The organism is Pseudomonas sp. PDM03, assembly GCF_014852385.1.
Taxonomy (GTDB): domain Bacteria; phylum Pseudomonadota; class Gammaproteobacteria; order Pseudomonadales; family Pseudomonadaceae; genus Aquipseudomonas; species Aquipseudomonas migulae.
This window is the reverse complement of record NZ_JACVBM010000009.1, coordinates 115343-210691: the sequence shown is the minus strand read 5'-3', so window position 1 is coordinate 210691 and position 95349 is coordinate 115343. Positions and strand designations below refer to the sequence as shown.

Annotated in this window: 91 protein-coding genes and 2 tRNA genes (1 of these 93 running past the window's edge); 48 read left to right on the top strand and 45 right to left on the bottom strand. The window is 60.0% G+C overall.

Going from position 1 to position 95349, the window contains the following annotated elements; all coding sequences use genetic code 11:
- Positions 1–933 precede the first annotated feature (933 nt).
- Positions 934–1050: a cytochrome c oxidase subunit CcoM gene (ccoM, locus tag IB254_RS29755; RefSeq protein WP_007906619.1), complete on the bottom strand. Its 117-nt coding sequence runs from the start codon at positions 1048–1050 to the stop codon at positions 934–936.
- Between the two features lie 142 nt (positions 1051–1192).
- Positions 1193–1354 carry a hypothetical protein gene (locus tag IB254_RS15615; RefSeq protein ID WP_007935839.1) on the bottom strand — a complete coding sequence of 54 codons (162 nt, stop codon included), beginning with the start codon at positions 1352–1354 and terminating at the stop codon, positions 1193–1195.
- Between the two features lie 186 nt (positions 1355–1540).
- Here IB254_RS15615 and IB254_RS15610 point away from each other — a divergent pair, with 186 nt between their 5' ends.
- The 3 genes from IB254_RS15610 (at position 1541) to IB254_RS15600 (ending at position 4335) form a co-directional block, all read left to right on the top strand.
- A complete protein-coding gene (locus IB254_RS15610; protein WP_192417973.1) occupies positions 1541–2434 on the top strand; it encodes a LysR substrate-binding domain-containing protein in 894 nt (297 codons plus the stop codon).
- A 246-nt stretch (positions 2435–2680) separates the two neighbouring features.
- On the top strand, positions 2681–3151 hold the full coding sequence (locus IB254_RS15605) for a RidA family protein (RefSeq protein ID WP_192417972.1): 471 nt from the start codon (positions 2681–2683) through the stop codon (positions 3149–3151).
- Positions 3148–4335, top strand: a complete 1188-nt coding sequence (locus IB254_RS15600; protein WP_192417971.1) for an aminotransferase class V-fold PLP-dependent enzyme — start codon at positions 3148–3150, stop codon at positions 4333–4335. The genes IB254_RS15605 and IB254_RS15600 overlap by 4 nt, the downstream gene beginning before the upstream one ends.
- On the opposite strand, the gene IB254_RS15595 is transcribed toward IB254_RS15600, so the two are convergent.
- Entirely contained in the window at positions 4332–4673 is a 342-nt protein-coding gene (locus IB254_RS15595; protein WP_008034222.1) for a hypothetical protein, read from the bottom strand. The genes IB254_RS15600 and IB254_RS15595 overlap by 4 nt on opposite strands.
- 219 nt (positions 4674–4892) lie before the next feature.
- Between IB254_RS15595 and rapA the strand changes: the two genes are divergently transcribed.
- Positions 4893–7739 carry an RNA polymerase-associated protein RapA gene (gene rapA / locus IB254_RS15590; RefSeq protein ID WP_192417970.1) on the top strand — a complete coding sequence of 949 codons (2847 nt, stop codon included), beginning with the start codon at positions 4893–4895 and terminating at the stop codon, positions 7737–7739.
- 202 nt (positions 7740–7941) lie between these two features.
- Here the strand turns inward: rapA and IB254_RS15585 are convergent, their stop codons facing one another.
- Positions 7942–9291, bottom strand: coding sequence for a spinster family MFS transporter (locus IB254_RS15585; RefSeq protein WP_192417969.1), 1350 nt, complete (start codon positions 9289–9291; stop codon positions 7942–7944).
- 277 nt (positions 9292–9568) lie between these two features.
- Here IB254_RS15585 and IB254_RS15580 point away from each other — a divergent pair, with 277 nt between their 5' ends.
- Positions 9569–11851: a putative bifunctional diguanylate cyclase/phosphodiesterase gene (locus tag IB254_RS15580; RefSeq protein WP_192417968.1), complete on the top strand. Its 2283-nt coding sequence runs from the start codon at positions 9569–9571 to the stop codon at positions 11849–11851.
- Here the strand turns inward: IB254_RS15580 and IB254_RS15575 are convergent.
- Positions 11742–12638 carry an NAD(P)-dependent oxidoreductase gene (locus IB254_RS15575; RefSeq protein ID WP_192417967.1) on the bottom strand — a complete coding sequence of 299 codons (897 nt, stop codon included), beginning with the start codon at positions 12636–12638 and terminating at the stop codon, positions 11742–11744. The two genes, IB254_RS15580 and IB254_RS15575, sit on opposite strands and share 110 nt — an antisense overlap.
- A gap of 198 nt (positions 12639–12836) precedes the next feature.
- Between IB254_RS15575 and IB254_RS15570 the strand changes: the two genes are divergently transcribed.
- Entirely contained in the window at positions 12837–15038 is a 2202-nt protein-coding gene (locus IB254_RS15570) for a hypothetical protein (protein WP_008034213.1), read from the top strand.
- Between the two features lie 1199 nt (positions 15039–16237).
- Here IB254_RS15570 and IB254_RS15565 read toward each other — a convergent pair.
- Complete coding sequence (locus IB254_RS15565) at positions 16238–16543, bottom strand: DUF2288 domain-containing protein (protein WP_192417966.1); 306 nt, start codon at positions 16541–16543, stop codon at positions 16238–16240.
- Positions 16544–16882: 339 nt separating this feature from the next.
- On the opposite strand from IB254_RS15565, the gene IB254_RS15560 reads away from it, so the two are divergent.
- The 5 genes from IB254_RS15560 to IB254_RS15540 all read left to right on the top strand — a co-directional run bounded on the left by IB254_RS15560 (position 16883) and on the right by IB254_RS15540 (position 21885).
- Positions 16883–18010: a branched-chain amino acid ABC transporter substrate-binding protein gene (locus IB254_RS15560; protein ID WP_008034377.1), complete on the top strand. Its 1128-nt coding sequence runs from the start codon at positions 16883–16885 to the stop codon at positions 18008–18010.
- 232 nt (positions 18011–18242) lie between these two features.
- On the top strand, positions 18243–19166 hold the full coding sequence (gene livH / locus IB254_RS15555) for a high-affinity branched-chain amino acid ABC transporter permease LivH (RefSeq protein ID WP_008034378.1): 924 nt from the start codon (positions 18243–18245) through the stop codon (positions 19164–19166).
- Positions 19163–20419, top strand: a complete 1257-nt coding sequence (locus tag IB254_RS15550; RefSeq protein WP_192417965.1) for a high-affinity branched-chain amino acid ABC transporter permease LivM — start codon at positions 19163–19165, stop codon at positions 20417–20419. Before livH ends, IB254_RS15550 begins: the two co-directional genes overlap by 4 nt.
- The gene (gene livG / locus IB254_RS15545; RefSeq protein WP_008034380.1) at positions 20416–21183 is read left to right on the top strand and encodes a high-affinity branched-chain amino acid ABC transporter ATP-binding protein LivG; all 768 of its coding nucleotides are present in this window, start codon (positions 20416–20418) and stop codon (positions 21181–21183) included. The genes IB254_RS15550 and livG overlap by 4 nt, the downstream gene beginning before the upstream one ends.
- Positions 21184–21885, top strand: coding sequence for an ABC transporter ATP-binding protein (locus IB254_RS15540; RefSeq protein ID WP_008034381.1), 702 nt, complete (start codon positions 21184–21186; stop codon positions 21883–21885).
- 186 nt (positions 21886–22071) lie between these two features.
- Here the strand turns inward: IB254_RS15540 and IB254_RS15535 are convergent, their stop codons facing one another.
- A complete protein-coding gene (locus IB254_RS15535; protein WP_192417964.1) occupies positions 22072–22980 on the bottom strand; it encodes a LysR family transcriptional regulator in 909 nt (302 codons plus the stop codon).
- A gap of 105 nt (positions 22981–23085) precedes the next feature.
- Between IB254_RS15535 and IB254_RS15530 the strand changes: the two genes are divergently transcribed.
- The 3 genes from IB254_RS15530 (at position 23086) to IB254_RS15520 (ending at position 26207) form a co-directional block, all read left to right on the top strand.
- A complete protein-coding gene (locus IB254_RS15530) occupies positions 23086–23685 on the top strand; it encodes a short chain dehydrogenase (RefSeq protein ID WP_192417963.1) in 600 nt (199 codons plus the stop codon).
- A 159-nt stretch (positions 23686–23844) separates the two neighbouring features.
- Positions 23845–24498, top strand: a complete 654-nt coding sequence (locus IB254_RS15525) for a COG3650 family protein (RefSeq protein ID WP_192417962.1) — start codon at positions 23845–23847, stop codon at positions 24496–24498.
- A gap of 95 nt (positions 24499–24593) precedes the next feature.
- On the top strand, positions 24594–26207 hold the full coding sequence (locus IB254_RS15520; protein ID WP_192228637.1) for an NAD(P)/FAD-dependent oxidoreductase: 1614 nt from the start codon (positions 24594–24596) through the stop codon (positions 26205–26207).
- Positions 26208–26321: 114 nt separating this feature from the next.
- Here IB254_RS15520 and IB254_RS15515 read toward each other — a convergent pair whose 3' ends face one another.
- Entirely contained in the window at positions 26322–27419 is a 1098-nt protein-coding gene (locus IB254_RS15515; RefSeq protein WP_192417975.1) for a PLP-dependent cysteine synthase family protein, read from the bottom strand.
- Positions 27420–27654: 235 nt separating this feature from the next.
- On the opposite strand from IB254_RS15515, the gene nhaA reads away from it, so the two are divergent.
- Positions 27655–28836 (top strand): Na+/H+ antiporter NhaA, encoded by a 1182-nt coding sequence (gene nhaA / locus IB254_RS15510; RefSeq protein ID WP_192417961.1) that lies wholly within the window; start codon positions 27655–27657, stop codon positions 28834–28836.
- A gap of 533 nt (positions 28837–29369) precedes the next feature.
- On the opposite strand, the gene IB254_RS15505 is transcribed toward nhaA, so the two are convergent.
- Positions 29370–29834, bottom strand: coding sequence for a glycine zipper 2TM domain-containing protein (locus IB254_RS15505; protein ID WP_008040841.1), 465 nt, complete (start codon positions 29832–29834; stop codon positions 29370–29372).
- Between the two features lie 168 nt (positions 29835–30002).
- Here IB254_RS15505 and IB254_RS15500 point away from each other — a divergent pair, with 168 nt between their 5' ends.
- Positions 30003–30239, top strand: a complete 237-nt coding sequence (locus tag IB254_RS15500) for a hypothetical protein (RefSeq protein ID WP_008040840.1) — start codon at positions 30003–30005, stop codon at positions 30237–30239.
- A gap of 5 nt (positions 30240–30244) precedes the next feature.
- On the opposite strand, the gene pdxH is transcribed toward IB254_RS15500, so the two are convergent.
- The 5 genes from pdxH to dinG all read right to left on the bottom strand — a co-directional run bounded on the left by pdxH (position 30245) and on the right by dinG (position 38179).
- The gene (gene pdxH, locus IB254_RS15495; RefSeq protein WP_192417960.1) at positions 30245–30892 is read right to left on the bottom strand and encodes a pyridoxamine 5'-phosphate oxidase; all 648 of its coding nucleotides are present in this window, start codon (positions 30890–30892) and stop codon (positions 30245–30247) included.
- Positions 30893–30916: 24 nt separating this feature from the next.
- Entirely contained in the window at positions 30917–31939 is a 1023-nt protein-coding gene (locus IB254_RS15490; RefSeq protein ID WP_192417959.1) for an OmpA family protein, read from the bottom strand.
- A gap of 114 nt (positions 31940–32053) precedes the next feature.
- Positions 32054–33199, bottom strand: a complete 1146-nt coding sequence (locus tag IB254_RS15485) for a serine hydrolase domain-containing protein (RefSeq protein WP_192417958.1) — start codon at positions 33197–33199, stop codon at positions 32054–32056.
- A 229-nt stretch (positions 33200–33428) separates the two neighbouring features.
- Positions 33429–35939: a beta-agarase gene (locus tag IB254_RS15480; RefSeq protein WP_192417957.1), complete on the bottom strand. Its 2511-nt coding sequence runs from the start codon at positions 35937–35939 to the stop codon at positions 33429–33431.
- Between the two features lie 95 nt (positions 35940–36034).
- Entirely contained in the window at positions 36035–38179 is a 2145-nt protein-coding gene (gene dinG, locus IB254_RS15475) for an ATP-dependent DNA helicase DinG (protein WP_008031664.1), read from the bottom strand.
- A 99-nt stretch (positions 38180–38278) separates the two neighbouring features.
- Between dinG and IB254_RS15470 the strand changes: the two genes are divergently transcribed.
- A complete protein-coding gene (locus IB254_RS15470; protein WP_008031665.1) occupies positions 38279–38743 on the top strand; it encodes a CopD family protein in 465 nt (154 codons plus the stop codon).
- Here IB254_RS15470 and IB254_RS15465 read toward each other — a convergent pair.
- The 4 genes from IB254_RS15465 to IB254_RS15450 all read right to left on the bottom strand — a co-directional run bounded on the left by IB254_RS15465 (position 38740) and on the right by IB254_RS15450 (position 41428).
- Positions 38740–39504, bottom strand: a complete 765-nt coding sequence (locus IB254_RS15465; RefSeq protein WP_192417956.1) for a collagen-like protein — start codon at positions 39502–39504, stop codon at positions 38740–38742. The genes IB254_RS15470 and IB254_RS15465 overlap by 4 nt on opposite strands.
- On the bottom strand, positions 39497–39775 hold the full coding sequence (locus IB254_RS15460) for a DUF1145 domain-containing protein (protein ID WP_008031667.1): 279 nt from the start codon (positions 39773–39775) through the stop codon (positions 39497–39499). Before IB254_RS15460 ends, IB254_RS15465 begins: the two co-directional genes overlap by 8 nt.
- Before the next feature lie 148 nt (positions 39776–39923).
- Positions 39924–40643, bottom strand: coding sequence for an OmpA family protein (locus tag IB254_RS15455; RefSeq protein WP_192417955.1), 720 nt, complete (start codon positions 40641–40643; stop codon positions 39924–39926).
- A gap of 89 nt (positions 40644–40732) precedes the next feature.
- Entirely contained in the window at positions 40733–41428 is a 696-nt protein-coding gene (locus IB254_RS15450) for an OmpA family protein (RefSeq protein ID WP_192417954.1), read from the bottom strand.
- Positions 41429–41617: 189 nt separating this feature from the next.
- On the opposite strand from IB254_RS15450, the gene IB254_RS15445 reads away from it, so the two are divergent.
- The 4 genes from IB254_RS15445 to IB254_RS15430 are packed head-to-tail and all read left to right on the top strand — an operon-like array spanning position 41618 to position 43344.
- On the top strand, positions 41618–42115 hold the full coding sequence (locus IB254_RS15445) for a DUF6231 family protein (protein ID WP_192417953.1): 498 nt from the start codon (positions 41618–41620) through the stop codon (positions 42113–42115).
- Positions 42116–42119: 4 nt separating this feature from the next.
- Positions 42120–42596 (top strand): YchJ family protein, encoded by a 477-nt coding sequence (locus IB254_RS15440; RefSeq protein WP_008040831.1) that lies wholly within the window; start codon positions 42120–42122, stop codon positions 42594–42596.
- A 47-nt stretch (positions 42597–42643) separates the two neighbouring features.
- Complete coding sequence (locus IB254_RS15435; RefSeq protein WP_192417952.1) at positions 42644–43138, top strand: LEA type 2 family protein; 495 nt, start codon at positions 42644–42646, stop codon at positions 43136–43138.
- The gene (locus tag IB254_RS15430) at positions 43135–43344 is read left to right on the top strand and encodes an SEC-C metal-binding domain-containing protein (protein WP_007906737.1); all 210 of its coding nucleotides are present in this window, start codon (positions 43135–43137) and stop codon (positions 43342–43344) included. Before IB254_RS15435 ends, IB254_RS15430 begins: the two co-directional genes overlap by 4 nt.
- 105 nt (positions 43345–43449) lie before the next feature.
- On the opposite strand, the gene IB254_RS15425 is transcribed toward IB254_RS15430, so the two are convergent.
- Positions 43450–43998 (bottom strand): cysteine hydrolase family protein, encoded by a 549-nt coding sequence (locus tag IB254_RS15425; protein ID WP_192417951.1) that lies wholly within the window; start codon positions 43996–43998, stop codon positions 43450–43452.
- Positions 43999–45225: 1227 nt separating this feature from the next.
- Here IB254_RS15425 and IB254_RS15420 point away from each other — a divergent pair.
- From IB254_RS15420 to IB254_RS15385, 8 genes are all read left to right on the top strand, one after another.
- Positions 45226–47676 (top strand): penicillin acylase family protein, encoded by a 2451-nt coding sequence (locus IB254_RS15420; RefSeq protein WP_192417950.1) that lies wholly within the window; start codon positions 45226–45228, stop codon positions 47674–47676.
- A gap of 188 nt (positions 47677–47864) precedes the next feature.
- Positions 47865–48899: a ligase-associated DNA damage response exonuclease gene (locus IB254_RS15415; protein WP_192417949.1), complete on the top strand. Its 1035-nt coding sequence runs from the start codon at positions 47865–47867 to the stop codon at positions 48897–48899.
- Positions 48896–50584, top strand: coding sequence for an ATP-dependent DNA ligase (locus tag IB254_RS15410; RefSeq protein ID WP_192417948.1), 1689 nt, complete (start codon positions 48896–48898; stop codon positions 50582–50584). Before IB254_RS15415 ends, IB254_RS15410 begins: the two co-directional genes overlap by 4 nt.
- A gap of 304 nt (positions 50585–50888) precedes the next feature.
- Positions 50889–51671, top strand: a complete 783-nt coding sequence (locus IB254_RS15405) for a transporter substrate-binding domain-containing protein (protein ID WP_008030070.1) — start codon at positions 50889–50891, stop codon at positions 51669–51671.
- A 56-nt stretch (positions 51672–51727) separates the two neighbouring features.
- The gene (locus tag IB254_RS15400; RefSeq protein ID WP_008030068.1) at positions 51728–52456 is read left to right on the top strand and encodes an ABC transporter permease; all 729 of its coding nucleotides are present in this window, start codon (positions 51728–51730) and stop codon (positions 52454–52456) included.
- Positions 52453–53163 carry an ABC transporter permease gene (locus tag IB254_RS15395; RefSeq protein WP_008030066.1) on the top strand — a complete coding sequence of 237 codons (711 nt, stop codon included), beginning with the start codon at positions 52453–52455 and terminating at the stop codon, positions 53161–53163. Before IB254_RS15400 ends, IB254_RS15395 begins: the two co-directional genes overlap by 4 nt.
- Positions 53164–53175: 12 nt before the next feature.
- Complete coding sequence (locus tag IB254_RS15390; protein ID WP_192417947.1) at positions 53176–54294, top strand: succinylglutamate desuccinylase/aspartoacylase family protein; 1119 nt, start codon at positions 53176–53178, stop codon at positions 54292–54294.
- Positions 54295–54307: 13 nt separating this feature from the next.
- Complete coding sequence (locus IB254_RS15385; protein ID WP_008030062.1) at positions 54308–55072, top strand: ABC transporter ATP-binding protein; 765 nt, start codon at positions 54308–54310, stop codon at positions 55070–55072.
- A 135-nt stretch (positions 55073–55207) separates the two neighbouring features.
- Here the strand turns inward: IB254_RS15385 and IB254_RS15380 are convergent, their stop codons facing one another.
- A complete protein-coding gene (locus IB254_RS15380) occupies positions 55208–55417 on the bottom strand; it encodes a hypothetical protein (protein WP_084321795.1) in 210 nt (69 codons plus the stop codon).
- 107 nt (positions 55418–55524) lie between these two features.
- Positions 55525–56091: a dCTP deaminase gene (gene dcd / locus IB254_RS15375; RefSeq protein WP_008030058.1), complete on the bottom strand. Its 567-nt coding sequence runs from the start codon at positions 56089–56091 to the stop codon at positions 55525–55527.
- A 353-nt stretch (positions 56092–56444) separates the two neighbouring features.
- On the opposite strand from dcd, the gene IB254_RS15370 reads away from it, so the two are divergent.
- Positions 56445–56654 carry a cold-shock protein gene (locus tag IB254_RS15370; RefSeq protein ID WP_002554837.1) on the top strand — a complete coding sequence of 70 codons (210 nt, stop codon included), beginning with the start codon at positions 56445–56447 and terminating at the stop codon, positions 56652–56654.
- A gap of 109 nt (positions 56655–56763) precedes the next feature.
- On the opposite strand, the gene IB254_RS15365 is transcribed toward IB254_RS15370, so the two are convergent.
- Positions 56764–57771 (bottom strand): DUF481 domain-containing protein, encoded by a 1008-nt coding sequence (locus tag IB254_RS15365; RefSeq protein WP_192417946.1) that lies wholly within the window; start codon positions 57769–57771, stop codon positions 56764–56766.
- Positions 57772–58029: 258 nt separating this feature from the next.
- Between IB254_RS15365 and IB254_RS15360 the strand changes: the two genes are divergently transcribed.
- From IB254_RS15360 to IB254_RS15345, 4 genes are all read left to right on the top strand, one after another.
- Positions 58030–58383, top strand: coding sequence for an MGMT family protein (locus IB254_RS15360; RefSeq protein ID WP_008030054.1), 354 nt, complete (start codon positions 58030–58032; stop codon positions 58381–58383).
- A 43-nt stretch (positions 58384–58426) separates the two neighbouring features.
- Positions 58427–59986 carry an AmpG family muropeptide MFS transporter gene (locus IB254_RS15355; protein WP_192417945.1) on the top strand — a complete coding sequence of 520 codons (1560 nt, stop codon included), beginning with the start codon at positions 58427–58429 and terminating at the stop codon, positions 59984–59986.
- Between the two features lie 142 nt (positions 59987–60128).
- Entirely contained in the window at positions 60129–61844 is a 1716-nt protein-coding gene (locus tag IB254_RS15350) for a proline--tRNA ligase (RefSeq protein ID WP_192417944.1), read from the top strand.
- Positions 61845–61861: 17 nt separating this feature from the next.
- Positions 61862–62815: a hypothetical protein gene (locus tag IB254_RS15345; protein ID WP_192417943.1), complete on the top strand. Its 954-nt coding sequence runs from the start codon at positions 61862–61864 to the stop codon at positions 62813–62815.
- A 113-nt stretch (positions 62816–62928) separates the two neighbouring features.
- On the opposite strand, the gene dinB is transcribed toward IB254_RS15345, so the two are convergent.
- Complete coding sequence (dinB, locus tag IB254_RS15340) at positions 62929–63990, bottom strand: DNA polymerase IV (protein ID WP_008030047.1); 1062 nt, start codon at positions 63988–63990, stop codon at positions 62929–62931.
- Between the two features lie 301 nt (positions 63991–64291).
- On the opposite strand from dinB, the gene IB254_RS15335 reads away from it, so the two are divergent.
- The 4 genes from IB254_RS15335 (at position 64292) to IB254_RS15320 (ending at position 69033) form a co-directional block, all read left to right on the top strand.
- Positions 64292–64368: transfer RNA gene (locus IB254_RS15335), tRNA-Met, on the top strand.
- Between the two features lie 372 nt (positions 64369–64740).
- Positions 64741–64817: transfer RNA gene (locus IB254_RS15330), tRNA-Met, on the top strand.
- A 278-nt stretch (positions 64818–65095) separates the two neighbouring features.
- On the top strand, positions 65096–67738 hold the full coding sequence (gene mprF, locus IB254_RS15325; RefSeq protein ID WP_192417942.1) for a bifunctional lysylphosphatidylglycerol flippase/synthetase MprF: 2643 nt from the start codon (positions 65096–65098) through the stop codon (positions 67736–67738).
- Positions 67738–69033 (top strand): virulence factor family protein, encoded by a 1296-nt coding sequence (locus IB254_RS15320; protein ID WP_192417941.1) that lies wholly within the window; start codon positions 67738–67740, stop codon positions 69031–69033. Before mprF ends, IB254_RS15320 begins: the two co-directional genes overlap by 1 nt.
- Before the next feature lie 209 nt (positions 69034–69242).
- On the opposite strand, the gene IB254_RS15315 is transcribed toward IB254_RS15320, so the two are convergent.
- The 3 genes from IB254_RS15315 to IB254_RS15305 are packed head-to-tail and all read right to left on the bottom strand — an operon-like array spanning position 69243 to position 71375.
- On the bottom strand, positions 69243–69914 hold the full coding sequence (locus IB254_RS15315) for a PP2C family protein-serine/threonine phosphatase (RefSeq protein ID WP_192417940.1): 672 nt from the start codon (positions 69912–69914) through the stop codon (positions 69243–69245).
- Positions 69911–70609, bottom strand: a complete 699-nt coding sequence (locus IB254_RS15310; protein ID WP_192417939.1) for a hypothetical protein — start codon at positions 70607–70609, stop codon at positions 69911–69913. The genes IB254_RS15315 and IB254_RS15310 overlap by 4 nt, the downstream gene beginning before the upstream one ends.
- Position 70610: 1 nt before the next feature.
- A complete protein-coding gene (locus IB254_RS15305) occupies positions 70611–71375 on the bottom strand; it encodes a MarR family transcriptional regulator (protein ID WP_192417938.1) in 765 nt (254 codons plus the stop codon).
- 498 nt (positions 71376–71873) lie between these two features.
- Here IB254_RS15305 and IB254_RS15300 point away from each other — a divergent pair, with 498 nt between their 5' ends.
- Entirely contained in the window at positions 71874–72182 is a 309-nt protein-coding gene (locus IB254_RS15300; RefSeq protein WP_192417937.1) for a DUF3077 domain-containing protein, read from the top strand.
- Between the two features lie 236 nt (positions 72183–72418).
- Here the strand turns inward: IB254_RS15300 and IB254_RS15295 are convergent, their stop codons facing one another.
- Positions 72419–74320, bottom strand: coding sequence for a potassium transporter Kup (locus IB254_RS15295; RefSeq protein WP_008030040.1), 1902 nt, complete (start codon positions 74318–74320; stop codon positions 72419–72421).
- Between the two features lie 287 nt (positions 74321–74607).
- On the opposite strand from IB254_RS15295, the gene rimO reads away from it, so the two are divergent.
- The 6 genes from rimO (at position 74608) to tsaA (ending at position 79843) form a co-directional block, all read left to right on the top strand.
- Positions 74608–75945 carry a 30S ribosomal protein S12 methylthiotransferase RimO gene (rimO, locus tag IB254_RS15290; protein ID WP_008030039.1) on the top strand — a complete coding sequence of 446 codons (1338 nt, stop codon included), beginning with the start codon at positions 74608–74610 and terminating at the stop codon, positions 75943–75945.
- Positions 75946–76058: 113 nt separating this feature from the next.
- Positions 76059–76532 (top strand): GNAT family N-acetyltransferase, encoded by a 474-nt coding sequence (locus IB254_RS15285; protein WP_192417936.1) that lies wholly within the window; start codon positions 76059–76061, stop codon positions 76530–76532.
- Between the two features lie 189 nt (positions 76533–76721).
- Positions 76722–77432 carry an rRNA pseudouridine synthase gene (locus IB254_RS15280; RefSeq protein ID WP_192417935.1) on the top strand — a complete coding sequence of 237 codons (711 nt, stop codon included), beginning with the start codon at positions 76722–76724 and terminating at the stop codon, positions 77430–77432.
- 75 nt (positions 77433–77507) lie between these two features.
- Complete coding sequence (locus IB254_RS15275; protein ID WP_008030033.1) at positions 77508–77978, top strand: DUF1456 family protein; 471 nt, start codon at positions 77508–77510, stop codon at positions 77976–77978.
- Positions 77979–78188: 210 nt separating this feature from the next.
- The gene (locus tag IB254_RS15270; RefSeq protein ID WP_008039280.1) at positions 78189–78959 is read left to right on the top strand and encodes an SDR family oxidoreductase; all 771 of its coding nucleotides are present in this window, start codon (positions 78189–78191) and stop codon (positions 78957–78959) included.
- A gap of 185 nt (positions 78960–79144) precedes the next feature.
- A complete protein-coding gene (tsaA, locus tag IB254_RS15265) occupies positions 79145–79843 on the top strand; it encodes a tRNA (N6-threonylcarbamoyladenosine(37)-N6)-methyltransferase TrmO (RefSeq protein WP_192417934.1) in 699 nt (232 codons plus the stop codon).
- Between the two features lie 185 nt (positions 79844–80028).
- Here the strand turns inward: tsaA and fpr are convergent, their stop codons facing one another.
- Positions 80029–80808 (bottom strand): ferredoxin-NADP reductase, encoded by a 780-nt coding sequence (gene fpr, locus IB254_RS15260; protein ID WP_003443014.1) that lies wholly within the window; start codon positions 80806–80808, stop codon positions 80029–80031.
- A gap of 122 nt (positions 80809–80930) precedes the next feature.
- Between fpr and IB254_RS15255 the strand changes: the two genes are divergently transcribed.
- A complete protein-coding gene (locus tag IB254_RS15255) occupies positions 80931–81857 on the top strand; it encodes a LysR family transcriptional regulator (protein WP_008030029.1) in 927 nt (308 codons plus the stop codon).
- Here IB254_RS15255 and IB254_RS15250 read toward each other — a convergent pair.
- From IB254_RS15250 to IB254_RS15240, 3 genes are all read right to left on the bottom strand, one after another.
- On the bottom strand, positions 81854–82216 hold the full coding sequence (locus IB254_RS15250; protein ID WP_008030027.1) for a diacylglycerol kinase: 363 nt from the start codon (positions 82214–82216) through the stop codon (positions 81854–81856). The two genes, IB254_RS15255 and IB254_RS15250, sit on opposite strands and share 4 nt — an antisense overlap.
- Before the next feature lie 75 nt (positions 82217–82291).
- Positions 82292–82942, bottom strand: a complete 651-nt coding sequence (erdR, locus tag IB254_RS15245) for a response regulator transcription factor ErdR (RefSeq protein ID WP_008039285.1) — start codon at positions 82940–82942, stop codon at positions 82292–82294.
- A 209-nt stretch (positions 82943–83151) separates the two neighbouring features.
- On the bottom strand, positions 83152–83895 hold the full coding sequence (locus IB254_RS15240; RefSeq protein ID WP_192417933.1) for a tRNA-uridine aminocarboxypropyltransferase: 744 nt from the start codon (positions 83893–83895) through the stop codon (positions 83152–83154).
- Positions 83896–84081: 186 nt separating this feature from the next.
- Here IB254_RS15240 and IB254_RS15235 point away from each other — a divergent pair, with 186 nt between their 5' ends.
- Positions 84082–84510, top strand: coding sequence for a PA3611 family quorum-sensing-regulated virulence factor (locus IB254_RS15235; RefSeq protein WP_008030019.1), 429 nt, complete (start codon positions 84082–84084; stop codon positions 84508–84510).
- On the opposite strand, the gene IB254_RS15230 is transcribed toward IB254_RS15235, so the two are convergent.
- A complete protein-coding gene (locus tag IB254_RS15230) occupies positions 84511–84705 on the bottom strand; it encodes a hypothetical protein (RefSeq protein WP_008030018.1) in 195 nt (64 codons plus the stop codon).
- Positions 84706–84815: 110 nt separating this feature from the next.
- Positions 84816–84941, bottom strand: coding sequence for a hypothetical protein (locus IB254_RS29665; protein WP_259331695.1), 126 nt, complete (start codon positions 84939–84941; stop codon positions 84816–84818).
- Between the two features lie 132 nt (positions 84942–85073).
- Between IB254_RS29665 and IB254_RS15225 the strand changes: the two genes are divergently transcribed.
- Positions 85074–86192, top strand: a complete 1119-nt coding sequence (locus IB254_RS15225; protein WP_192417932.1) for a TIGR00730 family Rossman fold protein — start codon at positions 85074–85076, stop codon at positions 86190–86192.
- A 259-nt stretch (positions 86193–86451) separates the two neighbouring features.
- Here the strand turns inward: IB254_RS15225 and recX are convergent, their stop codons facing one another.
- The 12 genes from recX to IB254_RS15165 form a co-directional block, all read right to left on the bottom strand.
- A complete protein-coding gene (gene recX, locus IB254_RS15220; protein WP_008039293.1) occupies positions 86452–86919 on the bottom strand; it encodes a recombination regulator RecX in 468 nt (155 codons plus the stop codon).
- An 8-nt stretch (positions 86920–86927) separates the two neighbouring features.
- On the bottom strand, positions 86928–87980 hold the full coding sequence (recA, locus tag IB254_RS15215; protein WP_017336758.1) for a recombinase RecA: 1053 nt from the start codon (positions 87978–87980) through the stop codon (positions 86928–86930).
- Positions 87981–88063: 83 nt separating this feature from the next.
- On the bottom strand, positions 88064–88564 hold the full coding sequence (locus IB254_RS15210; protein ID WP_192417931.1) for a CinA family protein: 501 nt from the start codon (positions 88562–88564) through the stop codon (positions 88064–88066).
- Positions 88565–88643: 79 nt separating this feature from the next.
- Entirely contained in the window at positions 88644–89180 is a 537-nt protein-coding gene (locus IB254_RS15205; RefSeq protein WP_192417930.1) for a lysis system i-spanin subunit Rz, read from the bottom strand.
- Positions 89162–89725, bottom strand: coding sequence for a glycoside hydrolase family 19 protein (locus tag IB254_RS15200; RefSeq protein WP_192417929.1), 564 nt, complete (start codon positions 89723–89725; stop codon positions 89162–89164). The genes IB254_RS15205 and IB254_RS15200 overlap by 19 nt, the downstream gene beginning before the upstream one ends.
- Before the next feature lie 57 nt (positions 89726–89782).
- Positions 89783–90799, bottom strand: coding sequence for a phage late control D family protein (locus IB254_RS15195; protein ID WP_192417928.1), 1017 nt, complete (start codon positions 90797–90799; stop codon positions 89783–89785).
- A 9-nt stretch (positions 90800–90808) separates the two neighbouring features.
- Positions 90809–91021 (bottom strand): tail protein X, encoded by a 213-nt coding sequence (locus IB254_RS15190; RefSeq protein ID WP_192417927.1) that lies wholly within the window; start codon positions 91019–91021, stop codon positions 90809–90811.
- A complete protein-coding gene (locus IB254_RS15185) occupies positions 91014–91397 on the bottom strand; it encodes a phage tail protein (protein WP_192417926.1) in 384 nt (127 codons plus the stop codon). Before IB254_RS15185 ends, IB254_RS15190 begins: the two co-directional genes overlap by 8 nt.
- Positions 91397–92911 (bottom strand): hypothetical protein, encoded by a 1515-nt coding sequence (locus IB254_RS15180; RefSeq protein WP_192417925.1) that lies wholly within the window; start codon positions 92909–92911, stop codon positions 91397–91399. The genes IB254_RS15185 and IB254_RS15180 overlap by 1 nt, the downstream gene beginning before the upstream one ends.
- A gap of 128 nt (positions 92912–93039) precedes the next feature.
- A complete protein-coding gene (locus IB254_RS15175; protein ID WP_192417924.1) occupies positions 93040–93624 on the bottom strand; it encodes a phage tail assembly protein in 585 nt (194 codons plus the stop codon).
- A 164-nt stretch (positions 93625–93788) separates the two neighbouring features.
- Positions 93789–94295, bottom strand: coding sequence for a phage major tail tube protein (locus tag IB254_RS15170; protein WP_008039308.1), 507 nt, complete (start codon positions 94293–94295; stop codon positions 93789–93791).
- Positions 94295–95349: the 3' portion of a phage tail protein gene (locus tag IB254_RS15165; protein WP_192228508.1), read on the bottom strand. It continues 112 nt past the right edge of the window; only the last 1055 of its 1167 coding nucleotides appear in the window; the start codon falls outside the window, past its right edge — the gene reads right to left on this strand; its stop codon occupies positions 94295–94297. The genes IB254_RS15170 and IB254_RS15165 overlap by 1 nt, the downstream gene beginning before the upstream one ends.

Here is a 95349-nt window from a genome sequence, read left to right as displayed (position 1 = left end):
GCCATCGGCCATCCATGGCCGGGGGCGGCTAACCCGGCATCCATGCCGGGTTGCCCACTGCGCAGAACCTCCACTCGGCCTCTCGAGGGGGCGCTCAGATCAAAAGCTGAAGGCGAGCTAACGCTCGACCTGATGAGTGGTGGGAATCAAAAGCGTATGGGACTCCCTGTAGGAGCCGGCTTGCCGGCGAAAAGCGTCTGGGCGACGCGTTCATTCAGACACCCCGCGTTATCGTTGACGTCCATCGCCAGCAAGCTGGCTCCTACAAGGGAAATGCATATGCATTTGGATAAATACGATCCCCTGTAGGAGCCGGCTTGCTGGCGATAGCGGTGGGTCAGTCGACACATCTATCGCCTGAACGGACGCCATCGCCAGCAAGCCGGCTCCTACAGGGGATCGGTGTACATGTCCGGAATGGGTGAGCGCAGCCGAGAAGAACAACGCGTTCGCACAGAGAGCCAGGTCGGCTTTCAGGCCGCCTCGGCGGCTGTGGCGGTGGTCGCCCCCTCGAGAGGCCGAGTGGAGGTTCTGCGCAGTGGGCAACCCGGCATGGATGCCGGGTTAGCCGCGCACGGCCATGGATGGCCGATCGCGGCGGGCCCACGGAGCAGGACCGGAGCGAGGGTATGCCGAGCCTGGGCGAGGCACCGAACGAAAGGGGCAGAAGCGCTTTGGTTACTTTCCGCCGGGCCGCGCAGGCTTTTCGAAAGTGACTCGCTGTAAGAGCGAAACCAATAGAAGCCATTACCGAAGAAACGGATATGTACACAACCCAAAACCACCCAACAACCCACCTGAAAACCCCAGGCCGTTGCCCAACATAGCCCCCCCCACCGCGTCCCCGCACAAACAACCAGATTTCCGCAGGCAAAAAAAAGGGCAACCGAAGTTGCCCAAAATGCCTTGCGTGCTCATTGCATCCAGAAAGACCTACGGTTTTTTCCGTTTGTGCGAATCTTTCCAGATAAAAAATCCAAACCCTGCGAAAAACAGAACCATGAGGCCGACTGTCAGCACTCCGGCGATCACCACGTTGTCGAAAAACATGACTGGCCTCCTGCACTTGCCCTGTTGCGATGGGGCTAAGTTAACCAATCGGGCAGGAGAGGAAATTGACCGGGATCAATATCGCCCGAGACTGGGCGCAAAGGAGGGAGAAAACTGATCTGCATCAACGGATGCGAGGGGTTTAACGCTTTTTCGGCTTGTTCTTCGGCTTCTTCTTCGCTTTGCCCAACGGCATTGCCTGCTCGAATGCCTGGCGCACTTCGTTCAGGCGTTTTTCGTTGAGGTCATGAACACGCTTGGCGCGTTCGGAATTGAGGTCGATCAGTTTGTCGTCTTGGCTCATGGTCTTCAGTGCATCGTGTGAAATGAAGTTCAACTGCCACATCGCTCGGCAGGATTGCGCCAATAATGCGGTCTGGCGCCCGCGCTGACCAGTCGCCTGCGTAACAGCGGCTTAACAAAGTATGTGCTCACGGCGTTTTTTCAACGCACAATCGCGACTTTGCGATGGACCCAAAGGACCCGCGCCGTGGAACTGCACCAGGATCTGCCTCCCTTGATGGCCCTGCGCGCCTTCGAGGCCGTGGCGCGTCATTTGAGTTTCATCAAGGCCGCCGATGAATTGTCGGTGACCCAAAGTGCGATCAGCCATCAAGTGCAGAAACTGGAACAGTTCCTCAACCAGCGGCTGTTTATCCGCCGCACCCGGGCCATCGATCTGACGCCAGCCGGTGCAGCCTACTACCGGCAGATTCAACCGGCCCTCGCCTCCATCGCCCTCGCCACCCGTGAACTGCGGGGCAATGAGCACCAGGAAAGCACCCTGCGCATTGGCCTGCTCGCCTCGTTCGCCACCCTGTGGCTGGCGCCGCGCCTGGCCAGTTTCAACGCGCGCCACCCGCACATTCATGTCGAACTCCTGCCCTCGGTGCAACTGGCCGACGTCGGCGGCGGCGAAGTCGACCTGGCCATCCGCTACGGCAAAGGTGGCTGGCCGAAAGTCCAGGCCCGGCGCTTTATGGTGGAAACACTGACCCCGGTCTGCAGCCCGGCGTTCAAGGCCAAGGGCACCGACCAAGGCCCGCTGCTCATGGCCAAGTCGCACCAGCCGTTCGAGTGGATCGACTGGAGCACGCACAACGCCATCGACCTCAGCCATTGCCCCAGCGTCATGCTCCACGACTACAACATCGTCGTCGAAGCCGCCGTGGCCGGCCAAGGTATCGCCATGGGGCGTCATCACCTGATCGAGCGCCGGCTCAAGGACGGCTCGTTGGTAGAAGCCTTCGCCACCCCGCCGTTCATTAGCGATATCGGGTATTGGCTGGTCACGCCCGAGCGCCCGCCGAGCCACGCGGCACAATGCTTTAGCGAATGGCTGAATGAGATGGCCAACATCGCGCAAAAATCTCACGACGACTGAAGTTCAAAATTGTGGGAGCGGGCTTGGTCCGGGTGGCGGGCCTTTGTAGGAGCCGGCTTGCCGGCGATGGCGTTTTCAGAATCGCCATCGCTGGCAAGCCGGCTCCTACAGGAACGCCGCCCGGGCCAAGCCCACTCCCACATTCGATCTACGCATGAGTTATTTAAATACGTCGGATTAAATCTATCCGTTTGTCGCGCTCCCCGTCCGCCAACATGCTGAAGCCTTCATTCAGGAGGATTCACCATGACCGACTCACTCGCCCACCGTGTCCAGCAACTTGGCCTGAGCCTGCCGACACCGAGCCAGCCCATCGCCAATTACGTCAACCACGTGGTCAGCCAGAACCAGTTGTTCATTTCCGGGCAGATTCCGTTACTGGACGGCAAACCGGCATTCATCGGCCGATTGGGAGAGTCGATCTCCGATGAAGAAGGCGCCAACGCCGCCGAACTTGCCGCGCTGGGGCTGCTCGCACAATTGAGCGATGCACTCGGCGATGACCTATCGAAACTGGTGCGCATCATCCGTCTCGGCGTGTTCATCGCCAGCGCCGCGGATTTTGCGCGTCAAGGTGCGGTCGCCAATGGCGCGTCCAACCTGTTGGTCAATGCCCTCGGCGATAAAGGCCGGCATGTGCGCACGGCTGTCGGCGTATCGAGCCTGCCCGGCGGCGTGGCCGTGGAAATCGACGCTATTTTCGAGCTGCGTCCATGAACCTCGACGAAGTGGAGCGTTTGCGAGCGGCGACGCCGGGGTGCGCCAGCGTGATTCACTTCAACCACGCCGGCGCCTCGTTGCCGAGCCAGGCCACCCTCGACGCGATCATCGAGCAACTGCGACTCGAAGCCCTCTGCGGCCCCATGGAGGCCGCCGACCAGAGCGTGCAGGCCCGCGCTCGCAGTGCGGCGGCCCTGCTGCTCAATGCAAACACTGAAAACATCGCGTTCGCCAGCAGCGGTTCGGCTGCCTGGGGCATGGCATTCAATGCATTGGGGCCGTGGCAGGACGGCGAGCGGATTCTGGTCGGGCGCCATGAATGGGGCGGCAATCTGGCCTGCATCGCTCGGGCCGTCAGCGCCGGGGCGCGGCTGGAGGTGATTCCCTGCGATGAGACGGGTGCCGTGTCCGTGTCCGCCCTCCAGCAGATGATCGACCCGAAGGTGAAGCTGATCGCACTGACCTGGCTGCCGGCCAACGGCGGCCTGATCAACCCGGCCGAGGCCATTGGCGCCGTGGCGCGTCAGCATGGCATTCCCTACTTCATCGACGCCGGCCAGGCGCTGGGGCAATTGCCCTGCGACGTGCAGGCGTTGAACTGCGATGTGCTCAAGGGCGCCGGGCGAAAATTCCTCCGTGGCCCGCGCGGAACGGCGCTGATGTACATCAAACCGGGGTTTCTCGAACGGCTCGTGCCCGGCCATCTGGACGTGCTTTCCGCGCCATGGAACGGCGAAGGTTTCTCGGTGCGTGACGATGCGCGGCGGTTTGAAACCAGTGAAGTGTCGGTGGCTTTGCTGGCCGGACTGGCCAATGCGCTGGAGGAGTTCAACCACTTGGGTGCAACCCGGATTCGCCAGCGGATCGAGGGCTTGAGCGGGCAACTGCGCGAACGCCTTGAGTCGGTCAGCGGGCTGACGCTACACAACCTGGGGCCGGCGAATCAGCAATCAGGCTTGGTCGCCTTCACGCTCAAGGGTTGGGACAACGTTGAATTGAAGCAGCGGCTGGCGCAACGAGGAATCAACATCGGCGCCAATGGCGTGGCCTATACGCCGCTGGATATGCAGGCCCGAGGGCTGGACAGCATCGCGCGGATTGCCGTCAGTTACCTCAATACCGAAGAAGAAATGGATGTACTGCTCGACGCCCTCAACGAACTTTCCCTCATCAAGGACTAAATCTGAATGTCGACCCACAACCCCTGACGCGGCTCGTCGTCCATCAATGGCGCGACCGGCACGGTGTTATCCGCGTTGAGCTCAGTGCCGGGAATGGCCAGGTGCTCTTCAGGATCTTCATCGGCTTCACGGCGACGGCGTTCTTTTTCCTGCTTGCGGCGCTGTTCCTCGCGCAGCTGAAACGCCGCCTCTTCCGGATCGCGCTGTTGCAGGTCGATCGTGCTTTCGTTGGAGCTTTCCTGCACCGGCACAACAGGCGGAATATCCGGGCGCTGGCGGATCGGGTCGTGCTGTGAAGTGATCGGCACGGCACTCAAGGGGAGCATCGGTGGCAGCATAATTATTTGTCTCCTGTCAGCAGGCTGTCGGCTGCGGGGATGGCGACTTGAGCCATCGGTCGCAAACTGTGACCGGATTGGCACTAACAAGTGCCCCGGCCCGCACACGTCTCAAGCGGTGAACTAACGTAAGACTGTGAGTTTTTCTGAGAGTCCTTTGGCCCTGAAGCCCTCATTCCGTTAAGATAGCCCGCTTTTTCAAGGTGGGAGTCAGGCAGCATGGCGCAGCAGTATCAACCGGGGCAACGCTGGATCAGTGACAGCGAAGCCGAGCTGGGTTTAGGCACCGTTCTGGCACAGGACGGCCGCTTGTTGACCGTGCTCTATCCGGCCACTGGCGAGACTCGCCAGTACGCGCTACGGAATGCGCCCCTCACCCGCGTGCGTTTTTCGCCGGGCGATTCGATCATTCACTTCGAAGGCTGGAAACTGACCGTACAGGAAGTCGACGACATCGACGGCCTGCTGATCTACCACGGCCTCAACGCGCAGAACGAAGTGGTCACCCTGCCGGAAACCCAGCTGTCGAACTTCATTCAGTTCCGACTGGCCAGCGACCGTTTGTTCGCCGGGCAGATCGACCCGCTGGCCTGGTTCTCCCTGCGCTACAACACCCTGGAACATACCAGCCGCCAGTTGCAATCCTCGCTCTGGGGTCTGGGCGGCGTGCGTGCGCAACCGATCGCGCACCAGTTGCACATCGCCCGTGAAGTCGCCGACCGCATTGCGCCGCGGGTATTGCTGGCAGACGAAGTGGGCCTGGGCAAAACCATCGAAGCCGGTCTGGTGATCCATCGCCAACTGCTCTCGGGCCGCGCCAACCGCGTTCTGATCCTGGTGCCGGAAAACCTGCAGCACCAGTGGCTGGTGGAAATGCGCCGCCGCTTCAACCTGCAAGTCGCGCTGTTCGACGAAGAACGCTTCATCGAAAGCGATGCCGCCAACCCGTTCGAGGACACCCAGCTTGCGCTGGTCGCTCTGGAATGGCTGGTGGAAGACGAAAAGGCCCAGGACGCGCTGTTCGCCGCCGGTTGGGACTTGATGGTCGTCGACGAAGCCCACCACCTGGTGTGGCACGAAGACAAGGCCAGCCCTGAGTACTCGCTGGTCGAACAGTTGGCCGAAGTCATTCCCGGCGTATTGCTGCTGACCGCCACCCCGGAACAACTGGGTCAGGACAGCCACTTCGCACGTCTGCGCCTGCTCGACCCGAACCGTTTCCATGACCTGCACGCCTTCCGCGCCGAGAGCGAGAACTATCGCCCGGTGGCCGAAGCCGTTCAGGAGCTGCTGGACAAGGGGCGCCTGTCGCCTGAAGCGCACAAGACCATTCACGGTTTCCTCGGCAACGAAGGCGAAGCGCTGCTGACCGCCGTCAATGATGGCGACACCGAAGCCAGTGCCCGTCTGGTCCGCGAACTGCTCGACCGCCACGGCACTGGCCGCGTGCTGTTCCGCAACACCCGCGCCGCGGTGCAGGGTTTCCCGGAACGCAAACTGCACCCGTACCCGCTGCCGTGCCCCGACGAATACCTCGAACTGCCGCTGGGCGATCACGCCGAGCTGTACCCGGAAGTCAGCTTCCAGGCCCAGCCGGACGCCAACGAAGAAGAACGCTGGTGGAAATTCGACCCGCGCGTCGAGTGGCTGATCGACCAGCTGAAAATGCTCAAGCGCACCAAAGTGCTGGTGATCTGCGCCCACGCCGAAACCGCCATGGACCTGGAAGACGCCCTGCGCGTGCGTTCCGGTATTCCTGCGACGGTGTTCCACGAAGGCATGAACATCCTTGAGCGTGACCGCGCCGCCGCCTACTTCGCCGATGAAGAATTTGGCGCGCAAGTGCTGATCTGCTCGGAAATCGGCAGTGAAGGTCGCAACTTCCAGTTCTCGCACCACCTGGTGCTGTTCGATCTGCCGTCGCACCCGGACCTGCTGGAGCAGCGGATCGGTCGTCTCGACCGGATCGGCCAGAAGCACATCATCGAACTGCACGTGCCGTACCTCGAAACCAGCCCGCAAGAGCGCTTGTTCCAGTGGTACCACGAAGCGTTGAACGCGTTCCTCAACACCTGCCCGACCGGCAACGCCTTGCAGCATCAGTTCGGCCCGCGCCTGCTGCCGCTGCTGGAAAATGCCGACGACGGCGAGTGGCAAACGCTGATCGACGAGGCCCGCGCCGAGCGTGAGCGCCTGGAAGCCGAGCTGCACACTGGCCGCGACCGCTTGCTGGAACTCAATTCCGGCGGCGCTGGCGAAGGTGATGCACTGGTCGAGGACATCCTCGAGCAAGACGATCAGTTCACGCTGCCGATCTACATGGAAACCCTGTTCGACGCCTTTGGCATCGACAGCGAAGACCACTCGGAAAACGCCCTGATCCTCAAGCCGAGCGAAAAAATGCTCGACGCCAGCTTCCCGCTGGGCGACGACGAAGGCGTGACCATCACTTACGACCGCAACCAGGCGCTGTCTCGCGAAGACATGCAGTTCATCACCTGGGAACACCCGATGGTGCAAGGCGGCATGGACCTGGTGCTGTCCGGTTCGATGGGCAACACCGCTGTGGCGCTGATCAAGAACAAGGCGCTGAAACCGGGCACCGTGTTGCTGGAACTGCTCTACGTCAGCGAAGTGGTTGCACCGCGTTCGCTGCAACTGGGTCGTTACCTGCCGCCGGCCGCACTGCGCTGCCTGCTCGATGCCAATGGCAACGACCTGTCGGCCCGGGTGTCGTTCGAGACCCTGAACGATCAACTGGAAAGCGTGCCACGTGCCAGCGCCAACAAGTTCATCCAGGCCCAGCGTGATCAGCTGACGCCACGAATCAACGCCGGCGAAGAGAAAATCTTCCCGCGTCACGCCGAGCGCGTGGCTGAGGCGCAACGTCGTCTTGCGGCTGATACCGATGAAGAACTGGCGCGCCTGACCGCGTTGCAAGCGGTCAACCCGACCGTACGCGACAGCGAACTGGTTGCCCTGCGTAAACAGCGTGAACAAGGTCTGGCGATGCTCGATAAGGCTGCGCTGCGACTGGAAGCGATTCGGGTGTTGGTGGCGGGCTAATCGCCCCCTGCTCTACCTCGCGCAATGAAAAAGGCCCGCAGCGATGCGGGCCTTTTTTTGCCTCGGAAAAACCAGACAATCCCTGTAGGAGCCGGCTTGCTGGCGATGGTCGTTAACGATAACGCGTACTGACTGGTTCACCACGGCGTATTCGAGTCCATCGCCAGCAAGCCGGCTCCTACAGGTCTTCTATTCCAGTTTTTTAAGCGGTGACCGCCGGGATCTGCGGCTCAACCACCGCCACCAAGCCTTCCTTCATCCGCTTCGCATCCCGCACAAAACACCGCGACGCCATGAACAGGAACACCATCGTAAAGAACAGCGCCACCGGAATCAGGTACATCGCGTCATGCAGGCCAACAGCCTTGAACGCTTCGGTCATCTGTTCGGCACCGGCCGCCAGCATCGCCGTGTGCGCAAAGTGATCGGACAAACCGCCCACCACCACCGGCCCCAATCCGCCACCCAGCAAATACAGCCCGGCAAAGAACAACGCCATCGCCGTGGCCCGCAGGCGTGGCTCGACCACGTCCTGAATGGCCGTGTAAACGCAGGTGTAGAAGTTGTAGGCAAACAACCAGCCCAGACTGAACACCGCCACGAACACCCCGATCTCGATCCGCCCGGCATGCAACGCCCACGCGGTGCACACCGTCGAAACGATCAGGCTGAACGCCGCAAACAGCAGCCGCCCATTGGCCACCCGCTGGTGAATCTTGTCTGCGACCCAGCCGCCCAACGTCAGGCCGAACAGCCCCGTCACACCGACGATCACACCGGTCGCCACCGCTGCTTCGTGCAATGGCATCAGGAAGTAGCGTTGCAGCATCGGTACCAGGAAGGAGTTGCAGGCATAGGTCGCGAAGTTGAAACACAGCCCCGCCATCACCAGCCACAGAAAGGTCGGCACCGCCAGCACCCGGCGGATCGGCCGGTCCACACGCTCCTGCGAGACCTGCACACTTTCCGCTGCGCCGCGTTTCGGTTCCTTGATGAAAAACATGAAGACCGCCAGGATCAGCCCCGGCACCGCCGCGATGAAGAACGGCGCGCGCCAGCTGTCGAACGCCTTGACCATCCAGCCGATGGTGAAGAAAGCCAGCAGCAGGCCCAACGGCAGCCCCAGCATGAAAATGCCCATCGCACGCGCACGGCGGTGGGCCGGGAACAGGTCGCCGATCAGCGAGTTGGCGGCAGGTGCGTAACTGGCCTCACCAATGCCGATGCCCATGCGCACGATCAGGAAACTCCAGAAACTGCCCACCAGCCCGTTGACCGCTGTCAGCCCGCTCCAGGCCGCCAGCCCCCAACCCATCAACTTGGCGCGCGAACCGGTATCGGCCATCCGCCCCAGCGGCAGTCCGGCAATCGCATAGACAATGGTGAAAGCGGTACCGATGATTCCCAGTTGAAAGTCGCTGAGGTGCCATTCCATTCGGATCGGCTCAATGATGATGGCCGGAATGGTGCGATCGAAGAAATTGAACAGATTGGCCAGGAACAGCAGGAACAGAATGCGCCAGGCATTCGCCGCTTGGGTCGAGTTCTGCATGGGTCCGTCTCTTTTTATTGTTTTTGGGGCATCACTGTCCCCGGAACCTGCAATCTAGTCAGGCCCGCCCAAGCTGTCTGTAATTATTCGTAAAGCTGATATCCCCCCATGGAACACAGCACTGCTCGTGCATCAATTTATGTCCAAACGCTCTAATGCTCATTCCAAAATGATTGCTACCAATGTGCCACTACGGCTTGCGCTCTTTGTATGACTTCTATACTCCAAAGCATTCGCCAGCGTGCATGGCGCGGGCCGGGACAAGACGGGGCATGCTATGGAGTGGCTTGGTTTGCATTTTTTTACCGAGCTGACCGCGAACGGGCAAGTTGTCCTCAATTGCACACATGATCCTTTTCTGGTGCTGCTGGCCTATCTGGTCGCCTGTGTGGGCGGCTTCGCCACGCTGGACATGGCCGAACGGGTCAGGCATTCGGAAAATCCGGCTTCACAACGGCTGTGGCGCTGGATCGGCGCCGGATGCCTGGCAGGCGGCATCTGGGCCATGCATTTCATCGGCATGCTGGCGTTTCAGGCGCCGGTCGAAATTCAATACGAACTGCCCGTCACCCTTGCCTCCCTGCTGATTGCCCTGTTCGCCTCGTGGCTGGCGATGCACACCCTCAGTCATCCTCACCTGAGCATCCGGCAGTACATCCAGGCGGCCATTTGCATTGGCCTGGGCATCGCGACCATGCATTACGTGGGCATGGCGGCGATGCGTTCGAATGCGATGACGTATTACCAACCGGTGCTGTTCATCCTTTCCATCGTCATCGCCATTGGCGCCAGCCTCGCGGCACTGTTGCTGTCGAGTCGATTGCGCGAAGGCTCTGGCCTGCTCCATCAATTGGTCAAATTCAGCGCCAGCCTGGTGCTCGGGGCGGGCATTATCAGCATGCATTTCACCGGCATGGCCGCCTTCAGCCTGGTGCTGCCGACCGGCAGCCCGCTGACGTTGCCCGGCGACAACAATCACCTGCAACTGGGGCTGACGGTGGCGGTCATCACGCTGCTGATCATCGGCAGCAGCATCAGCGCAGCACTGGCGGACAAGAAACTGCAACACAAGGAACACGACCTGCAACGGGTCAACACGCTGCTCGGCCAACTGGATCAGGCGCGCATGTCGCTGCAAGAAGTGGCGAACTATGACGCCCTGACCAACCTGATCAACCGCCGTGGCTTCAACCAGATCTTCGCCGAGAAGCTGCTCCAGAAAACCAATGAAGGCGGCATGCTCGCGGTGATGTTTCTGGACATCGACCACTTCAAGCGGATCAACGACAGCCTCGGCCATGACGCCGGCGACGAATTGCTCAAAGTCCTGGCCCAGCACATCAAGGGGTCGGTACGCAGTCACGACGATGTGGTGGCGCGTTTCGGTGGTGACGAGTTCTGCCTCCTCATCAGCCTGCGTGAACGCGAGGAAGCACGGGCCATGGCCCAGCGCATCATGCTGAAGATGAAGGAACCGATCGAGCTGTCCGGGCGGCGCATGGTCATGACCACCAGCATCGGTATCAGCCTGTTTCCGGAGGATGGCACCACCTGCGAGGAATTGCTGAAACACGCCGACCTGGCGCTGTACCAGTCCAAGGGCGGCGGTCGCAACGGCCTGAATTTCTTCAGCCCGAACCTGAAAACCCGAGCCACGCTGGAGCTGCAACTCGAAGAGGAACTGCGCCACGCCCTGCATGAAAACACCGGGCTGATCCTGCATTACCAACCGATTTTCGACTTGCAAACCGCACAGGTCAGCAAGCTGGAAGCGCTGGTCCGCTGGCAACATCCGGTTCACGGGCTGCTGACCCCGGACCGCTTCGTTGCCATCGCCGAGGCCAACGGGTTGATTGCCGAGCTGGACAATTGGGTTCTGCGCAAAGCCTGCGAGGACCTGAGCGAGTTGTCACGTCAGGGCTGCGAAGAACTGCACATCGCCGTCAACTGCTCGCCGCTGAACCTGGCGCGCGAAGACCTCGCCGATGAAATCGAACACGCGTTGCGGATTGCCGGAGTGGCGCCGCAGCGACTGGAACTGGAAGTGACCGAGAACGCGCTGATGGTCAACATCGCCAATTCGCTGGTGTTGTTGCGCCAGATTCGCGCCCTCGGCGTGTCGCTGTCGATCGACGAATTCGGCACCGGTTATTCCTCCCTCGCCTACCTCAAGCGCCTGCCGCTCAACTCGCTGAAGATCGATCGCTCGTTCATCCAGGACATTCCCAAGTCGACTCAGGACATGGAAATCGTTCAGGCGATTATCGTCATGGCTCACACCCTGCATTTGCAGGTGATCACCGAAGGCGTCGAAACCCTTGAGCAATACGAGTTTCTCCAGCGCAACGGCTGCGATTTCGTCCAGGGTTACCTGCTCAGTCGCCCGGTTCCGCTGGCGGAACTGCGTCCGGTGCTGAGTGAAATCAACCAGCGCAAACACGGGCACACGATCAGTCCGCTGAGTCCGGTTCGCGGTACAACTGCACCAGGGTCGACGGATCTTTTTCCAGGAATCCCTGGCTACCATGCAACCGCATCAATTGTGCGGCCAATCCGCTGACGGGCGTGGCCGAACCTTGCTCACGGGAAAATTTCACCGCGGTATCGAGGTCCTTGAGCAGCGTGCGCACGTGCCATTTGACCGGTTCAAAACGGCTTTCGGCCATTTGCGGGGCGAGGATCTGCAACGGTTTTGAATCGGCAAACCCACCGGCCAACGCTTCAGCAATCAGGCTGGCCTGCACACCGGAACGTTCGGCCAGCGCCACGACTTCGGCGATGACCAGAGCGTTACAGGCAACGATCATCTGATTGCAGGCCTTGGTCACCTGCCCCGCCCCGACCGCGCCCATATGAGTGACACGCTGGCCGAGGCTGAGCAGAACAGGCCTGACACGCTCAAGGTCCGCCGCTTCGCCGCCCACCATGATCGCCAGGCTCCCGGCCTCGGCGCCGATAACGCCCCCGGACACCGGAGCGTCCAGCCAGCGCATGCCGGTCTGGCTGGCCAACTGCGCCGACATTTCCCGCGTCGCGGTGGGTTCCAGGCTGGAAAAATCCACCAGCAACTGGCCGCTTTTCCCACCTTCGGCCACTCCGCCCGGGCCAAACACCACCTCGCGCACCACGGCCGTGTCGGCCAGGCACAACATCAGCACATCGGCGTGCCGACACAGCTCGGCAGGCGTGGCAACTTGTCGCGCGCCCGCCTCGACCAAGGGCGCACATTTGGCCGGATTACGGTTCCATACGGTCAGCGAAAACCCCGCAGCCAGCAGGCGCCGGCACATCGGCAGCCCCATCAGGCCGATACCGGCAAAACCCAACGAAGGTAGGGTTGACATCATTTGGCCTCCTTTTTCATTAAAGATCGCCAAATATTGGCCGATTCATCATGACTAAGGAAAGGATTCCCCCGAGTGATGTTCAGGCCCAGTCCCTGACGCTTGGGCCCAATACGCGCTGAAAAAAGACGCGAGAACCCATCCGTGATGGCTTGACGACACGTAGTCGTCCAGCCAACCAGCCCAGGTACATGGCGCACAATGACTTCTAAAAACAATCCGGCCACTGCGATATCCGATCTGACGCTGAGCCCCGCGGCGAACAGCCCCACGCCGTCGAAGCCATTGAGCCCCTCGCGCCCGTTGGCGACTCAGCAATACCTGTACTTCACCGAGACCAATACCGACCGCATCCTCGATAACCTCGACGGCCTGCGCGACATGGTGTTCCCGCGCCCGCCGCACCTGGAAGGCGATAACGAACAGCACAACGACCAGGAATTCCCGTCGGTGTGCCTGATCGGCCTCGGTCGCTGCGGCTCGAACATCGCGCTGGACGTCGCAGAGCTGGTGTACAACGCCCGCAAGTTCTACCTCAACGAATTCAACAACGAAGATCGCCTGTCGCCGGACAAGCGCTACGCGGAAAAGGGTTACAGCCCGGCCCAGTGGATCCGCAACAACCTGCGCCTGGGCCCGAACAAGGCCACCAAGCCGGTGTTCCTGGTCGAACCGCTGGTGATGCTCGGCGACCTCGACAAAGACATCGCCGGTCGCATCCGTTTCTCGCGCAAGGGCGAAAAAAGCGGCTTCCTGCGCGACTACAGCAAAATGAAGATCATGGACTTGTCGGAAGTCCACGCCGGTGGCGCCGGTAACGCGCCGATCCTCGGTCAGTACCTGGCCAAGATCATCCTGAACAAGGACACCCAGCGTTTCTCCAGTCCCGACTGGAAAATGATTCACTCGTACTTGATCGACAGCTGCGGCATCAAGGCCAACCAGTCGCGCCTGTACTTCTCGATCTTCAGCGCCGGCGGCGGTACCGGTTCGGGCATGGCTTCGGAATTCGGCCTCGCCCAGCAGCACTCGTACATGAACAAGACGTTCGACACCAAGCCGATGGACGAGCACGACGGCAAAAGCGGTCATTCCTTCGTCTTCGAACCGATCTTCACCAGCGGCATCTGCGTACTGCCGAACATTTCCGATCACCGCAGTGAAATGTCCGAGGCGCTGCACATCAACGCCGGTCGCCTGTTGTGCAAATACCTCTCGGAAGAATGGGACTTCTCCTACAACTTCGCCAACGAAGACAGCAGCGAAGCCAGCGTCATGGGCCGTATCCGCCCATGGAACGCGATGATGCTGATTTCCAACGACATCATGCGTTATGCCGAAGAAAGCGATGACGGCAACATCCAGAACATCGACGTCAACGCGATGGAAAAGCACGCCAACCAATACATCTCGCAGCAGATCTTCAACATTCTGACGGCGCAGGCGGTCACGACTGACTACGACCAGAACTATTTCCGTCGCGCCGGCATCGACATCGGCGAAACCATTCGCCTCGACGCCAACGACCTGTTCATGAGCCTGGCCGGCCCGGTGGCGATTGCCTACGCCGAATCGGTAGTGCCGGAAACGCCGCCGCCAAGCAGTGACAAGTTCAAGGTGTTCGAGAAAGAGCCGCAGCGCCTGAACATCGATGACCTGTTCTTCCGCTCCATCGACCTGCCGCACTTCAACAAAGTGACCCAGGCCATTGAAGGCATCAGCCTGCTGCCCATCGAGTCCAAGCGCTATCGCGCCTCGCTGGAGCAGTACAAGAATTCCGGTTACGACGCGGCCGCGTTGCACGACCTGCACTTCTTCAAGAACTGCTCGTCGGTGGTGTCGATTGTTTCGCTGCCGAAAGACTACAAGCTGTCGTACATGGACCTGAACCGGTTGAAGACTCACCTCAACAGCCTGTTCCCGAACACCACGCTCAAGCGTTATGCGCTGGTGATCGGCGCGTCGGCCAACTTGTCGCTGACCACCTTGATCGCCAAGAGCCCGTGCCTGTCGGACGACTTCCTGACGCTGATCGTGGCCTTCATCAAGCGCTGCTTCGCGAAAAACCCGTACCGCTTCGACGACACGCTGGATAACTCGATCCTCGACTTCATCATCAACGAAGACTTCAACGAAGAGCTGATCGATGACTTGCTGAACGAGTTCGAGAACCCGGCGAAGATCCTCGATACCAACTGGTATGCGATCAAACCGATGTACGAGAAGAAGTACCGTGAGCTGATCAACGACAAGGAAAAATTTGTCTCGATCAATGACATTCGCCTGTCGCGCGATTGCGTGAAGAAGGCGATCAAGTACCTGCGCGAGATCTACCGTCACCGGATTGGCAAGACCAAGGTTATTTCGCTTAATAACCATACGGGGAAGACGTTTACCGTCTGATCTGATGCCGCTCCTCAGGCTTTTAGATTCAAGCTTGGGGGGCATATCCGTTTTTTGGGTGATGGCTGATATTGGTTTCGCCCTTACGGCGAGTTACTTGGAAAAGCGCCAAGTAACCAAACGCTCTTGCCCCACCACTTGGCACCTCGCCTAGGCTCAGTGTGCCCTCACTCCGGCATTGCTCCGCGGGTCGCCGCGATGGGCCATCCCTGGCCCAGCGCGGCTAAACCGGCATCCTTGCCGGTTTCCCCGCTGCGCAATGCCTGCGTTCGGCCAGCGTGGTTAACGGGGCGCCTGCGATCAAAATCAAAATCAAAATCGAAGCGGCCTCTGGGCCGACCGAGGCGTCAAGCGGGCGCGCTGCGCTTGTTTGACCGTGCTGACGCCGATCCCATGTAGGAGCGAGCCTGCTCGCGAAAAACGCCCCGGCAACGCATTCATTCAGGCAGCCCGCGTCATCGTTAACGTCCATCGCCAGCAAGCTGGCTCCTACCATTTTGACCGTGTGAACCAATCCCTGTAGGAGCCGGCTTGCTGGCGATGGCGGTGGGTCAGTCGACACATTTATCGCCTGAACGAACGCTATCGCCAGCAAGCCGGCTCCTACAGGGGATTGGTGTACAAGTCCGGAATGAGTGTAGGAAACAAAGAAGGCCAACGCGGACCACCAAAGAACCAGGTCGGCTATCAGGCCGCCTCGCGTGCTGTTGATCTGGCTTTTGATCTTGATCTGCTTGCCCCATGGGGAGGCCGAGTGGAGGTTCTGCGCAGTGGGCAACCCGGCATGGATGCCGGGTTAGCCGCCCCCGGCCATGGATGGCCGATGGCGGCGGGCCCACGGAGCAGGACCGGAGCGAGGGTATGCCGAGCCTGGGCGAGGCACCGGACGAAAGGGGCAAGAGCCCTTGGTTACTTGGGGCTTTTCCAAGTGACTCGCCGTAAGGGCGAAACCAATAGCCGCCGTTACCGCAGCAATGGATATGTACACAAACCCACAACCCCCAGCCTGAACAGCCCCCAATTCCAACATCCAGAAACAATTAAGCAGCCCATCGGCTGCTCAATAAACTGTGCCCGTTACGTTTACGTCACCGTTATGCCAACTCCGCCTGTGGCCTTTCTCTACGGCAACATGCCATCACGCTACTCGGCTACACACTTTTCCCCGGCGAAGCGACGCACTCATTCGGTGCGCAACTTCACTTCGTCGCCCTTTCCTGGATCAGAATCCACGGCGAAACCACCACTGCCCACAACTCCGGATCGCGTTCGAAAAGATCCAGCGCCCGCGTTTCAGACAGCTTGGCGACCGTGTCGGCGGCCAGCCAGGCAGCCACTTTCTCGCCTTCATCCGTCGCTACAGCTTCGGCCACCGCGATCAAATCCAGACCGGGATCGACCCACAATAGGGCACCCTTGGCGAAGAACGGCTCCAGCTCTTTCCAGGAAATAGATGCGGTTTCACCAAGCAGCTTGGCATAGAGGGTGCTAGGTTCTTGAGTCATGGGTCCTGTCCGGAAAAGAAATCGACGTGGATGATAACGTTGGTGGTCTGGCAGAAAAACCCGGATGCAATTGAGTCACCGATTGAAAACTGCAGGAAAGCCAAGGATTGCTGATATTTCAGCTGAAACCCCCGCCGCAATTCTGTCTTTTTCTTTCAAAAAAGCGACACCCCCTGATTTTGCCCCCCGGCGCTGCCTTCCCAGGCTGACAATCGGCGCTCTACACTGTACCGGTACAGTTGCCGGGGGCATTTTCCGGAGGATATCGAAGATATCTGACCCGGTTCTGCTGCTACGGCGCCAGGACTATAAAAACTACAACAGTAAGAGTGGAGCACTATGACTAAGGCTACTAAGCAGATTTCCAAACTGTTTGCCGCTATGGTTCTGGCCGGGGTTGCCAGCCATTCGTTCGCAGCTGACACCATCAAGATCGGCATCGCCGGCCCTAAAACCGGCCCTGTAGCCCAATACGGCGACATGCAGTTCAGTGGCGCCAAAATGGCCATCGAACAGATCAACGCCAAGGGCGGCGTAGACGGCAAGAAACTCGAAGCCGTTGAATACGATGACGCCTGTGATCCAAAACAAGCTGTGGCTGTTGCGAACAAGGTCGTCAACGACGGCGTCAAGTTCGTAGTCGGTCACCTGTGCTCCAGCTCCACTCAACCGGCTTCGGACATCTACGAAGACGAAGGCGTGATCATGATCACCCCGGCTGCCACCAGCCCGGACATCACCGCTCGTGGTTACAAAATGGTGTTCCGCACCATCGGTCTGGACAGCGCCCAGGGCCCTGCCGCCGGTAACTACATCGCCGATCACGTAAAACCGAAAATCGTTGCTGTCCTGCACGACAAACAGCAATACGGTGAAGGCATCGCCACCGCCGTGAAGAAAACCCTGGAAGGCAAAGGCGTCAAGGTTGCCGTGTTCGAAGGCATCAACGCCGGCGACAAAGACTTCTCTTCGATGGTCTCCAAGCTCAAGCAAGCCAACGTCGACTTCGTCTACTACGGCGGCTACCACCCGGAGCTGGGCCTGATCCTGCGTCAATCCCAGGAAAAAGGCCTGAAAGCCAAGTTCATGGGTCCGGAAGGCGTGGGTAACGACTCCATTTCGCAGATCGCCAAGGAAGCTTCCGAAGGCCTGCTGGTAACCCTGCCGAAATCCTTCGACCAGGATCCAGCCAACGTTGCTCTGGCTGACGCGTTCAAAGCGAAGAAAGAAGACCCGAGCGGTCCGTTCGTGTTCCCGGCCTACTCGGCTGTGGAAGTGATCGCCGAAGGTATCAAGGCTGCCAAGTCCGAAGACTCCGCCAAAGTGGCTGAAGCCATCCACAAAGGCACCTTCAAGACTCCTACCGGCGACCTGAGCTTCGACGACAAGGGCGACCTGAAAGACTTCAAATTTGTGGTTTACGAGTGGCACTTCGGCAAACCAAAAACTGAAGCCAAGCCTCAGTAAGGCGTTGCCTGACTGACTGCCAATAAAGCCCACGGCGTGCCGTGGGCTTTGTTTTACGAACGTATTGGGCCGCGCTGGCGTGATCCGCCAGTCTCCCCACCTGAAAATCTCAAAACCGTCATCAGCGGTTCGCTGGCAAACCTCGCGTTCGAAGTGGATGCAGATCCACGGGGCTCGAGCGGGAAAATGACTCCACCAGTGAAATGCGTATCAGGTTTTTAGGAGCGCTGTAATGCCTGACATCTATCACTTCTTCCAACAGCTGGTTAATGGTCTGACCATTGGCAGCACGTATGCCCTGATCGCCATCGGCTATACGATGGTTTACGGCATCATTGGAATGATCAACTTCGCTCACGGCGAGGTGTACATGATCGGTTCCTACGTGGCGTTCATCGCCATTGCGGGCCTGTCCATGATGGGACTCGACAGTGTTCCGCTGTTGATGACCGCCGCTTTCCTCGCGACCATCGTCGTGACCAGTGCCTACGGTTACAGCATCGAACGGATCGCCTACCGCCCCTTGCGCGGCAGCAACCGTCTGATCCCGCTGATTTCCGCCATCGGCATGTCGATTTTCCTGCAGAACACGGTTCTGCTGGCGCAAGACTCCAAGGACAAATCCATCCCCAACCTGATCCCCGGCAACTTCGCCATCGGGCCAGGTGGCGCACATGAAGTGCTGATTTCCTACATGCAAATCGTGGTGTTCGTGGTGACCCTGATCGCCATGCTCGGCCTGACGCTGTTCATCTCCCGCTCTCGCCTGGGTCGCGCCTGCCGCGCCTGTGCCGAAGACATCAAGATGGCCAACCTGCTGGGTATCAACACCAACAACATCATCGCCCTGACCTTCGTCATCGGTGCCGCACTGGCGGCCATCGCGGCCGTGCTGCTGAGCATGCAATATGGCGTGATCAACCCGAACGCCGGTTTCCTGGTCGGCCTCAAGGCCTTCACCGCAGCGGTACTGGGCGGTATCGGTAGCATCCCCGGCGCCATGCTCGGCGGGATCGTGCTTGGGGTGGCGGAAGCCTTCGGTGCCGATATCTTCGGCGACCAGTACAAGGACGTCGTGGCGTTCGGCCTATTGGTTCTGGTGTTGTTGTTCCGGCCTACCGGCCTGTTGGGCCGTCCGGAGGTTGAAAAAGTATGACTAGGAATCTTAAACAGGCGTTGTTCAGCGCCTTGCTGGTGTGGGCCGTTGCCTACCCGGTACTCGGTCTGAAGCTGACCATTGTCGGCATCAACCTCGAAGTCCATGGCACCAGCACTGCAACGCTGATCACCATCGCCGTGTGCTCGGTACTGATGTTCCTGCGGGTGCTGTTCGACCAGCAGATCAGCTCGGCCTGGAAATCCTCGCCGAACATGCCGGTGATGCCGGCCAAGGCCAGTAATTTCCTGACCCTGCCGACCACCCAACGCTGGATCATCATCGCGCTGATCGTCGGCGCGCTGGTCTGGCCGTTCTTCGGTTCTCGCGGTGCGGTGGATATCGCCACGCTGGTACTGATCTACGTGATGCTCGGCCTGGGCCTGAACATCGTGGTCGGCCTGGCTGGCCTGCTCGACCTCGGTTACGTCGGTTTCTATGCCGTCGGCGCCTACAGCTACGCGCTGCTGTCGCACTACTACGGCTTGAGCTTCTGGATCTGCCTGCCGATCGCCGGCCTGATGGCGGCCACTTTCGGCTTCCTGCTCGGTTTCCCGGTCCTGCGTCTGCGCGGTGACTACCTGGCGATCGTGACCCTGGGCTTCGGCGAAATCATCCGTCTGTTCCTGCGTAACCTGACCGACATCACCGGTGGCCCGAACGGCATCAGCAACATCGAGAAACCGACGTTCTTCGGCCTGACTTTCGAACGTAAGGCGGCTGAAGGCCTGCAGACGTTCCACGAGTACTTCGGCCTGGAATACAACTCGATCAACAAGGTGATCTTTCTTTACCTGGTCGCGCTGTTCCTCGCGCTGTTTGCGCTGTTCGTCATCAACCGCTTGCTGCGCATGCCCCTGGGCCGCGCATGGGAAGCGTTGCGTGAAGACGAAATCGCCTGCCGTGCACTGGGCCTGAACCCGACGATCATCAAACTCTCGGCTTTCACCCTCGGCGCATGCTTCGCCGGTTTCGCCGGCAGCTTCTTCGCCGCGCGTCAGGGCCTGGTGACACCGGAGTCCTTCACCTTCATCGAGTCGGCGACCATCCTCGCCATCGTGGTGCTGGGTGGCATGGGCTCACAACTGGGCGTCGTACTCGCCGCCACGGTGATGATCCTGTTGCCGGAAATGATGCGTGAGTTCAGTGAATACCGCATGTTGATGTTCGGCGCCTTGATGGTGCTGATGATGATCTGGCGTCCTCAAGGTCTGCTGCCCATGCAACGTCCTCACATGGAGCTGCGCAAATGAGCCGCGAGATCCTTAAAGTCGAAAACCTGAGCATGCGCTTCGGCGGCTTGCTGGCCGTCAATGGCGTAGCCCTGAGCGTTAAAGAGAAACAGGTCGTGGCACTGATCGGCCCCAACGGCGCCGGCAAGACCACCGTGTTCAACTGCCTGACCGGTTTCTACAAGCCGAGCGGCGGCAGCATCATGCTGGACGGCGAGCCGATCGAAGGCCTGCCCGGCCACAAGATTGCCCTCAAAGGCGTGGTGCGCACCTTCCAGAACGTGCGGCTGTTCAAGGACATGACAGCGGTCGAGAACCTCTTGATCGCCCAGCACCGTCACCTGAACACCAACTTCCTGGCGGGCCTGTTCAAGACCCCGGGCTTCCGCAAAAGCGAACGCGAAGCCATGGAGTTCGCCGAGTACTGGCTGGACAAGGTCAACCTCAAGGCATTCGCCAACCGTCCGGCCGGCACCCTGGCCTACGGTCAGCAACGTCGCCTGGAAATCGCTCGTTGCATGATGACCCGCCCGCGGATCCTCATGCTCGACGAACCGGCTGCCGGCCTGAACCCGAAGGAAACCGAGGATCTCAAGGCGCTGATCAGCATGCTGCGTGAAGAGCACAACGTCACCGTGCTGCTGATCGAACACGACATGAAACTGGTCATGAGCATTTCCGACCACATCGTCGTGATCAACCAGGGCACGCCTCTGGCCGACGGCACGCCGGAACAGATCCGCGACAATCCTGAAGTGATCAAAGCCTACCTGGGGGAAGCGTAAATGCTGCAATTCGAAAACGTTTCCACCTTCTACGGCAAGATCCAGGCGCTGCACAGCGTCAACGTCGAAGTCCGTCAGGGCGAGATCGTGACCCTGATCGGTGCCAACGGCGCCGGCAAGTCGACCCTGCTGATGACCCTCTGCGGTTCACCGCAAGCCCACAGCGGCAGCATCCGCTACATGGGCGAAGAGCTCGTCGGCCAGAGTTCGTCGCAGATCATGCGCAAGAGCATCGCCGTCGTGCCGGAAGGTCGTCGGGTGTTTGCTCGCCTGACCGTGGAAGAAAACCTCTCCATGGGTGGCTTCTTCACTGAAAAGGGCGATTACCAGGAACAGATGGACAAGGTCCTCGGACTTTTCCCACGCCTGAAAGAGCGTTTCAATCAGCGCGGCGGCACCATGTCCGGCGGCGAACAGCAAATGCTCGCCATCGGCCGTGCGCTGATGAGCAAGCCCAAGCTGCTGCTGCTCGACGAGCCTTCGCTGGGTCTGGCGCCGATCATCATCCAGCAGATCTTCGACATCATCGAACAGCTGCGCAAGGATGGCGTGACGGTGTTCCTGGTCGAGCAGAACGCAAACCAGGCGCTGAAAATCGCTGACCGCGCATACGTTCTGGAGAACGGCCGCGTGGTGATGCAAGGCACCGGTGAAGCACTGCTGACCGACCCGAAAGTGCGCGAAGCGTACCTCGGTGGTTAAGCGTTTGCGGTAAACAAAAAAACGGCCTTCGGGCCGTTTTTTTTGTGCCGAGCACAATCCCGAGAACAATGAATAACCCTTGTAGGAGCCGGCTTGCTGGCGATAGCGGTATTACATTCAACAGAGATGCTGACTGATACACCGCTATCGCCAGCAAGCCGGCTCCTACAGGGTTTTGCATGATCATTAGAGCCTGTCCAACGCCTCCCCACTGCGCTTGAACCAGCCAATCAAGTAATCCGCCAGCACCTGCGTGCGCTTGGGCAACCCACCCTGATACGGGTGCACCAAATACATCGGCATGCGACGCGTCTGATAATCGCGCAGGAGCCAACGCAAACGGCCGTCAGCCAATTCCGCCTGCAACAGGTAGGACGGCAGTCGCGCAATGCCGGCGCCCGCCAGAGCGGCTTTTTTGAGCAAGCTGTAATGATTGCTGGCGAACGGCCCCGACACACGCACCCGCAATAATTCGTGCTGCTGGTGATACAGCCATTCTTCGCGGCCGCTGTAGTGGCTGTTGAGCAAACATTGGTGCTCAGCCAGGGACTGCGGGGTCAGCGGTTCGCCGTGTTGGTCAAGGTAAGCCGGGCTGGCGCAGGTCAGTTCATGCCAGGCTAACAGCGGTCGCGCCACCAGACGTTCGTCATTGCCGACGTCGGAGCGAACCGCCAGATCAAAACCGTCGCGGGACAAGTCACGGTAATTGTTGCTGAGGTCGAGCTCGATCTGCACCTGCGGGTATTTGTGGGAAAACTCCAGCAGCAAGCCATCGAAGAAGGTTTCTCCCAACGATACCGGAACCGTCATACGCACCGGCCCTGCCATATCGTCCTTCAACCGCGCCAATGCCTGACGCGCCCGTTCCACTTGCACCACCAGCGCCTGGGCTTGCGGCAACAGCGCCGCCCCCGCCGCCGTCAGGCTCAAGCGGCGGGTGGTGCGTTGCAGCAGCACCACGGAAAACCGCGTCTCCAACAGGCTGATGCGCTTGGACAACTGGCCTTTGCTGCAACCCAGTTGCTGCGCCGCCAAGGTGAAACTGCCCGCTTCAATCAGCACTGCAAACGCCGCCAGATCATCCATCTCGCTCATGGATTGTTTCCATTAGAAAACCAAAGGTTGCCTATTAGCGCGCTTATCCACAGAAAAAACCACTCTAGACTGAAGCCACTTTCAACACACATGAGGATCAACAACATGAAAATTCTTTTGATTGGCGCAGGCGGCACCATCGGTTCGGCGATCGACAAGGAGTTGTCCGAGCGTCACGAGGTCATCCGCATCGGTCGTAACAGCGGCGACTTCCAAGTGGATATCAGCGACAGCGCCTCGATTCGCAAACTGTTCGAACAGACCGGCAAGTTCGACGCACTGGTTTGCGCGGCGGGCAACGTGACCTTCGCACCGCTGGACGAAATGACCGCCGACAGCTTCACCCTCGGCCTGAACGACAAGCTGATGGGCCAGGTCAACCTGCTGCTGATCGGTCGCGAATTCGCCAATGACGGCGCATCGTTCACCTTCACCACCGGCGTGCTCAGCCACGACCCGATCCGCAGCGGTGCTTCGGCCGCATTGGTCAACGGTGCCATCGACAGCTTCGTGCGTGCCGCCGCGATCGAACTGCCGCGCGGCCTGCGGGTGAACTCGGTGAGCCCGAATGTCCTGGTTGAAGCCATGGGCAAATACGCGCCGTACTTCCGCGGCTTCAAACCGGTTCCGGCTGTCGATGTGGCACTGGCCTACGCCAAAAGCGTAGAAGGCCTGCAAACCGGCCAGACCTTTCACGTCGGCTAAACAACACAATCCGTAGGAGCACGGCTTGCCGGCGAAAGCGTCCGTAAGATCGCCTTCGCCAGCAAGCTGTGCTCCTACAGGTGGACCAACACACCTCGGCGGGGTTGTGATGAACGGTCAGGCTGCGTAACGTGGCGGCTCTTGTCTGGAGAGCCAAAGATGCGTGTTGCCCGTTCCTTAGTCCTTGTTGCCGTGCTTCCACTGTTTGCGGCCTGTCAGTTGTTCGATGGCCCGCGTGAAAGTGCCTCCCACGTGGGCCAGACCCGAATGCAGGGTCAGTTGACGGCGGCCGACGGCAAGCTGTTGTTCCAGCCGTGCAATGAGCAGCGCAGTTTCGTGGTCAACGACACCGGTGGCACCAGCGTCCTGCAAGAGGCCGCAGGCCTCGCCGATACGAAGGGCAAGCTGTTCGCTGACGTTCGCGGGCGGATCGTCGACAGCCGCCTCGATCTGGAGCAGCTGTACCGCGTCGAGCGCTCGGGCACCGCCTGCAGCGATCCGAATTTCAAACCGTTGATCCTGCGCGCCGCCGGCCACGGGCCCGAGTGGAACGTCAAGGTCAGTGGCAAAGGCATGGTCGTCGACCGTGCGGGCCAACCGCCCCTGGCCGTCCCTTATGTTGAAGAGCAACTGGGCGATGGCCGCTTCAACCTCAGCACCGAAGCCAATAACCAGCACATCGAACTGTGGGTCGCGCCGCAACGTTGCGTCGACAGCAGCACCGGCAGTGTTCAACACATGAGCGCCGAACTGCGCATTGATGGTCAGGTTCAGCGTGGTTGCGGGTATTTCGGCGGATCGCGCGACGACTGATCGTTTAAGCCTCACGGGACTCGGCTTTTGAGGCTTATAATCGCCGCCTTCAAACGCCTTGGCGCAGTTGTGCGCCCCGCGAACCGGATCCCGTCATGTTACGAATCACTGAACTCAAGCTGCCGATCGACCATCCCGAAGAAGACCTGCGCCCTGCCATCGTGCAGCGCCTGGGCATCGCCAGTGATGACCTGCTCGATTTCACCTTGTTCAAGCGCAGCTACGATGCGCGCAAAAAATCCTCCGAACTGTGCTTCATCTACACCATCGACCTCACTGCGAAGGATGAGGCGGCGCTGCTGCACAAGTTCGCCGATGACCGTAACGTCAACGTGGCGCCGGATGTCAGCTACAAAGTGGTCGGCCAGGCGCCGGCCGATCTGCAGCAACGCCCGGTTGTCGTAGGTTTTGGGCCGTGCGGGATTTTCGCCGGGCTGCTGCTCGCGCAAATGGGCTTCAAGCCGATCATCCTCGAACGCGGCACCGAAGTGCGCCAGCGCACCAAGGACACCTGGGGGCTGTGGCGTAAAAGCGTGCTCAACCCCGAGTCCAACGTGCAATTTGGTGAAGGCGGCGCGGGGACTTTCTCCGACGGCAAGCTCTACAGCCAGATCAAGGACCCGAAATTCATCGGGCGCAAAGTCCTGCATGAGTTCGTCAAAGCCGGTGCGCCGGAAGAAATCCTCTACGTCAGCAAACCGCACATCGGTACGTTCCGTCTGACGGGCGTTGTGGAAAACATGCGTGAGCAGATCCGTGCACTGGGCGGCGAAGTACGCTTCCAGCAGCGCGTCACCGACGTGTTGATCGAGGACGGTCAATTGGTTGGCGTCGAGCTCAACGGCGGCGAACAGATCCATTCGAAGCACGTGATTCTGGCCCTCGGCCACAGCGCCCGCGACACCTTCCGTATGCTCCACGGTCGTGGCGTGTTCATGGAAGCCAAGCCGTTTTCGGTGGGTTTCCGTATCGAACACCCGCAGTCGCTGATCGACCGCGCGCGCCTGGGCAAGTACGCCGGCCACCCGAAACTGGGTGCCGCCGATTACAAACTGGTGCACCACGCCAAGAACGGTCGCTCGGTCTACAGCTTCTGCATGTGCCCGGGCGGCACGGTGGTCGCGGCGACCTCCGAGCCGAATCGCGTCGTGACCAACGGCATGAGCCAGTACTCGCGTAACGAGCGCAACGCCAACTCCGGGATCGTCGTCGGGATCACCCCGGAAGTCGATTATCCGGGCGGCCCGCTGGCCGGTATCGAGTTGCAGGAACGCCTGGAATCCCACGCCTTTGTGCTGGGTGGCAGCAACTACGAAGCGCCGGCACAGTTGGTGGGCGATTTCATCGCGGGCAAACCGTCCACCGAGCTGGGCAGCGTTGAACCGTCCTACAAGCCCGGTGTTGCGCTGGGTGATTTGGCGTTGGCCTTGCCGGCATTCGCCATCGAAGCCATTCGCGAAGCCTTGCCGGCGTTCGAGAAGCAGATTCGCGGCTACTCGCTGCATGACGCGGTGTTGACCGGGATCGAGACGCGCACGTCGTCACCGTTGCGGATCACCCGTAACGAGTCGATGCAGAGCCTGAACGTCAAGGGCTTGTTCCCGGCGGGTGAAGGCGCGGGTTATGCGGGCGGGATTCTGTCGGCGGGTGTCGACGGGATTCGCATCGCCGAAGCCGTGGCCCGCGACATCCTCGGCCTCGAAGCCTGACACAAATCCCTGTAGGAGCCGGCTTGCTGGCGATGAATACACCACGGTCTGTCAGGAAGACCGCGTTATCGTTCATCGCCAGCAAGCCGGCTCCTACAAGGGTCGTGTTGGGGGTTAGATGTTGGCGCGCAGCACGGTCGCTGGAAGCGGCTCGCCGCGCTCGACACTCGCGGCCACCGCCGCCATCAACCCGCTCAACTCATACCCCTGCGCCTTGAGCCAGGCCTGATCGTAATAACTGGTTTCATAGCGCTCGCCGCCATCGCACAGAATCGCCACGATCGACCCCGTTTCCCCCGCCGCCACCATCTGTTGCGCCGCCATCAACGCACCAATCAGATTGGTCCCGCTCGACCCGCCCACCCGACGACCCAAACGCTGCGCCAGGTAATGCATGGCCGCCAGTGACAGATCGTCCGGCACCTTGACCATCGCATCGATCACCTTTGGCAGAAACGACGCCTCGACCCGTGGCCGACCGATACCTTCGATCCGCGAACCGTGATCCAGGCGAAGACTGGCATCGCCAGTCAGGTAGTAATCAAAAAACACCGAGCGCTCGGCATCGGCGCACAGCACGCGAGTGCAATGCTGGCGATAACGCACGTATCGCCCGAGGGTCGCCGTGGTGCCGCCGGTGCCGGGGCTGGAAATCAGCCAGCTCGGCTCCGGGTGCTGTTCGAAACGCATCTGATGGAAAATCGATTCGGCGATGTTGTTGTTCGCCCGCCAGTCGGTGGCACGTTCGGCGTAGGTGAACTGATCGATAAAGTGCCCGTCGTGCTCGCGCGCCAGGCGCTCGGATTCGGCATAGATCTGCGTCGGGTCGTCCACCAGATGGCTCTTGCCACCGTAAAACTCGATCTGCGCGATCTTCTCTTTGGAGGTGGTGGCCGGCATCACGGCAATAAACGGCAGGCCGAGCAAACGGGCGAAGTACGCCTCGGAAATCGCCGTCGAACCGCTGGACGCTTCGATGACTGGCGCGCCGGGTTTAAGCCAGCCGTTACACAGCGCGTAGAGGAACAACGAACGCGCCAGGCGATGTTTCAGGCTGCCGGTGGGATGGCTCGACTCATCCTTGAAATACAACTCGATGCCCGGCAACCCCGGCAGCGGCAAGGGGATCAGGTGGGTGTCGGCGCTGCGCTGGAAGTCCGCTTCGATGATCCGGATGGCTTCCCGGGCCCACTGTCGGTTGTCGATCATGATGGTTTTCTCGTTGAGTCGGCCTTGGCACAAGGCTCAGCCCACAAGCTTAGGAAAAATCCGACATCGCGCACAGGTACAGCTGAGGTTCAATACGTCCGGCAACTGCTAGGCTCAGGTCCGTGTCGCCTTTCGCGCTGTAACGGCATATAACAAAAAAGAATATAACTTTTGTTTTAACAACTAACGGTACGGGTTAGGGTGTGCCACCTTTTTGATTATTCGATGGAGAGCGACCTTGCCTCTACGTAGCACTTTCACGCGTTTCTTTCAGTTGGAAGCTGCCAGCGGTCTGTTGTTGATCGCCGCAGCAGCCCTGGCTTTGATCATCAACAACTCCCCGTTGTCGTGGCTCTACAGCAGCTTTCTGGACACCCCGGTGGTGGCTCAGGTCGGCGCGCTGCAAATCGCCAAACCGGCACTGCTGTGGATCAACGACGGCCTGATGGCCCTGTTCTTCCTGCTGATCGGCCTGGAAGTAAAGCGCGAAGTCCTCGACGGTCAGCTGTCGAAGCCTTCACAGGTGGTCCTGCCCGGCGCTGCGGCGATTGGCGGCATGGTCGTGCCGGCGTTGGTCTACTGGTTCTTCAACCGTGACAACCCCGCTGCGCTCGGTGGTTGGGCCATTCCGATGGCCACCGACATCGCCTTCGCCCTCGGCGTCCTCGCCCTGCTGGGCAAGCGTGTGCCGGTGTCGCTGAAACTGTTCCTGATGACCCTGGCGATCATCGACGACCTCGGTGCGATCATCGTCATTGCGATCTTCTATTCCGGCGCGCTGTCGACCCTGTCCCTGGCGTTGGCCGCGGCCTGCATCGTCGCGCTGATCGCGATGAACCGGCTCGGCGTGGTCAAGCTCGGGCCGTACATGATCATCGGTTTGATCCTGTGGGTATGCGTACTCAAAAGCGGTGTCCACGCCACGCTGGCCGGCGTAACCCTGGCCTTCTGCATCCCGTTGCGCACCAAAAACGCCGAGCCGTCGCCGCTGCTGACGCTGGAACACGCCCTGCACCCGTGGGTCGCCTACGGCATCCTGCCGCTGTTCGCCTTCGCCAACGCCGGCCTGTCCCTGAGCGGCGTGACCGTCGAAAGCTTCACCCATCACGTGCCGATGGGCATCGCAATCGGCCTGCTGCTGGGCAAGACGCTTGGCGTGTTCGGCCTGACCTGGCTCGCGGTAAAAACCGGCATCGCCGCCCTGCCCCAAGGCGCCAATTGGGGCCAGGTGCTGGGGGTTGCGATCCTCTGCGGGATTGGTTTCACCATGAGCTTGTTTGTCGGTTCCCTGGCGTTTGTGCCGGGCGCTAGTGAATACGCCGGGATGGACCGGATGGGGATTTTGACCGGGTCGATATTGGCAGCGTTGATTGGATATGCGGTGACGGCGGCGGCGAGTCGCAAGCAAGGCGTGCGCTAATCCTGAATGGTCGTGGTGGCATCGCTCGCACATTAACCCTGTAGGAACCGGCTTGCTGGCGATGGCGGTGGGTCAATCAACCTGTTTATTGACTGGACGGACGCCATCGCCGGCAAGCCGGCTCCTACAGGAAATCGCCGTACGCTTTTGATTTTCACCACTCATCAGGCCGAGCGTTAGCTCGCCTTCCGCTTTTGATCTGAGCGCCCCCTCGAGAGGCCGAGCGCAGGTTCTGCGCAGTGGGCAACCCGGCATGGATGCCGGGTTAGCCGCGCACGGCCAAGGATGGCCGATCGCGGCGGGCCCACGGAGCAGGACCGGAGCGAGGGCATGCCGAGCCTTAGCGAGGCACCGAACGAAAGGGGCAAAAGCGCTTGGTTACTTGGCGCTTCTCCAAGTGACTCGCCGTAAGGGCGAAACCAATAGCAGCCGTTACCGCAGAAACGGATAAGCCCCCCAATCCAAAACCCCGCCCCCAAAAAAACCCCAACCAGCTCACGCTGATCGGGGTTTTCTTTTACCCGCGTTCCCGCTTAGTGCGTAACGCGGCTCGTACCATCTACAGTAGCAATCCGCACCCGCTCACCCACACGGAACACTTCATTCTCCTGAACCTGCTGCACATAGGCACGCATGCTGCCGTCGTCTTCACGAACAGTAATTTCAACACCCTGGGTGCGGGTCAGGCCTTCTTCAGTGGCCGAGCCGATCAGCCCGCCAGCCACGGCGCCGATGACTGCAGCGACAATGCTGCCTTTACCACCGCCGATGCTGCTGCCGCCAACACCACCGACCGCCGCGCCGGCGAGGCCGCCGATCGGGGTCTTGGTGCCTTCGATTTTCACCGGACGCAGGGATTCGATGGTGCCCATGCGAACGGTCTGCACACGACGCGCTTCGTCACGGGAATAGGAGTCACCGGTCAGGCTAGATTGGCAGCCAGTGAGCAACATCGCCATCGTGGAAAAGGAAGCAACAAGCAGAACAGACTTACGCATGGCATCAACTCCAAAGGACAGGTAACCATTAAACTCCGCAGCTTGACGTGTGTCACGACGTCGCCCCGATAACATTGGTTTGATTCAGGTCCGGTACAGGGACCTCCACGAACTCATCAAACAGTAGCGGCAAATGACGAGATCTGCGCCGCTGCCCCAAGGATTTTCATGGATTACTTCATCATTGTCGTCACCACTGTCGCCGGTCTGTACTTCCATGGGTGGTTGTACGTACGGATCAAACGCTGGATGGACCGTGATATGGCGCTAGCCCTGGCGGGGAGCGATGAGCAGAAAAGAGCCTACATGCTCCAGCAACTGGCGAACGCTCAAGCGCAAAAGATCAAGCGTCGGGACCTGCCTCAGTGGCTGGAGGCCGCTGCGGCAGGTTATCCCGGTCGGTAGACTGCTCAGGGCGCCAGACGTTCAAGAATCCATTCGGCGCCTTGCAAACGATAGTTGAGGCGATCGTGCAGGCGGCTCGAACGGCCCTGCCAGAATTCGATGCGCTCGGGCAGCAGACGATAACCGCCCCAGTGCTCAGGGCAATGAGGCTGCGTATCGCTGAAACGTTGCTCGGTGTTCTTGAGCAACGCTTCCAGCTCGGCGCGATCGGCGATCACGCGGCTTTGCGGTGAAGCCCAGGCGCCAAGGCGACTGCCCAGCGGCCGGACCTGAAAGTAGGCATCGGACTCCTCAGGCGTGACCTTCACCACCCTACCTTCCACACGAACCTGACGCTCGAGGGCTGGCCAGAAAAACGTCATGGCCGCGAACGGGTTCGCGGCCAGATGCTGGCCCTTGGCGCTGTCGTAGTTGGTGAAGAATGTGAAGCCCTGCGCGTCCAGGCCCTTGAGCAGCAAAATGCGGCAATGCGGCCGACCGTCCTGGTCGACGGTGGCCAGGGTCATGGCGTTGGCTTCCACCGGCGGCTGCTCGGTTTTCACCGCGTCGGCAAACCACTGATGGAACAGCGCGAACGGCTCAGCCGGGGCTTGTGCCTCGGTCAGGCCGTCTCGGGTGTAGTCGCGACGCATATCAGCCAGGCCCTGGGTCATGGCGCATTCCTTTTGGTTAACGAATCACTTTTTCACAGGATCGGCGACAACGACTTTTTTGTCAGCTGCGGCGGCTTTCTTGGCCGGCGCTTTTTTCGTGGCAGGTACAGCGGCTTTCTTCGCGGCTGGTGCCGGGGTGACCGGCTTGGCCACAGGCTTGACGTCCTGGGCAGCGACCAGTTTCACCGGCGCCGGGGCTGGCATGTTGTACTTGCTCAGCAGCGCGACCATGGTGTTTTGCGGGGTCACCAGCAGTTCGACGCGACGGTTCAAGGCACGGCCGTCAACGCTGTCGTTGGCCGCACGCGGGGCTTCGCCACCCATGCCGCGCAGCATCAGGCGATCACGCTGAAGACCGCTGAGGCGGAAAATCGCCGCCACGGCTTGTGCGCGTTCCTGGCTCAGTTTCACGTTGGCCGGTGCGGCGCCCGAGGTGTCGCTGTGGCCGAGTACCAGCACGGCGGTCTTGGGATCGGCTTCAAGGATTTTCGCCACGCGAGTGAACGGGCCGAGAGTCACCGGCAGCAACATGGCCGGACGGTCTGGGTTGAACGAACCTTCTACTGGCGCGGTGACCACCAGCACGTTTTCGCGGCGCTCGAGTTGCAGGTTGCTGTCCTTGATCGCGGTGCGCAGGCGCGGTTCGTAATCGTCGAGCCAGGCCTGAGTGACTTTAGGGTCAGGCATCGGCACGACTTTGGCCGTGCTCTGCTCTTTGCCGCCGAACGGCCACCACCATTTGCCACCGGCGTCGGCTTCAGCCTTGGCCACTTCGACCGGCTTGGCTTCAGGTTTGACCTCTGGTTTCTTGTCCTGAGCCTCATCGGAACCGAAAGGCCAGTACCAATGGCTGGAGCTTTCAGCCTTGGCAACCGGGGCCGCAGCCACAGGTTTCACAGGGGCCGGTGCAGGCTCTTTCTTCGCGACTTTGTCAGAGGAACCGAACGGCCACCAGCTGCTGCCATCCGAATCATTTTTTGGTGTCTGCGCACAACCGGTAACAGCGACACACAGGGCCAAAGCGAGGGTGGTTTTATTGAGTGACATTGGAAATCCACAAAAAAGAAGTCATAAAAAATCAGGCCGGCATGACCCGGATAAACAGACGGTTGGAAACCATAAAGGCCTTCGGGTTCCGGCCCTGGAACCCTTCAGCGCGTTTTACAGACAAGTGGCCAGTACCCGCGCGAGCTTTTGCGCGCGCGGATCCATCAAGACGTAAGGCCCCAGTGTATTTGTCACAAAACCGAAGGCGACATCGTGTTCAGGGTCAGCAAAACCGATGGAGCCGCCAGCGCCCGGGTGGCCGAACGCACGTGGGCCGAGGCCGTAGGTGGCGTTCGGGACATCCGGTTGATCGAGCATGCAACCCAGACCGAAACGGGTCCGGGTCAGTAAAGTCTTGTCTTCGCCGAGGCTGTGTTCGCGGGTCAGCTCATCGAGCATCTCGCTTTCCAGCAGGCTGCCGTCGAGCAGCCCGGCATAGAACCCGGCCAGGCTGCGGGCATTGCCGTGGCCGTTGGCCGCCGGTTGTTGCATGCGCCGCCATTCCGGTTTGTTGGTGCTGGTCAGGACCGACGGCGGGTTAGTAAAGGCCCGCGTGGTCATGGCCGTCGGTTCGCGCATCGTCACTTGCAGCAGGCGCTGGGCCGCGGCATCGCCGACGTTGCCCTTGCCACGGGCGATGTGCGCCACGCGATGGAATTCTTCATCCGCCAGACCGACGTGAAAATCCAGGCCCAACGGTTTGGCCACGCGGGCCACAATCGACTCGCCCGGCCCACGGCCGTCGGCACGGCGCAGCAACTCGCCGACCAGCCAGCCATAGGTGATCGCGGCATAACCGTGAGCGGTGCCCGGCGTCCACCAAGGCGATTCGGCGGCCAGCGCATCGACCATGGTTTGCCAGTCGTAAAGCGCTTCCGGGGCCAGCAACTCGCGCAACGCCGGCAGACCAGCCTGGTGGCAGAGCAGTTGACGCAAGGTGATGGATTCCTTGCCGGCGGCAGCGAATTCGGGCCAATAGCGGGCAACCGGGGCATCCAGTTGCAGCTTGCCTTCGGCGACCAGTTGCAGGGCGGTAACTGCGGTGAAGGTCTTGGTGCAGGAGAACAGGTTGGCGATGGTGTCGCTGTGCCAGGCCTCATGGCCATCCTTGTCGGCGGTGCCGGACCAGAGGTCGAGAACGGTTTCGCCGCCAACCTGGATGCACAACGCTGCGCCACGCTCCTGAGGATCGTCGAACAACGCCGCGAACGCTTCGCGAACCGCTTCGAACTTAAGCTCGTAATGACCCTGAATCTGCACCCGCTACTCCCTCGGACAAACGTTCTACAAAGTGGCCGGCATTGTTCCAGCCATTGATGGTTTTGGGAACAGGGTTGGGCCGGGCGGTCGGATTGCCGATCTATTGGATCTGGAATTCATGGTGTTTTTGAGGACGCCTTCGCGGGCAAGCCTCGCTCCTACAGGAGCACCACCGAACCTGTAGGAGCGAGGCTTGCCCGCGAAGAACGATAACGCGGTAGATCAGGCCTTAATGACCATTCCCCGAATGCCCACCCGCCTGCCCGGCGCCCTTCCCCGGGCCCTTGCCGGCTTCAGCTTTTCGCCCGCCTTCGGCATCGTGGCTGGCTTTATCCGCTTCAGCCTTGGCCTTCTCGGCTTCTTTGCCCAACTGATCAACGGCGGCCAGGTTGCTCTTGCGCACGCTGTCGACGAAGCCCTGAAACGGCAGATCGGTAATGCCGACCAAACCAAAGTGCCCGTTTTCACCGTCCAGCAGACGACCGGTCACCGGTTGATCGAGATACTGGAACCAGTGCACGCCGACAATCGACGGCTCGCTCAGTGCCTGTTTCAGGAAGTTGGCGTAAGCCGGACCGCGATCCTCTTCCTTCGCCAGTTGCGTCACGCCGCCCCAGAACGGGCCGCGATCGGCCGAGCCGAAGTTGAATTCGGTGATCAGTACCGGTTTGTCCAGGCTGCGCAATTTGGCGAAGTCGTAACCGTCTTGCGGTTGCAGGGTGTACATGTTGAAGCTCAGCACATCGCAATACTGCGCACAGGATTCCACGGCTTCCGGGGTGCTGATGGCGAAACGGCCGCCCAGCAGCAGCTGATTCGGTGCGTGCCACTTGAGCGAGTCGGAAATGGTTTTGAAGTACGTGTCAGCGAAGACCTTCTGGAAGTATTTGAAGTCGGCTTCGATTTCCGGGTACTCGGCGCTCGGCAGCGGCGGCACGAAACCCGGGTCTTCCATCAATTCCCAGGCCGGCAAGTCGATACCCCAGGCTTTGGACAGGCCGGCCTGGTTGCGGTACTTGTCGCGCAATTGCTTGAGGAATGCGCGCTTGGCCGGTACGTCGGTGGTCATTTTCAAGGTGCCGTAGGCCAGCGCGTAGCGGGCTTTCGGATCGTCACCGGGACCGGCCCAAGCCAGTTCGTTGTCGGCGAAGTAACCGATCAGCCAAGGGTCGTCGCGATGATCGCGGGCGGCGATGGCCACGGCGCGTTCGGTGGCCATGGCGAATCGCGGGTCGAACGGGTCGGGCATGCCGCCCCACCAGTCAGTACCGGTGCTGATGCTGGCGTAATCGCCGACGATCGACAGCGGCAAGGTGTAGGGCACGCGGTCCGCGTTGCCCAACTCCGGGGCGCTCCAGTTGCCGATGGTGTTGAAGCCCCAGGCTTGCAGGCGATCCAGGGTGTGACTGGCCCAGCGTTGTTCATCAATCACTGCGGTGCAAGGTTCGGCGGGTTTCTGCTCGACCGCTTTCGCGACAGTCGCTTCCTCTGCACCGGCCTTGGCGGCTTCGGCAACACCGGCATCGGCCGTGGAAGGAACGACGGGTTGTTCAGCGGTCTTCTCGACCGTCGCTTCAACCGCGTCGGCCTTGGCCGCTTCGGCGACACCGGCCTTGGTGTCGCTGCCCGGTGTGCAAGGGGCGCCATACAGACGCTGCAGGTTCGCGCCATAGAAATCGTACCAGCGCCCGGCGTTGTAGCCACGGCCCTGATCGACGCCATTGCCACCCCGGTTGTCGCCTTCGCCAAAGTGACTGGCCAGCGGTTCTTCGGGTTTAGGCAGCGATTCGAACATCCACTCGCGACCGGCGATGTAGGTCTGGTTGACGTCCGGGGTCACGGTGTTGACCCCGAGCGAATAAAACGGATGGCCTTCCGGGGTCACCAGATACCAGCGACCGTCACGTTTCTCGCTGCGGAAAAACCCGCTGGCCTTGAACGTCGGGCCTTTTATCCAGCCACCGAACTTGTCCAGCGACGACTTCTCGCGCTCGGCCAGCCAGGTTTTGGTTTGTTGCTGTTCCTTGGCGGCGGCGCTTTTCAGTTGCTCGTCGCTGCTGACCTTCTCCGGCCATTTGCTACGGGTCGATTGACCAAAAGCGTCCACCAGACCGCCATAAACGGCTTGGGTGACGGCCTCGCCTTCCTGCACGCCAAAGCGTTCCAGCAGGATACTTTGCGCGACTTTCGGCTGATCCATCGACAACGTCACCGACACCACCTGGCTGCGATCCAGCTCACCGGCGCTGCTGGCCAACAGGATGCGTTGACCGTCGACAGTCATCGGCATCGGCGGACCGGCCTTCATGCCCAGGCTCAGCGGCGAGCTCGGCTGCAACGGCACCAGCAGCGTCTGCGCAGGGCCGGCCGGCAGATCGACGCGGCTGATCAGCGTCTTGCCGTCGTTGCTCTGGATTTTCACGTAAAGGGTCACGGCCCAGTCCATTGCGCTTTGAATACGCAGGCTCATCACGCCGGACTGCGACCAGTCCCAGGCCCCGGTTTGCGGGGTCAGGCGCAGGGTTGGCTGGGCCACCGGGTTGAACGTCACCCGGCGCAGCACTTCGCCTTCGGCCGTTTGCTCTGCATTGGATTGCGGCAGGCTGGCGTCCTGAGTCGCCACCTGGACCACGTCGGCGGGGCGCACAAAGTTGAACAGCGTCTGCTGGCCTGCGGGAGCGGCGAGCAAAGGCGTGGTGAACAACAAGGCAAAAACAGCAGGCAACGAACGGCGAATCATGAGAACGAAAATCTCCCTAACGACCAACAATGGCCAGTGGAAAAGCGATGGCAGAGAGATAGACAACGCGGCGGGCAGATTTGCCCACCGTCGTATCAGGAAATTTCTCGACGGAATGGCGGCAACGCATTGAGGATCGCTTTGCCGTAACGCTGGGTGACCAGACGCCGGTCGAGCAAGGTGATGGTGCCGCGGTCTTCTTCGGTTCGCAGCAAGCGACCGCAGGCCTGGACCAGTTTCAGCGAGGCGTCCGGTACGGAGATCTCCATGAATGGATTGCCGCCCCGCGCTTCGATCCACTCGGCCAGTGCCGCTTCGACCGGATCATCGGGCACCGAGAATGGAATCTTCGCGATCACCACGTGCTCGCAGTACGCACCGGGCAAGTCGACCCCTTCGGCGAAACTCGCCAGGCCGAACAGCACGCTGGAATCGCCGCCATCGACGCGCGCCTTGTGCTTGTTCAGGGTTTCCTGTTTCGACAGGTTGCCTTGAATGAACACTTGCTTGCGCCAGTCGCGGTCGAGACCGTCGAACACGTCCTGCATCTGTTTACGCGAGGAGAACAGCACCAGCGTGCCGCGCGAACCTTCGACCAGTTGCGGCAGGTCACGAATGATCGCCGCGGTGTGGGCCGCTGCATCACGTGGATCGGCTTTCAGGTCCGGCACCCGCAGCACGCCGGCATCGGCGTGATGGAACGGGCTCGGGACCACGGCGGTCACGGCTTTTTTCGGCAGCCCAGCGCGCATGCGGAAGCGGTCGAAGGTGCCGAGTGCGGTCAGGGTTGCCGAAGTCACCAGTGCGCCGTAAGCCACGTTCCACAGGTTGCGCCGGAGCATTTCCGCCGCGAGGATCGGGCTGGCGTTGACTTCGATGTCGAACAGCGAGCCGCTTTCGGCCAAGGTCAGCCAGCGCGCCATGGGCGGGTTGTCTTCCGGGTCTTCGGCGGTGAATGCAACCCACAACTCCCAGTTGCCCGAAGAGCGCGACAACAGGCTGCCGAACAGCGGATACCACTCTTCGGCCTGGTTGCTGGCGATGCCGATGTTGACCTCGCCGTCCATGCCTTCCTTGAGCAACTCGGTGAGTCGGGTGAACAAGTCTGTGAGACGGGCAAAACCCTTTTTCAGCTCGATGCCCATTTCGCGCATGTGCTCGGGAATCACCCCGCCGACGAAGCGGTGACGTGGCCGTTCGCGACCTTCGACGTCTTCGCCGGGTTTGAAATCGGCAGCCTGTTCGCAGGCGGTAAACATGAATTGCTGCTGGGTCTTGATCTCACGGGCCAGCTCCGGCACCTGCTCGATCAACTTGCCCAGGTCGCCCGGCAGCGGATGCTGGGCCAGCAATTTGGTGAGGTTCTTGGCGGTGGTTTCCAGCCAGTCGGCGGTGGAGCGCAGGCGCGTGTAATGGGCGAAGTGGCCGATGGCCTTGTCCGGCAGGTGGTGACCTTCGTCGAACACGTAGATGGTGTCACGCGGATCGGGCAAAACGGCGCCGCCGCCAAGGGCCAGGTCCGCCAGGACCATGTCGTGGTTGGTGACGATCACGTCAACCTTGCCCATGCCTTCGCGGGCCTTGTAGAAGGCGCACTGGCCGAAGTTCGGGCAATGGCGGTTGGTGCACTGGCTGTGATCGGTGGTCAGGCGCGCCCAGTCGGCGTCTTCCAGGGCGGTGGACCAACTGTCGCGGTCGCCGTCCCACTTATTGCCGGCGAGCTTCTCGATCATGCTGGTGAACAGCTTCTGACTGGCCTCATCGACCTCGATCTTGAAGCCTTCTTCTTCGAACAGCTGCGCTGTAGCGGTTTGTGCGTGACCTTCCTGCAGCAACATGTCGAGCTTGGACAGGCACATGTAGCGCCCGCGGCCCTTGGCCAGGGCGAAGCTGAAATTCAGCCCGCTGTTGCGCATCAGGTCGGGCAGGTCCTTGTAGACGATCTGTTCTTGCAGGGCCACGGTGGCCGTGGCGATCACCAGGCGTTTGCCGGCGGCTTTCGCGGTCGGGATCGCCGCCAGGCTGTAGGCCACGGTCTTGCCGGTACCGGTGCCGGCTTCCACCGCGACAATCGCGGGGTCGCCACTGCGCCGGCCTTCGTCGTCGGTGTCGATGTCACCGAGGACCTTGGCAATTTCGGCGATCATCAGGCGTTGGCCGTAGCGCGGCTTGAGGCTCTTGGCTTCGAGAAAACGCGAGTAGGCGCCCTGGATCGTGGTTTTGAGTTCAGTGCTGATCATGGATTGTCGGGCGCAAAAAACGCTGGATAAATTTTCAGTGGTTCGGTTCGGCCGCTATCATACCCCGCTAATTAATCCCGCGCAGAACGGAGTACCCCAATGACACCTTTTGGCATCGTTTACACCCTGCATGTCCTGTCCGCCCTGGTGTGGGTCGGCGGCATGTTTTTCGCCTGGATGGTCTTGCGTCCGGCCGCGATGAAGGCGCTGGAAGGCCCGGCCCGGTTGAAGCTGTGGGTAGAAGTGTTTCAAGGTTTTTTCCGCTGGGTCTGGATCGCGGTGGTGCTGTTGCCGGTCAGCGGTGTTGGCATGATTCATTTGCAGTACAGCGGTTTCGAGGCCGCGCCGCGTTATGTGCAGGTGATGATGGGGTTGTTCGTGGTGATGACCGCGCTGTTTATCCGGATTCAGGCGTTGCTGTTGCCGGAATTGCGCACGGCGGTGACGGCGCAGGATTGGCCGACGGGGGCTGCGGTGTTGGGGAGGATTCGCCGGTTGGTGGGGATTAATCTGATTGTGGGGTTGGTGCTGGTGGCCATCGCCTCGGCGCGGCCGATGTTCTAAAAGCTAAAAGCTTCGCGGGCAAGTCGGATCGCCGCACCCGCAGGCCCCGGCTGGCCGTCAACGCCAGGTTTGCCGCTCTTGCCGCCATCGGCCTTGTAGACGAAGCAACCCTTGGCCTTGCCACCCGCCCCCGGCTTGCCGCCAGGACCGGCCAGACCACCCGCGCCGCCAGCGACCTGAACCTTGATCTGCTCCGCCGGATAATCACGCGGCACTTCCAGCCTGACCAGCGCACCCGGCGCACCCGGCTGACCGTCGCTGCCATCGCTGCCATCGGCCCCGCGACCGGCCTGGCCCCAGGTGCAGCCCGGTGCCTGACCGTTGGCGCCGTCGAGGCCGACAAACCCCGGTGCACCTGCGCCGCCGCGAGCGTCAACCACCAACTGCGGTGCATTCAGTGCCTTGATCTGCACATTCAGATTGCGTCCCGAGCGGGCCGCCTTGAGGTAAGTACCCGGTGCACCGCGAGCGGTAATCTGGCTGCCTTCGGACAATTGGGCGCGGCTGACTTTCAACTCCAGCGCCGTTTCGCCGGGCACGATGGCGATCCGCGCTTCACGCCCCAGGCGCAATTCGCCGACGCTGACTTCGGTCACGTTCGAGGGAATCAGCAACGTGCCGTAATCGGCCACTTCCAGGCGTTCCAGCTGCAAGGTGCTGGCGGTATTGGGCAAGCGCATCAGCGAGTTGGTTTCGACGCTGACCACCTGGGCGCAGGCGAATGGGCTGACGAGTGCAGCGAGCAGACAGAGTTTACGCATGGGAAGCCTTCGGTACGGCAGGAGCCGGAATGGTTTGCAGGTGGAAAACACCGAAAAAGACAATCTTCAAGCGATCACGCCAAGGGTGGGCGCGGCCCCGGAGACTGCGGAAACAGAACACCGCCTCAAGAAGATGAAGGAACGCCAGCAGGCCGCCGGCCAGATTGACCAACAGGTGCAGCGGATTGACAAAGGGCATCAGCAGATTGACCAACACCACCAGCCAGAACAGCAGGGTCAACAGCTTACCCAGCCCCCAAAACACCTTCATACGCCCCCCCGTTGAGAATTATTCTTTGCACGCACAGTAACGGCTTCCACGCGGGATAAGCCAGAGGGCAACGGAAAATTCTTCATGAAGGCCGCCGAATGGCCGTCGGCGCCACTGCAATCATTGGCCGACGGCTCTATCACGGGGCTCAGCGATTGATGTGCAATTCCACGCGACGGTTTTTCGCGCGGCCTTCTTCTGTTTCGTTATCGGCCACCGGCGCGCTTTCGCCCCGACCTTCGCTGGTGAGTTTGTCCGGCGCCAGGCCCATGCCCAGCAAGTAAGCGGCCACGCTGCTGGCGCGTCGCTCCGAGAGTGCCTGGTTATAGGCGTCGTTACCCACGCTGTCGGTGTGGCCGATCACTTTGATGCTGACCACATCGGCGCTTTGCAGCTTGGGTATGAACGAGTCCAGTTGACTTTGCGCCGAGGGTGTCAGGTCGGATTTGTTGAACGCAAACAACACATCGCCCGCATCGCTCAGGGTGATGACCTCAGATTGTGCAGGTTCAGCGGGTTTCACACTGGCCGGGTATTGCGGCAGCGGACAACCGTGATGTTCGACCGGAGTATTGGCCGGCGTATCCGGGCAGCGATCGCGTCGATCGAAGACACCATCGCCATCTTCGTCACCATCCTGCGCGTAGCAGATCAGGCCACCGGTCAAGATACCAAGCGCCGCTCCACCGGCCGCCCAACCGCCACTTTCGATAGCGCCCAGGCCACCACCGACCAGGCCACCGATAACGCTGCAGATCGGCCAGGTACGTTGATTGAGGGGGGCAGTGCCATCGCTGTGAGTAGCGCAACCGGTCAACAGGCTGCCAAGCAGCACAACCGGCCAGACGGTCCGTGTGAGAAGGCTCATGGTGAAAGCTCCTGTGTTACCGGCCGACGCCGGTTACACAGGAGTAAAGACCCGCATCCGTGACTGCACAAGCCACGGATGCGAGGGATCTAGCGTTGGATTTTGATTTCGGTGCGACGGTTCTGTGCACGGCCGTCGGCGGTTTTGTTATCGGCCACCGGCTGACTTTCACCGGCACCGGAAACAGACACGAAGTTGCTGCGCGGCACGCCTTGCTGGATGAGGTACTCAACCACCGAGTGAGCGCGTTTATCCGACAGTTTCTGGTTGTAGTTATCACTGCCCACGCTGTCGGTATGGCCAGTAACGGTCAACTGAGCAGTAGGGGCTTCGGCTTTCAAACGAGTGGCGATCTTATCGAGCACCAGTTTGTCAGAAGGGGTGAGTGTGGCTTTGTCGAACTGGAAGTGAACATCGCGGATGACGATGGTTTCTTCCTTGACCACAACCGCCTCTTCAACCACTGGCGCAGGGACTGGTGGTGGGCAACCGTCGGCATCGACCTTGACGCCTCTAGGCGTACCCGGGCACTTGTCGCGGCTGTCCGGCACGCCATCGCCGTCTTCGTCGCCATCACCGTGAACCCAGCAATAGGCAGCGGCCGTACCGCCAACCAGCAGAGCGCCGTACCCTGCCCATGCCGAGCTCTCGGTCGCGCCGAGGCCCGCACCGATTACACCACCGACTGCCGCACAGGTCGGCCAGTCGGTTTTCTGCAAACCTGCGCAACCAGTCAACACACTGGTTAGCAGAACCAAGGGTAATGCTGTCCGAACTATGCTCATCTAGTTTTCTCCTGAGGGATCGGCTTAGAACCGATTCAGGGAGTAAAGACCCGAGTTTTAATCTCCGCCAGCAATAGGCCATTGCAGTTTTATCCCGTGTTCACGGCTGATCGACACTTTTGGCGTGATGGCGCTCTATATCTGGACCTTCGGGCAGGCTAGTCTTGGCGCTCTGATTGAGGAACTTCGATGATTGCAGGTATTTCTTCGCGCACGCCCCAACAGGCGCTGGCCGCTTTGCTGGATCGTTATGCCCCGCTCCGCCTGTTGCTGATCGGCGCGAGCGAATTCCCCGCGCTGGAAGCATTCAAGCTGGCGCACCCGGACACCTGCGTCGCCCACGCGGCGCCCGGGCCGTTGCCGGCCGAACTGGCGGCGCGGCGCTTTGATCTGGCGCTGGTGGTCGATTGCCTCGAACACTTGCCCAAACGTGATGGCCTGAATTTGCTCGGTGGCATCCGCAACCTCAATGCCAGTCGCATTGCGGTGCTGGCGGACTTGCCGGCCAGTGGCTGGCAGGAGACGGATTTTTTCTCCCTGGCCCTGCAAGCCAGCGAACGCTTCCAGCGCGACGAGCAAGTACTGACCCTGTTCACCTACGATCTGCTTGACTACAAACAAGTCCCCGACTGGCTCAACTCACGGTTCTGGGCCAATCCGGAAAACTTCGGGAAATACTGGTGGTAACGCAATGAGTACATCCATTTGCCCTTGCGGCAGCGGCACCCTGCTGGACGCCTGCTGCGGTCATTACCATGCCGGGCACCCGGCGCCTTGTGCCGAAGCGTTGATGCGTTCGCGCTACAGCGCTTATGTGTTGGGCCTGATCGATTACCTGGTAGCGACCACCCTGCCCGCGCAGCAGTCCGGCCTCGATCGTCAGTCCATCAGCGACTGGAGCGCGCAAAGCACCTGGCTCGGTCTGGAAGTGGAAAGTTCCGAGGTGTTCGGCGGTCAACCGGAACACGCGTTCGTGACCTTTACCGCACGCTGGCACGATGGCAGCGGCGAACACAGCCACCGCGAACGCTCGTCGTTCGTGCAGAACGCCGGCCACTGGTACTTCATCGACCCCACTGTGCCACTCAAGGCCGGACGCAACGATGCCTGCCCATGTGCCAGCGGGCAGAAATTCAAGAAGTGTTGTGCGGGGTACTTCGCCAGTTGAGGTGATTCGTGAAGGGCTAGACTGGGGATCAAGGGAGAAACACAACCATGATCAGCCGACGTCGCGTCCTGCACACGCTCACCCTGCTCCTGTTTCTCGGACTCGGCGGCTGTGCGTCCTGGTTCAGCGACGATGAACCGGAACCTGAAGTGCATCTGGTCAAGGTCGAAGTGGTCCGGGCGAAACTGATGGAGCAACGCTTCCTGTTGTTCTTTCGCGTCGACAACCCGCGCAACAGTGACCTGACGGTGCGCGGCCTCGAATACCGGATTCACCTGGGCGATATGTTGCTGACCGAAGGCGAGCACGAACACTGGTTTACGGTCGGCCCCAAGCACAGCGCATATTTCAAAGTGCCGATCCGCACCAACCTGTGGCCCAAGGTGCGGGATCTGGTGAAACTGTTGAAAAAACCTGAGCAATCTATCCCCTATCGCCTGGAAGGTGAGCTGGAAACCGGTGTGTTCATCGCGCACTACGTGCACCTGGCGCGCAAAGGCGTGATAATCCCCGCCGATTTAATTCCGGAGCACACCCGATGACCCAGCAACCCCACGTCCATGGCCCTGACTGCAACCACGATCATGACCATCACGACCACCATGATCACGACCATGGCCATGTCCACGGCCCGAACTGCGGCCACGCTCACCAGGAGCCGGTGCGCAACGCCCTGAAGGACGTCGGCCGCAACGACCCTTGCCCGTGCGGCAACGGCAAGAAATTCAAGAAGTGCCACGGCGCTTGATGGGTTAACCCCATCCCCCTTGTGTAGGAGCCGGCTTGCTGGCGATGAACGATAACGCGGTCCCTCTGTGACACCGCGTCGATCCAATCGCCAGCAAGCCGGCTCCTACAAGATCTGTGCTGTGTTTACGACCGTGGCGTATTCGCCGTGCAGATTGCCCAGCGACATCGCATGCACCTCTTCAGCTGAATGCGCATTGCCGAAATAATCGGACTTGTCGAACGTGAAGCACGCATCCTCCGCTACCCACGTATCAAACCCCAGGTTACCGGCCGTTCGCACCGTGGACTCCACCGAGTTGTGGGTCGCGACGCCCACGATGACCAACTGATCGATCCCCGCCTCGCGCAAACTTGCCTCCAGCGCCGTCGCACAAAACGCATCCGGCACCTGTTTCTGAATCAGTTGCTCGCCGGCCAATGGCTGGAACCGCTCCTGAAACTCCACGCCCGATTGCTGCGGCCAGAATACTGAGTCCGGTGAACGGGACAGGTGCTGTACGTGGATCACCGGCCGCCTGGTTCGCCGCCAGAGCCCCAGCAAATCCAGAATCCGCGCCTCGGCCTGAGGGTTATTTCGCCGGCCAAGCCTTGGTTCCAGAATGCCTTTTTGTTGATCGATGATGATCAGTGCTGCGTTGGTCTTGAGCTCCATGCTGACTTTTCTCACGCGAGGTTATTGAGTTTCACGCACTTGAGCATCACCTCGTCCTACAGGCAAGTCCTCGATCGCAAACGGGACGATCTGATGCTCGCGGTTGCTGTCTGAACTTCACGACGCAGCAACGAATACAGCAGGGTGAATTTGCCTGAGGCTTGGAAGTGATCGATTGGTGTATATCCGTTTCTGGGGTCATGGCTGCTATTGGTTTCGCCCTTACGGCGAGTCACTTGGAAGAGCCCCAAGTAACCAAGGGCTCTTGCCCCTTTCGTTCGGTGCCTCGCTGTGGCTCGGCATGCCCTCGCTCCGGTCCTGCTCCGTGGGCCCGCCGCGATCGGCCATCCTTGGCCGTGCGCGGCTAACCCGGCATCCATGCCGGGTTGCCCACTGCGCAGAACCTCCACTCGGCCTCTCGAGGGGGCGCTCAGATCAAAAGCTGAAGGCGAGCTAACGCTCGGCCTGATGAGTGGTGAAAATCAAAAGCGTATGCGATTTCCTGTAGGAGCCGGCTTGCCGGCGAAAAACGTCGGGGCAACGCGTTCATTCAGACACCCCGCGTTATCGTTGGCGTCCATCGCTGGCAAGCCAGCTCCTACAATTTCAAACCGTGTGAACCCGATCCCTGTAGGAGCCGGCTTGCTGGCGATAGCGGTGGATCAGTCGACGCATGTATTGGCTGGACGGACGACATCGCCAGCAAGCCGGCTCCTACAGGGGGCGGTGTACAGATTCGGAATGGGTGAACGCAGCAAAGAAGGACAACGCGTCCCCCCAAAGAGCCAGGTCGGCTTTCAGGCCGCCTCGGCGGCTGTGGCGGTAGTCGCCCCCTCGAGAGGCCGAGCGCAGGTTCTGCGCAGTGGGCAACCCGGCATGGATGCCGGGTTAGCCGCCCCCGGCCATGGATGGCCGATGGCGGCGGGCCCACGGAGCAGGACCGGAGCGAGGGCATGGCGAGCCTTAGCGAGCCACCGAACGAAAGGGGCAAAAGCGCTTGGTTACTTGGCGCTTCTCCAAGTGACTCGCCGTAAGGGCGAAACCAATAGAAGCCGTAACCCCAAAAATGGATATGTACTCCAAGCCAAAAAAACAACAGCATCCCCCCCAACCATCACGGTTTATCCGACAAATCCTGAAATAACCCCCCTACCCTGCTTGCGCGCCCACCTCCTGCTCTCTAACGTAGCGCCTTTACTGACGCTACCCCCCCGCAGGAGCTTTGCCATGGCCTCGCCAGCCCTCACACATTTTCTTCCCCGGTTCGGCGTTGCCGCAGCAGTGGCCGGTGTTTTGAGCCTGTCCGGTTGTCAGACCTGGAACGCCCAAGACACGCTCCCGCCCACCACCGGCGTGCAGCCGCTCAAAGGTCTGGCGCAAAACGTTTCGGTGCGCCGCAACGCCATGGGCGTGCCGTTGATCGAAAGCAGCAGCTTCCACGACGCGCTGTTCACCCTCGGCTATGTACACGCGAGCGACCGCATCACGCAGATGGTCACCCTGCGCCTGCTGGCCGAAGGCCGGTTGTCGGAGATGTCCGGTTCGGACCTGCTGGACGCCGACCGCTACATGCGCGCCGTCAACCTGAAGAAAAGCGCCGGCGAGTTGTACAAGGCCTCATCGCCGCGCCTCAAACGCTTCTTCGAAGTCTATGCGCGCGGGGTCAACGCCTACCTGTTCCGCTACCGCGACAAGTTGCCGGCCGACCTCACCGCCACCGGTTACAAACCCGAATACTGGAAACCGGAAGATTCGGCGCTGATTTTCTGCCTGCTGAACTTCAGCCAATCGGCGAACCTGCCCGAGGAAGTTTCCTCGCTGGTGCTGGCCCAATCGGTCACCACCGACAAACTCCCGTGGCTGACACCGTCCGCCCCCGACGAAAAACTGCCGGTGGCCGAAGCCGAAAAACTTCAGGGCCTCAAGCTCAACGGGGCGATTCCAGGCCTCGCCGAAATCAGCAAAGCCACCGGCCAACTGTCCGATCTGAATCTGCTGGGCGCCACATCATCGAACAACTGGGCGATTGCCCCGCAACGCAGCCGCAGCGGCAAAAGCCTGCTGGCCAGCGACAGCCATGGGCCGCTGGGCGTGCCGTCGCTGTTCAGTTACGTGCAGATTCGTGCGCCGAAATACCAGGCGTCCGGCGTGACGATCGCCGGTTTGCCGATGGTGCTGGGCGGTTTCAACGGCAAAGTGGCGTGGAGCATGACCTCGGTCATGGGCGACAACCAGGACCTGTTCCTGGAAAAAATTCAACGCCAGGGCAACGGTCTTTCCTACGAAGTCGGCGGCAAATGGCAGCCGGTTATCGTTCGCAACGAAACCTATTTCGTCAAAGGCCAGCGGCCGATTCGCGAAGCGGTATACGAAACGCGCCACGGGCCGCTGCTCAACAGCGCCAAAGGCACGGCGCTGGGCAACGGTTTGGGCCTGGCGTTGCAAACACCGAACTTCACCGATGACAAATCCCTGGACGCGTTTTTCGACCTGTCTCGCGCACAAACCGTGGAGAAAGCCTCGGACGCCAGCCGTGAAATCCGTGCGATCACGCTGAACCTGGTCTTCGCCGACGCCAGCAATATTGGCTGGCAAGTCACCGGTCGTTACCCGAACCGCCGCGAAGGCGAAGGCCTGCTGCCATCGCCGGGCTGGGAAGGTCGTTATGACTGGGACGGTTACGCCGACGCGATGCTGCACCCGTACGATCAAGACCCGGCGCAAGGCTGGCTCGGCACCGCCAACCAGCGGGTCATCCCCCATGGTTACGGCATGCAGCTGTCCAATTCGTGGTCGGCACCGGAGCGTGGCGAACGCATGGCTGAACTGGCCGGCGTGGGCAAACACGACACGCGCAGTGTGATCGCCATGCAATACGATCAGACCACTACGTTCGCCGCCAAACTGAAAAAAATGTTTGCAGCGCCGGGCATGGCCCAGCCGCTCAAGCAGGCCATTGAAGCGCTGCCGGTAGCCGATCGCGACAAGGCGCGCGAAGCGTTGACCCGCCTGATGGCGTTCGACGGCAAACTCGCCGCGACCTCCGCCGATGCAGCAATTTACGAGCTGTTCCTGCAGGAAAGCGCCAAGCAAACCTTCCTCGACGAACTGGGCCCGGAAAGCAGCCCGGCGTGGAAAGCCTTTATCGCCAACGGCAAGTTGTCCTACGCGGCGCAGGCCGATCATCTGTTGGGGCGCGAAGACAGCCCGTTCTGGGATGACGCACGCACGCCGCAGAAAGAAGACAAACCGGCGATTCTCGCCCGCAGCCTCGCGGCGGCCATCACCGCAGGCGACAGTCAGTTGGGCGGCGATCACAAAGCTTGGCAGTGGGGCAAACTGCACCGCTATGAATGGAAGAACGCCAGTGGCCAGACCGTGCGCGGTCCGCTCGCGGCCGGCGGCGATCAAACCACGTTGAACACGGCGGCGTTCGCCTGGGGCCAGGACTTCAACACCACGCTGGCACCGGCCATGCGTTTCATCGTCGATTTCGGCCAGGCCGAACCGTTGATGGGCCAGAACGGCACCGGCCAGTCGGGTAACCCGGCCAGCCCGAATTACCTCGATAGCGTTGATCCGTGGTTGAAGGGGCAATACGTGAGTCTGCCGATGCAGCCGCAGAACTTCGACAAGGTCTACGGGACCAAGAGGCTGACGCTGACACCCGGCAAATAACCCCATCCCCCTGTAGGAGCCGGCTTGCTGGCGATAGCGTCCGTTCAGTCAATAAACATGTCGACTGACACGCCGCCATCGCCAGCAAGCCAGCTCCTACAGGGACGTTATTTACTGTGAAGTTTCGATAGAACTTCTGACCTCGCCCAAACCTCATAGCTAACAAGTCCCTCCATTTTGGCAACAACATGGATCTTGTTATCTCGCGTCCCGAAGGTTTGTACTGCCCGGCCGGGGATTTCTATATCGACCCGTGGCGGCCAGTCGAACGTTCGGTCATTACTCACGCCCACGGCGATCATGCCCGAGGCGGCAACCAGCATTATCTGGCGGCCGCGCCTGGGGAAGGCATCCTGCGCGCGCGACTGGGCCAGGACATCAATCTGCAAACCCTGGCCTATGGCGAGCGGTTGCTGCATCACGGCGTCACCCTGAGTTTCCACCCCGCCGGCCACGTACTCGGTTCGGCGCAGGTGCGCCTGGAATATGGTGGCGAAGTCTGGGTTGCCTCGGGGGATTACAAAATCGAACCCGACGGCACCTGTGCGCCGTTCGAGCCGGTGCGCTGCCACACCTTCATCACCGAATCGACCTTCGGCCTGCCGATCTATCGCTGGCAGCCTCAGGCGCAGGTGTTTGCCGAGATCAATCAGTGGTGGCAAGCCAATGCCGCCGAAGACAAGACCAGCGTGCTGTTCTGCTATTCCTTCGGCAAGGCGCAGCGGATTCTCCACGGTATCGACGCGCGCCTCGGGCCTATTCTGGTGCACGGCGCCGTCGAGCCGCTCAACCGGGTGTATCGAGAAAGCGGCGTTTACCTGCCTCCAACGATCCACGCTGGCGAGGTCAAAAAGAGCGACCCGATGATGCGCAAGGCGCTGGTCCTGGCCCCGCCCTCGGCGGGCGGCAGCACCTGGATGCGGCGTTTCGGCGATTACAGCGATGGCTTCGCCAGTGGCTGGATGCGCCTGCGTGGCACGCGTCGGCGACGGGGAGTGGACCGGGGTTTTGTGTTGTCGGACCACGCCGACTGGCCAGGCCTGCTCTGGGCAATCGAACAGACCGGCGCCGAGCGAGTGATGGTCACCCACGGTTCGGTCGCGGTCCTGGTGCGCCATTTGCGCGAACAAGGTCTCGACGCCCAAGAGTTCACCACCGAGTACGGCGACGACGAGGAAGACATCACCGACACCGAACCGCAAAGCGCCGAGGTGCTGCCGTGAAGGCCTTTGCCCGGTTGTACGCCGAGCTCGACGCGACAACGTCCAGCAACGCCAAACTGGCGGCGATGCAACATTACTTCGCTCAGGCCGCCCCGGAAGACGCCGCGTGGGCGGTGTACTTTTTGTCCGGCGGGCGACCTCGCCAACTGGTGCCGGTGCGCATCCTGCGTGAACTCGCCGAGGCGTATTCCGGCCTGTCGCCGTGGTTGTTCGAAGAGAGTTATCAGGCGGTGGGCGATCTGGCGGAAACCATCTCGCTGGTGCTGCCCGAAGCACCCCACAGCTCCACCGACGGGCTGGCGGTGTGGATCGAAGACAAACTGCTGCCCTTGCGCGGCGAACCTCCCGACGTGCTCGCCCAGCGATTGCCCGAACTCTGGTCGCAACTGGACCGCCCCGGCCTGATGCTCTGCATCAAACTGATCACCGGCAGTTTTCGCGTCGGCGTCTCCAAGTTGCTGGTAACCCGCGCCTTGGCAGCGATGGCACGGCTCGACAGCAAACGCGTGGCCCAGCGGCTGGTGGGTTACACCGACCTCTCCAGCCGTCCCAGCGCAGCGAGTTACCTGAAACTGATCGCCCCCGAGTCGGCCGATGAACACTCACAAAGGGGCGGCCAGCCGTATCCGTTTTTTCTCGCCCACGCGTTGTCGCAACCGGTGGAGCAATTCGAAACCCTGCTCGGCCCCGCCAGCAACTGGCAGGTGGAATGGAAGTGGGACGGCATCCGCGCCCAAGTGGTCAAGCGCGATGGACGACTGTGGATCTGGTCGCGCGGTGAAGAACTGGTCACTGAGCGTTTTCCCGAATTTGACAGCCTGGTTCACCGCTTGCCGGACGGCACGGTGATCGACGGCGAGATCGTTGCGTGGAAAACCGCACCACCGAGCACCGAAGATGCCTTCGATCCACTGGCGCCGAACCCACCAGCGGTGCAACCGTTCGCCCTGCTGCAACAGCGGATCGGCCGCAAGACCCTGGGCAAGAAAATCCTCGATGAAGTGCCGGTGGTCGTGCTGGCCTTCGACTTGCTGGAATGGCAAGGCGCAGACTGGCGCAACCAGCCTCAAGCCCGGCGGCGCACCCAACTGGAACAGGTCATCACCCAGTGCAATAACCCAGTGTTACTGCCCTCCCCGGTGTTGACCGGCAAAGACTGGATCGACCTCGCCCGCCAACGCGAAGCCTCCCGCAGCCTCGGCGTCGAAGGCATGATGCTCAAGGCCCGGGATGCGCTGTATGGCGTCGGCCGGACCAAGGACATGGGCGTCTGGTGGAAGTGGAAAGTCGACCCGTTCAGCATCGACGCCGTGTTGATTTACGCGCAACGCGGCCATGGTCGCCGGGCCAGTCTGTACAGCGATTACACGTTCGCGGTGTGGGACAGTCCGCCCGGCGCCAGCGAGCGCACGCTGGTGCCATTCGCCAAGGCGTATTCAGGGCTCACCGACGAGGAAATGCGCCAGGTCGACAGCATCGTGCGCAAGACCACGGTGGAGACATTCGGTCCGGTGAGCAGCGTAAAACCGAGCCTGGTGTTTGAATTGGGGTTTGAGGGAATCGCCTTGTCCAAGCGCCACAAGAGCGGGATTGCGGTACGGTTTCCGCGGATGCTGCGGTGGCGCAAAGACAAGAACGTTGACGAGGCTGACAATCTCGCCACCCTGCAGAATATGTTGGGTTAACCAATCCCCTGTAGGAGCCGGCTTGCTGGCGATGAACGATAACTCGGTCGTTCTGGATCACCGCGCCGATCCGATCGCCAGCAAGCCGGCTCCAAAAAGCAGGACCGTGCGCTCAATGACGGTGCAGCTATTTCCCGGCGCCCGTTTTCGTGCATAAATCCCGTCCAGCCATTTCTTGAATCACCTTTTAAAACGCTTGTTCGGGACTCTGGTTCGGAAATTGCTACTTTCAATAGGTCTTACGCTTTCCAGTAACAATAATTCTGCGCCACAAGCGCTCATATTGGTTCTTAGGGATTGAATAATGAAAAAAGCATTGCTGACCCTTTCTGCACTGGCGTTGTGCATGGCTGCCGGCTCCGCGCTGGCCAAGGAATACAAAGAACTGCGTTTTGGCGTTGACCCTTCCTACGCACCGTTTGAGTCGAAAGCGGCCGACGGTAGCCTGGTGGGCTTTGATATCGATCTGGGCAATGCCATCTGTGCCGAGCTGAAGGTCAAGTGCAAATGGGTCGAAAGCGATTTCGACGGCATGATTCCGGGCCTGAAGGCCAACAAATTCGACGGTGTGATCTCTTCGATGACCGTCACCCCGGCCCGCGAAAAAGTCATCGACTTCTCCAGCGAGCTGTTCTCCGGCCCAACCGCTTATGTGTTCAAGAAAGGTTCCGGCCTGACCGAAGACGTCGCGTCCCTGAAAGGCAAGACCGTAGGCTACGAGCAAGGCACCATCCAGGAAGCCTATGCCAAGGCCGTGCTGGACAAGGCTGGCGTGAAAACCCAGGCCTATCAGAACCAGGATCAGGTGTATTCGGACCTGATGTCCGGTCGCCTCGATGCCGCGATCCAGGACATGTTGCAAGCCGAACTGGGCTTTTTGAAGTCGCCAAAGGGCGAAGGCTACGAAGTCAGCAAGCCGGTTGACAGCGAATTGCTGCCAGCCAAAACAGCTATCGGTATCTCTAAAGGTAACAAAGACCTCAAGGCACTTTTGGATAAAGGTATCAAAGCGTTACACGATGATGGCACCTACGCCACCATTCAGAAGAAACACTTTGGCGATCTGAATCTGTACAGCGGCAAATAATGCCCGGCGCCCATCTCGCGATGGGCGCTTTTTTTATCCGATCAGGTTGCTGATTTATGTTCGAAAACCTATTACAAAATCTGGGGCTCTCTGCCTTCAGCCTCAAGGGCTTCGGTCCGTTGCTGATGGAAGGCACCTGGATGACCATCAAATTATCGGCGTTGTCGCTGCTGGTGGCCGTGTTGCTCGGCCTGCTCGGCGCCAGTGCCAAACTGTCAAAAGTCAAACTCGTGCGCGTCCCGGCGCAGGTCTACACCACGCTGATTCGCGGCGTGCCGGACCTGGTGCTGATGCTGCTGATTTTCTACAGCCTGCAAACCTGGTTGACGTCGTTCACCGATTTCATGGAATGGGAATACATCGAGATCAACCCGTTCAGCGCCGGGGTCATCACCCTGGGCTTCATTTATGGCGCGTACTTCACCGAAACCTTTCGTGGCGCGATTCTCGCGGTACCCCGGGGCCAGGTCGAAGCGGCCACCGCCTATGGCCTCAAACGTGGCCAGCGGTTCTGGATCGTGGTGTTCCCGCAGATGATGCGTTTTGCCCTGCCGGGTATCGGTAACAACTGGATGGTGATGCTCAAGGCTACCGCGCTGGTGTCAATCATCGGCCTCGCCGACCTGGTCAAGGCTGCCCAGGACGCCGGCAAAAGCAGTTATCAACTGTTCTACTTCCTGGTGCTGGCGGCGCTGATTTACCTGCTGATCACCAGCGCCTCCAACGTCATCCTGCGCTGGCTTGAACGCCGCTACGCCGCTGGTTCCCGGGAGGCCGTACGATGATCGAACTCCTGCAGGAATACTGGAAACCCTTCCTTTACACCGACGGCTACAACATCACCGGCCTGGCCATGACCCTGTGGCTGCTCAGTGCGTCGATCTTCATCGGTTTCCTGGTGTCGATCCCGCTGTCCATCGCCCGAGTGTCGCCGCACTTCTACATTCGCTGGCCGGTGCAGTTCTACACCTACCTGTTTCGCGGGACGCCGCTGTATATCCAGCTGCTGATTTGCTACACCGGCATCTACAGCCTGGCCGCCGTGCGAGAGCAGCCGATACTCGATGCGTTCTTTCGCGACGCGATGAACTGCACCATCCTCGCCTTCGCCCTGAACACCTGCGCCTACACCACGGAGATTTTCGCCGGGGCGATTCGCAGCATGGCCCACGGTGAAGTCGAAGCGGCCAAAGCCTACGGCCTGACCGGCTGGAAGCTGTATGCCTACGTGATCATGCCGTCAGCCCTGCGTCGCTCGCTGCCTTATTACAGCAACGAAGTGATCCTGATGCTGCACTCGACCACCGTGGCGTTCACCGCGACCATCCCGGACATCCTGAAAGTCGCGCGGGACGCCAACTCGGCGACCTTCCTGACCTTCCAGTCGTTCGGCATCGCCGCGCTGATCTACCTGACCGTCACCTTTGCGCTGGTCGGCCTGTTCCGCCTCGCCGAACGCCGATGGCTGGCGTTCCTCGGGCCGACCCACTAGGACTTTTCGCACATGCGCCACCAGATACATGACTTGCTGGCCCCGCTGCCGGGGACCGCACGACAGATTCACAGCTTCCACTTCGGCCCGACGTCGGCCCAGAGCAAAATCTACATCCAGGCGTCCCTGCACGCCGATGAAATGCCCGGCATGCTGGTCGCCTGGCACCTCAAACAACGCCTGGCCGAGCTGGAAGCCGCCGGCCACCTGCGCAGCGAAATCGTGCTGGTGCCGATTGCCAACCCGGTCGGTCTCGAACAAGTGCTGATGGATGTACCGCTGGGCCGCTACGAGCTCGAAAGCGGGCAGAACTTCAACCGCTGGTTCGTCGATTTGAGCGAGGAAGTCGGCAATGAGATCGAAGGCCAGCTCGGCGACGATCCGCAGCGCAACCTCGAACTGATCCGCAACAAACTGCGCCAGGCTCTGGCGCGACAGACTGCCAGCACTCAACTGCAATCCCAGCGCCTGATCCTGCAACGACTGGCCTGTGACGCGGACATGGTGCTGGACCTGCATTGCGATTTCGAAGCGGTCGCGCACCTCTACACCACGCCCGAGGCCTGGCCACAGGTCGAACCGCTGGCCCGCTACATCGGTGCCGAAGCAAGTCTGCTGGCCACCGATTCCGGCGGTCAGTCATTCGACGAGTGTTTCACCCTGCTCTGGTGGCAGTTGAAAGAGCGCTTCGGCGAACACTTCGACATTCCGCTCGGCAGCTTCTCGGTCACCGTCGAATTGCGTGGCCAGGGCGACGTCAATCACCCGTTGGCCAGCCTCGACTGCCAGGCGTTGATCGATTACCTGATTCACTTCGGCGCGATTGCCGGCGAACCGGCGCCAGTGCCGGAACTGCCGTATCCCGCCACGCCGCTGGCGGCCGTCGAACCGGTGGCCACGCCCGTGGGCGGTTTGCTGGTGTTCACCGCGCTGCCGGGGGAATACCTGGAGGCCGGGCAACTGATCGCCGAAATCGTCGACCCGATCAACGATCTCGTCACCCCCGTTCACTGCACCGTCGCCGGGCTGATGTACGCCCGCTCGCTACGGCGCATGGCCACTGCCGGCATGGTGATCGCCCACGTCGCGGGCACCGAAGCCTATCGCAGCGGCTACCTACTTTCGCCTTGAGGATGCATGCCCCATGTACAAACTGACCATCGAAGGCCTGCATAAAAGCTATGGCGATCATCATGTGCTCAAAGGCGTTTCACTCAAGGCCAACACCGGCGACGTCATCAGCCTGATCGGCGCCAGCGGCTCGGGCAAAAGTACCTTTCTGCGTTGCATCAACTTTCTCGAGCAACCCAACGACGGCGCCATGAGCCTGGACGGCCAGAACATCCGCATGATCAAGGATCGTCACGGCATGCACGTGGCCGACGCCGATGAACTGCAACGGATCCGCACCCGCCTGGCCATGGTGTTCCAGCACTTCAACCTGTGGAGCCACATGACCGTGCTGGAAAACATCACCATGGCTCCGCGCCGGGTGCTGGGTTGCAGCAAGCAGGAAGCCGAGGACCGCGCACGTCGTTACCTCGACAAGGTTGGCCTGGCCGCACGCGTGGCGGACCAGTACCCGGCGTTTCTTTCCGGGGGCCAGCAACAACGGGTCGCCATTGCCCGCGCATTGGCCATGGAGCCGGAAGTCATGCTGTTCGACGAGCCAACGTCGGCGCTCGACCCGGAGCTGGTGGGTGAAGTGCTCCGAGTGATCCAGGGCCTCGCCGAAGAAGGCCGGACCATGATCATGGTGACCCACGAAATGAGCTTCGCCCGCAAAGTGTCGAGTCAGGTGCTGTTTCTGCACCAGGGCCTGGTCGAGGAAGAAGGCGCGCCGGAAGACGTGCTGGGCAATCCGAAGAGTGAACGGCTGAAGCAGTTCCTCAGCGGCAACCTCAAGTAAAAGATCACCGATAAACCTGTGGGAGCGAGCCTGCTCGCGATGACGCCAGTGCATTCAACGCTGAATGAACTGAAAGTCCGCTATCGCGAGCAAGCTTTGCTCCTACCAATACAAGCCATTCATTCGCGTGGTTGATCACACAACCGGCGCGGGAGGCGGCTCATCCGGCAGGGTCGGCTCACCGGGTTCGGTCGGTTGTTCGTTGGGGGTATCGGGATCAGGCTGGCCGGGGATGCCCCCCGCCATGCTGATGGGCGGATGTGCCAGCAACGACCAGGCCAAAACGCCAACCTGATTGGGCTCAAGCCTTGCCAGTTCGGCACTTATACGCGGGTCGATCTTCATATAGCACTCCTCAGCGATGGCCCGATCCGCCTTGCGCAGATCGGAGCAGTACACCCCATAGAGTGTACGCTCGCCCAGGAATTCCCACGGTTTGTCAGACGGTTGACTCAGGTGCGTGGCAGCGTTACGCCGCGTTGGCCCTGATACTTGCCGCCACGGTCCTTGTAGGACACTTCGCACTCTTCGTCGGATTCAAGGAACAGCATCTGCGCCACGCCTTCGTTGGCGTAGATCTTCGCCGGCAGGTTGGTGGTGTTCGAGAATTCCAGGGTCACGTGCCCCTCCCACTCAGGCTCAAGCGGGGTGACGTTGACGATGATGCCGCAGCGGGCATAGGTGCTTTTGCCCAGGCAAATGGTCAATACGTTGCGCGGAATACGGAAGTATTCGACGGTGCTGGCCAGGGCGAAGGAGTTCGGCGGGATGATGCAGACGTCGCTGTGGATATCGACGAAGCTGCCGGCATCGAAGTTTTTCGGGTCGACGATGGCCGAATTGATGTTGGTGAACACTTTGAAGTGATTGGTGCAGCGAACGTCGTAGCCGTAACTCGACACGCCGTAGGAGATCACTCGGCTATCGTCGCTGCCGCGCACCTGGCGCTCGACGAACGGTTCGATCATGCCCTGCTCTTGCGCCATGCGGCGAATCCACTTGTCCGATTTGATGCTCATGGCGGGTGTCCTGAATAGCGAGGTGGAAAAAATCTGTCCGGCATCTTACCGGGGCGCGCCGCCGGTTCAAAGTCCGGGGCACAATTCTTGGCGATCCCCCTTAAATTCCGGACCTCGACGGCAATACAATGCACCGTCAGTCACGAAAACAGAGAAACCTTCGCAGGAAGCATTGGCACGTTCCGGAAAAAGGGTTAAGGTGGCGCCACTGTGCTGCTTGTGTCACTGAGAATCTCTACACGATATGTTGAATTTCGATCCAACCATCTACAAGAATTTTTCCTGCTCTTTGCACTCAGTCTCGGCCAGGGTTCTTCCTGAGTCGCAGTTATCTTTGTTCAAGGAGTTACACCATGTCTAATCGCCAAACTGGTACCGTTAAGTGGTTCAACGATGAAAAAGGCTTCGGCTTCATCACTCCACAATCCGGTGACGACCTGTTCGTTCACTTCAAAGCTATCCAATCCGACGGCTTCAAAAGCCTGAAAGAAGGCCAACAGGTTTCTTTCATCGCTACCCGCGGTCAGAAAGGCATGCAAGCTGAAGAAGTTCAAGTTATCTAACTTGTACTTGCTTTAGTAAAAAGCCCCGCCCTTAAAAGCGGGGCTTTTTTGTGCCTGTGTGTTTTACAGGCAAAAAAAATCGCAGCCCATGGCTGCGATTTTTTTCGTCTTACCAGGCCACACCGAACCCTGCGGTGTAGCGGGTCTTGTCCAGATCGGCATCGTCTGTACCGCTGATGATGTCTCGCTCGGCCTTCAGGTTAAGCGACGCCCACTCGGTCACTTTGTAGCGCAAGCCCATTTCGGCATCGAGCGCATAATCCGCCACACCCGACAACGGCTTGCCCACTTCGCCATTGGTGAAGAATTCCACCTTCTTGCCGATCAGGTAGCGGTTGTAATCCCACTTCATCGCCAGGGAATAGAAGTTTTCCTTGCTGCCGTCGGAGAACTGGTAGTCCGTGCGGTTGACCAGCGAGCCGAGCGAGAATGCACCTAGCTCGTCATCCCAAAACTGGTAACCCGGACCGGTACCGACGGTGCGCTGACGGGAGAGTTCTTCAACCTTGTCGCGCTTATAAACCGCACGGCCCTGCCAGAACCACTTCTCGGTCAGGAAGCGGTCGAGCGAGTACTCGCCCCGCCAGTTGTCGGTAGTGACCACGTCATCCTGGAATTCTCGGTTGTACTCGCCTTCGGCGATATGCCGCCATCTGCCATGGCGCGCAGTGGTCTTGAAGTCGACATCGTAGTCGTCGGTGTCCTTTTCCGCCCGCTGGTAATCCAGCGCCGCATCGATATTGCCTTTCCAGACCAGATCTTCAACCACCGGTTTGGGCTTGAGAATCTGCTGGATACTCGCCAGTTCGACGGTCTTCGGTGCCTCGCCGTTTTCCAGCGTCACCTTGCCGTCGTCTGCCGCGTGCAGCGACTTGGCCTTCTCACCGCTGTAGGCATCCTGCTTGACCAGCAACTCCTGATCGCTCTCCAGGGTTTTGACCTGCTTCCAATCGATCGGAACCGAACCGGCGTATTCGGTCTGGATCACCAGCTTGCCGCCGTCGAACAGAGTGATCTTGCCACTCAGCTTGTCACCGTTCTTTAACCAAACGGTGTCGGCGAGCAAGGGCGTGGAAGCACTCAGGACAGCGAGGCACAACAGGGTTCTGGACACCATAAGCAAAGACAGGCTCAAGTTTGCGAAAAAAATCGGCATTATCCATAGGAATAAGGCCCTAACAAGGACTGACCCGCCTATCTCTATCGAGTTCATTTCTCAATTACTGATCGAGGATTTACCCTACAGACGGTCAGCCACTGTAGGTGCGAGCCTGCTCGCGATAAACTCAAGATCGACGCATTTTCCCAGACAGCTCGCGTTATCGTTAACGACCATCGCCGGCAAGCCGGCCTCGCTCCTACAGGGATCCCGGATGTGACCGACGCCGATGCAGAAACCGAAAGCCCTGCGCAAATCCGACGCACGGCGCTGTACCTCACTCTGGCGCAGGTGCCCGAGGGCAAAGTCGTGAGTTATGGTCAACTTGCCGAACTCGCAGGACTGGGTCGCGCCGCGCGCTGGGTCGGGCGTACGCTCAGCCAGTTGCCCGGCGACACCAAACTGCCCTGGCACCGGGTGCTCGGCGCCGGCGGTCGGATCAGCCTGCCCGTGGGCAGTCCTTCAGGGGACGAGCAACGCGCACGATTGCGCTCCGAAGGCGTCAGTGTCCTGAACAATCGTGTTGATATTCAGCGCCATGGCTGGCGCCCGGTAGAGCACAGCGGTTAGAGTGCGCGCTTTGTTTCCGTAATCTTGAGGCAGACTTCAGCCCATGCCCCGTAAAACCTGGCGCGCCGCGCTCGCCGCCTATGCCAGCCCATCGACACTTGTGCTGTTGTTGCTTGGTTTCGCCGCCGGCCTGCCCTACATGCTGGTGTTTTCGACACTGTCAGTCTGGTTGCGTGAAGCCGGTGTGGCTCGCGAAACCATCGGCTATGCAAGCCTGATCGGTCTGGCCTACGCCTTTAAATGGGTCTGGTCACCGTTGCTGGACCAATGGCGCCTGCCATTACTCGGCAAGCTCGGTCGCCGTCGATCGTGGCTGGTACTTTCCCAGGCACTGGTAATCCTCGGCTTGATCGGGATGGGTTTCTGCGACCCGCAAAAACACCTGTCCTGGCTGATCGCCATCGCCGTAGTCGTGGCCTTCGCCTCGGCGACGCAAGACATCGCGGTCGACGCCTATCGCCTGGAAATCGCCGAGGACAGCCGCCAGGCTGCCCTGGCCGCCAGTTACATGTCCGGCTATCGGATCGCGGCACTGCTGGCCACTGCCGGTGCGCTGTTCTTCGCCGAAGGTTTTGGCTCCACCGGTTTCAACTACAAGCATTCGGCATGGGCCGGCACTTACCTGCTGTTCGGCGCCCTGATGGTTCCGGCGCTGCTGACCTCTTTCTTCATGCGCGAACCGCCAGTGCCGTTGCGCACGCAATTGCAGGCCGGGCGCTACAGCTTCGTGCATCAACTGGCCTCGGTGTTCGTACTGATCGTGCTGCTGGTTTCCGTGCCGGCCATGTTCACCCAGCTCTACAACACCGACTTCGCCAGCGTGCTGTTTGACGGCGTCAGCCTGCTCGACCTGCTGCTCCAGGACCGCGCATTCCTGCGGGCGATCCTCTACACCTCGCTCACCGCGATGTGCCTGTCGGCCATGGGCCGTCGTGGCCTGGCGCCGGTGCTGACACCGGTCAACGACTTCATTCTGCGTTACCGCTGGCAAGCGCTGCTGCTGCTCGGGCTGATCGCCACGTATCGGATGTCGGATACGGTAATGGGCGTGATGGCCAACGTGTTCTATATCGACCAGGGCTTCACCAAGGATCAGATTGCCAGCGTCAGCAAAATCTTCGGCCTGATCATGACGCTGGTCGGCGCCGGCATGGGCGGCCTGTTGATCGTGCGTTTCGGCATCCTGCCGATCCTGTTCATCGGCGGCGTGGCGTCAGCAGGCACCAATTTGTTGTTCCTGATGCTCGCCGACATGGGCGCCAACCTGAACATGCTGATCCTGACCATTTCCCTGGACAACTTCAGCTCGGGCCTGGCGACCTCCGCGTTCGTCGCCTACCTGTCGAGCCTGACCAACCTCAAGTTCTCCGCCACCCAATACGCCCTGCTCAGCTCGATCATGCTCCTGCTGCCGCGCCTGATCGGTGGCTATTCCGGGGTCATGGTGGAAAAATTCGGCTACCATGATTTCTTCCTGATCACCGCGCTGCTGGGCGTTCCGACGCTGGTGTTGATCGCCTTGCACTGGTTCCAGGAGAGCCGCCGCGAAGGCCCAACCCCAAAGCCTGAGCAGGTTCCAGCCCAGGTCGCGGAAGAATCGTAGGCTCCCTTATCCAATAGCATGCAAAGGGCGTGGAGATTCCCGCCCTCCTGCCACACCACCGACCGCGCGCCTGTACGCCAGCAGATCTCGCCCGTACAATGCTCCGTCATTTCTCGTCATCAGCAACCGACAACGGCCAACCATGCGCACCAGTCAATTTTTGCTCGCCACACAGAAAGAAACGCCTTCCGACGCGGTCGTCATCAGCCATCAGCTGATGCTGCGCGCCGGCATGATCCGCAAACTCGCCTCGGGCCTGTACACCTGGCTGCCGATGGGCTTGCGAGTAATGCGCAAGGTCGAAGCCATCGTTCGTGAAGAAATGAACGCCGCAGGCTCTCTTGAAGTGTTGATGCCGAGTACTCAACCGGCTGAACTGTGGCAGGAATCCGGTCGCTGGGAAGAATACGGCCCTGAATTGCTGCGCTTCAAGGATCGCCACGGTCGCGACTTCTGCGCCGGCCCGACCCACGAAGAAGTGATCACCGACCTGATGCGCAACGAGTTGAGCAGCTACAAGCAGCTGCCGATCAACCTGTATCAGATCCAGACCAAATTCCGTGACGAAATCCGCCCACGCTTCGGTTTGATGCGCGGCCGCGAATTCATCATGAAGGACGCCTACTCGTTCCATGCTGACCAGGCTTCGCTGCAGGTCACCTACGACCGCATGCACCAGGCGTACTGCAACGTGTTCACCCGCCTGGGCCTGAAGTTCCGCCCGGTTGAAGCCGATAACGGCTCTATCGGCGGCGCCGGCTCCCACGAATTCCACGTACTGGCCGAATCCGGCGAAGACGACATCGTCTTCAGCAACGGTTCCGACTACGCCGCGAACATCGAGAAAGCCGAAGCCGTACCGCGTGAAACCTCCCGCGCCGCGCCGGCTGAACAGATGCGCCTGGTCGACACCCCAGATACCAAGACCATCGCCGCGCTGGTGGAAAAATTCAATCTGCCGATTGAAAAGACCATCAAAACCCTCGTGGTTCACGCTGAAGAGAAAGGCAAGCTGATTGCCCTGATCATCCGTGGCGACCACGAGCTGAACGAAATCAAGGCCGCCAACCAGCCCGGCGTTGCCAGCCCACTGGTCATGGCGTCCGAAAGCGAGCTGCGCGACGCCATTGGCGCCGGCGCCGGTTCCCTCGGCCCGTTGAACCTGCCACTGCCGATCATCATCGACCGTTCCGTCGAGCTGATGAGCGACTTCGGTATCGGTGCGAACATCGACGACAAGCACTACTTCGGCGTGAACTGGGAGCGTGACCTGCCGGTTCCGACCGTTGCCGACCTGCGTAACGTCGTGGCCGGCGATCCGAGCCCGGACGGCAAAGGCACCCTGGAAATCAAGCGCGGCATCGAAGTCGGGCACATCTTCCAGCTGGGCAACAAGTACAGCAAAGCGATGAAGTGCGAAGTGCTGGGCGAGAACGGCAAGCCGGTCACCCTGGAAATGGGTTGCTACGGCATCGGCGTTTCCCGCGTGGTAGCGGCGGCCATCGAGCAGAACAACGACGCCAACGGGATCATCTGGAGCGACACACTGGCTCCATTCCAGATCGCGCTGGTGCCGCTGCGCTACGAAACCGAACAGGTTCGCGAAGCGACCGACAAGCTGTACGCAGAGTTGACTGCGGCCGGCTTCGAAGTGCTGCTGGACGATCGCGACAAGAAAACCAGCCCGGGCATCAAGTTCGCGGACATGGAGCTGATCGGCATTCCTCACCGGATCGTGGTCAGTGACCGCGGCCTCGCCGAAGGCAATCTGGAATACAAGAGCCGCACCGAGCCCGAGGCGCAAGCGCTGCCGGTCGCTGACGTGCTGTCCTTCCTCCAGGCCCGTATCCGCCGCTGACACCAGATAGAGAAGTCATGTTCAAGCGAAACACCTTAGGCCTCGGTGGTGCCGCCCTGTGCGGCACCCTGCTGGTCAGCGGCTGCGCCAATCACATGTCGCAACGCAGCGAGCACGAGGCTCGTGTCGAGCGCAAATTGCTCGATCACAGCCTGCAGATCGATGTCGGTGAGCCCAAGGTGCTTGAGCTGCCGCAACGTCGGGTGAAGATCCACGAGCAGAAGACCTTCGAAGTCACCGAGTTCGAAGTCACCCGTCATTACGATCGCTACACGCCTTACCAACCCTGGCGGGAGGTCTACGAGATCCCGCTGGGCGCGGTGGCCGTGGTGGCCGGTGTCGGCGCGAACGTGGTCAACGTGTTCGCCCTCGGCAACCTGCCGGATAGCGTGACCAAGGACTGGTTCAGCTACGGTTTCGCCGGGCTCAACCCGTTCATGAACGCGCCGTCTCACGGTCGTGCGCAGCAGAACCTCGCCGGCATCGACGAAGTCCAGCTCGACAAGCGCACCGAATACTCGAGCCTGCCCTGGAGCGAGCGTCCGGTGGAGGTCAAGGCCGGCAAGGATACGTTCGAGCTGAGCACCGACAAAAACGGTGTGTTGCGCCTGAATCTGCTGGACAGCCCGTTCGCTGAACATGACATCAATCACCTGAGCCGACTGCTGATCAAGGTCGAAGATAGTCAGGACGATGTGCACACGGACTCGACCCTGGCGGTCAGCAGCTCGTTGCGCGGCAAATTGCTCGAAGCCCACGGGCTGATTTACGACGACCTTGAAGACGACGAAGTGAGCCAGTGGGTACACCGGGTCAAGCGTCTGTCGGAGCTGGGTCTGGAAGAAGAAGCCAGTGAGCTTGAACAGAGTTTGATTGAGCTGACGCGTAACGATCCTGAGTTGCAGACCGAATTCCTCAAGTCGCTGACCAAGGATGCCGGGCGACTCGTCGCGGATCCAGGACCGAACTAGGATTTTGTAGGAGCGAGCCTGCTCGCGATGGTGCGTCAGACACATTGCCGTTAACTGACACACCATCGCGAGCAGGCTCACTCCTACAAGGGCCCCTCGAACTCACCGAAAATCTACCGCTCAAACAACTCCATCTGCTCAAACCCTCCGCGCAAATCCTCCAGCCTCACCCCAATCCCCAACAACCGCACCGGTTTCCCGCCGCGATTGAACGCCTGGGTCAGCAGCAACTGATAACTCCCCAGATCCCGCCCTGCCCCGGCCTGCTCCAGCGTGGTCTGGGTAAAGTCATGGAATTTCACTTTGACGAACGGTTTGCCCGGCCGATAGCTGTTGTCGATTCGCGCCATGCGGCCCGCCAGGGTTTCCAGCAACTCGGGTAACTTATCCAGACAGCTCACCAGATCCGGCAGATCCACGTCATAGGTGTTTTCTACACTGATCGATTGCCGCCGACTGTCGTTGTGCACCAACCGATCATCGATCCCACGGGCCAGACTCCACAATCGCTCGCCAAAACTGCCGAACTCGCGCACCAGCGCCAACTTGTCCCATTCGCGCAAATGCGAGCAATCGACAATGCCGAGCCTGCCCAGTTTGTCGGCAGTCACTTTGCCAACGCCATGGAGCTTGCTGACGGGTAAACCGCTGACGAAATCCTCGACCTGATCCGGCGTAATGACAAACAAGCCATTGGGCTTCTTCCAGTCGCTGGCAATCTTGGCCAGGAACTTGTTCGGCGCCACGCCGGCAGAGACGGTGATGTGCAGCTGATTGGACACCCGACGACGGATGTCCTGGGCAATTCGCGTGGCGCTGCCGCCGAAGTGCGCACTGTCCGACACGTCGAGGTAAGCCTCATCGAGGGAAAGCGGCTCGATCAGGTCGGTGTAATCGCGAAAGATCGTGTGAATTTCCTTCGAGGCTTCCCGGTAGGCGTCCATGCGCGGCTTGACGATGGTCAGGTCAGGGCACAACTTCAAGGCGTGCCCCGACGACATCGCCGAACGCACGCCATACGCCCGTGCTTCATAGTTACAGGTGGCAATCACCCCGCGCCGATCCGCCGAACCACCCACCGCCAGGGGTTTTCCGGCGAGGCGCGGGTCGTCGCGCATCTCGATGGCAGCGTAGAAGCAGTCACAATCGACGTGGATGATTTTTCGCTGGCTCATATAAAAGCGGTGTTCATGGCGTAGAATTGGAGTCAAGGCGTGCCGGATCTGCAGTATCTCACCGACACCTGTATATAGCACCAGTAGTCTGAATGTTCTTACTCAATGGTAGGAAAAGTTACAGATGAATTTATTTTCTCAATCGAAAGCGCACCTGCGATAGAGCTGCAAGCCTTGCCAGGCCTGACTCACAGCCGATCACACCGCCCTCTTTCAGAGCTAAGCGATTGAACCAGAACAGGTTTTATCTGGATTGAAGGTTGACAGCCCGGCGTTCCTCTGTAGAATGCCGACACACAGACGCGGGATGGAGCAGTCTGGTAGCTCGTCGGGCTCATAACCCGAAGGTCGTCGGTTCAAATCCGGCTCCCGCAACCAAACATCAAAAAAGGCTACTCGAAAGAGTGGCCTTTTTTGTGCGCGCGTGTTTTGCCATGCGATTCAATTTCAATTCATGCACGCTTTCTTGTAGGAGCCGGCTTGTCTGCGGGCGGCGTTCCGACGATGGACTCAAGTGCCCCGCGTTAAGCCAGTTTGCACGCGTTATCGTTAACGACCTTCGCCAGCAAGCCGGCTCCTACAGGTAACGCGCCATCGGTGTCTTGTTTTTTGACAGCACGGAGAAATCGTTCTGATTCCGAAACTTAACGCTCCCCTGCGACCGTTCGCCGCTTATTTACGCTTATTTGACCCGGCGCCGGATTAACGGTTGACACACCGGCGTATCTCTATAGAATGCCGCCACACAGACGCGGGATGGAGCAGTCTGGTAGCTCGTCGGGCTCATAACCCGAAGGTCGTCGGTTCAAATCCGGCTCCCGCAACCAAACATCAAAAAAGGCTACTCGAAAGAGTGGCCTTTTTTGTATCTGTTGAAAAAGTCCTTTCGCAACAATGACCTGTCACTGTGTAGGGAAGCGTTCGGGATCACCTGAGTTCTGAGTTCAGACTATGCTGAATCGCAGACAGAACCCCCTACGACGGATGCCATGCCATCGCCGCTGATCGGTGAGAGGCGTTAATATTTGTGATTATTTTTTTCTACAGGGATTGGTAACTTGGCTGGATACCCCCATCCTGTCGCGCACAATCCAAGAGGTGATTGATGCGCGCCAACTCGTCTGATTCACAAGACACCGTCACAGCGACACAACCGATCAAGGCCGAGCGTCTGCGCTTGCTTGATCTGGTCAGCAAGTACCGTCAGCCCATTGGCCTGGCGGTCACCCTGCTGTTGTTCGCTATCGCGCTGATTGCCTGTCGCCACCTGTTGAGCGAACTCGATCTTTACGCTCTGCACGACTCCATTCTCGACGTACCGAAACCGGCACTGCTCGGCGCATTGGCCGCAACCGTGGTCGGCTTCATCATCTTGCTTGGCTACGAATGGTCGGCCAGCCGCTATGCCGGCGTGGCCCTGGCGCCGCGGATTCTTGCCCTGGGCGGGTTCACGGCATTTGCCATCGGTAATGCCATCGGCCTGTCGATGCTCTCGGGAGGCTCGGTTCGCTACCGTTTATATGCGCGTCATGGCCTGGGGGCTTCCGATGTCGCGCACATGACGCTGTTCGCCAGCCTCTCGCTCGGCTGCGCCCTGCCCCCGCTGGCCGCCCTCGCCACGCTCAGCAACCTGCCTGCAGCCTCTGCCGCCCTGGGCCTCTCTCAGATGCTGCTGGGTGCGATTGCCGCCGCTGTATTGCTGCTGTTTACCGTATTGGCCGTCGGCATCTATCGCCGGCGCCTGCCAGAACAGCCTTATGCAGACAACCTGCTGGTCAAGGTCGGCCGTCGCACCTTGCGCCTTCCTGGCCGTCGCCTGACGTTCCTGCAACTGGTCATTACCGCCCTCGACGTAGCCGCCGCCGCAACCGTGCTGTATCTGTTGCTGCCGGAAGCACCACCCTTCGGCGCATTCCTGCTGGTGTACTTGCTGGCGTTGGCCGCAGGCGTGCTCAGCCATGTTCCCGGTGGCGTCGGTGTATTCGAGGCGATTCTGCTGGCCGCCTTCGCCGACAAACTTGGCGCCGCGCCGCTGGCCGCTGCGCTGCTGCTCTATCGCCTGATCTACGTGGTGCTGCCGCTGCTGGTCGCGTGCTTGCTGCTGTTGGTCAATGAAGGCCAGCGTCTGTTTCAAACGCGTCAATCCTTGCGTGCAGCCTCCGGCCTGGCCGCGCCGATTCTGGCGGTGCTGGTGTTCCTGTCCGGCGTGGTGCTGCTGTTTTCCGGCGTGACCCCGGAAATCGATACGCGCCTGGAACACATCGGTTTCCTGATTCCTCATCGACTGGTCGATGCTTCGCACTTCGGCGCCAGCCTGGTCGGCGTGCTTTGCCTGCTGCTGGCCCAGGGCCTGCGTCGGCGCCTGTCCGCCGCGTGGATGCTGACCACCATTCTGTTGCTGGTCGGCGCCGTGCTCTCGCTGCTCAAGGGTTTCGACTGGGAAGAAGCCTGCCTGATGACCCTGACCGCGAGCCTGCTGGGGGTTTTCCGGCGCTCGTTCTATCGCCCGAGCCGCCTGACCGAACTGCCGTTTTCGCCGCTGTATCTGGTGTCGAGCCTTTGTGTACTCGGTGCGTCGATCTGGCTGCTGCTGTTCGCTTATCAGGACGTTCCCTACAGCCATCAACTCTGGTGGCAGTTCACCCTCGACGCCGACGCCCCGCGTGGCTTGCGCTCGCTGCTCGGCGCCGCCGTGTTGCTGGTGGTGGTGTCCCTGACCTGGCTGCTGCGCACCGCACGCCCGGTGATCCACCTGCCCACGCCGGACGAACTGGACCGCGCGGTAAAAATCCTGATGGCTTCCGCACAACCGGACGGTGGCCTCGCCCTGACCGGTGACAAGGCGCTGCTGTTTCACCCTAACGACGAAGCGTTCCTGATGTACGCCCGCCGTGGACGCAGCCTGGTGGCCTTGTATGACCCGATCGGCCCGACCCAGCAACGGGCGGAAATGATCTGGCAGTTCCGCGACCTCTGTGACATCCACCACGCCCGCCCCGTGTTCTATCAAGTACGCGCCGAGAACCTGCCGTACTACATGGACATCGGCCTGACTGCGATCAAGCTCGGCGAAGAAGCCCGGGTCGATCTGCAGCGCTTTGATCTCGAAGCCAAGGGCAAAGAGATGAAAGACCTGCGCTACACCTGGAACCGTGGCACCCGTGATGGCCTGTCGCTGGAGATCCATGAGCCAGGGCATGCGCCGATGGATGAGCTCAAAGTGATTTCCGATGCCTGGCTGACCGGCAAGAACGTGCGCGAGAAAGGCTTCTCCCTCGGTCGTTTCGGTGATGACTACCTCAAGCATTTCCGCATCGCTGTCATCCGTTTCGAAGGGCGCCCGGTGGCGTTCGCCAATTTGCTCGAGACTTTCGGCCATGACCTGGCCAGCCTCGACCTGATGCGCGCGCACCCGGACGCCCCCAAACTGACCATGGAATTCATGATGGTCGGCCTGATTCAACATTATAAAAATCATGGATACGCGCGTTTCAGCCTGGGCATGGTGCCGCTGTCGGGGTTGCAACCCCGTCGTGGCGCACCACTGACCCAGCGTCTGGGCTCGATGGTTTTCCGCCGTGGTGAGCAGCTGTACAACTTCCAAGGCTTGCGCCGCTTCAAAGACAAGTTCCAGCCTGACTGGGAACCCCGTTATATGGCTGTGCCCGCCGGACTCGATCCGCTGGTTGCCCTGGCCGACACTGCTGCCCTGATTGCGGGCGGCTTGACTGGATTGGTGAAACGCTGATGATTCAACGCTCCTTGCGGTACGTACTGGGCACACTGGTAGTGCTGGCCCTGATTCTCGGTGGCGGTTACTGGTACCTCAAACGCCCGGCGCCAGAACCGACGCTCGAACGGCTGACACCGGCCGACGGCGCCGCGATGACCCGCGTCATCCCCGGCAACACGCCGCGCGCCCAGGTGCTGGTGGCGGTCAATGAAGACCAGAAGCTCAGCGACAAACAATTGATGACCCTGAGCCGCAGCGGCTCGGCGCAGATCGTTCAGGTGATCCTGCCCAAGGACTGCCTGTTGCAAAGCCGCGCCCTGCAATCCGGCCTGAGAGAACTCAAAGGCCCGGCGACGCTGGTCAGCGGCATCGGCCCTGGCGCCGTGCTGGCATGGCGCTGGTTGTCCGAGCAGAAGGACGACAAGTCCCAGGCTGTTTCGGTAGACCTGGCCCTGGAAAAACCCGGCTGCACCCACCTGCTGCCGAAAAGCGCCGCTCACGGTCACTGGCTGGTGGCGTGGAACGACAACCCGGACGACACCAGCGCCGGCTTCGTGCGCGACCAACCCAACGCCGAAACCAGCATCAGCGACTACGACATCAACCTGCCGCAAGTACTGAACAATGAACTGCGCAAGCTCCTCGTCGGTGGTGACAAAGCCGCTGGCGGCCTGCAAATTCCAGTGGTTGAAGTCCCGGCCGGCCAGGCAAAGGACACCGTCACCCTGTTCCTTTCCGGTGACGGCGGCTGGCGCGACCTCGACCGCGACGTAGCGGGCGAAATGGCCAAGATCGGCTACCCGGTCGTCGGCATCGACACCCTGCGCTACTACTGGCAGCACAAGAGCCCGGAGCAAAGCGCCCTGGACCTCGCTGAACTGATGCAGCACTACCGGCAGAAATGGGGCACCAAGCGCTTCATCCTGACGGGTTACTCGTTCGGCGCCGACGTCCTGCCGGCAATCTACAACCGCCTGGAAGCCTCGGAACAGCAACGCGTCGACGCAATCATCCTGCTGGCCTTCGCCCGCACCGGCAGCTTCGAAATCGAAGTCGAAGGCTGGCTCGGCAACGCCGGCAAAGAAGCCGCCACCGGCCCGGAAATGGCCAAGCTGCCGCCGGAGAAAGTGGTGTGCATCTTCGGTGAAGAAGAAATCGACGAAAGTGGCTGCACCGACAAAACCGCCGTAGGCGAAGCCATCAAACTGCCCGGCGGCCACCACTTCGACGAGAACTACCCGAAACTGGCCCAACGGTTGGTGGATGTGATCGAGAAGCGCCAACCCAAGGAGACGGCGGCTCAGGAGTGACCTGAACCCGCCCACAAAAAAGCCCCCGCTGCCTTAAGGTAGCGGGGGCTTTTTCATTCCAGCAGACACCATTGTTCCCCTGTAGGAGCGAGACCGGCTTGCCGGCGAAGACGGCGGCACATCCAACATACCTGTGACTGACAGAACGCTTTCGCGAGCAGGCACGCTCCTACCGGCATCTTCGTTTTCGATGTTCTGGATGCCCAGGGCTAGAACTGAACATCTATCCACGTTACGTCATCTTCAACAGCAATAAAGTCGCTATCCGGTGCTGCCAGTAAGCTGCTTTGCTGCGCCTCCGTTAACTCCGCCCAGAAGCCATCGGTAACGAACACCAATCGTTCACCGACGGCCAATGGATGAAAGATAAAGTCTGGTTCCGGGGCACGATTAACCTTCAGGCATCGGGTTACCCGGTTTCGAGCCGGATCGAGCGCCAGCTCACGGTGGGAACGGTCGCGCTTCCAATTGGCCTTGCAGTGGGGCGGCGTAACCCACTCGATCGTGCCTGCCGGTGTCACCACACCGCACGAACAGTCACCCTCATACGCAAGCGTGAGCTTCCCATGAGCAGCGACACCGACCAAGTAACACGTGGCCCCTGTCTGGTCCGCAAACAAAGTGGGGTGAAGCTCGGCCAGTACTGAACTAAGTACCTGCTCAACTGCTCCGTGTTCAGTAATATCGCCCGCCTGATCTATGTGTTTCGGGTAGGCCGCTAAAACACCTTTTACGAAGTATTCAGCCAGTTGGCCACTGCCGGGCTTCGACGTACCGTCCGTGATGACAAACAGCCCGCTGTCGCCGTCGCAGAGAGCTCCAGCACAGTCATGATTGGCTTTCCTGGTCCGTCCCATTACTGATCTGGTGTCATATCTCATGCGTTGCCCAGGTCCTTCATGCGCATGTGGATGAGTCGGCCTCTACCCGGATTCGCCTGCACCGAGCCCGAGCTCTCAATCACATAGTCGATACCACTGAGCGCCGTGAGCTCTCGAATTCCAGCTGTGATGAATTCCTTGAGCTGCGAATCTGCTTGGCTAATCTCCTCCAGAAGCTCTGGACGACCATCAATCAATATGATGATGTCTTCGACATCCTTGTGGTAAGGATCGCCCTTACCACGACCGCTAAAGGCCTCAAGTTTGGTGGCAAGAAAGTAGGTCGGCTTAAAGATCTGGATAACGATACCGCTGGGCAACGTAAATTTATCCGCCTTCGCCAGACCTTCTACGAACCAACGATTGGCATATCCGAGAACCGCTGGATCAGAAGGCATCACGTCAACGACGACATCGTTGAAGCGAAAACGGCAGTTGACCTCATCCTCTCCGGTAATCTTGAAATTCTTGACCGCTAGACGTTCCGTGAGGCGCTGCCATTCGCTGATGCCTGCCAGCTCGATCACCAAGTCAACATCATCGGTGAAACGAATGTCGTCCAGCACAACAGCATCAGTGACCAGCATGGCCGTGGTGCAGCCGCCGACGAAGGCAACTTCAGCGAGAAACTCCTCCCCCAAACCGTCGGCAACAAACTCTATGAGTTCATAGTTGTGATCAGTGTTTGAAGACATGCTATTTGAGGCCCATCCCTGCCTTTAGAATGTTAATTGCTACGCCACACTCTCGCGGACCGCCAAGACGGATAGCATCCACAAGCGCAAGATAATGATAAAGGGTCCTATCCTTCTTCACCGCTTCAGGCACGGTCTTGTAAAGCGGCTCTATCGCTTGACCACGCTCAGTTCCCAAGGCGTCAGGCCAAACCGGAATCAGCCCGCCAGCGCTCTTGATGCTTTTGGACAGCGCTGGTGCTGCGAAGCCTGTTGGAATACCGCGAACCATTGCACCCGGTTTCACGGGGAAGAAGAATTTCAAAGCATGCTCGGTGATTTTCAGCAGCTCTCGCCGATTGACTTTCGGCAACCCGGTGTCGTAATCGCTCGTAAGCATTCCACACTCGCGACACCTGGCTATGGAGTTTGAAATCTCACTCTTGCTTAGGCCAAGAGACGCGGACAGCGCACGCAACGAATAACCTTCACTCCAGCTAGCCAGCGGCGGAGAAGGTACAGGCTCCGACCACCCTTCCCATCCATCCTCCTCGCCCAAGGGTGAGTCGAACTCTCGGCGTCGGAATACAGCTTCTTCACCATCAGCGAGGTAGCTGACCAGCGGTTGCCCCACTCGCCCCCCAGCCCTCAGATGTATCTGCGTGGGCTTCAGCAACTCCTCAACCGTGTTGGAATTCGCTTCAGATTCCATCTTCCCGAAAAGATCTTCTTCCTGGGCGTGCAGGCTGGCCATTTTGAACAAAAGCAATATGTCTTGACTCTTCATGAAGCCTTAAACTCCAAGTGTCCACATTCCATAAAACGTGGACACTTGTCTCATTGGAAATATCGAGCCGTCAAGACCTTTCAATGCTTATCAGTGCAGATCACCTGCCAATTCACCGGCGGTCTCTAAGACGTTTAGTTTTTGTTTGTTTCAGACGGCGCGATATCGGATGACGCCCGCAGACCTTGTAGGCAAACTCCGAATCGTGTTTTTTGGGCACTTTGATGCCTTGTTGCGCTTTTCTTTGACGGGATAGTCTCCGGACGTCGCTGACCATTCAGCGATCGGGCTTGGAAACCCGTAGAGTCAAGCGAAACAACAACCCCATCACGACTGCAGTCGTTTTTTACGGCTGTGACTCTTTGTTATGGCGGCTGTGCGTGGGACGCCTTTGGGCGTGCCGGTTTCCTTGGCTCCCGGTTTTCCAACCTGCGCACAGCTGCCACCTATTCGATTGGAAACGAACGTGGCAGCCCCTTAAGTCAAGGAGTTACCTCTATGAACAAAACAGATTCGTCCGCCCCCTCAGAACTAAAAACCATCGGCCTCACCCCCGTCCTCTACTGCTCAAACCAACCCCTATTCCATGTCACGCGAGACGTTCCCCTCAGCGATGCGTTAGCCATGGCCTCCGATTTCCTGTACCTGGCCAAGGAGCTGACCAAAGATGCTGCCTACGCCCGAGACACCGACCGACACGCCTGGGCCGCGCATTATTTGACGGCGATGAGCAAGGCAGTAGTTGATGATGCAGTGAAGGTGCTGGAGCGGCCGGTTTGGACAAAAACCGAATCCAAAAAACAATGACCTGAGCGCAACTAAAAACGACGGGCCACACTCACAAAAAAGCCAGCAACACGGTCCCTGTAGGAGCAAGCTTGCTCGCGATAGCGATCTGTCAGGCAACATTAATGGTGCATGTTAGTCCGCCATCGCGAGCAGGCTCGCTCCCACAGGGGATCGTTGTCAGCCACCGTCAGGCGTCGGGCAATAAAAAGCCCCCGCTGCCTTCACGGCAACGGGGGCTTTTTGATGTCGCTGGGTTACATCTCGACCTGCGTCCCCAACTCAATCACCCGGTTCAGCGGCAGATTGAAAAAGCGCAGATTACCGTTGGCATTCTTCAACATGAACGCAAACAACGCCTCGCGCCAGCGCGCCATCCCCTCAAGTTTGGAGGCGATGACCGTCTCGCGGCTGAGGAAGTAGGTGGTGCGCATCGGGCTGAAATCCAGATCATCGAGGTGACACAACTTCAGCGCTTGCGGCACGTCCGGCTCGTCGATAAAGCCAAAGTGCAGGATCACCCGGAAGAACCCTTCGCCGTGGGATTCCACCTCGAAGCGCCGTGTCGTCGGTACTCGCGGGATGTCTTCGTACACCACCGTCAGCAGCACCACTTGCTCGTGCAGCACCTGGTTATGCAGCAAGTTGTGCAACAACGCATGGGGTACGGCGTCTGGCCGCGCGGTGAGGAACACGGCGGTGCCCTGAACGCGATGCGGCGGTTGCACGGCGATACTGCTGATGAAAATCGGCAGCGGCAGCCCGCCTTCGTCCATGCGCTCCACCAGCAGTTGTTTGCCGCGCTTCCAGGTAGTCATCAGCACGAACAGCGCAATACCGGCGATCACCGGGAAGGCACCGCCCTGTACGATTTTCGGCACGTTGGCGGCGAAGTACACGCCATCGACCAGCAAAAATCCCAACAGGACCGGCACCGCAAGGACCGGTGGCCATTTCCATAGCAGCAGTATCACTGCCGACACCAGAATGCTGGTCATCAGCATGGTCCCGGTCACCGCAACGCCGTAAGCCGAGGCCAGGGCGCCGGAAGATTCGAAACCCAGCACCAGCAGCACCACGCCGACCATCAGCGCCCAGTTCACCGCACCGATGTAGATCTGGCCTTGCTCGGCGCTGGAGGTGTGCTGGATGTGCATGCGCGGAATGTAGCCGAGCTGGATCGCCTGGCGGGTCAGAGAGAACGCGCCGGAAATCACCGCTTGCGAAGCAATCACCGTGGCCAGGGTCGACAGGCCGACCAGGGGAATCAACGCCCAGCTTGGCGCCAACAGATAAAACGGGTTGCGCGCCGCTTCCGGGTCACCGAGCAGCAAGGCGCCCTGGCCGAAGTAGTTCAGCACCAGCGCCGGCAGCACGAGGATGAACCAGGCGCGGGCAATCGGCTTGCGCCCGAAGTGGCCCATGTCGGCGTACAGCGCTTCGGCGCCGGTCAACGCCAGCACCACCGCACCGAGGATCGCCACGCCCATGCCCGGGTGAACGATGAAGAAGCGCACGCCCCAGACCGGGTTCATCGCTTGCAACACTTCCGGATGCTGCATGATGCCGTAGACGCCCAGCGCGCCCAGCACCAGGAACCAGGTGACCATGATCGGCCCGAACAGGATGCCGATTCGCGCGGTGCCGTGGCTCTGGATCAAAAACAGCGCCACCAGCACGATCAACGACAGCGGCACCACCCAATGGTCGATGCCTTCGAAGGCCAGCCCGAGACCTTCAATCGCCGAAAGCACGGAGATCGCCGGAGTGATCATGCTGTCGCCATAGAACAGCGCCGCGCCGATCAGCCCGCAGACCACCAGCAACGTGCGCAACTTCTTGTGCCCCGCCGCTGCCCGCCGCGCCAGTGCGGTCAACGCCATGATCCCGCCTTCGCCCTGGTTGTCGGCGCGCAGGACAAACATCATGTACTTGATCGAGACGACCCAGATCAGCGACCAGAAGATCAGCGCCAGGATGCCCAACACGCCGTCATGGTTGACCGGTACACCGTAACCACCGGAAAACACTTCTTTGAGGGTGTACAGCGGGCTCGTGCCGATATCGCCGTAAACCACCCCGACCGCCGCGACCAGCATACCGATCGGCTTCGCCGCCGAATGCTCGGCACCCGCCGCCTGACTACTTGCCTGACCCATCCAACACTCCTACTACCCAGACCGGACTTCTTGGAAGAAGCACTATGCTTTGTCACGCAGCATGCGCTGTTTTACATGACGTTACAGACGTTTTGTTGACTGTAAAAAATCGGTAACGCTTAACGGCGCGAAGCATAGCGCAGCACTCGTCGTATTTCCCTTCATAAAGCTGGTCAAGTGAACGTCTCATCGCTAGAATTGCGCACTTTTTGATCAGAGGCGCAACAAGCGCCCGTCTGTCGCCTTGCCGTCTTCGGCTGGAGGCGTCACAAATACCGAGGTTAGACATGTCCACCACTCCTGCGCCGGCCAATCCAAAGGTTGGCTTCGTATCCCTGGGTTGCCCCAAAGCACTGGTCGACTCCGAGCGCATCCTTACCCAGCTGCGCATGGAAGGTTATGACGTTGTGTCCACTTATCAGGACGCCGATGTCGTGGTGGTCAACACCTGCGGTTTCATCGACTCGGCCAAGGCTGAATCTTTGGAAGTGATCGGCGAAGCCATCAAGGAAAACGGCAAGGTCATCGTGACCGGCTGCATGGGCGTCGAAGAAGGCAACATCCGCAACGTGCACCCGAGCGTGCTGGCCGTGACCGGTCCGCAGCAGTACGAGCAAGTGGTCAACGCCGTGCACGATGTCGTGCCGCCGCGTCAGGATCACAACCCGCTGATCGACCTGGTGCCGCCGCAAGGCATCAAGTTGACCCCGCGCCACTACGCGTACCTGAAGATTTCCGAAGGCTGCAACCACAGCTGCAGCTTCTGCATCATCCCGTCGATGCGCGGCAAGCTGGTCAGCCGTCCGGTCGGTGACGTCCTCGACGAGGCCCAGCGCTTGGTCAAGGCCGGCGTCAAAGAGCTGTTGGTGATCTCGCAAGACACCAGCGCCTACGGCGTCGACGTGAAGTACCGCACCGGTTTCTGGAACGGCGCGCCGGTGAAAACCCGCATGACCGAACTCTGCGAAGCCCTGAGCACCCTCGGCGTCTGGGTTCGCTTGCACTACGTTTACCCGTACCCGCACGTCGACGAGCTGATTCCGCTGATGGCCGCCGGCAAGATCCTGCCGTACCTGGACATCCCGTTCCAGCACGCCAGCCCGAAAGTCCTGAAGTCGATGAAACGCCCGGCCTTCGAAGACAAGACCCTGGCGCGCATCAAGAACTGGCGCGAGATCTGCCCGGACCTGATCATCCGTTCGACCTTCATCGTCGGCTTCCCGGGCGAAACCGAAGAAGACTTCCAGTACCTGCTGAACTGGCTGACCGAAGCCCAGCTCGACCGCGTCGGCTGCTTCCAGTACTCGCCGGTCGAAGGCGCACCAGCCAACGACCTGGACCTGGACATTGTCCCGGACGACGTCAAGCAAGACCGTTGGGACCGCTTCATGGCGCACCAGCAAGCCATCAGCTCGGCACGCCTGCAAATGCGCGTCGGCCGTGAAATCGAAGTGCTGGTCGATGAAGTCGACGAGCAAGGCGCGGTTGGCCGCTGCTTCTTCGATGCCCCGGAAATCGACGGCAACGTGTTCATCGACAACGGCAGCAACCTGAAACCGGGCGACAAAGTCTGGTGCAAGGTCACCGACGCCGACGAATACGACTTGTGGGCTGAACAGATCTAAACGCAAAAAATACGAAAAGCCCTGCTCTCTTGACGAGATGCGGGGCTTTTTTACGTCTATCGTTTTGTGGGAGAAAGGACTCGCGCCATCCACTGCAAAAGGGGCATTCGGCCATGCGCCAACATTCGGTCATCCACACGCCGAAACAGAGCGACTACCAGGAACTGACTCGGGTCTGGGAAGACTCGGTGCGCGCCACCCATGACTTTCTGCCGGACAGTTACATCGAACTGCTGAGGAATCTGGTGCTGACGCGCTACCTCGACGCGGTGATGCTGATCTGCACCAAAGACTCGCGCCAGCGCATCACCGGGTTCGCCGGCGTGGCGGCGGGCAAAGTCGAAATGCTCTTCATCGACCCGCCCCACCGTGGCCAGGGCCTGGGCAAGCAGTTGCTGCGTTATGCCATGGAACACCTGAACGCCGATGAGCTGGACGTCAATGAGCAGAACCCGCAGGCGCTGGGGTTCTACTTCAAACAGGGCTTCGAGGTGATCGGCCGCACCGAGCATGACGGCATGGGGCAGCCTTATCCGTTGTTGCATATGCGGCTGCGCCAAACCCGGCAACAGTCGAGCAACGGCTAACCGGGTGTAGGAGCCGGCTTGCTGCGGGCGGCGCTCCGACGATGGCATCACCTCGGTACAAATGACACACCGCATCGCCTGCATCGCCAGCAAGCCGGCTCCTACAAAAAGCCCAACGGTGAAATGGAGCCGGGATTAACCGGCGCCCAGCAGGTACAATGCCCACCCCTTTATTGTTACGGCCCTGTCATGACTGACCCGATACGTCTCTCCAAACGCCTCATCGAACTCGTCGGCTGTTCCCGTCGGGAGGCTGAGCTGTTCATCGAGGGCGGCTGGGTCACCGTGGACGGCGAAGTCATCGACGAGCCGCAGTTCAAGGTCGACACCCAGAAAGTCGAACTCGACCCAGAGGCCAAGGCCACCGCGCCGGAGCCGGTGACCATCCTGTTCAACGTGCCGGCAGGCATGGACGCGGATACGGCCATGGCCACCATCAGCGCCGAAACCCTGAGCGAAGAACATCGCTTCAGCAAACGTCCGCTCAAGGGCCATTTTCTGCGACTGACCGCCAGCACCGACCTGCAGGCCAACGCCAGCGGTCTGCTGGTGTTCACCCAGGACTGGAAGATCCTGCGCAAACTCACCGCCGACTCCGCAAAAATCGAGCAAGAGTATGTGGTCGAGGTTGAAGGCGAGATGGTGGCTCACGGCCTCAACCGCCTGAACCATGGCCTCACCTACAAGGGCAAGGAACTGCCGCCGGTCAAGGCCAGCTGGCAGAACGAAAACCGCCTGCGTTTTGCGATGAAGAACCCACAACCGGGCGTGATTGCCCTGTTCTGCCAGGCCGTCGGCCTGAAGGTCGTCGCCATCCGCCGCATCCGCATCGGCGGCGTGTCCATCGGCAAAGTGCCGTTGGGCCAATGGCGCTACCTGTCCGGCAAAGAGAAGTTCTAAGACTTTTCACGCCGCCACACATTCTGGCGCCGCGGTTTATGCGGCGCCCACTGCCGACTATCAGGATTGCACACCATGATTCATAACGACGTACTGCGCAGCGTGCGCTACATGCTCGACATCAGCGACAAGAAAGTCATCGAGATCATCAAGCTCGGCGGCATGGACGTGTCCCTGGAAGCCCTGTTGACCTACCTCGACAAGAAAGAAGAGGACGAGGAAGGCTTCGTACGCTGCCCGGACGAGGTCATGGCGCATTTCCTCGACGGCCTGGTGATTTTCAAGCGTGGCAAGGACGAAAGCCGTCCGCCGCAGCCAATCGAAGTGCCGGTGACCAACAACATCATCCTGAAAAAACTGCGCGTTGCCTTCGAGCTGAAAGAAGACGACATGCACGCGATCCTCAAGGCCGCCGAGTTCCCGGTGTCCAAGCCTGAGCTGAGCGCGCTGTTCCGCAAGTTCGGCCACACCAACTATCGCCCATGCGGCGACCAGTTGCTGCGCAACTTCCTCAAGGGCCTGACCCTGCGCGTTCGCCCGCAGTAAGCGACGACGGCCTATGGGCCACCACCCTCACCTGTAGGAGCCGGCTTGCTGGCGATAGCGATCTTAAGGACGCCATCGCCAGCAAGCCGGCTCCTACAGGTCGGGGTGGCAGGTCTGGCTGTATGAATCCCCATTCCGCGCAAAAATAGTGGCTCCGCTTCCAGCGGCTGACGACTAGGGTGTATGCACCCTCAGCTCTCAGGATTCGCCATGCACCCGTACTTTTCCCTGCAAGGCCGCACCGCTCTGGTGACCGGCGGCACCCGTGGTATCGGCAAAATGATCGCCAAGGCCTATGTCGAGGCCGGCGCCACCGTGTACGTCTGCGCGCGCGATGCCGAAGCGTGTCAGCAAACGGCTGACGAGTTGAGCGCCTTCGGAACGTGCCACGCGGTGGCCGCCAACCTGGCCACTGAAGAAGGTGTGCTGCAACTGGTCACGGGGCTGGCCGAGCAGATCACCCATCTGGATATCCTGGTGAACAACGCCGGCACAACTTGGGGCGCGCCGCTGGAAAGCTACCCGGTCAAGGGCTGGGAAAAGGTCATGCAGCTCAACGTGACGTCGGTGTTCAACTGCATCCAGCAGTTCTTGCCGCTGCTGCGCAAGGCCGGGTCAGAAGCCAATCCGGCGCGGATCATCAATATAGGCTCGGTGGCGGGGATTTCTTCCTTTGGCGAACAGGCTTATGCCTACGGACCGAGCAAGGCTGCCCTGCATCAATTGTCGCGGATTCTGGCGCGGGAACTGGTGAGCCAGCACATCAACGTCAACGTGATCGCGCCGGGGCGCTTTCCGAGCAAGATGACCCAGCACATCGGGAACGATGAGCAGGCGCTGGCGGAGGATACGGCGTTGATTCCGATGAAGCGCTGGGGCCGGGAGGAAGAGATGGCGGCGTTGGCGATCAGTCTGGCGAGTACGGCGGGGGCTTACATGACCGGGAATATTATTCCTTTGGATGGTGGGTTTAGCCTTTAGATTAGTGGTGCAGCTATCGCGAGCAGGCTCGCTCCCACAAGGATTTTCTGTGTCCACAGAATCTGTGGCAGACCGAGATCCACTGTGGGAGTGAGCCTGCTCGCGATGGGGCCGGCACAAGCACCGCTGAATGTATGTCGATCGGGTTATCATGCCCGCCTCAATCCTGCTTCGACCCTAAACCAATGACCTACAGCGTTTCCCCCATCGGCTTCGTGCGCTCCTGTTTCAAGGAGAAGTTCGCCATCCCGCGCCAGCCGCAACTGGCACCCGCCGCTCGCGGCGTGCTGGAACTGGTGGCGCCGTTCGATCAGGGCGACGCGGTACAGGGTCTGGAGCAGGTCAGCCACGTCTGGCTGCTGTTCCTGTTTCATCAGGCTCTGGAAGAAAAGCCACGCCTGAAAGTCCGCCCGCCTCGCCTCGGCGGCAACAAATCCATGGGCGTGTTCGCCACCCGCGCGACGCACCGGCCCAACGGCATTGGTCAATCCGTGGTGAAGCTGGACAAGGTCGAGGCCAATCGCCTGTGGATATCCGGCATCGACTTGCTGGATGGCACGCCGATTCTGGACATCAAACCCTACGTGCCTTATGCCGACATCATCGACACCGCCTCCAATAGCATCGCCAGCGCTGCGCCACAGTTGATTGCCGTGCAGTGGACGGACTCGGCGTTGCAACAGGCGCATGGGCACGGTCAGCGCCTTGAAGAGCCTTTGGTGGAGCTGGTTGAGCAGTGCCTGGCGCAGGATCCGCGGCCGGCGTATCAGACGCCCGCGCCTGAGCGGGAATATGGCGCGCAGTTCTGGGATGTGGATGTGCGCTGGCATTATCCGACGCCGGATTCGATCTGCGTCCTTGAAGTCATTCCCGCACAGGTTTAAACGCCAGAAACGAAAAAGCCCGCATGACCTTCTCAGGTCATGCGGGCTTTTCTATGCGCTACGCGATTAATGTAGGAGCCGGCTTGCTGGCGATGGACTGGAACTCAGCGCGTTTATCCTGGGAGAAACACGTCATCGTTAACGACCATCGCCAGCAAGCCGGCTCCTACACAAGTGACCTTCGGTCACTTCTCGACGAACGCACGCTCGATCAGGTAATCACCCGGCTCGCGCATCCGCGGCGAAACTTTCAGGCCGAAGCTGTTCAGCACTTCGCTGGTTTCGTCGAGCATGCTCGGGCTGCCGCACAGCATGGCGCGGTCGTCCTGCGGGTTGATCGGTGGCAGACCGATGTCGCTGAACAGCTTGCCGCTACGCATCAGGTCGGTCAGGCGACCTTCGTTCTCGAACGGCTCGCGGGTCACGGTCGGGTAGTAGATCAACTTGTCACGCAGGGCCTCGCCGAAGAACTCGTTCTGCGGCAGGTGCTCGGTGATGAATTCGCGGTAAGCGACTTCGTTGACGTAACGTACGCCGTGGCACAGGATCACTTTTTCGAAACGCTCGTAGGTTTCCGGGTCCTGGATGACGCTCATGAATGGCGCCAGACCGGTACCGGTGCTGAGCAGGTACAAATGTTTGCCAGGCTTCAAGTCATCCAGTACCAGCGTGCCCGTAGGCTTCTTGCTGATGATGATCTCGTCGCCTTCCTTCAGGTGCTGCAACTGGGAAGTCAGCGGGCCATCAGGCACCTTGATGCTGAAGAACTCGAGATGCTCTTCCCAGTTCGGGCTGGCAATCGAGTAAGCGCGCATGAGCGGCCGGCCGTTTGGCTGTTGCAGGCCGATCATCACGAACTGACCGTTCTCGAAGCGCAGGCCCGGATCGCGGGTGCACTTGAAGCTGAACAGAGTGTCGTTCCAGTGGTGAACACTGAGGACACGCTCGTGGTTCATGTTGCTCATGTACGTGGGACTCCTGGAGATTTTGCCTGCGCCTGTGGTCTGCGCAATTGCATCGCATTCTAATGGCAGCGACAATATCTGTTAAATGGATTATTAAGATAAGGGTTATCGGTTATATCGATATGCGATTTACTCTCCGTCAACTTCAAGTCTTCGTCGCCGTCGCCCAGCAGGAAAGCGTATCCCGTGCTGCGGGCCTGCTCAACCTGTCGCAATCGGCGGCAAGCACCTCGATCACCGAACTGGAGCGCCAGTCCAGCTGCCAGCTGTTCGACCGCGCCGGTAAACGGCTGAGCCTCAACGCCCTCGGCAAGCAATTGTTGCCGCAAGCGGTGGCGTTGCTCGACCAGGCCAAGGAAATCGAAGACCTGCTCAACGGCAAATCCGGTTTCGGCTCGCTGGCGGTTGGCGCGACCCTCACGATCGGCAACTACCTGGCCACGCTGCTGATCGGCAGCTTCATGCAGCGCCACCCGGAAAGCCAGGTGAAGCTGCACGTGCAAAACACTGCCAACATCGTGCAACAAGTTGCGCATTATGAAATTGATCTGGGTCTAATCGAAGGCGACTGCAGCCATCCGGACATCGAAGTGCAGAGTTGGGTCGAGGATGAGCTGGTGGTGTTCTGCGCGCCACAACATCCGCTGGCACTGCGCGGCACGGCGACCATGGAAGAACTGAGTCACGAGGCGTGGATTCTGCGTGAGCAAGGCTCGGGCACGCGCCTGACCTTTGACCAGGCCATGCGTCATCATCGCAGCGCGTTGAATATCCGCCTGGAGCTGGAACACACCGAAGCGATCAAACGCGCAGTGGAATCAGGATTGGGGATTGGCTGCATTTCACGGCTGGCACTTCGCGACGCGTTTCGCCGCGGCAGCCTGGTGCCGGTGGAGACGCCGGATCTCGATCTGGCGCGGCAGTTCTATTTCATCTGGCACAAACAGAAATTTCAGACGCCGGCGATGCGCGAATTCCTCGACCTGTGCCGCGCTTTCACCGCCGGGGTTCAGCGCAGCGACGAGATCGTACTGCCCACCATCGCTTAAAGCAGGATCACCGCCCACACCAGCGCGATCATGGTCAACGCCACCAGCTGCGCGGCGCTGCCCATGTCCTTGGCGTTCTTGGACAGTGGGTGCAGTTCCAGGGAAATGCGGTCGATGGCCGCTTCCACCGCTGAATTGAGCAACTCGACGATCAACGCCAACAAGCAGACGGCGATCAACAGCGCCTGCTCGACGCGGCTGACGTTCAAAAAGAACGAAATCGGAATCAGGATGACATTGAGCAACACCAGTTGCCGAAAGGCCGCTTCGCCGGTGAAGGCTGCGCGCAGGCCGTCCAGCGAGTAACCGGAAGCGTTAAGGATGCGTTTCAGGCCGGTCTGGCCTTTGAAAGGGGACATAAGCGTGGCAACTGACCAAAAAGGAGTGGGAAAGCTAGATCAACCAAAGTCAAAAAAGCGTGAAGACGCCAACCTTCAGTGGCTTGAAATTGACTCAAGTTGTTGCAGGAGCAACGCCGCCTGGGTTCGGGTCCGTACATTCAGCTTACGGAAAATCGCCGTGACGTGGGCTTTGATCGTCGCTTCGGACACGCTCAGTTCGTAGGCAATCTGTTTGTTCAGCAACCCTTCACAGACCATGGTCAGCACCCGGAACTGCTGCGGTGTCAGGCTGGCGAGGCCTTCACTGGCGGCCTTGGCTTCATCGGAAACGCTGACTGCTTCGAACGCCTGAGGCGGCCAGAACACATCGCCATCCAGTACCGAACGTACGGCTTTCTGGATCACGCTCAGGTCACTCGATTTAGGAATGAAACCGCTGGCACCGAACTCACGGGACTTGACCATGATCGAGGCTTCTTCCTGGGCCGACACCATCACCACCGGAATTTGCGGGTACTGACCACGCAGCAGCACCAGCCCGGAAAAACCGTAGGCGCCCGGCATGTTCAGGTCCAGCAATACCAGGTCCCAGTCGGATTTTTCGTCGAGGCGGGTTTCCAGCTCGGCGATGCTCGCCACTTCCACCAGACGGACGTCCGGGCCAAGGCCCAGGGTCAACGCTTGATGCAAGGCGCTACGAAAAAGAGGGTGGTCATCGGCAATCAGGATTTCGTATGTGGCCATTTTTCAAATGATCCTGTTCTTCTAACAGCTCAAGGCGCAGCCACGGAGCTGCACCAACAGGGCACGTTCAACGCCAATGACGTGGCAATCACGTAAAGAATACGGCGTCTGAAACTACAGCCGCGCCCCAATCGGCGCCAAGCATGCCCAGCGAAACCGGGGTGGTCAAGGTGCCTGGCCGCTACAGTTCTTTGCAGTATGGGCGACAATCAGGCCGTGACGACGGCCGTTTTCGGTACGAAAGGCATCAGCTCGGCATGTGCCGGTGTTGCAACGTTCATTTCCAGCTGATGCTTGGCATCGAGGTAATGTTGGCTGAACACGTCAAAATAAGCGTCCAGAGCCGATGCAGCTTCGACATCGCCCGCCAGATCGAGGCACAGCGCCGCCACTTCCGCCGTGCACAAATGCTCGCTGCGGGTCGAGCGGCGCAAACGATAGCGCGACAGCTTCTCGGGCAGCAGGCTCAGGATCGGCAATGTTTCAAAATACGGGCTTTTGCGGAAAATCTTCCGGGCTTCGGTCCAGGTCGCGTCCAGCAGAATGAACAGCGGTCGCTTGCTGCTATCCACCTCGACGGTGTTGGTCACACGCTCAGGCTCGACGTACTCGCCCGGAAACACCAGATACGGTTGCCATTGCGGGTCGGCGAGCAACGCCAGCAGCTGCGGATCGGTTTCCGTACGCGACCAGATGAACGCATGGTTGTCGCGCACCACATCGGCGATCAGCCAACCGGTGTTACTCGGTTTGAACACTTCCTTGTTGGTCATGATCAGGCACACGCCCGAGCGGGTCTCGACCTGCGGACGCCAGGCACACAGGCAATGGCTCTCGATCACACGGCAGGCACGGCAACGCGTCGCCCTCCAGCCTCGGGCCTGAATCGGCTTGATGCCCTCCTCTTCGCGCTGGTCGCGCAAGCGGGCTACGGCGTTGGGGGCGTGGTTCATCGTGGGCAACACCGGCAGACAGGAAAACTCGACACGAACGGCACTCAGGGCGATAAAGGCTGGCAGTTTACCAGAGCGACCGGCACAAGCCTGTACCGTCCAGACGGGCTCCCCTATAATTCGCCGCCAATGAACGCACAGCCCTGTGGCTGGTCGAACCACCAGTCACTGAACCAGGAGAGTTTCATGCTGCGCCTTATCGTTCCCACCGCTGCCATCCTGCTGGCGTCGTCCTTCAGCGCTCAGGCTGCGTCCTTGAGTGAGCAGAATCTCAACAGAGAGCTGCGAAACGTCGCCGCACAAAGCAGCGTCGGCACGCCACGGGCGATCAACGAAGACATTCTCGATCAGGGCTACACCGCCGAAGGCAATGTTTTGATCAACCACTTGAGCGTGCAAAGCAGTCACGCCAACAAGATGCGGGCTGATCCGAAAGCGGTGTACTTCCAGCTTGGCGCCTCCGTCTGCAGAAACGAGGGGTTCCGCAAGCTGATGAAGAAGGGCGCGATCATGCGTTACGACTTTACCGAGGTGAAGACCAATCGCGCGGTCGGCTCCGCCAGCTTCGAGGAATCGGATTGCCCGAAAGCCACGCCGCCAGCAAAGAAAAAGTAATCAATGGGAATTGGCGCGCCGCTGTTCATCCTCGGCGCGCAGTTCTGCCAACAACGCCTGTAAATAGCGCGAGCGCCGCTCGGCTCCTTCCAAACGCCGGCAACACTCCTCCTCGAGACTCAAATGATTGGTCTCGGCCGAGGACTTCAATAATCGATACAGTTGCGTATCGATCTCCAGAATGACTCTGGCCATAGCATCCCGCCTCCTTGCACTTCGCCCACGCTTTGAGCGAAAAAAATCCTTGAACCGCTTGTACCGTGCGCCCTGCCTTTGACGCAAAGTTGTCGTGTCACGTCTGTAATTTAGTAAATCAGAGTGCCGGACACTTGGCGCAGGTTCAGACGAGCGGTGAAATCACCTTGCAAATCGTCAATAAGCGGTTGCCAGGAAAGACTTTGCAGCGCAATGATCAAGTCAGCGAAAACCATCTAGAGGGTCTAGATTCATAGTGTTCCCGTTCACTTTTCAGGGCAGAAAAGGGGCTGCCTGGTTTGCGTTTTCCGATGCGAATGTTTCTTTCATCCAAAGGAACAACAGAGCCTGTATGGAAGGAGAAGTTGATGCCTTACCAACCGAATGACCTCCTCAGCCGTCATTTCGAAGAAAGCGGCCACGACCTCATCAGCAAGGTCGAAGAGCAACTCAACCTGGTTTCACCCAACAGCCCGAATATCCCGATCTACCGCGACATGATCCTGACCGTGCTGCGCATGGCCCAGGAAGATCACAACCGCTGGAATGCCAAGATCACCCTGCAAGCCCTGCGCGAACTCGAACACGCCTTCCGTGTGCTCGAACAGTTTCGCGGACGGCGCAAAGTCACGGTATTCGGCTCGGCCCGCACACCGATAGAACACCCGTTGTATGGCCTGGCCAGGGAACTCGGCGCCGCACTGGCGCGCTCCGACCTGATGGTGATCACCGGCGCAGGCGGCGGCATCATGGCGGCCGCCCACGAAGGTGCCGGCCTTGAACACAGCCTGGGATTCAACATCACCCTGCCCTTCGAGCAGCATGCGAATCCCACCGTGAACGGCACCACCAACTTGCTGCCGTTCCACTTCTTTTTTACCCGCAAGCTGTTCTTCGTCAAGGAAGCCGATGCGCTGGTTTTGTGCCCTGGCGGTTTCGGCACCCTTGATGAAGCGCTGGAAGTGCTGACACTGATTCAAACCGGTAAAAGCCCGCTGGTGCCGGTGGTGCTGCTGGACGCTCCAGGTGGCACGTTCTGGCAAGGCGCACTGGATTTCATCCGCAATCAACTGGAGGAGAACCGCTACATCCTGCCGACCGACATGAAGCTGGTGAGCCTGGTCTACAGCGCCGAGGAGGCGGTGGAGCAGATCAATCAGTTCTACAGCAACTTCCACTCCAGCCGCTGGCTCAAGCATCAGTTCGTGATCCGCATGAACCACAAGCTCAGTGACGCTGCGCTCGAACACATGCAACAAGCGTTCGCCGACCTGTGCCTGAGCGATCACTTCCATCAGCATGCCTACAGCGGCGAGGAGCACGACGAACCGCAGTTCAGCCACCTCGCTCGCTTGGCCTTCACCTTTAACGCCCGTGATCATGGACGACTGCGCGAACTGGTGGACTACATCAACCTGCCGGAAAACTGGGCGCAGTCCAAACCCCAGGCGCAACAACGCACGCGGGAACCGTCAAAGGTTACGTGAGGAAAAGCACGGCAGCAGCTGGCGAGGTGAGCTAAAGCTCGACCTCGCTGCTCGGTAGTGTACTCGCCCCACCTGTAGGAGCCGGCTTGCTGGCGATGGACTCAAGTGCGGCGCGTTCATTCAGGCAGCACACGTAATCGTTAACGACCATCGCCAGCAAGCCGGCTCCTACAGGTGGGGCGAGTTGCCTGAGTTTCCCGGAACGTTATGAAGAGGCAAAAAAAAACGGCCCGCTATCGAAATAGCGGGCCGTTTTTGTTTAATCATCCATTCCTCGACCGCTGAACAAGCGGTTGATCATTTCCATGGAATACCCCCGATAAGCGAGGAACCGTCCCTGTTTGGCGCGTTCCCGGGCGTCTATCGGTAAATGCCCGGCAAACTTGCGTCGCCAGGTATCTTCCAGTTGTTCCTGCCAGTTGATACCGCTCTCGCGCAGTGCGAGTTCGATGTCATTGCGTTGCAGGCCACGCTGGCTCAACTCTTCGCGAATACGCAAAGGGCCATAGCCGGAACGGGCACGGTAGGAAACGAAGCTTTCGAGGTAACGGGATTCGGACAACAGGCCCTCTTCCGTCAAGCGGTCAAGTGCTGTGTCGATCATTTCGGGGAGAGCGCCGCGCTGACGCAGTTTACGCGTCAGCTCGACTCGACCGTGCTCGCGTCGCGCGAGCAGGTCCATTGCGGTTCGCCGCACCGCGACGAGTGTATCGAGTACGGCGGTCATCGGATCAATCAGATATCAGCGTCAGCCAGGTCATCTTCAGTCTCTTTGACTGGCGATGCTTTGACGTCCGGAGCTGGGGTCAGCAGTTTGTCACGCAGCTGCTTCTCAAGTTTCGCCGCGATCTCCGGGTTGTCCGCCAGGAACTTGGCCGAGTTGGCCTTGCCCTGACCGATCTTGGTGCCTTCGTAGGCATACCAGGCACCGGACTTCTCGACGAAACCGTGCAGAACACCCAGGTCGATCATCTCACCGTTCAGGTAGATGCCCTTGCCGTAAAGAATCTGGAACTCGGCCTGACGGAACGGCGAAGCAACCTTGTTCTTCACAACCTTGACGCGAGTTTCGCTACCGACGACTTCATCACCTTCTTTCACCGCGCCAGTACGACGGATGTCCAGACGAACCGATGCGTAGAACTTCAGCGCGTTACCACCGGTGGTGGTTTCCGGGCTGCCGAACATCACGCCGATTTTCATACGGATCTGGTTGATGAAGATCACCAGGCAGTTGGCGTTCTTGATGTTACCGGTGATTTTACGCAGCGCCTGGGACATCAGACGGGCTTGCAGGCCCACGTGCATGTCACCCATTTCGCCTTCGATTTCAGCCTTTGGAACCAGGGCGGCTACGGAGTCGACGATGATCACGTCAACCGCGTTGGAACGCACCAGCATGTCGGTGATTTCCAGGGCCTGCTCACCGGTGTCCGGCTGGGAAACCAGCAGGTCGTCGACGTTGACGCCGAGCTTGCCGGCGTATTCAGGATCGAGGGCGTGTTCGGCGTCGACGAATGCGCAGGTCGCGCCGGCTTTTTGAGCCTGGGCGATTACCGACAGTGTCAGCGTGGTTTTACCGGAGGATTCAGGACCGTAGATTTCAACGATACGGCCTTTTGGCAGACCGCCAATGCCGAGCGCGATGTCCAGACCCAGAGAGCCAGTGGAAATAGCCGGGATCGCCTGACGGTCCTGATCGCCCATACGCATTACGGCACCCTTGCCGAATTGACGTTCGATCTGACCCAGGGCCGCAGCCAAGGCTTTCTTCTTGTTGTCGTCCATTAAAGTCCTCACGTAATCAATAAGGCCTGACGGCCAACACCTGTATAAGTAGCCAGTATTATTCCACAGCGATTCAGGATCGCCTACCCCTGATTTGAGATTTCTCCCGAGGCGTGGCGCAGCAGCCCCTCTAGCGCGGCCTTCACCGTTTGTCGGCGGACCTCATCGCGGTTGCCGGGGAAGTGCTGCACCTCGCTGAACACCCGCTCCCCCACACCCCAGGCCAGCCAGACCGTGCCGACCGGCTTGTTCGGCGAACCGCCATCCGGACCCGCCACACCGCTAACCGCCACGACAAAACGCGCCCGGCTTTTCTCCTGCGCGCCTCGTACCATGGCCTCAACCACCTCACGACTGACCGCCCCCACCGTCGTAAACAACCCGACCGGGACATTCAGTTGCTCGGTCTTCTGCCGGTTGGAGTACGTCACATAACCGGCCTCGAACCACGCCGAACTCCCCGGAATCCGGGTGATCGCCTCGCAAATGCCGCCGCCGGTACAGGATTCGGCTGCGGTGACATGAGCATTGAGAACCTGCAGGCGTCTGCCCAGTTCAGCGGCCAGTTGGGTGATTTCTTTCACGGTCATCTCCTGAGTGGGCGGAATGGGACTACCGTACACGAGCGGATCACGCTTGCAAGTTACAGGATCGATCAAAATGTTAGCGACCGAGCGCCCTGATATAGGCCTGACAAGCCTGCAACGCAATCAGTGCACGGTCGCCGGCGTCGGTGATGGCGATAATTCGTTGAGCATGCGCAGGGTCAAGTCGGGCTCGAACGGCGCCATGATCCACGCTGCCGGTGCTGGCGGCGGTTGGCACTGCACAGGCTGAGGCAGCGTCATGGGCATCGAGGAGGACTGACAGCCGCACATCAGCAGTGGCAAGACGATCGCGCAAGCGACCTTGATCACGTTGGGCATCGCTAAGCGCTCGATAATGGGTTTGTTCGCTGGCCGATAGCCGCTGTTCCAGCGCCAGCCGTTTATCCTGCTCGGCCTGCTGTCGAGTGGCGGCCGCCAGGGTCAGTTGGTTGAGCATCTCGGCGTGTGCCCTGGCCTGTTCCGCCAATTGCCGCCCATAACGCCCATCCTGAAATCGCCAGGCCAGCGTTGCCGAGCCACCAGCCAACACAGCCAGCAACACAACAACGCCAACCACCCGCCACGACCCCGGGATCAAACCGAAGGCTGGCATAACACCGCCCTCGCCCGCGCCCAGAGTTGCAAACGATCCTGCAACCCGTTCAACCCCCCGTTGATCCGGCGGGTGATGCTGTTGAACTGGTCACGATCAGCCAACTCGTTGAGGCCGTTTTGCGCCCAGAACCAGGCGGCGGATTCGGCGGCCCATTGCGGTTGCTCCAACAGTTCCGGCAACTGCAGCAGACGCTCGTCGCCGAACAATCCGAGGCTGCACTGTTGGTAATTATGCTGGCCGGTAATCTGGATCAGCCCACGGCCTCGGTACCTTTGGCCATCACCGTCGGGCATGGGTGTATTGCCCAAACGAGCGGCCAGGGTGCCGGTGTCGTACTTGCTCAAATACTGATCACCGCCGAGTTCGCGCACGTAGTGCAACTGCCCGGATTCGTGACCGACTTGCGCAAGGAAAGCGGCGCTGCGTTTGGGCGTGTTGATGTCATGGCCATCCATGGCGCTATTGAGAGCAGAAATGAAAACGCCCGCTTGGCTGCGGGCGTTGGGAAGTATTTGCTGTAATTGCAGGACAGTAAGCGGCATGAGTGATGTTCCGTTCGCCATTGATCCGCCAGACCGGCGCAAGTGCATTTGATTGCGTTATTGCGTGGCGTCCGGACACTTCGCCTCGATCATGCAGCGATAGCTTTGATATTTGTCACCGCTGGCAATGACCTTTTCGATCGACCAGTACCCGCGCAGGAAATCCGGCCAGGACTGGTCGAGCAACAAGACACCCTCGGCGGACAACGCCGGATTGCCCGGGCAACTGATTTTCACCTTGAGCTTTTCACGCAGCAATTTGCGTACTTCTCCCTCACCGACGTCCCTGGCCTCCGTTTCATTCTGGCAGAGCCGACCGATGACCTTGAACGGCGCGCTACCGGTTTCAATCACCCGCACCACCCCCGCTGCCGCGTCCCACCAACTCGTCTTGCAGCCCTGGTTTTTCGCCCGGACGGTGTCATCGAGCGTGGCGGAAATGAAGGCGCGATCGCCGGGTCGATTGTTGGTGGTCACCGACAGTTTCACCTGGGGCAACACCTTGCCCGACAGTGACTTGGTCTGACTTGGGAGCGCCAGCACATACAGCTCATTTATCGGTTTGGCGATGGCCTTGTATATGCCGGCGAGGCGAGTCAAAAACGCCATGTCACTTTCGTTGGACTGATCGATGTGGTCGATTTTTTTCAGTGCCAGTTGGGGTGCCACCCGTGGCGAAAAACCGTGCCGCTTAGCGATCTCGCGAAACAGCGCACCCAGGGTGGTCGGCCCATGACTGGCCGATCGACGCTGCAGGAAGCCGGTCTTGTCATCGGCACTGAACGGTGCTGCGGTTGCCACCAGCGTCAAGCGCAGCGGGAACAACGTCGGCGTCAGGCGAGACACCGTGAACTGGCCCTTATCCACCACACCGGACTCCACGTAACCGACCTTCAGGCCAATCTTGCCGCCCAGGATCGGCAGCCCCTCAAGCCCTTCCAGATCGAGCGTCAACGTCAATTGATCGGACTCGATACCGGCGGCATCAATGTGCTCCCAACTGATCAGGCGCTTGTTGATCAGGACCTCGTTGTCCCCGTAAATATGTACCGCTGGCGTGAAACCCAATGTCATGGAACCTCCTTAATCCCACGCGGTAACCAGCGTGGTCACCACAGGTTGTGAGTCAATTTCCGGCAGGACCACCCAGACTCCCGCGGGCAGTACCGGCCCCTGTTCCGTCAGGGTGGGGTTGAGCTGCCACAGTGCCTCTTCGACGGGATCGTCACAGCGACCCAGTTCGCGATACAGCAACAGGTTCACCGAATCACCGGCCACACTTCGAACTCTACGCATGGATGAACTCCGAAAGGTCTACTACCCAACCGACGACCATCGCCGTGCCGTCATCGATGATCACGCTCTGGGTCTCCGTCACCGCGTTGATTCGCCAAAGCCCCCAGTTGCGTCCGATGCCATCCACCAACGGCACCGGTTTGCGCTGTTCCTGCAACGTGCGCAGTTCATCGAGCCGCTCCATGGCCACCGCGTACATCGACGTCCCCGTAATTTTCAGCGTCTGGGCTTTTTGCCCGGTCTGACTGGATTTCGGCTTGCCGGTCACAATGTCCAGTTCCACCCAGCCACCGTCCGATGTGTGCACGATGCTGTGGTAGGCGAAGTTGCGGGACAGGCCGAAAATGAAACTGCCCAGGATCATTTGCTGGCGCATTACCTGCCTCCATCGGTCAGGGCCGCACCACGTCGGGTGGCGAGGGCGTTGGTGGACATCAGTGGAACAAACTCGCCGTGGAACTGCGTTTGCAGCTGCTGCGCCACGATCGTCCGGATGTGCTCGGAGCTCTCCCCACCGGTGCAGGTGACCTGAATCGACGGTGAGTAATTGATCTGCTGGTTTTGTGCTGGTGCGCTGGTCAGTTCTTTGTTGACCTGTTCTGGCGAGGCCAGGCGGTCGGTTGTCGGGGCGGCGAGTTTTTCGCCCAGTGCTGCACCCGACTCACTGCCCAGCCAGCCTCCAATCAGGCCACCCAGAACGCCGCCAATGGCGGTGCCGATCACAGGAACAACACTGCCTAACGTGGCGCCCACCGCAGAACCGGCGGTCGCACCCGCCCAGCCGCCCCCTGCTGCACCAAGACCGGCACCGAGCATGCGGCGATTGCCGGTCATTACGCCGCCGACGACGTCCATCGCCGCACCGACGGCTTTCAATGGTCCGGGTGCACGGCGGGTCAACGAGCGCATCGAGGCCCCCATCGCCATCAGACGTGAAGCACCGCGCGAGCCTCGTGGACTGACACGCACGGTCGGGCCATCTCTAGGTCCAGGACGCGGAGTTACCTCGCTTGCGTCCTCTTTGTTCGCCCGAGCCTTATCTCTGAAATCTTCGGAAAACACCTGACCGAACTGTTTTGGAAGCCGGGCAGATGCCGCTCCCAAAAGCCGCTTGGCCATCTGATTTTTCATTTCGTCGAATACGGGTGTGAACAGGACTGCCAAATACGGCAAGACTGCCGTGGCAGTGTCCTTCAAACCACTGAGCCGAGGGCTGAGGGAGGCTGGTGTGCTTTCTGCCGCCACGGGCGGTGTATTGCCGGTGGCCACGGGTAAATGATTGTCGCGAACGCTGTCGATGTTCGACTGTTGATCGCCGGGTATTTTCCCAGGGCGATTGATGATCTGCGGCTGATCAATTACCTCGGGACTGTCGAGCTTCAAAGGTATCCGCCAGCCGGCCTGCTTCTCTGAATCCATCATGGCCGGCGTTCTGAACGCCGACGCAGAGATTGCGGCAGCCATCAGCGGGACACTGACGACGCTCTGGTTTGACTCCATCACCGTCTCGCGCCGACGCTCGGGTGAACGATCAGCCTCACCAGCGTTCTTCACGCTGCCCGGCTTGAACAGCACCGGCATCTCAATGCTGCCACCCGCCTCTCTTGCGCTGCTTTGCCGACTGGCCAACGCCGTCTTCGCGCTGGAACCTGTTGCCGGCATCAACGAGCGCGGCGAGGAAAACGTCAGGTTCAACGATTCCAGTGCGGTGGTCAGCAGACTGATTTTGAGACTCAGTGTGGCCAGCACCTGGCTGAAACCGGGCGCCAGATCCTCTGTGCCCTCCCCCGTCACCAGCGATGACACGGCACTGCTCAGGCCCACCTCGCGAAACTTCAGCCAGTCTTCATTGATGGCTGTGTTCTTGAGCGAATATTTATCGTCCGCCATCCCCCTCTACTCCTGTTTGACGCCAAGGCGAGTGATCGCAATGTCGTAGCGGCGCAAGGCCTTGCCGACGTCCCATTCCAGAATGTCCGCTTCATTTATCGGGTAAATGAGCGGCACCACATCGAGGATTACTTCGATGTCGCGCTCCGAAAGAAGGCCGCCGGTTTGTTTAAAAAATCGTCGATTCGCACCTGCAATTGTGTCCAGTCAGGCACGGTCAAACTGGCCAGATCGGGTAGCATCAGGCCGGTGCAATGGGCCGTGATGAATTCGGCGCGCTCCTTGGCGGTCTTGAGTTTTTTCATCGCCTTGGTCGCACGCAGCACCGGCATTTCCAGGGTCAGCGTGGTCAGGGTGCGACCCGCCACGGTGAGCGGTTGCAGCAAGCTCACTTCGTCGGGATCGGTCGACGGTTGTTCACCCTCGTCCGCTTGTTCAAGGAAATGCGACGTCGGCAAGGTCGACATCTCATGCACGTACTGCGCGATGCTCACGTAGTCCGGGCGTTTGAGTTGATCGAGTTCCTTGACCGACAAACCGGTGGCCAGCAGCGCCAGCTCGAAGAACTGATCGTCCTCATCATCGCCGGCACGGGCCAGGGCCTCTTTCTGTGCGGCGTAGTACAACGGTTTGAGTTGAATCTGCTCGATCGCCGACTGATCGTCAGCAGTAATCGGCGACAACAAGGCGTGAACAGGTGGAGTCCAGGACATGAAATGAATTCCTTGATGAATCATGGAAAGGCGTTGAGCACTGCTCTTTGTGGGAGCGAGCCTGCTCGCGAAAGCGTTGTGTCAGTCGACATCACTTTTGAATGTGAATCCGCATTCGCCGGCAAGCCGGTCTCGCTCCTACAAATCGGTGCTCGCAGTGCGACTTAAGGGATCAACACCGCGCGACGGGCGTCGCCGAGAATGTCGACGCCGTTGAGCACGAACTTCTGGGTGCGCACGTCGATGTCGATCACCGGGATGCCGTTTTCCAGGCGGTTGTAGGTGCGGCAGGACAGCTCAAGCGTGGTGAGGGGTTTTTCGCCCATCTTCAGCTTGGCCTCGGTCAGCGATTTGAGCTTGCCGCCGACGGTGTGGTAGGTGAACCAGGTGTTGCCATCCTGATCCTGACCGGCTTCACGGACGTTCAACAAAATGTCGTCGCCCAGCTTCACGCCGAGGGAGAGCATCACTTCGGCGCCGACGCCTTGCAAAATGAGGGTCGCGCCCAGCACTTTGCCGCTCTTGATCATTTCTTCGGCGATGAAGCGCCCGCCCGCCATCGCTTCCATATCGAATTCGATCTTCGGCGGGGTGAACTCTTCCACGGTGGCCGACAACGGCAAGCCTTGCAGGGTGGCCGCGATGGCCTGTCTTACGCGGTTGGTAAACATTAGAGAACGTCCTCCAGGAACTGCTCGATGATTTCATCGCGGGCATTGAGTTGATAAACCATGTGTTCGTTCGGCGCGTAGCGGCCGTAGTCGATGACCACGTACCAGGTGCCGTTCTTGTACTTCTCGACGCTGTTCAATTCCGGGTGCAGGTACACGCTGCCACCGGGGATGGTTTCGTCGGCGACCAGGGTTTGCAGCCAGTCGTTGATGCGCTTGACCTCCTGGTCCATGAACGACTTGGTGAGGTTCTTGGCCATGGCTTTCTGGCCGGCCTTGACCAGCTTGCGGCTGATCGCATCTTCCAGGCCGACGTAGCTGATGAACTTGCCGGTGATGGAACGGTTACCCAGCAGCGAGAAGCCGCCGAGGATGGTGCGGGCGTAGTAGCTGATGCCGTAGCGGTTGAGCAGATCGCCCTCGGTGGAGGTGTCGAGGATGTTGTATTCCACGACCCGCGAAACGTCCTCGGCAAAGGTCACCTGGTTGCCCGGGCTCTCCCATTGCTTGACCTTGGCCAGGGCCGCGATGGCCAGGCTCGAAGGCGACAGGAACACGTTTTTCTTCGCGGCCTTGGAGTACACCGACGGCATGTTGTGCACCAGCAGGCAGCGGTCGAAACCCAGTTCCGCGCCGCCCAGTTCCTGGCTGTAAGTCACCTGATCGGCGACCGCGGCATCCTTGCCGTCGAGCACCACACGGGCCTTGATGCGCTTGCCGAACGAGGCGAACTCACCGGCCACGGCTTTGGTGCTGGTGAAGCCCGGCGCGCCGATGATGGTCAGGTCTTCCGGCACGCTGCCCAGTGCCGCGAGGCCGAGCTTGCGGCCGGTCAGCGGATCGACACCGCCGATGACGTTGTTCAGCGTGTCCGCCGGGGTCGCGCCTTCTTCGACGATGACCACGTAGACCGGCACCTTGACCACTTTCAGGATCTGGAAGACCGCGTGATACAGCGTGCCTGCCTCGGTGCCGGTCGGATCGAGCAGCGCCTGGGTGGTGAAGCTGTTGATGCGGAACGGCGCATTGCGTGGAATCAACGGGTCTGCCTTCG

Coding starts and splice junctions, on each gene's coding strand:
- ccoM (WP_007906619.1), bottom strand. CDS start 1,050: ATGTTTTTCGACAACGTGGTGATCGCCGGAGTGCTGACAGTCGGCCTC.
- IB254_RS15615 (WP_007935839.1), bottom strand. CDS start 1,354: ATGAGCCAAGACGACAAACTGATCGACCTCAATTCCGAACGCGCCAAG.
- IB254_RS15605 (WP_192417972.1), top strand. CDS start 2,681: ATGACCGACTCACTCGCCCACCGTGTCCAGCAACTTGGCCTGAGCCTG.
- IB254_RS15600 (WP_192417971.1), top strand. CDS start 3,148: ATGAACCTCGACGAAGTGGAGCGTTTGCGAGCGGCGACGCCGGGGTGC.
- IB254_RS15595 (WP_008034222.1), bottom strand. CDS start 4,673: ATGCTGCCACCGATGCTCCCCTTGAGTGCCGTGCCGATCACTTCACAG.
- rapA (WP_192417970.1), top strand. CDS start 4,893: ATGGCGCAGCAGTATCAACCGGGGCAACGCTGGATCAGTGACAGCGAA.
- IB254_RS15585 (WP_192417969.1), bottom strand. CDS start 9,291: ATGCAGAACTCGACCCAAGCGGCGAATGCCTGGCGCATTCTGTTCCTG.
- IB254_RS15580 (WP_192417968.1), top strand. CDS start 9,569: ATGGAGTGGCTTGGTTTGCATTTTTTTACCGAGCTGACCGCGAACGGG.
- IB254_RS15575 (WP_192417967.1), bottom strand. CDS start 12,638: ATGATGTCAACCCTACCTTCGTTGGGTTTTGCCGGTATCGGCCTGATG.
- IB254_RS15570 (WP_008034213.1), top strand. CDS start 12,837: ATGACTTCTAAAAACAATCCGGCCACTGCGATATCCGATCTGACGCTG.
- IB254_RS15565 (WP_192417966.1), bottom strand. CDS start 16,543: ATGACTCAAGAACCTAGCACCCTCTATGCCAAGCTGCTTGGTGAAACC.
- IB254_RS15560 (WP_008034377.1), top strand. CDS start 16,883: ATGACTAAGGCTACTAAGCAGATTTCCAAACTGTTTGCCGCTATGGTT.
- livH (WP_008034378.1), top strand. CDS start 18,243: ATGCCTGACATCTATCACTTCTTCCAACAGCTGGTTAATGGTCTGACC.
- IB254_RS15550 (WP_192417965.1), top strand. CDS start 19,163: ATGACTAGGAATCTTAAACAGGCGTTGTTCAGCGCCTTGCTGGTGTGG.
- livG (WP_008034380.1), top strand. CDS start 20,416: ATGAGCCGCGAGATCCTTAAAGTCGAAAACCTGAGCATGCGCTTCGGC.
- IB254_RS15540 (WP_008034381.1), top strand. CDS start 21,184: ATGCTGCAATTCGAAAACGTTTCCACCTTCTACGGCAAGATCCAGGCG.
- IB254_RS15535 (WP_192417964.1), bottom strand. CDS start 22,980: ATGAGCGAGATGGATGATCTGGCGGCGTTTGCAGTGCTGATTGAAGCG.
- IB254_RS15530 (WP_192417963.1), top strand. CDS start 23,086: ATGAAAATTCTTTTGATTGGCGCAGGCGGCACCATCGGTTCGGCGATC.
- IB254_RS15525 (WP_192417962.1), top strand. CDS start 23,845: ATGCGTGTTGCCCGTTCCTTAGTCCTTGTTGCCGTGCTTCCACTGTTT.
- IB254_RS15520 (WP_192228637.1), top strand. CDS start 24,594: ATGTTACGAATCACTGAACTCAAGCTGCCGATCGACCATCCCGAAGAA.
- IB254_RS15505 (WP_008040841.1), bottom strand. CDS start 29,834: ATGCGTAAGTCTGTTCTGCTTGTTGCTTCCTTTTCCACGATGGCGATG.
- IB254_RS15500 (WP_008040840.1), top strand. CDS start 30,003: ATGGATTACTTCATCATTGTCGTCACCACTGTCGCCGGTCTGTACTTC.
- pdxH (WP_192417960.1), bottom strand. CDS start 30,892: ATGACCCAGGGCCTGGCTGATATGCGTCGCGACTACACCCGAGACGGC.
- IB254_RS15490 (WP_192417959.1), bottom strand. CDS start 31,939: ATGTCACTCAATAAAACCACCCTCGCTTTGGCCCTGTGTGTCGCTGTT.
- IB254_RS15480 (WP_192417957.1), bottom strand. CDS start 35,939: ATGATTCGCCGTTCGTTGCCTGCTGTTTTTGCCTTGTTGTTCACCACG.
- dinG (WP_008031664.1), bottom strand. CDS start 38,179: ATGATCAGCACTGAACTCAAAACCACGATCCAGGGCGCCTACTCGCGT.
- IB254_RS15470 (WP_008031665.1), top strand. CDS start 38,279: ATGACACCTTTTGGCATCGTTTACACCCTGCATGTCCTGTCCGCCCTG.
- IB254_RS15465 (WP_192417956.1), bottom strand. CDS start 39,504: ATGCGTAAACTCTGTCTGCTCGCTGCACTCGTCAGCCCATTCGCCTGC.
- IB254_RS15460 (WP_008031667.1), bottom strand. CDS start 39,775: ATGAAGGTGTTTTGGGGGCTGGGTAAGCTGTTGACCCTGCTGTTCTGG.
- IB254_RS15455 (WP_192417955.1), bottom strand. CDS start 40,643: ATGAGCCTTCTCACACGGACCGTCTGGCCGGTTGTGCTGCTTGGCAGC.
- IB254_RS15450 (WP_192417954.1), bottom strand. CDS start 41,428: ATGAGCATAGTTCGGACAGCATTACCCTTGGTTCTGCTAACCAGTGTG.
- IB254_RS15445 (WP_192417953.1), top strand. CDS start 41,618: ATGATTGCAGGTATTTCTTCGCGCACGCCCCAACAGGCGCTGGCCGCT.
- IB254_RS15440 (WP_008040831.1), top strand. CDS start 42,120: ATGAGTACATCCATTTGCCCTTGCGGCAGCGGCACCCTGCTGGACGCC.
- IB254_RS15435 (WP_192417952.1), top strand. CDS start 42,644: ATGATCAGCCGACGTCGCGTCCTGCACACGCTCACCCTGCTCCTGTTT.
- IB254_RS15430 (WP_007906737.1), top strand. CDS start 43,135: ATGACCCAGCAACCCCACGTCCATGGCCCTGACTGCAACCACGATCAT.
- IB254_RS15425 (WP_192417951.1), bottom strand. CDS start 43,998: ATGGAGCTCAAGACCAACGCAGCACTGATCATCATCGATCAACAAAAA.
- IB254_RS15420 (WP_192417950.1), top strand. CDS start 45,226: ATGGCCTCGCCAGCCCTCACACATTTTCTTCCCCGGTTCGGCGTTGCC.
- IB254_RS15415 (WP_192417949.1), top strand. CDS start 47,865: ATGGATCTTGTTATCTCGCGTCCCGAAGGTTTGTACTGCCCGGCCGGG.
- IB254_RS15405 (WP_008030070.1), top strand. CDS start 50,889: ATGAAAAAAGCATTGCTGACCCTTTCTGCACTGGCGTTGTGCATGGCT.
- IB254_RS15400 (WP_008030068.1), top strand. CDS start 51,728: ATGTTCGAAAACCTATTACAAAATCTGGGGCTCTCTGCCTTCAGCCTC.
- IB254_RS15395 (WP_008030066.1), top strand. CDS start 52,453: ATGATCGAACTCCTGCAGGAATACTGGAAACCCTTCCTTTACACCGAC.
- IB254_RS15390 (WP_192417947.1), top strand. CDS start 53,176: ATGCGCCACCAGATACATGACTTGCTGGCCCCGCTGCCGGGGACCGCA.
- IB254_RS15385 (WP_008030062.1), top strand. CDS start 54,308: ATGTACAAACTGACCATCGAAGGCCTGCATAAAAGCTATGGCGATCAT.
- IB254_RS15380 (WP_084321795.1), bottom strand. CDS start 55,417: ATGAAGATCGACCCGCGTATAAGTGCCGAACTGGCAAGGCTTGAGCCC.
- dcd (WP_008030058.1), bottom strand. CDS start 56,091: ATGAGCATCAAATCGGACAAGTGGATTCGCCGCATGGCGCAAGAGCAG.
- IB254_RS15370 (WP_002554837.1), top strand. CDS start 56,445: ATGTCTAATCGCCAAACTGGTACCGTTAAGTGGTTCAACGATGAAAAA.
- IB254_RS15365 (WP_192417946.1), bottom strand. CDS start 57,771: ATGGTGTCCAGAACCCTGTTGTGCCTCGCTGTCCTGAGTGCTTCCACG.
- IB254_RS15355 (WP_192417945.1), top strand. CDS start 58,427: ATGCCCCGTAAAACCTGGCGCGCCGCGCTCGCCGCCTATGCCAGCCCA.
- IB254_RS15350 (WP_192417944.1), top strand. CDS start 60,129: ATGCGCACCAGTCAATTTTTGCTCGCCACACAGAAAGAAACGCCTTCC.
- IB254_RS15345 (WP_192417943.1), top strand. CDS start 61,862: ATGTTCAAGCGAAACACCTTAGGCCTCGGTGGTGCCGCCCTGTGCGGC.
- dinB (WP_008030047.1), bottom strand. CDS start 63,990: ATGAGCCAGCGAAAAATCATCCACGTCGATTGTGACTGCTTCTACGCT.
- mprF (WP_192417942.1), top strand. CDS start 65,096: ATGCGCGCCAACTCGTCTGATTCACAAGACACCGTCACAGCGACACAA.
- IB254_RS15320 (WP_192417941.1), top strand. CDS start 67,738: ATGATTCAACGCTCCTTGCGGTACGTACTGGGCACACTGGTAGTGCTG.
- IB254_RS15315 (WP_192417940.1), bottom strand. CDS start 69,914: ATGAGATATGACACCAGATCAGTAATGGGACGGACCAGGAAAGCCAAT.
- IB254_RS15310 (WP_192417939.1), bottom strand. CDS start 70,609: ATGTCTTCAAACACTGATCACAACTATGAACTCATAGAGTTTGTTGCC.
- IB254_RS15305 (WP_192417938.1), bottom strand. CDS start 71,375: ATGAAGAGTCAAGACATATTGCTTTTGTTCAAAATGGCCAGCCTGCAC.
- IB254_RS15300 (WP_192417937.1), top strand. CDS start 71,874: ATGAACAAAACAGATTCGTCCGCCCCCTCAGAACTAAAAACCATCGGC.
- IB254_RS15295 (WP_008030040.1), bottom strand. CDS start 74,320: ATGGGTCAGGCAAGTAGTCAGGCGGCGGGTGCCGAGCATTCGGCGGCG.
- rimO (WP_008030039.1), top strand. CDS start 74,608: ATGTCCACCACTCCTGCGCCGGCCAATCCAAAGGTTGGCTTCGTATCC.
- IB254_RS15285 (WP_192417936.1), top strand. CDS start 76,059: ATGCGCCAACATTCGGTCATCCACACGCCGAAACAGAGCGACTACCAG.
- IB254_RS15280 (WP_192417935.1), top strand. CDS start 76,722: ATGACTGACCCGATACGTCTCTCCAAACGCCTCATCGAACTCGTCGGC.
- IB254_RS15275 (WP_008030033.1), top strand. CDS start 77,508: ATGATTCATAACGACGTACTGCGCAGCGTGCGCTACATGCTCGACATC.
- IB254_RS15270 (WP_008039280.1), top strand. CDS start 78,189: ATGCACCCGTACTTTTCCCTGCAAGGCCGCACCGCTCTGGTGACCGGC.
- tsaA (WP_192417934.1), top strand. CDS start 79,145: ATGACCTACAGCGTTTCCCCCATCGGCTTCGTGCGCTCCTGTTTCAAG.
- fpr (WP_003443014.1), bottom strand. CDS start 80,808: ATGAGCAACATGAACCACGAGCGTGTCCTCAGTGTTCACCACTGGAAC.
- IB254_RS15255 (WP_008030029.1), top strand. CDS start 80,931: ATGCGATTTACTCTCCGTCAACTTCAAGTCTTCGTCGCCGTCGCCCAG.
- IB254_RS15250 (WP_008030027.1), bottom strand. CDS start 82,216: ATGTCCCCTTTCAAAGGCCAGACCGGCCTGAAACGCATCCTTAACGCT.
- erdR (WP_008039285.1), bottom strand. CDS start 82,942: ATGGCCACATACGAAATCCTGATTGCCGATGACCACCCTCTTTTTCGT.
- IB254_RS15240 (WP_192417933.1), bottom strand. CDS start 83,895: ATGAACCACGCCCCCAACGCCGTAGCCCGCTTGCGCGACCAGCGCGAA.
- IB254_RS15235 (WP_008030019.1), top strand. CDS start 84,082: ATGCTGCGCCTTATCGTTCCCACCGCTGCCATCCTGCTGGCGTCGTCC.
- IB254_RS15230 (WP_008030018.1), bottom strand. CDS start 84,705: ATGGCCAGAGTCATTCTGGAGATCGATACGCAACTGTATCGATTATTG.
- IB254_RS29665 (WP_259331695.1), bottom strand. CDS start 84,941: ATGGTTTTCGCTGACTTGATCATTGCGCTGCAAAGTCTTTCCTGGCAA.
- IB254_RS15225 (WP_192417932.1), top strand. CDS start 85,074: ATGCCTTACCAACCGAATGACCTCCTCAGCCGTCATTTCGAAGAAAGC.
- recX (WP_008039293.1), bottom strand. CDS start 86,919: ATGACCGCCGTACTCGATACACTCGTCGCGGTGCGGCGAACCGCAATG.
- recA (WP_017336758.1), bottom strand. CDS start 87,980: ATGGACGACAACAAGAAGAAAGCCTTGGCTGCGGCCCTGGGTCAGATC.
- IB254_RS15205 (WP_192417930.1), bottom strand. CDS start 89,180: ATGCCAGCCTTCGGTTTGATCCCGGGGTCGTGGCGGGTGGTTGGCGTT.
- IB254_RS15200 (WP_192417929.1), bottom strand. CDS start 89,725: ATGCCGCTTACTGTCCTGCAATTACAGCAAATACTTCCCAACGCCCGC.
- IB254_RS15195 (WP_192417928.1), bottom strand. CDS start 90,799: ATGACATTGGGTTTCACGCCAGCGGTACATATTTACGGGGACAACGAG.
- IB254_RS15190 (WP_192417927.1), bottom strand. CDS start 91,021: ATGCGTAGAGTTCGAAGTGTGGCCGGTGATTCGGTGAACCTGTTGCTG.
- IB254_RS15185 (WP_192417926.1), bottom strand. CDS start 91,397: ATGCGCCAGCAAATGATCCTGGGCAGTTTCATTTTCGGCCTGTCCCGC.
- IB254_RS15180 (WP_192417925.1), bottom strand. CDS start 92,911: ATGGCGGACGATAAATATTCGCTCAAGAACACAGCCATCAATGAAGAC.
- IB254_RS15175 (WP_192417924.1), bottom strand. CDS start 93,624: ATGTCCTGGACTCCACCTGTTCACGCCTTGTTGTCGCCGATTACTGCT.
- IB254_RS15170 (WP_008039308.1), bottom strand. CDS start 94,295: ATGTTTACCAACCGCGTAAGACAGGCCATCGCGGCCACCCTGCAAGGC.